Origin of the sequence: Treponema socranskii subsp. socranskii VPI DR56BR1116 = ATCC 35536 (genome assembly GCF_000468115.1) — a bacterium.
GTDB lineage: Bacteria > Spirochaetota > Spirochaetia > Treponematales > Treponemataceae > Treponema_D > Treponema_D socranskii.
Window position 1 is genome coordinate 57,672 of record NZ_AVQI01000084.1, and the last position, 115,343, is coordinate 173,014.

The following is a 115,343-nucleotide window of genomic DNA, read 5'->3' on the forward strand; positions in this document are numbered from 1 at the left end:
GGCATCGGCATCGCGAACGCGAACGGAGCTGCGATCATGATCGGGCATATATGGTCGGCGGATATTCTGCCGGGCATATTGATCGAATTTTATCCCGCGCTGAAAAACAAGGGGTATGCGTTTACGACGGTGAGCAATTCCGGCGCGCTTATCCGCCCGTAAGCTGTTTGGAGCGATTATGAAAGTTCTCGGTATCGAATCTTCATGCGATGAAACGGCGGCGGCGATCGTCGAAGACGGCCGCGTTATTTTAAGCAACGTCGTTGCGACGCAGATCCCGTTTCACGAAATATACAAAGGCGTCGTCCCCGAAATCGCGAGCAGAAAGCACGCCGAATGGATTTTGCCCGTCGTAAAGCAGGCGTTCAAAGAAGCCGGTCTTTCGCTCGACGACATCGATGCGGTTTCTGCGACGAACCGTCCGGGATTGATGGGCGCTCTCCTCGTCGGTTTGACTTACGGCAAAACGCTCGCATGGGCGGCGGGAAAACCCTTTATCGCGGTCAACCACATGCTGGGTCACCTTTACGCGGCGCATCTCGCAAACGATATCGCCTACCCGTATCTCGGTCTCCTCGTTTCAGGCGGTCACAGCATCATCTGCAAAGTGCACGGATTCGACGATATCGAAGTGCTCGGTACGACAGTCGACGATTCGGTCGGCGAAGCATTCGATAAGGTCGCCAAGTTTTACGACCTCGGCTATCCCGGCGGCGTCATTATCGATAAACTTTCGAAAGAGGGAGATGCGCGCGCATTTTCGTTTCCCGTTCCCAAGCTCGACGAAAGCGAACACCGTTACGACGTTTCGTTCAGCGGATTGAAAACCGCCGTCATCCGTCAGCGCGATCTCTTTTTGAACGAAGGCTTCGCGCCGACGACGGAAAATATGTGCGCGTCGTTTCAGGACGTTGCATGCCGCACGCTCACGTCGCGTCTTTTCCGCGCGGTGGAAGACACGGGTCTTACGACCGTCGTCGCAGGCGGAGGAGTCGCCGCCAATTCGCACTTGCGCGCGCTGCTCGCCGAACGGCGCGATATCACGTGCATATTTCCGCCGCTTAAACTCTGCGGCGATAACGGCGCTATGATCGCAGGCGTCGCCTATCATTTTTTGCAGCGCGGCGATACGAGTCCGCTCAACACTACCGCTTGTGCGCGCATTTCTCAGTTCAAGCGCGGATTGGAACAGGTGCGGAGGCGATAGCGATAACGCGGTGATTGCGCTTTATATTACGGGTGTATATTCCGCAAAGCACGGGGAAATGTGATCGTTTTCCATAAAATGCCTTTCACTCACGTACTTTTCCTCTGTTCTTTTTAATGTCCGCGCGCAGTTTTTTTATCTTCAAGCGCCGTTCTCGCGATGCCTTTGTGGGGCATGTCGCTCGCCGCTTTTTTTCGATCCGCGTCGCTGCCGCAATTTTCGCTTCGATGCGAGAGAGCGCGATTTTTCTGTTCCGCTCCTGAAAGCGTTCGTCCTGCACGTCGACGGAGATAACGCCCGCGTGTATGCTTTTTGCGAGACGCTGCATGACAAGTTCCCGCTCCGCTTCCGACAAGCCTTCGATTTTTTCGAGCGCTAGGGATGCGTGTACTTTCGTGTTGACTTTGTTTACATTTTGTCCGCCGGCTCCGCTCGATCGGGCGAATGTCATTTCGGTGTGGAGCGCGATGCTGTCGTGCAGTTTTTGTCTGTCCATACGGCGAGTATAGCACAATCCGCTCTTGTGGTAAAATATTTTTTGCCGTGCTATACTTTCGGCCATGCCGACGCTGAAGAATCTGACCGGAGGACTTGAAAAAAAATATATTGCATATACGTGTTTGTCTCCGTTTACGATGATCGGAGAGGTTGTCATGGAGACGGTGATTCCGTACATCATGTCGCGCATCATCGACGTAGGCATCGCGCAGGGTGATATCGTTTATGTCGTGCGTACCGGCGGCATTATGATAGGCTGTGCGATCGTTTCGCTTTTGTGCGGTACGGCCGGAGCCTTTTTTGCGGCTTCCGCCTCTCAGGGATTTTCCCACAATCTCAGGCGAAAGCTTTTTGCAAACGTGCAGGATTTTTCCTTTGCCGATATCGATGAGTTCGGGACGGCTTCACTCGTTACACACCTCACCGTCGACGTGCCGAATGCGCAAAACGTGTATCAGACGCTCATCCGGCCGAGCGTGCGCGCGCCCTTTATGCTCGTATCGGGTACGGTTATGGCATACGTCATAAACGGCCGCCTCGCTTCGATTTTTCTCGTTTCGATTCCGATTTTAATAATCGCCATCGCCATCGTTTCTTCGAAAGCGTATCCTCGATTCGGAAAAATGCTTGCAAAATACGATGCGCTCAATACGATCATTCAGGAAAATCTCATCGCGATCCGAGTCGTAAAAGCTTTTGTACGCGGAAAATTCGAATGCGAAAAATTCGCTTTTTCGGCGGACGCCGTAAGACGTGCGCAGGTTTCGGCGGAAAAAGTTGTTTTATGGATTTGGCCCGTCATGCAGATGACCGTGTACAGTACGATTATCGCTTCTCTGTGGTTCGGCGGCAATATGATAATTGCAGGCGATATGAAAACGGGAGAGCTCGTAAGTTTTCTTTCGTACATCACGCAAATCCTCATGTCGCTTTTAATGCTCGGCATGATTTTCGTTTCGCTCGTGCTTTCCCGTGCGTCGATCAAGCGCATAAACGAAGTGCTCGATAAAAAAAGCTCCGTCGCTTCTCCCGATGCCGGACTGAAAATTATTAAAGACGGTTCGATCGATTTTGAAAACGTATCGTTCCGTTATTCCGAGAGCGCAGGCAGCTTTGCCCTTGAAAACGTCAGTCTGCACATTGCAAGCGGTCAAGTCGCAGGCATCATCGGCGGTACCGGCTCTTCGAAGACGACGCTCGTTTCGCTTATTCCCCGCTTGTACGATGTAAGTGCCGGTGCGGTAAGGGTCGGAGGAGAAGATGTGCGACGTTACGATTTGACTTCTCTCCGCGACGGCGTTTCGACGGTGCTGCAAAAAAACGTTTTATTCAGCGGTACAATAAAAGAAAATCTCAAATGGGGCGATAAAGAGGCGAGTGACGAAGCGATCGTTGCGGCGTGCAAAGCAGCGGATGCCGCAGGTTTTATCGAATCTTTTCCGTTGGGTTACGATACGGTTCTCGGACAGGGCGGCGTCAATATTTCCGGCGGGCAAAAGCAGCGGCTGTGTATTGCGCGCGCATTGTTGAAAAATCCGAAGATATTGATTTTCGACGACAGCACGAGTGCAGTCGATACGGCGACCGAAGCGCGTATACGCTCCGCTTTAAAAACTTCGCATCCTGAAACGACGAAGATCATCATCGCGCAGCGTATTTCATCGGTGCGGGACGCCAACGTCATCTTCGTACTCGACGAAGGAAAGATAAGCGGTTTCGGCACGCACGAAGAATTGTTAAAGTCGAATGCGATTTACAGAGAAGTGTACGAGTCGCAGCGCACGGTCGGAGAGTAGGGTATGCCGGAAGCAAGACGATTCGAAAAAAAAGGCTATGCGAAGCCGCAACACGTGCGCTCGACGATAAAGCGGCTCGCGTCTTATATGGCGCAATACAAAGCGCTGTGGATCGCGGTTTTCATCCTTATCGCCGTAAACGCGGGATCGAGCGTCGTAAGTTCGTATGCGATAAAACCCGCTCTCAACGACTATATCATTCCGCTCATCGGAAAACAGGATCCCGATTTAACGAAATTTGTTAAAATGCTTGTCCTCGTTTTTGCGATTTTCGTCGCAGGCTCTTTCGCTTCATGGGGCAGTTCTCGTATCATGCTGCATATTTCGTCGGACGTGCTTTTCCGCATCCGAAGTGATCTGTTCGAAAAACTTGAAACGCTCCCGATAAAATATTACGATACCCGGACGCACGGGGAAATCATGTCGCGTTTTACGAACGATATCGATACGCTGCGCGATGTATTCAGTCAGAGTTTGATGCAGCTTTTTTCGTCCGCCCTTACCGTCTCAGGCATATTTGCAATGATGATCGTACTGAGTCCCGCGCTCACGCTTATCGCCGTCGCTTCGATCGCGTTCATCATGCTGCTCGCCGCTTTTGTCGGAAAAAAGAGCGCGGGCGCATTCCGCGATCAGCAAAAAAATATCGGACGGGTAAACGGCTATGTCGAAGAGCTTATCGAAGGGCTGCGCGTCGTCAAAGTGTTCAATCACGAACGCGAAGTGATCGCCTCTTTTGCTTCGCTCAACGGCGAGCTTTGCGCTTCGGGGACCCGCGCGAATGCTTACGCGGGTATGCTCATGCCGCTTATGGGAAATCTTTCTCCCGTTCAGTACGCGCTCGTCGCGGTTGCAGGTGCGCTTTTCGCCATCGGCGGCAAGCTCGATTTGGGTTCCATAGCCGCCTTTTTGCAGTACACGCGAAATTTCAGCCGGCCGATAACGATGATGAGTCAGCAGTTCAACGGAATATTGAACGCGCTCGCCGGTGCGGAGCGGGTGTTCGCGGTTATCGACGAAGAAGGCGAAAGGGACGAAGGAAAACTGTGCCTCGTCAACGCGTGCGAAGCGCGCGATAAATTCGGAAAAACGAAACTCGTGCAGTCTTTCGCATATACCGGCGAATGGGCGTGGAAAGATCCATCCGACACGAAATTGATACAATTGCGAGGCGACGTCGCCTTCGACCACGTGAATTTCGGCTATGACGAAGGAAAAACGGTTTTGCACGACATCCGTATGCGCGCCTTGCCCGGACGGAAAATCGCGCTCGTCGGTTCAACCGGCAGCGGAAAGACGACGGTGATAAATCTTTTGACACGCTTTTACGACGTCGCCGAAGATTCGGGCAGCATCACGTACGACGGCATTCCGATCAATAAAATTAAAAAGGACGATCTGCGCCGTTCGCTCGGCATCGTACTGCAGGACACGCATCTTTTTTCCGGAACGATACGCGACAATATCGCTTACGGTAATTTGGAAGCAAGCGATGCGCAGATTATCGCTGCGGCCCGCCTTGCAAATGCGGACGCTTTTATCCGCAGACTTGAAAAGGGTTACGATACCGTCATTTCGGGCGACGGCGGAAATTTGAGCCAAGGGCAGAGGCAGCTCATTGCGATCGCGCGCGCTGCCGTCGCCGATCCGCCGGTGCTCATCCTCGATGAAGCGACGAGTTCGATCGACACGAGAACCGAAATGCTCATTCAAAAAGGTATGGACAGCCTTATGAAAGGCAGGACGGTGTTCGTCATCGCGCACCGCCTCAGCACCGTCCGAAATGCGGATGAAATCGTCGTGCTGGAACAGGGTACGATTATCGAGCGCGGTACGCACGATGAACTCATCGCTTCCGGCGGCCGCTATTATCGCCTGTATACGGGCAGCGCGATTTTGGAGTAGGGGAAATGCCGGAACCGCGCCGTTAAATCGATCGTGCGGGAAGCGTATGCGAAGTCAAATCGTACGTGTTGACTATATGCATAAAAACGGCCATACTGTCTTTATGTGTGCCGCCGCTCGAAAATCGATTCGATACGACGATATCGGCAGAATAGACGCTCCGCAAATCTGCGCCCTGCCCGGCGTGCTCGACAATATAAGCAGGGAAGGCTGCAAAGTGCATTATCCTTTTCCCGTCGTCATAGACCTCGACAGCGATTATGAGATAAGGGTAATGCCCTCGCACATTTCGGGTGAAATGCACAAAACCGCTTTTACGCTGCTCTGTCATCCGCGCTGGGTAAAAGAAGACAGAGGCGCGACGGAAATCGGCTTCAGTATTCTCCGCTCTCCCGATTCCGTATACCTTTCCGAATATGTCGCAGGCCTTTCCGACGCTGCCGATGAACAAAGGGTCGAAAATCAAATCGTCGGCTCCGTATGCCAAGTAGTGTAAAAAAATTACCGGGTGCCGCATTTTTATCGTTTCCCGACATGTACGATATACTCGTCTCCGAACTTTGCGAACGTTTTTTTTGCGATTTACGCGATTCCGTGCGATACGGAGATCTGCTCTATGTTCCGCATATCGATAATTTATTAATTAATAATTTTAAAGGTGATGCGAAAGAAAACGGAAATACGCTTTCGGAAAACGGCGCTTCGAGTCTTTGCACGCCGTATTGGTGCCGCACGGCGATGCTCTCGCCTCTTGTGATCGGTTTCGATTCGATAGGGGATGCGGCGCACGCTCTTACCGATATGCAGCGCTCTTGGGCTCCGTATCAGTATCGTTTTTTTAGGCGCGCTTCGCTTATTCAGGAAAAACTTCCGTATGTCAATTTCAAAGAGCGCACCTTCCCCGCGCGCATACCCGCGTCTCCCATCGGGTTGTATACGCTCATCGGAGAGCGTGCGTTGCTCGCATCGGAAGCGACGACGAGTCTTTTGCCTGCCGGTGCGATTCGGTTTGCAGAAAATCACAAAGATCCGCCGAGCCGCGCATATTTGAAACTCTATGAAGCGTTGACGTTTATGCGGATTTTTTTCGGCTGTGAAGCGCCGTGTGCCGGAGAGCGCTGTTTCGATGCGGGTGCAAGCCCCGGCGGTTGGACATGGGTGCTTGCCGGTTCGGACTGTACGGTGTTTTCGGTAGACCGCGCGGAGTTGGCGCCGGGTCTTATGAAACATCCCCGCGTCGAATTTTTAAAGCACGATGCCTTTACGCTCAAGCCCGAGGATGTCGGAGCGTGCGATTGGGTTTTCAGCGATGTGATATGTTATCCTTCGAGGCTCTACGATTGGATCGGCACATGGCTTTCAAGCGGGCTTTGCCGGAATATGATCTGTACGATAAAAATGCAGGGCGATATCGATTGGCCTCTTGTGGAAAAATTTGCAGCCATTCCCGACAGCCGTGTCATACATTTGAATTATAATAAGCACGAACTCACATGGCTGCACTGCGGAAAATAAACGATGCCGCTTCGGCGGCCTGTCGTTACGCGCGGCCTGCCCGACAGATCGCAGTGCGTTTCGACGCGGACGAAACCCGCTTTTTTCATCAGGTGAGCGGCTTCTTTTGCATTGTATTCGCCGCTTTCGAGAAAAAACACACCGCCTTGCGTGAGGTGCTCATACGCTTGCACTACGAGGCGCCTCGTGATCGCAAGACCGTCCGAGCTTTGCCGTACGCCGAGCGCGCCGTCTGCGTCTCCGTCGAGCGCGAGAGCCGGATCGCCTCTTCCGTCTTTTAATAATTCCGTCACTTCATCGGACGGCACGTAAGGCGGATTTGCGAGTATTGCGTCGAAGAGGGTGCAGGGCGAAATCGCGGCGAGCAGATCGCCCGAGACGAATGCCGTGCGTTCGAACTGCGCTTTTGTTAAAAGCCGAGATGCGTTTTGCTTTGCGATTTCAAGAGCGCGGGAAGAAATGTCGGCAAGCGTAAGCTCGCAAAAGATTCCGCACTCGTTCAATTCACGAGCTGCCGCGATGCCGACGCAGCCGCTTCCCGTGCATATATCGGCGATGCGGAGCGTATCGTCGGTTTGTCCCCCTTCGTTTTGTTTCGTCGTTTCGGCGTTCTTTTTCGACGCTTCGGCAGTCCGTACCGCTTTGCCGGTACTCGTCGTTTTATTTCGTACAAGCTCTTTGATGCTTTCGACCGCTTTTTCCACGAGCGTTTCGGTGTCCGGCTTCGGAACGAGGACGTCTTGTGTGACGATAAAATCGAGTTTATAAAATTCTTTGTGTCCCGTGATATAGGCGAGGGCGAGTCCCGTTTGGCGAAGCGCGATTGCGGACATAAATGCGCCGTACTGCGCATCCGTCAAATCGTCATTTCGGTGTGCGAGTAAAAAAGATTTCGAACACTTGATCGTGTGCGATAAAAGAACGTCCGCATCGAGCGGAGCCGTCGGAGAATTTGTTAATTTTTTTATCGCTTCGTCTCTTGCGTTTTTGATGGTCACGCTTTTGTTCCGCCGCTGTGCGCTTTTATCCGCTAGTCGTGTTCGAGTTCGCTTACGTCCGCTTTAAGCTGCTCTTCTTTTGCATACACGTTGAGCGCGTCGAGCATTTCGTCCATATAGCCGAGCATAAACTGGTCGAGCTTGTACAGCGTCAAATTGATGCGGTGATCGGTTACTCTGTTTTGCGGAAAATTGTACGTGCGGATGCGTTCGCTTCTGTCACCGCTCCCGACCATCGATTTACGCGCCGCGTCCCGCTCCGCCCGTTTTTTGCTCTCTTCCAAATCGAACAAGCGCGCGCGCAAAACGCGGAATGCTTTCGCTTTGTTTTTGATTTGGCTTTTTTCGTCCTGCTGAATGACGACGAGCCCCGTCGGAATATGCGTGAGGCGTACTGCGGAATCCGTCGTGTTGACGCACTGTCCGCCCGGCCCGCCCGCCCGCATCACGTCGATGCGCACGTCTTCCGGCTTGATGACGATATCGGTTTCGCTCGCTTCGGGGAGGACTGCGACCGTTACCGTGCTCGTGTGGATTCTCCCCTGCGCTTCCGTTGCGGGAACGCGCTGTACGCGGTGTACGCCGCCTTCCCATCTGAGCGTGCCGTATACGAATTTTCCGGAAAGCGAAAACGAAATCTCTTTATAGCCGCCCACTTCCGTCGGCGTCGAATTCATAATTTCGTATTTCCAGCCTTTCATCTCCGCAAAGCGCGCGTACATTTCGTAGAGGTCGGCGACGAACAGCGACGCTTCGTCTCCGCCGACGCCGTTTCGTATTTCGACGATGATGTTTTTTTCGTCGAGCGGATCCGGCGGAATGAGTTTTAATTTTATTTTTTCTTCGAGCAGCGGCTTTTGTTCTTCGAGCGATTTCAGCTCTTCCCTCGCCATCTCTTTCAGATCGTGATCGTCTTCGTTCGTGATCAGTTCGGTATCGCTTTCGATGCCGGCGAGCATTTTTTTGTATTCGCCGTATAATTCCATGAGCTCGGAGAGATGACCGTGTTCGCGCATAATGTCTTTGTATTTTTCGACGTCTTTAACAAGATCGCCATCCATAACGCGCGCGCTTAATTCGTCGAAGCGTTTTTTGCAGTCTTCGAGTTTTTTCAGTAAATCCATAGCGTTTCATTGTATAGTTTCCGAACGATTTTTGCAATGAAACGAAAAAACATGAAATGAAAAAATATCGAAAAAATTATTGAAGAAAAATATTTTTCGCCCCCTTGTTGTTTTTCACATACATCATCTCCGTCGCGGCGTTCGCTGTAGCGGTACGTATGAGAATAGTATATACTTAATTTTATGAGCAAAGCTGATAAATTTTTTTTTGCGATATGTTTATTGCATTTTTGTCTCTTGCCGTTTGCTGCGGAAGAAGCGGACACGGTTACGGTTTTGACAGAAGCTGCGGAGCCTGCAAAAAATCGATATGTACTTGTCGTCGGCGCCTACGATTGGGGGCCCGTCGCCGACACGGTGATAATGAATACCGGCAAAACTTTTTCGGCCGATGCCGTCAGAGCGAAAGATTTTGAAGTTACGAAAATTTTTGCGCCGGAAGAGCAGGCGCGGCGCGGTTCCGGTTTTTCAAAAGGCGAGCGCGATGTTGTCGACGCGTATCTTTCCGACTCGCGAGGCAATAAAATCGAGGGCGAAGGAAATCATATAACGCTGAAACTTTCCGTTGAACCGGAGGAATCTTCCGGAAATCCTTTTATAAAAGCCGTCTTCTATACAGGGACGCTCTACGGTTTAAAAATTGAAAACGAAAAACTCGGCTTTACGATAAAAAAACGGAGTGCCGCCGTATGTCCTGAGGCTGCGCGCTTTACGATATTCGATTTTACATCCGGCGATACGGATATGCAGTATGCGTTTTGGACGCCGGCAAATTCCGATCAAAGCGATAAAAAAATTCCGTTGATCATTTGGTTTCACGGTATAGCCGAAGGCGGCAATAATCCGTATATGCCGATTTTGGGCACGAAGGCGGTGAACCTCGCGGGGCAAAAAATTCAGTCGTATTTCGAAAACGGTGCGGCAGTCCTCGTTCCGCAAGCTCCGACGGCGTGGCTCGAATCGACAAGCAAGGGTGTTGGGGGAAAGCGGCTTTGGGTTCCCGTCGATATTGAAGGAACGGCAAAAAACATACTGAATCCGTTTCTCAAAACAGCCAATGCTATTTTTAAAACCGATTTGAAAATTAAATCCGATAAAAAAAATCCCGTGGCAAGCGTTTCATATTACAGCGAGGCGGTAAAAGGATTGATCGACGAATGTATTGCAGAGCATCCGTACATCGACCCGGATCGCATATATGTCGGCGGCTGTTCGGCCGGCGGTTATATGACGCTCAATATGCTTTTGCAATATCCCGATTTTTTTGCGGCGGCTTTTCCCGTGTGCGAAGCGTATCCCGATAAAAAAATTACGGACAGCCAGCTCGGCGAACTTGCGAAAGTTCCGCTGTGGTTTACGCGGGCAAAAGACGACGACACAATTAAGATGGAAAAGTACGACGGCGCGACCGTATCGCGTCTGCGAGAATTGCATCCCGAAGATTTGCATTACGTCGTTTACGACAACGTCCTTGATCTAAGCGGTGTCTATAAAGACAAAAAAGGCAATCCGTATCGCTTTGACGGACATGCGTCGTGGATATACGTTTTGAACGACGATGTCGAAGATGGGGGCATAAAGCTGTTCGCGTGGCTCGCTTCACAGCGCCGCTGATACGTGTGTCGGCGCTTTCTTTCCCGCTGTATACCGGCGTGATAGTTTTTTCAGCCGCGCGGCAATGAGTTTTTTCAATGCCGCCGGTTTTACCGACAAAACGTTTTCTCCGTAACCGATAAAATACTGCGCGATAAACGCTTCTTCGCCCTTGTTATAAAAGCCTTTGACAATATAGCCGCCGAGTTCCGCATACAGCTTCATCGACGGATAGTGTTCTTTGTAAAAGAGATCGGCTCCCTTTTCCGAGACGACGGCTTCGAATTCGACGGCACCTTGAGTTTTGTACAGCGCATCGGCGTTTTTTATAAATTGTGGAAGAGGCTTCGCTTTTCGGCGATCGTTCGGTGTGAGCGACATAATTTTATCGCAGCGAAACACTCGAGGTCTTTTCGTTTCGAAATCGTAACCGGTCGCATACCACTGACCGTACGAAGCCGATATGTCGAAAAATTGAACGACATATGCGGTTTTTATGCCGTTTTTCGTGTAGCTGACGGAACACACCCGCTCTTCGACGGCGGATCGTAAAACATCGCGCAAAAAACGGCAGCGATGATTGTGACGCACGGCGTCGAATGTAAAAACTTTTTCCATGCGGCGCAGCATCCGTATCTTCTCGGGCGCAAGACATCTTTCGAATTTTTCTTTCAGCTTATCGACGCTCAGATGAAAGGGCGTCGTTTCGTATGCTCGAAGCGTGCACATGGAAAAATAGAGGGCGAGCACTTCATCGAGCGTAAAAAGAATCGGAGACAAGAGCTTGTTTTGCAGTATGCGGTAAGCACCGTTTCTGCCGTGTTCGGCATATATCGGCATGCCGATGTGTTCGAGAGAGGCTATGTCGCGGAGCGCCGTACTTTTCGATATGTCGTAGTGACACATTATGTCGGCGAGTTTAAACGAATTTTTATCATTTAAAAAGAACATCATATCCTGCAAGCGTTCCGATTTGTTCACGATGCACTTCCCTGTAATAAGATTTTAAAGGTGTCGTAATATGACACCTTTTTGCAGTATACTGCGATCGTATGATAAAATACAGAGGAGTGTGATCATCGTATGAAAAAATTATTTTTATCTTCATCTTTTGTCGACGTTGCAGGCCTGTTGCCGCTCTTTGAAAAAGAACTTACGGGAAAAACGGTATCATTTATACCGACCGCGAGTACTGTGGAAAAAGTTACGTTTTACGTACAAGCGGGAAAAGAAGCGCTTGAAAGCTTGGGTATGATCGTCGATGTTTTGGACATATCGTCGGAAAGTCCCGATGAAATCCGCCGCAGGATCGCTGCAAACGATTGCATGTACGTTTCCGGCGGCAATACGTTTTTTTTATTGCAGGAATTGAAACGGACGGGAGCCGATGCCGTCATCGTTCGAGCGGTAAAAGACGGAAAGCTTTACATCGGAGAATCGGCAGGATCGATCGTCGCATCAAAAAATATCGAATATATAAAAGCGATGGACTCAAGTGCAAAAGCGCCCGAATTGACGAATTTCGATGCGCTGGGTTTGACGGATTTTTATACGGTACCGCATGTCCGGAATTTTCCATTTAAAAAAGCGGCGAAAAAAATAATCGACGAATATTCGGCTTCGCTCAATTTGCTTGCGATCGCCAACGATGAAGCGATATTGGTCGAAAACGATGCTCTACGCATCGAGTACAGGGCGCGAACGTGATCGGAACATAGGTGTTCCCGTTATAAGCCGAGCATCGTTTTGGTAATGCCGAAGTAAATCAAAAGCCCCGTGATATCGACGATCGTCGTGAGCGCGGGACTTGCAACGAGTGCGGGGTCGACTTTGAACGCGGCGGAAATAAGCGGAAGCGCTGCACCGATGATCGTTGCGGAGATAACCTGTACGGCGAGCGCGAACGCAATAGCAACTCCTATCTGTACGAGGGTGAGAGAGGCGGGGATCGTCGTACCGCCGCTCATAAGATTGACACGCAAAAACGCGATCGCTCCGAGTACGAGGCCGAGCATAAGCGAAATACGGAGCTCTTTCCATACGACGCGCAGTATATCGCTCTTGTCGATTTCTTTGAGCGCGAGCGCCCGGACGATAACCGTCGCGGCTTGGCTTCCGGTATTGCCTCCCATATCGGTGAGCATGGGAATGTAAAACGTGAGGAGCATAAGGTGTGCGATCGTGTTTTCGTATGTCTGCAGTACTGCGCCCGAAAAAAAATCGAATATTGCAAGTATGACCAGCCAGATGACGCGCCGTGAAAAATGCGCCCACGCGGACGTGTTCAAGTACGACGTTTCCTGATGTTTTCCGGTGATCGCCATAAAGCGTTCCATATCTTCCGTGCGTTCTTCTTCGACGACATCCATCGCGTCGTCGTGCGTGATGATGCCGATGAGGAGCCCTGAGCTGTCGACGACGGGGAGAACGAGAAGGCCGTATTTCGTTATCGTAAACGACGCTTCTTCCTGATCGGCGTCCGCAGTGATTTCTCCTGCCGGCTCTTTTTTTATGGAAGCGAGGGTCGCTGTAGGTTTTGCGAGAATCAAGTCAGTGAGCGTTACGTAGCCGCACAGTTTTCTTTCTTCGGTGAGCACGAATATGACCGATACCGCTTCCCTTTGCGCGCCTTCAAGCCGTATGCGGTTGATCGCTTCCTGTACCGTAAACGATTCGGGGAACGCGACGTAATCGGTCGTCATAACCGATCCTGCCGTTCCTTCGGGGTAAGACGAAAGCTGTTTGATTTCGTCGCGCTCTTTTTGCGCGAGGAGCGGGAGCACTTCGTCGAGCCGGTCTTCCGAAATTGATTTTGCGAGGTCTGCGCGTTCATCCGGCGGCAGTATTTTGAGCAGCCGTGTGAGTTCTCCGTCGCTCAAAAGTTCGGCGGTTTCGGATTGGAGCGTATCGGGAAGTTCGCGGAAAATGTCGATCGCCGTACGCGGATCGAGCTTTTTGAACAGGTGATATATCTCTTCAGGCTCCAAACCTTCGATGAGTTCGGCATCTTCCGTCGGGTGACGGGTACTCAAAAAGCGTGCGACATCGGCATACCGTTCTTCTTTGACGAGGGTTTCGATGTCGGGCGAAAGCAATTCTGTCTGCATGTGCAGCCTCCGAAGGTATGAGATTGAACCTATGATAAACGGTTTGCAGGGCGTATTATAGCATAAAACGTATAAAAAGAAAAATATTGTAAGAAAAAATATTGCAGAAAAAACGGCGATGTGATAGTGTTGCACTGCGTATGAAATCCAAACCTTTCGTATCCGTGCTGCTCTTCTCTCTTCCGCTCGTGTTTACCGGCTGTTCGTCCTTTTCCGGTGAAAAGCTCGGTGCGGTCTATGTGATTTTTTTGTGGATAGGCGGCGCTGCAGGCTATCTCATCTCCGATTTTATTTGGTCGGGCGACGACGCGGGAAACGAATACACGCCCGCATGGGAAGTGATCGCGTGGTTTGCGTTCACAGCGCTCGGCATCGTTTTAGGCTATGTGAAGCCCTTTTTCCTTTTTTCGGGATTCCTCATTTCCGTTATGACGCCCGTCGCCGGCATGACGGTCATTATGTTCATCGTCCGCATTTTGAGAAAAAGACGACAAGGTTGACATGTCCGGTTTTTACGATTTTTATGACGTCGCAGTCGTCGGTGCGGGACACGCCGGAATCGAAGCTGCCCTCGCGTGCGCGCGCATGGGATTGAAGACGCTCGTCGTAACGCAGACGATCGAATCGATCGGACGCCTGTCGTGCAATCCTTCGATCGGCGGCATCGCAAAGGGCAATATCGTCCGCGAAATCGACGCACTCGGCGGAGAGATGGCAAAGCTCACGGACGCTTCCCTCATTCAATTTCGCCTCCTCAACAAAAGCAAGGGACCTGCCGTACGCGCTCCGCGCGCTCAAGCGGACAAAATCGTCTATTCCGGGCTTGCACGGAAAGCGCTCGAAGCGGAACCCAATCTTTCGACGCTCATGGACACCGTTACCGATATCGTGACGGCGGAAAGTTCGACGCCGCTTCCGCCGCATTCGGAGGGGAGCGCGGAAGAAGGAACGATACAGGGCGAAAAAAGGGGCGAAACGCTCGGCGCGGCTATGCGCTTGAAAATCACCGGCATCGTAACCGAGCGGGGCCGCGTCGTTCCCGTGCGCGCCGTCGTGCTTACGACGGGAACCTTTTTGGGCGGACGCATATTTATCGGCGAATACGACGCTCCGTGCGGAAGGCTCGGAGAGGCCGCCGCACAGGGTTTGACGGAGTCGCTTCGGAAACTCGGCTTTACGACGGGGAGACTGAAAACCGGCACTCCGCCCCGCGTGCTTAAAAAGACTGTCGATTTTTCGAAGCTCGACGTGCAGGAAGGAGATGCCGACGTTATCCCCTTTTCATACGACAATATTTCCGTCGATCGCCCGCTTGTACCCTGCCACATCGTATACACGAATGGCGAAACGCACCGGATAATCCGCGACAACGTTCACCGCTCGCCGCTTTTCAGCGGAAAGATTTTGGGGATCGGGCCGCGCTACTGTCCTTCCATCGAAGACAAAGTGGTGCGCTTTGCCGACCGCGAGCGGCACCAGATTTTCGTAGAACCGGAAAGCCTTGAAACCGATGAAATCTATTTGAACGGATTTTCCTCTTCGCTTCCCGAAAGCGTACAGGACGCGTTTTTGCGTACGTTGCCGGGCTTTGAAAACGCCGTGCCGTCGAGACCGGGCTATGCGGTCGAATACGATTACGTCGAACCGACGCAGCTTTTTTCGTCGCTTGAAACGAAGCGCGTCGCGGGGCTTTTCAACGCAGGGCAAATCAACGGAACGTCGGGTTACGAAGAAGCTGCGGGGCAGGGCATCGTCGCGGGCATCAACGCGGGCTATTACGCGAAAGCGCATCGAAAAATCTGCGGCCCCTTGTGCGCTTCTTCCGACGATATGCGCTCGTCTCCCGAACGCTTGAACGACGCTCTCGAAAAAACGCAAAGGGATGCGGGCTTTAACAATTTTCGAACGATACCCGAATGGCAGCCGCTCGTACTCCGCCGCGACGAAGCGTATATCGGCGTATTGATCGACGATTTGGTGACGCTCGGCACAAAGGAGCCTTACCGCATGTTTACCGCGAGAGCCGAATATCGCTTAAAACTCCGAAGCGATACGGCAGACCGCCGCCTTGCTTCCTACGGTTTTGCCGCGGGCTTAAAGACGAAAGCGCAGTTCGACGCCGTAAACCGAAAGTATGCCGTGCGCGAAGAGATATTCGAAAAATTATTAAAAGACCCCGAACTTGAAAACCCGGGCTACGGCGAAAGCGAATGGGAAGAAGCGAAAATCGATTTCAAATACCGCTACTATATCGAAAAGCAGGACAGGCGTGTCGAAAAAATGCACCGTATGGAAAGCGCGCGCATCCCCGACGATTTCGACTACGCATCCGTCGTATCGCTTTCCGCCGAATCGCGTGCAAAGCTCGAAAAGATCCGCCCTCGCACGCTGGGGCAGGCGGGACGCATTTCCGGCATCCGAGTGAGCGACGTTATGCTCCTCATGGTGTACGTAAAGTAGTTGATAGGTTGAAGCTCGCCGTTCAGTTACCGCGTGATGTCCTAACGGCGTACGTTCAGTCGGTGTTGGGAATTCGACGATGCAAAGATACTTGAGGATGGAGAATCATGCAGCGACCGGATTATATGAAAAAGAACAAAGGCAGCGGCAAATCGATTGTTGCAGCCCCCCCCCCTGTAAACCGCCGTTTTTTTCATATAAAATACAATCATGATTCCGAATATAATTCTTTGCCATGACCATGCTCTGTTGAGAAACGGAATAAAAAGCTGGATAGAAACTCATTCACAATACAAAGTTACGCATGAAGCGGGAACTTGGGCGGAATGCGAAAAAATCATCGAAGCGTTTCGCTCGTCCGGCTCTCCGAACAACCATATCGCCGTCGTAGATATTTCGTTCAAAGCCGAATATTCGCCGGCAGCCCACGAAGAAAATTGCGGTTTTGAAATAATCCGCCGTTTTACCGCACTCGGCGTTCCATGCATCGCGTATTCAAGTCATGATTCGGGAGGATTCGTAGAACACGCCGTAAGTTCTGCCGTCGGGGCAAAAGGCTTTGTTTCAAAAAATGCGGATGAAGAAATTTTGCTTGCAGCGATTCGTGCGGTGTCCGACGGAAAAACATACATTCAGGCGGAACTTGTAACAGGCCTTTTGGAAGTAAACTGCATAAGTCGGACGTTTACCAAAAAAGAAAAACTCCTTTCGGATGCTCTGACGATCCATAACACAAACGCCGAAGTTGCCGCCGCGCTCGGCATCACGGAAAAGACCGTTGTAAATTATCTTACAATTTTGTATGACAAAGCGGGGGTAAAAAACAAACTTGAATTCTTGGAAAAAATGGGACGGTTAAATTGAACGTCCGAGTGAAAACATTTTATAAAACGGCATTTCTTTGCTCGGCGGCACTTGCTTTGAACATTGCAGCTTTCTTACTCGTCACTTATTTGCGGCTTCCCGTTTTTATGGACACGATTTTTACGGTCGCTCTCGTTTTTTATGCGGGGCTTGTGCCGGCTCTGATCGTCGCAGCTCTCTATAATCCGATTATGACGATTTTACTGTGTGTGATCTATGGAACGGAAATTTTTTATTTTGATTTTTTGTATGCAATCTGCGGAATCCTGATAGTCATTTCGACTTGGATTTTCAGCCGAAACAAAAAAGAATTCTTTTTCAGTCATACCGTTACGGTTTTATACCTTTTGATTATCGCGTTCGTTTCCGCTTTTTTAACCAGTTTTTCCGCAAGCGCGCTGAACACGTTTATTCGTCCGCTTTTCGGAAACTTGTCGCGGTTTTCCGCAATCGACGATTTTTACATCGCATTCCAAAATTTAAAATTCGGAATATTCCTTTCATATCTTTTGCCGCGTATTCCGATCATCGTGCTGGACAGGCTGATTTCCACTTTTTTAGGCTACGGAATATATAGAGTAATTGAACTATGAACGAACAGCAATTACAGGATTTACTTTCTACCTTAAACCTCTACACATCGTTTTTTTTCCTTTTGATCGTACTCTGTTTTACCTCTTTTGTCGCAGTTCTTTTTATTTTGATCCGCAATATTAAGAACCGCAAAAAATTACAAAAAAACCGGGAATTTATTTCGGAAATAATTCAGACGCAGGAAGCGGAGCGAAACCGTATAAGCCGGGAACTTCACGATACGGTAAGCCAAAACATAAAAACCCTTCTTCTGAAAGAAAAAGAACTTTCGGCGGTTTTAAGCGATTCCGATTCCAAAGGCGATGAGATACAATTCAAAATCGAAAAAATCATCAGTCTTGAAAAACAAAATCAAAAGCAGCTCAGAACGATCATTCGAAACCTTGCAGTTCCGGCTGTCGGCAACATTCCTTTTAAAACCGTCATAAACGATTTGTGCGAGCAGTTCAAAGAGCAAAGCGGCATAGACTGCTCGTTTTTTGTTTCTCCCGACGTTGGGCTTGACGATTTTTCAAAAGAGCAAAAACATCACATTTTGCGGATAATTCAGGAAGCCTTGAACAATGCACAAACGCACGCAAAAGCAAGCGAGACAAGTATTGTCATAAGAAAAGGCCGCAGTGAAAACCGCCGTTCCGAGCCGGTTTCGGAAAAACAGTTGCAGGCCGGCGAAGATTTTATTTGCATAATGATTTTTGACGACGGGCAGGGCTTTGCCGGTGCCGCGCAAATTGAAAGCGGACGATATTCGCAAAACCACTTCGGCATGAGCGGAATGGAAATGCGTGCAAAACTTTTGGGCGGTTCTCTCGTTGTGCAAAGCACTGCGGAAGCCGGAACGGAAGTGAGGCTTGAGATTCCGGTACGTAATTGCGGCTCATGAAGGTTTAAATTGAACGTCTGAAATGGCGCCGTTCAATCTAATTCAGTCATATATCCCGAAATCTTGACATTTCCATTTGTCCCGACTTTTTCGGGAGTAAACTCCCTATTATGTAAGTAAAAGCAAGTGTAAAATCAATGTAAACAATAAAATTGTCGCAGGTTTTTTTGTTTGAAAGATATTTCAGGTTAAAGCTGTCGATAGGAGGTCGTATGATAAAAATTAATGTTTCTGAAGGAAATGCTAAAAAGTTGGTTGAAGAACTCATCGGAAAAATTTCAGAAATGGGATTGTATACGATGCAAAAAAATGATCTCAATGATTATTTATTGTTTCTTCTTGATAAATACAGTGAAGAGCACTTTTTGGAAAAATTTTCAAATTTTGATAATGCGAAAATGTTTAAGGTTTCAGAAGCCAAACTTAAAAATTCCAAATTGAACATCGATTTAAAATTCAGGGAAGGAAACGATTACCTGACGGAAATAAAAAAATTCCTCGCAAATCTTAACGCAGACAATTTTAGGCTCAATCACAGTGGAGACGCCTATATATTTGTCTTAGACAATAAATATACACGCATGTGCATAGAAAATGTGTTGAAAAAGTCAGGAAATACGCTGAACTACAGTTTTAATCCGGAAAGAGTTGAGATGAATAAAGATGTTTTACACAGTTTTCTTAAAGAGTTCAGAAAAGAACTCGGAGATAGCGTAAAAACCGAAGAAGCAAAGGATGCGTTTGAAAAATTGGCAGTGTCACTTGCAGATAAAATTCTTCCAATAAAGGATATGATCACGCCGATTCGCAATTTTGCAAAAGCGATAAAAAACTAAGTCAAATAAACTTACCGAGGAGGAACTATGAGAACCTGTTTAAGAAAAATCGGAATAGTGGCGGCGATTGCCGTAATCTGGATTGCGGGATGCAAAAACACCGTAGAGGTAGAAAAAGAGAAGTCTTATGCGTCAGCCGTAACCTTCAAGGCAGAAGATGCCGGGAAAGCCGGTGTAAAAATCACAATGGCAACCGCAACGGAAGGGGCGTCGATTTTCTATACGACGGATGGCAAGGAGCCGAACGCAAAAAGCGTAAAATACAGCGCACCGTTGACATTTGACAAAGACGTGGAAATAAAGGCGATCGCCGTAAAGGACGGTATTGAAAACAGTCCTGTTTCCGTGGGAAAAGTTTCCATAAAGACAAAGACCGTGGAAGTAGACGAGACTGCGCCTGCCGCCGTTACAAACCTTACGGCGACGGCAAAAGACAGCCGAGTGCTTCTTACCTGGACGGACGCTTCTGACAGTGACATCTACGGCTACGAAGTAAGCTACAGCGGAAGCGCCCCGATAAACCGGGCTGCACTTCCCGCGCTGAACGTTAAAAGCATGATGGCAGCTCAAGGTGCCGGCGGCTGCTATGTCTCGGGTCTTACGAACGGCACGGAGTACACGTTCACCGTAAGGACAATGGACACAAGCGGAAACAAGAGCGGGGGCGTAACGGTAAAGGCAACGCCGGTCGCCGTCAGCGCGAATTCACCGATGACGATCGCTTTGAGCGTCCCGGATGCCGCCACGAACACAAGCCTTGATGTAAAGGTAGAGGTAACGACAGCCGCCGAACTGAAGAAGGTCGTGTACAAAAAGAACGGAAGCGTGAACGCGAAAACGCTCCTTTCAGACACAGGTGCAGAGGACGTTACGGGAAGCGTCAAATCAAACGGCAAGTTCACCGTCACGGCGGCAAGCGAAGCCGAAGGAAACGGAACGTACACGGTTGCGGTTCTTGACGAATCGGGACGAGAGGAGACGGAGCAGATTACCATAGGTAAATTTGACTTTACGCCGCCTTCCAAAGTAAAAAATGTTTTGGCAGTATATTCAAACACGCACAATGAGATAATCCTGAACTGGACAAACCCTAGCGAAAGCGACTTTGATCATGTGGAAATCTCGTATACGATGAACGACGGAACGACAGACTCCGCAAGGTCGCAAGCGGAAAGCGTAAAAGGCGCAACCAAGACATTCACAGGAATCGACGGAACAAAGGCATACTACACCTACTACATAGCGAGCGCTGACAAACTCGGAAACAAGAGCGCGGAAGTTAAGCATAAGGTAGGCGTAAATACCTCAGTCAACAACATCCCCGAAGGCTTCGTGAAAGTTCCCGACACTTTAATTACAGGAATGGAAAGCTGGACACCTAGTTCAGAAGTATTTGTGAACGGACGATCTTTTGAGATAAAATCCTTTTACATGAGCGACCACGAGGTTACGAGGGCGGAGTACAAGGCGCGCATAGAGAGCGACCCGAGCACGGATGACGCTTACGATAAGGACGGCAACAAACTTACGGGAGACGCAGCCGGCAAGAATCCTGTAAACAAGGTCTCTTGGTATGACGCGATCGTATACTGCAACAGGCTTTCCATCAATGAAAACCTTACCCCCTGCTATAAAATCGACGGTTCGACGAATCCTAACGACTGGGGTACAGTTCCGAGTTCAGACGACTCTACATGGAACGCCGCTACATGCGACTTCGATGCGGACGGATACCGGCTTCCGACGGAAGCGGAATGGGAGTGGGCTGCCCGCAGCGGAGAGAACTACACTTACGCCGGAAGCGACAATATAGATGAAGTGGCATGGTATGACTCGAACACGAACGGAACCAGGGACGTGAAGACAAAGAAAAAGAACGGCTACGGACTGTACGACATGAGCGGGAACGTGAGTGAATGGTGCTGGGACCGGTACGGAAGCATAACAAGTTCTACGCCCGCCGCGGGCTCGGCGTGGGGTTCTGGCCGCTGTCGACGTGGCGGTTCTTGGAATGACAGCGCCAGCTACGCGCAGGTTGCTGACCGGTACTACAGCTACCCGGACAACCGCTACTACATCTACTGTGGGTTCCGCCTGGTTCGCAACGCCGACTAGCGTCGGCCGGTTCTGCAAGGAAATTATTAAGGCAACTCGAAAAACTGGCCATGAACGACTTTTTCACCCTTCCGCATTCTGCGGAAGGGCGAAGCCGCGCGGTAACCGGCCGGCGGTGAAAATTGGTCTTACGGATACAATTTGCTCTACTGCCCGCATACGGGTTATTGAAGATTGGGTAAAAGAATGAAAACTTAAAAAGGACGTACGATAAATACGGCACTTGTTCAAGTCAGAGTTGATGAAGCTCTAAAAGATGAAGTTACTGATATCTATAATCATTACGGACTGGATTTACCGACAGCTATCAGGATTTTTTTCAAGAAAAGTATTGCTGTGGGAGGATTACCGTTTGATCTTCGAATATAGTAAAAGAATACTATGAAGTTTTAAGAAGAGAAAAATTAAATTAATACTTAAAGTAATCTTTCAAAAAAATAAATTTAACGACAAAACAAAGGTATTCCGATCGGACCTTTTGATACACAGATTGCCGCTCTAGCTTCGTTCACCGACGTTCAACTTAATAATTATTAATCGTATTTTACTCTGCAGGCGCGAAAGCTTTCCACGCGGCGTTTACTTCGCGAATGTAGGACTTTTTCGCGGTATCGGAGAGGAAAGACGCGTTGAAGCCGTTGCAGATGAGGCGCTTGATTTCAGGAAGCGTAAAGTGCAGCTTCTTATAGCACTTCCAATATTCTTCGATGAGATTCGTTTTGAAAAAGAGCGGATCGTCGGTATTTACGGTGACGAAGATGTTTTCGTCGTACATACGGCGGATCGGATGGTTTTCGACGGTATCGATAAAGCGCTTCGTAAATACATTGCTCGTGATGCACACTTCGAGCGGCAGCTGCGTTTCGGCAAGGTAGTCCATGAGTTTGGGATCCTGCACCGATGTGATGCCGTGTCCGATGCGTTCGGCGCGGAGAAATTTGATCGTGTCCCACACGGATTCCGGTCCGACGTCTTCGCCCGCGTGTGCGACTGCATGAAAGCCGTCCGCGTGCGCACGCGAAAATACGGGTTCGAAATTTTTTGCAGGGCCCTTTTGTTCGGCTCCTCCGAGTCCGATGCCGATGATGTCTTTACACGGGTATTGCTTGAGCAGTTCGTAATTTTTCATCGCGTTGTCGCAGCCGAATGTCCGCGATACGTCGAGCAGGAGTTTTATGACGATGTTGTGCTTTTCTTTGATCTCCGCGATTTTTTCGGAAAAGAGCGAAATCATTTCGCCGTAGTCGAATCCTTTTTTTAAAAACGCGGAAGGCGCGAAAAAGGCTTCGCAGTAAACGATATTGTTTTTGGCAAGGTATTTTCCGAAGTCGTCGAAAACGTATTTGAAATCGGAAACCGATTGAAAAAGATCCTGTACGGCGAGAAAGGCTTTGATAAAGCCGTTGAGATTATCGTATGAAAAGAGTTCGGCTTCGTCCGCAGAGCTCATCTTTTTTCCGAAGCGCCGCTCGTACAATTTTTCGATCGTACGAAACGACATGACGGCTTCGATGTGGATGTGTATTTCCGCTTTCGGTATCTTTGCCAAAAAAGAGTAAAACTCGGTTTCTTTCAATTATAATCTCCGTAAGATTTTCCGCAAAAAATCCGACTTTATATATATCGGCACATTTTCGCTAAATCTTAAGCAGGGCCGAAAGCTCTTTTACGATACGTGCGAATACGGCGCACGCGTCTTCGATCGGCTTGCTTTCGCTCATGTCGACGCCTGCGATTTTGAGCGATTCGATCGGGTAGTGGGAGCCTCCCGATTTCAAAAAGCTGAAATAATCGTCGCGCTCGGTTTTGCCTCCGTTCAATACGCGCTCGGCAAGCGCAAGCGATGCCGAAATCCCCGTTGCGTATTTGTATACGTAAAATGCGCTGTAAAAATGCGGGATACGCAAACCTTCCATATCGCTGTTTGTTTCAAACCGCATTTCGCTTCCGAAATACTCTTCGAGAAGCGATCGATAGGTTTTACGAAGCAGTTCCGCCGAAAGCGGCTCTCCCGCCTCGACGAATTCGTGCGCTTTCAGTTCGTATTCGGCAAACATCGTCTGGCGGTACAGCGTCGCGAGTATGTCGCCCGCATGAGTTGCGAGGAGATAGGCTTTCATATCGTCGGTTTCGGCTCGTTTTAAAAGATAGCGGAACACGAGTTCTTCGTTGAATGTCGATGCGACTTCGGCTTCGAAAATCGTGTAGTTGTACTGCATATAGGGATTCGCGTGTACCGAATACCACGTGTGCATCGAATGTCCGCCTTCATGCGCCATCGTAAACACGTCGCGGATGACGTCGTCTTTGTAGTTGAGCAGGATAAACGGATTTCCCGTGTATACGCCGCTTGAAAACGCGCCGCTTCTCTTTCCTTTGTTTTCATAGCGGTCGACCCAGCCGCCGAGAAGTCCGCTGCAGAGCCGGTCGGTGTATTCGCTTCCGAGAGGAGAAAGCGCTTCGCGGCATATTTCGACCGCTTTTTCGTAACTCGTGTTCGTGCGCACGTTTTTGACGAGCGGCACGTATACGTCCCAGTGGCGCAGTTCGGAAAGATGAAGCGCTTTTTTTCTGAGCGCGTAATACTCGTGAAGCGCGGGAAGATTTTTATGCACGGTGTCGATGAGATTGCGGTAGACGCTTACGGGCACATTGTCGGGATAGAGCGCTTTTTCGAGGCAGGACGCATAGCCTCGCGCACGCATCGAAAACACGTCCTGATTGACGCTCCCCGAATAGAGGGATGCGAGCGTGTGCTCGTAAGCTTCGAAAGTGCCGTAGAATTTTTTATATGCGTTTTCGCGGACGCTCCGATCGGGATTGTCCATAAACACGCTCCACGTCGACTGCGTCAAAGGCTTCTCTTCGCCGCCGACCGTCACCGTGCCGAAGCGCAGATCCGCGTCGGTAAACACGGTAAAAGCTTTGTGTGCGGCGGATGCGCTTTCGCTTTGCAGCGACATGATGCGCTCTTCTTTTTCGCTTAAAATATAACGCTTCATACGGAGCAGTTTCGACAAAAAGACGCGGTAATCGCGGAAAGCGTCCTCTTCCATCCAAGCCCGTATCTTTTCATCGGGGATCGATTGGACTTCGGGATTGAAAAAACTCGTTGCCGCGAGGTATTTCGTGTACGCCATACGAGCGCGCCCTTCTTTGTTTTGAGCGGCGGAGTCGGTTTCATCTGCGGTCAGCTGCAGGCTCGCGTAATTGAAAACGGCTTCGAGTTTTTTGTCGGCAGCTTCGTACGCTTTGAGCGCCGAAAGCAGCGTTTTATCGGATTCGGAAAGCCTGCCTTTGTACGCGGCGGCTTTTTCGGTGAGCGTTTCGATTTCCGAGAGCGCTTTTTCCCAATCGCCGTCCGATGCGAACAGCGACGATAAATCCCATTTGTCCGAAGAGGGAACGTCTTTTCGAAGCGGAACTGAATGCTGTGTCATACCGTCATTATAGCGCATATCGCCTTTTTTTACACCCGTGATAACGCCTGTCGACAGTGCGTTGTACGGTAATTGCTCTTTCCGACGCGATCCGCTATACTATAAATCCATTATTAAATCTATTATTGAAAACACGGATATGAGTCTATGGCGAAAAAAATCGAAAAGCCGGTGATATATTCCGCCCTTGAAGTTGCGAATATCTGCGGCGTTGTAAATCAAACGGCGATCAACTGGATAAACAGCGGCTATCTCAAAGCGTTCAAAACGCCCGGCGGTCAGTACCGCGTGTACCCCGACGATCTTGCGGATTTTATGAGCGAGCGCAATATGCACATCCCGATGAGACTGCTCAGCGCGTGTACGAATCGCGCGGCATACAATTCTTCGACGCTGCTCGTCATCGACGACGACAAAACGTTTAATACGCTCGTCGCTGAATTTCTTCGCGACCGTTTTCCGGAGCTTGAGATAATTCAAGCCTTTGACGGCTTCGATGCGGGCGTGCAGCTTTTTTCGAAAAAACCCCGATGTATCGTTTTGGATCTCAATCTTCCCGGTGTCGACGGGTTCGAGCTTTGCCGCAAAATCAACGCCGACAATTCATACGGAAAACCCGCCGTCATCGTCGTAACCGCGCTGGAAAGCAAAGAAGATGAAAACCGCATCGTCGATCTCGGCATCGAAAAGTTTTTCCGCAAACCGCTGAAACTCGAATTGCTCGCCGACGCGGTCGACCGCGTATTCAAAGATTGATACAAGGCTTTATAAGGGCGGCTTTTTGCGATTACATCGCAAAAAACAGGCTTTTCGGGGTTCCGCCTTTCGGCTTCATTCCTGCGCTCGCTTTATGCTCGCTTCGGAACTTTCGCCCCTCCAATCCTTGCCGCATTTACTTTCGATAAATATACGCCGGATATGAAATGCCGAGCATGAGTTCGCTTCGGATGGCATCGGGGATGAGCGCGTCGGTTTTTCCCGCTTTGCTCACCGCTTCCGAAAGCCTTTCCAAAAGCGATTCTTTTTTTTCGTAGCGGTACGTCGTTACGACGCTTTCATCGTCATCGAGTTCTTTTCGAAGAGACGAGAGCGCATCTTCCCACGTTCCGATTTCATCGATGAGTCCGTTTTTTTTCGCTTGAGAAGCGGTATAGATGCGGCCGTCGGCAAGTTTTTTCACTTCTCCGATTTTCATGCCGCGGCTTTTTGCGACGATGGCGGTAAACTGTTCGTACGCTTCGTCCGCGATCGACTGCATGATAGCCCTCTGTTCGTCGGTGAGCGGCGAGTTGATGTTGAGCATGTTTTTGTTTTTTCCCGCAGTGATCGTTTCCACTTTGACGCCGAGTTTTTTAAGCAGTTCGGTCATATCGACCGATTGACTTGCGATAACGCCGATTGAGCCGGTGAGCGTATTGCGGTTTGCGTATATCGTTTCCGCTGCGCACGAAATATAATAACCGCCGGAAGCTGCGAGCGTCGTCATATACGCATAGACGGGGCGGCCGGTGTGCTCCGTATAATCGCACAGTGCAAGATACACTTCGTCCGATTCGTAGACGCCGCCTCCGGGAGAATCGACGGTCAGCAAAATCGCTTTGTTTTTTTCGTCGTCTTTAAGCGAATGAATTGTGTCGATAAGCCACTCGTGATTGTATGTTTTGTTTTCCGGTTCGATGACACCTTCGATGTACAGCGACGCGATGTAATTTTTCCGAACGATGAAATTGTTAAAAAATCCCGTGCTGCCGTCGTAGCGAGAACTGTCCGTCGCGATCGTGTAGGCGCCGATTCCCGCCGCGATGAGTAAAATGACGACGAATACGGCGATGCCGCCGCGTTTTTTATTGTTTGCCATAGCGTTCTCCGTCAAAATCTCCGATATCTTCGAGCGTAACGACGCCCGTTTCGAGCGCGCGTTTCATGAGCCCGTGGTATGCGTTTATGTATGTCATCGTTTGATACGGCACAATCCACAGTGATGCGATGCCGAAAGTAAAAATGCACAGCAGATTCCAACCCACAAAACTCAAATGCAGGACAAATAAATCCGCTTTGTATCCCTGCGTAATTTTTTTGCTGATATCGAGCGCTTGTGTTACCGGCACGTGAGGAAATTCGGCGACGATATAATCCGTCTGCGAGTAGGCTATGGCTTTGACAATACCGGGGATAATAAAGACGAGCGTCCATAAATACGTCCAAAGCCGTCTCCACAGAGCAGCTCCGATCGCACGGAGCCAGTGCGTAAAGCCTGCAAAAAAATCTCCGAACGATACGGGATCCGGGGTTCTCGACATTTTTAAATAGACGCAGTATTGTGCGATCGTACAGACGGCCGTTACAAAAAATACGATCCAATTTAAAAACGAATCGAGCGGTGCCGACTTTTGATATTTGCGCACGATTTGGAGGAGTGCGTTTTGATTAGCCGATACAGCGGATGCTTGCAAAATTTCACTGTACATCGCGATCGACGTTTTAATTGACGGAAGCGATAAAAGCAGTACGACGAGCGTCGAGATGAGTATCATGAAAACGGGCACAGTCCGCCGTTTTTTCAATTGGATGCGTGCGAACGATTTGTATTTTTTTCTGTCGAACATAATTTCTGCCTCCTGATGATGATAAACGATAATACACCTTTCTTCAACCGACGTGTGCGACCGTCCGCGATTTGTCATCGTTTGCCGCCTGCGATTTATTGTCGTTTGCCGCCTGCGATTTATTGTCGTTTGCCGTGTGCGGCTTGCGAGTACCGGTATCCGTAGTTTTCCGCTCATTCGCTTCGTCGAGCATATCGCTGTAATAGCGGCTTTCGATCGCGCTTTCGTCGATACTGCAGTGTTTGAAAATAGACAGGAGCGCGCGTTTCGCGTCTTCCGTATGCGCATCGTCTTTTGCGAACACTTCGATTTCGAGAAAGTCTCCGAGCGGCGGCACGGTACACAGCTCGATGTGTGCCGCTCCCGCCTCCGTTTCGGCATACCACTCTTTAATAATTTTTTCTTTTATGTGCGAAATACTGCCGCCCGCATCTTTGATAAACGATTCGATCGCATCCGTTTCGGAGAGCGTACATTCTTTTTCGTCGTTCACTTCAATTGCGATGCCGTCGGCATCTTTACGCAATTCTTTTCGCTTGTACGTAAACGTGATTTTCGGTTCGCCCGTTTTTTCGTACACCGTTTTCCGTATGCGGCAGCCGATATGGGTCTGCACTTCTGTGTTTTCAGAATGAGCTTTTGCGTCAGCGCGCTTCGAGGATGCCGCCTCCGTGCCGGTCGGCACGCAAGCGAGGGGCAGCCGGTAATAGGTATCGCGTTTTGTGAGCGCGCCTATATATTCGGCAAAAGAATCGAGTGTGCGGGCGACTGCACGGCTGTCTTCGACATGCGCTTTCAGTTCGATTTCGTACATAGCGCATTGTAGCACGGGAGCCCCTTTTGCAAAAGCGCCCGCATTGTCCGCGGCACTTGCAACGGGCGCTGAGCGCGAAGTTTTCCGCGTCGATTGCAGCGAGCTTTTACCGATTTTTAATACGTGATATAGTAGCGCTATGAAATTGATCTGCGCGCCCGTCGCGACGGTTACGCATGCGGCGTTCCGCTCCATCGTCGACCGCTTCGGCGGCTGCGACGAATATTATTCCGAAATGATAAACGCGGCTACCTTCGTAAACGGCGGCCCTTTTGAAAAATACTATGTCATTCCCGATCCTGCGCCTGAAAAAACGGTGTGGCAGATCACCGGACGGAAAGCCGAACACCTTGCGGAAGCCGCTTCCATGCTCGCCGAGCTTCCGGGAATCGGGATCGATATCAATATGGGATGCTCGGCTCCGGACATCGTTAAAAGCGGTGCGGGTGCGGCGTGGCTTTCGAAAGATGCTTCCGAAACTCGCGCTATGGTGCGGAGCGTAAAAGATGCGCTTTCGCCTTCGGGAAAGAGGCTTTCGGTAAAGCTCCGCCTCGGCGACGAGCACTTTACCGACGAGCGTTTTTTTTCGTTGTGCGATATGCTCGTTTCCGAAGGCGTAACGCTTTTTGCATTGCATCCGCGCACGAGCAAAGAAAAATACCGCTCGCCTCTCAGATGGGAATACGTCGAACGCCTTGCCCTGCGATATGCGAAAGAAGGGGTTTCCGTCGTTTTGAACGGCGGCGTGCACGATGTGCCGTCGATGCACGATGCCCTGCGCACCTCTCCTCACGCTTCGGGCATTATGATCGCGCGGGGAGGGATCGAAAAACCCTGGCTTTTTGCCGAACTTGCAGCGGATTTGCGGCACGAAAGCTTCGATGCGGTGATCGACCGCGAAAAGCTTGCCCTCGATTTTATCGATATGCTTGAAAAATATCAGCCGAAAGAATTTTGGAAAACCCGTATGCAGCGTTTTTTCGCGTATTACTGCCGCGGTTTTTCATTTGCGCACTATTTCCAAACGCGGATGCAAAACGCAAAAGACACCGGCGATGCCCGCGCCCGTATCCGCGATTATTTTCAAAAGCAGGGCGACGACGTATTGCTGTATGTGGGAAACGCAAAGAGCGCTTACGGCGGCAATGCGCTGGTGAGTGATTGATAATTTATGGGCGCAGGCTGTGCGTTCGTATCATGAAATCACGGAAGCCTTTGCTGACGGATTCCGTGTTCAGCGAGGTTCTTCAATCCGTTGCAGAAGAAGTCTGCGTGATATAGCTTTCTCCCGATTTGAAATCGTTTATCTGCGCGACCCGCGTCCGCCAGTATTCGGCTTCGCTTTTCGTCACGTAGGGACCGATCCGAACGCGGTAAAATACTTTTCCTTTACCGTCTTTGTACGTAAACACATCGGCGGGAATTTTGTTTTCGTCGAGAACGCTCCGTGCCGCATCGGCGCCGTTCTTATTTGCAAACGAAGCCGCCTGCACCCAATACTGCGTTTTTCCTGCACTCGTTTTTGCTTTCGGTTTTGCCGCGGTATTTTTCTGTGCCGTTTTCGGAGAAACGGTATTTTTCGATGCGGGAGTTTTTGTCGCAGCGCTTTTCGATGAAGCCGTTTTCGGTTCGGATGACGGTTTTTTCGCAGGAGCTTTTACCGCCGCGCTTCGAGATTCCGCTGCGGAATATTGCGTTTGTTCGCTCTGCGGGGTGCGGGGTGTTTGTCTTGCAGTCTCCATCGATTTGGCGCTCGTTTCGTTTTTCGGCGTAACGGTATCGCTCGGAAAAGTGTCGCTCGATCGGAGCGCATTTAAATCGATCAGCGTGGATCCGTCCGGAGCGCTCTGCGTATTTCGGGGATTTTCAATGCCGTATACGGTCGCATTTTGCGCGAAGACGGTCATATCTCCCACCTGCATCGCGTTTCGTTCCGTACTTTGCGTTTCCCCGGCTTCCGATTTTGCCGAATTTTCGGAATCGATTTTATCTGCAGGTACATCGCCTTTAGCTGTTCCGTTTTCGGAAGCGCTGCCGGCAGGAGAAGATGTTCCTGTTGCGACCCAACCGCCCGACGAAGGTTTGGCGATCGGCGCCGTCATTTGTACTTTGTGCGTATCGGGCTTAAAAAGGATGATTGCCGGCAAGAGGACGGCGAGCAAAAATATGCCGACTGCGGCGATGATCCATAAAGTACCTTTTTGTTCCATGATTTTCCCCTGTGAGTATCGGGAACCTCTAAAAACTGCAGTTCTTAGAAGTATACTACTCTACTGTAAATATCGGCACGAGAAAAATATAATTAAGCGATTTATTCGTAAAGAAAACGGCTTGCCCTGCAAACTTGAAGTTAAATTGAACGGCGCTATTTCAGACGTTCAATTTAAACCTTCGATATGCCGCAGCGCTTTTTCCGTATTTCGTTCGAGGGCGGAAAGGGATGAAGCATTGCGCAGCTTGACGATGGGTATACCGGTTTGTTCGTAACTTCGGTACAAGCCGCGCTGGGCACGGAAACGTTTGCAGATCGCGCGTACGGCATCTCCGTCGCGTTTTTTTGCACGTAAAAGGCGTACCAAAAAGGGCGCTTCGACATAGAGGATCGCGCGGCACAAGCGCATGAGAGTCGGCGTTTTATAAAGCACGGCCGCGTTGAGTGCGATGTTTTTCGCCTCATGCGAATCGATTTTTTGCATCGCGCATTTTTCGATTGCGGGATAGACGATCGCTTCCTGTTTTGCAAGCAGCGACGCATCGGAAAAGACGAGCTTTCCGAGCGAGCGCCTGTCGACGCTTCCGTCCTGCCTCACGATATCGATACCGCGTTTTTGTGCGTCCTGCGAAAAGGTACGGATGATTTTATCGGCTTCGCTCTCTATCGCCTCGTGGACGAGGGCGTCCGCGTCGATGCAGAGCCAGCCGCGCTTTTCAAGCAGCTTCGCCGCCGCATTTTTTCCCGCCGCCATGGGGCCCGTAATGCAGATGATCAATGAAAGGTTCCCCAGTTTTTGCCCGCTTCGATCGAAACGCGGAGCGGAACCGAAAGCTTTACCGCGCTTTCCATTTTATTGCGTATCATGTCGATCGTCGCATCGAGGACGGATTTTTCCGACGGGCATTCGAAGATGAGTTCGTCGTGCACTTGGAGCAAAAGGCGTGCGCCGTTTTTTTCTTTTCGGAGCGACGAGTCCACGTCGAGCATCGCCTGTTTTACGATGTCCGCCGCGCTTCCCTGTACGGGCGTATTTACCGCGATGCGTTCGGCCGCAGCTTTTTCCGTTTTGTTTTTCGAATTAATATTGATAATTTTCCGCTTCCGTCCGAAAATCGTTTCGACGTATCCGTGCGTTTCGGCAAACGAAATCGTCGAATCGATAAAACGTCTGATCGACGAATACTGCGTAAAATAATTTTCGATAAACGAAGCGGCCTGCGTTCGTGAAATACCCAAATCGCGCGCGAGTCGGAACGCGCTCATGCCGTAGATGATGCCGAAATTGATCGTCTTTGCGACTCTCCTTTCGTCCGCCGTAACTTTTTCCGGAGGCGTCGAAAATAAAAGTGATGCCGTTGCGCGGTGGATATCGACGCCCTCGCTGAACGCTTTGCACATGTTTTTGTCGCCCGACAGGTGTGCGAGGACGACGAGTTCGATCTGCGAATAGTCTGCCGAAATGAGATGCGTATTCGGCAAAGCGGTAAAAGCTGAGCGGATTCTCCTGCCGTCTTCGTTCCGCACCGGAATGTTTTGCAAGTTCGGATCGCGCGATGAAAGTCGTCCGGTCGCCGTTCCCGTCTGCATATAGTTCGTGTGCAAGCGTTTGTTTTTATCGCAGAGTTTCGGCAGCGCTTCGACGTAGGTCGACTGCAGCTTTGTCTTTTCGCGGTATGTGAGAATTTTTTGCGGCACCGGATGATAAGCCGAAAGTTCTTCGAGCACTGTCGTGTCCGTCGAATAACCGGTTTTCGTCTTTTTGCCGTGCGGCAATTTCAATTCTTCGAATAAAATTTCCTGCAACTGTTTCGGAGAAGCGATATTGAATTCGTGTCCGACGATTTCGTATATTTCTTTTTGCACCGTTTCGATTTCACCGGTGAGTTCGGCGTCGTATTTGTCGAGCGCTTTTGTATTTACGTGGATGCCGCGCAGTTCCATTTCCGCGAGGATCGGAAGCAGCTTCATTTCGACGTCGGTAAATAAATTTAATAATTTATTTTTTTCAAGCCGTTCGCGGAAAAGATGCCAAAGCTGCAGCGTAAAGTCGGCATCTTCGGCACCGTAGTCGGCGGCTTTATCGAGCGGCACATCGGCAAAGCTTCCTCCTTTGGGTACGATATCGTCGTATTCGATTCCCGAAAGCGAGAGATTTTTTTCCGCAAGATATTCGAGCGCGTATGAAGCCCCTCCCGTTTTATCCGGATCGAGCAGCCACGCGGCGACCATCGTGTCGGCGATTTTGCACGAAGGGGCGGGGTAGTCGCCGCCTCCCAGCGCGATGCCGTTCGTGCGAAGCACTTCGTAATCGAATTTGCCGTTGTGCATGACGACGGTGATGTCTTTGTCGGTAAAAAGCCGTGCGATTTGCGCAAGCGCATCCTGCTTTGAAATGAGCGGGCCTGAAAAAAGCGCGTCGGTGAGTACAAGCGGAACGTAGACTGCTTTGCCGGGTATCGTGCACAGCGAAAAGCCGACGAGAGAAGCGCTCATCGTGTCGAGACTGTCCGTTTCGCAGTCGAAAGCGGCACATTTTTCTTTCGATGCGATAATGCCGTCGACGATTTTTTTGAGTTCTTCGATGTCGGTTACGGCGCGGTATTCGCCTTTGTTTTTTGTAAGCGGCTTGAGCATCGGAACTTCTTCCGTATCGGATACCTGTTCGGAAGATTCGTATTGCGCCTTTCCGTTTTCCGCTGCGAGAGCGGCATAGGATTTTGCGACGGTAGGCGCTTCGTAAAATGAAAGCTTTTCCGCGGCGGCATTGAAATCGAACGAAACGGGAGGAATCGCATCTTCGAGGTTTTTTACGCACGGCACGTCGTAACATAATTTTATTAATTTTTGTGAAAAATATGCGTCGTCTTTTCCCGCCCGCAGCTTTTCACCCGCGGCTCCCTTTATTTCATCCGCATGTGCGAAAATGTTATCGAGATTTCCGTACGCGTCGATGTATTTGCACGCGGTTTTCGGCCCGACGCCTTTTACGCCCGGCACGTTGTCCGATGCGTCTCCGATGAGCGAAAGCAGATCGAGCATTTGTTCGGGAAGGACGCCCCATTCGGCTTTAACGCCGTTGGAATCGATCGCTTTCCAAATGAGGGCGGTATCGGGTTTTAAAATCTGCGTCGTGCCGTTTACGAGCTGCATCAAATCTTTGTCGCCCGAAAGGATACGGCATGTACGCCCGCTTGCCGCCGCCTTTGCCGCAACCGTCGCGATGATATCGTCGGCTTCGTAGCCGTCGCACTGCAGGATCGGAATGCCGAGAGATGCGAGAATGTCTTCGATCCACGGGATCTGGGCGTGCAGGTCGTCGGGCGTTTTTGCGCGTGTGGCTTTGTATTCATCGTACATTTCGTGGCGGAACGTCGGCGTGCGCGAATCGAAAGCCGCAGCGATGCAGCGCGGTTTATAGTGCGTAAACACCGCGTGCAGATTTCTGAAAAAACCGAAAAGCGCGGAAATGTTTTCCCCGCGGCTGTTTGTCAGCGGCCGCGAAATAAAGGCAAAATAACAACGGTAGATGAGTCCGTACGAATCGAGGATATAGATGGTGTCGTCGTTGAATTCCTGCATAGCCCCATTTTAGCACGGCGGAAAACGGTTTTCAACATTATTTTTTATATAAAAATTTTTCCGGTAATGTTACGCCGAATTCTTTTGCAAGCTGACGAAAACCTTCGGGTTCGATCGTCTGCGATTTATGCTGCGATATGGAATATACTTTTACCGAAATTTCTGCGGCTTTTTCTATCGTATGCATAAGACCGAACGTCGTGTCGAACGTTTCTCCTGCGCAAAAAATACCGTGGTGCGCCCAAATAGCGGCGTCGTAAGTTTCCATGAGCTTGCTCGTTTCGACGGCTATATCACGACCGCCGGGTACCATCCACGGCACTACGCCGATTCCTGACGGGAATACGACGGGACATTCCGTCGCGCTTTCCCACAGTTCACGGGTGAAAATTTCATCTTTCAGCGGCAGCACGAACGTAAGTGCAATAACGTTTGTACAGTGTGCGTGATAGATGACGCGGTATGCTCCTCCGCTTAACTTTTTTTTCACTTCGTGATTCATCAAATGGGTCGGCAATTCGCTCGTCGGCTTTCCTCCGTTACGGAGTCCCCATACGATGCGGAGATTCTTTCCGGTATCGTCTATTTCGATGATACAGATATTCGCTTCCGGATCAAGCGGTATATTACGCATAAATTTTCCGCTTCCGGTTACGAGAAAATATTCACCTGCGAGTGTGCCGACTTCGCATCCGATCGGGAGCCATGCACCGCCGGTATTGAAAAACGCTTTTACTTCATCGATTTCCTCGCTCTTTATGCGATAAGAAAGATTGCCTCCGTTCCGTTCATGCCATCCTAATTCCCAGCCGTCACTGCAGACGCGGATAAACGATTTAATAAATTCAGCTTCCATTATACTCATACGTGTTACCTCTTGATTTGCGCCGCCGTAAGCCATGCGGCTTTGTATGCTTCATAGTCGTTTATTTCGGTTTTTTTAATAGGCACCTGCTCTATTTTAATAAAATCGCCGAGTTCCGTACAGCTCTTACCGGTAAGCGCCATAAGAGCACTCATAGCGCAGCCTGTTGCGGTAGCTTCTTTCATAGTTGTCAACGCGACGCTGTTCGACGGAAAGATGGAAGAAAGCAACTCATTGTAGAGTCTGTTTTTTCGAAAGCCGCCTTCCGTATATAGAGAGGTTGTATCGGAAAAACCGACGCAGCCGACGCTCGTTTCCGTCTGAATCGCTATGGAAATATCGAGCAGCGCAAAAAAGAGTTTTTCGTTGAAAAAAACTTTCGGAACGGATTTTTCCGACAGCATCTCGTTGAGCGGGTAGAATATACCGTCTTCGTAAATGCCGGCGGCGGAAAGAGGAAAGACGCCTGATTCCGGAAGCACTCCCGGTACAAGGAATACGCGTTTTTCGGAAAGTATTTTCTGTACCGTTTGCATATCGGAAACGGGGAATGCATCCGTTTTATTTATTTTTTGATAAAGCCGTACATACGTGTCGACTTCCATCCCTCCGACAAATATTGCGGTTTTTACAGGCGTATCGAGCGCGCTTCGATTAAAGAATACCGTTTTACCGATGTCATCGGGATTGTAAAAAGATTTTGCGTTTTCCGAAACGTCGGGATGCATGCAGACGCACCATGTTCCCGTCGAGTTGAGAATAAAGTCTTTATCGCTGCCGCGCGCGATATACGGCAAAAGCGATGCATTTGAATCGTGAATACCGGCCGTTACGATTACCGATTCGTCGAGTCCGAGCTCTTTTGCCGTTTGTGCGGAAATACATCCGAGAGAGTTGCATGTCGGTACATATATTTCGGGCATACGGTTTCGTATTTCCAAGCTGTCTACGACACTCGACCACGTATGTTCGTTTTGATTCCATAAATACGAATGGCATGCGAGATATGTCGGTTCATACGCTTTTTTACCGGTAAGCCAAAACGACCAATATTGCGGAAAACCGAGAATTACCGTCGTCCGTGCAAATCGATCGGCAAAATATTTTTGTAAAAATAAAATGCCTTTTGCATAATTCAGTAAAGCCGGAAATTGCGGCGTATATGTTGTTGCCTGCAGCGATTCGGGACTGCCGCATTTTTCATAAAATTCACGATGAAAATCTTCTCCCGGTTCGTAGGTGTAAAAGATACACGGTGCGCATACGGATCCGCGTTCATCGACACAGACAAATGTTGCCCCGTGCGCCGTCACCGATATCGCCCGTACGGGATATTCTTTTGCGAAAAGACGAATGTTTTCAATAAACCATTTTTTCATACCGTCGATATCGTGTGTCGGTATATCGCCGGAGGGGCCTTTTATCATAATCGGAGAGAATTCTTTATATACGGATTCCCGCTGTACGAGGTGTTCATCGTAAACCGCGATTTTTTTATTTGTCATACCGATATCGATAACGATAATCGCCTGCTTCATATTATTCAGTGTAGCGTACCGCAGTTTTTTTTACCTTGACAGAACATTCAGCAACTAGGATAATAACTGCAACTCGGTTTATAAGTCTATGTATGGATATGGAAAGGTTAGTTTCAAAAAAATATTGGACGAGAGAAACGCCGTATCATTTTGAATTCCGTAACCCGCAACCCGCTTTTCCGCTGCATTCGCATGATTTTACTGAAATCGTAATCATCTATAACGGTACCGGACTGCACAGAACTCCGCAGCAATCTTTTAAACTGGAAGCGGGCGATGTCGTGTTTATAAAACCGGGTCAAATACACGGATACGATGCCGTCGATAATCTTGTTTTGATGAATATTTTAATAAAGCCGTCGTTTCTTACCGATAACGTTTTCGGCTTATCAACAGCACCGGGGTATTCCGATTTATTTTTATCGACGGATTCTATAAAGAGTGAGCCGCAGTCCGTTATTCATTTCAGGCTCAACCGTCTGCAATTGTTTGAAGTGCAGGCGATTTTGGAATCGATGCAGGAAGAGATCGACAGTCGGCATCTTTTATGGAATATCGAAAATACGATATACCTTTTTGAGCTGTTTATATTATTGCTCCGTATCTACAACAATCCTGCATATCCGGCGACGACTGAAAAAGATGCGTCTGCCGTTGTAAAATATGTTGAAAAAAATTTTAGAGAAAATTTTACGATAAAGCAGCTTATGGAATGTTTTAATATGTCCGAAAGCACCGTGCTGCGTACGTTCAAGCGCGTTACGGGGTATTCCGCATCCGAATATCAAATGCGCCGGCGCATGCTTGTGGCGATGGATGAACTTGCTTCAACGGATAAGAGCGTTACGCAAATCGCATACGATATGGGGTTCAACGACAGCAATTATTTCAGCCGCAGTTTTCGGCGTTTTACCGGCATCACGCCGACCGCATACCGCAAACGATTTGCAAAAAAATAACCATGCCGCCGTTTTTCTTACATGCCGGCAAAGCCGTCGAGAATTTTTCGTGCAAACGAACTTGCGCCGTTTACCGCCTGCTTCCAATCGTCGTTTCCCGTATACCATAATTCCGTTACATAGCGCCTCACGCCGAGCTGCCATAATTTTTTCAGTATACGTTCAAAATCGACGACGCCGGTACCGAAAGGAACTTCACGATATTTTCCGGGCATCGTTTCTTTGATGTGCGCTGCAACGATATGTCCTTTTCCTTTTTCCATGTCGGCGAGGATATCGCTCTTATACAAGAGAGCCGCATTGTTGAGATTTCCGATATCGGGATAGACGCCGAGGTAGGGAGATGCGATCGGCAAAATACGGCGCATCGCTTTTTCCATCGTATCCATAAAAGGCGTTTCCATCGTTTCGAATGCGAGTATGATACCTTCTTTTGCGGCGACAGCCGTACCGAGTGCGAGGTTTTTGCGGAAACGCTTTTCCGTTTCTTCCGTCGATTGCGCATAATACGTGTCGTACCCTGCCATCTGTATGACAGGGATTCCGGCGATTCGCGCAAAGCGTATCGCTTTTTCGAGTATCTCGAGGCTTTTCGTTTCGTCTTTATCGCCGAGCGCATACCGCCGTTGCCCGCTTAAACAGATCGAACCGAAACCCATCGATTCGCCGTATGCGACGGATACGACATCCCGTATCTGTGCATCGCTCCAATCGAGCCGCGCAAGTTTTTCATCCGTTTCGTCGATACTTATCTCGATGTAATCGTAACCGGCGCTTTTCGCTACCTGAATTTTTTCTTTCCAACCGATGTCTTTCGGCATCGCTTTTTCGTACAATCCGATTTTATACATTCTATCCATAGCGTTTTCCTTATCGCGAAGCGCTGTTCAATCGGCGTTCCAATACCGTTCAAGTCCTTGATAAAATTTTTTATAGGCAGAGAATTTTTTCCGATAAATTGCAGTTTTGTCGCTGCGCGGCAGAACGGTGGTATCTATATGCGTCATAGTTCGAGATGCGCTTGCTATCGTGTCGTTATCTCCGCAGACGACGGATGCCGCCATTGCAGCGCCGAGCGCACCGAGTTCCCGCGCTTTAACCGCTTCGACGGGATACCCCGTTACATCGGCAAACATCTGCGTCCATACGGCGGAATTGGCTGCGCCCCCTGCAAGGCGGATCGAAGCGAAATCGCGCTTGTTATGCAAAAGCTTTTCTATATGCACCATGTGGCTGAATACGATGCCTTCGAATACCGCGCGTATAAAATGCGCTTGCGTGTGATGACTGTCGACACCGATAAAACAAGCTTTTGAATCGGGGTTATAATTCGATCCGTATATAAACGGTAAAAATATGATATCCTGATCTTCCGGTTCAATCGATGCGACAAGATCGTCGCAGTATGCGTATATGCTTTTGCCTTGTGCACTCAGCGCATTTTTTTCGTTTTGCAAAAACCGTGCGATATACCATTCGAGATTTCCCGCCGATGTTGCACTGCTTTCTTCCAATAAATAATAATCGTCGATACAGTAGTTCGAATTCATCATAATGCTGCGGTTTACGATCGGCTGTTTTGCAATATATTCGTTTATGCTCCAGGTTCCCGCTATACAGCAAATATTGTTCGGATCGACGACATTCATTGCGATTGAACATGCGTCTATATCGAACATACCTCCTGCAACGGGAATTCCTTCGGGGAGCAGCGTCAGTTTTGAAACATCCGATGTTATATAACCGCACACATCCGTCGATTTTTTCAGAGGCGGGAGCGCAGCTTCCGTTTCACCTATACCGAACCAATCGAGAATTTCTTTATTAAAATTTCCGGCGCTTACGTCAAGCAGGTTTGAACCGGAATAATCGGTTATTTCGGCGAAAGCTTTCCCCGTAAGACGGTAGCGGATAAAATCTTTTACCGCAAAAATCCATCCTGCCGCGTCATAAGATTTTCGTTCGTATTGTTTGAGCCATGCGAGCAATGCAACCGGTTGGCAGGCGAGTATATTTTGATAATTTCGTTTGAAAACTTTTTCCGCCGTTCCGTCGCGCTGCCATTGACGTACGATAGCTCCCGCTCGCCCGTCTGTAGAAACGATACCGTTTCGTACCGGCGATCCGTCTTTTCTGCAAAGGTACAATCCTTTGCCGTGCCCGCATCCCGCGACGGCCTTTATAGCGGACGGATCTATGTTCGATTTTTCAATCGCTTCTCTGATACACTCGACGTTTGCATGCCACAGCGCATCCATATCCCGTTCCGTTTGCTGAGCACAAGGTGTAATCATTGTAAGCAGACGATGGGCACAAGCGATCTCGTTTCCTTGCGAGTCAAAAAGTACGGCTTTGCAGGATGTGCCGCCGTTATCGATTCCCATGTAGTATGAATTCATTTTTCTCAAATAGACACTGCGTAAAAAGATACGGGGCGAATCGAAACGATCCGCCCCGCGAAAAAACTAGAATGCGAAATTTTTATAGTTTTCTTTCAAAAAATCGCTCGGCGGGCCCATGATGATCGTCCTGCCGTCCGAAAGAACGGTGATCTTTCCGACATTCGGCACATCCATGCCGTCGATCGGTTTTTGTCCCTTGAGCGCATTGTATGCAACGCATACCGTCAGATATCCGAGTTTGGCAGGATCCCACAGCGTTGCGGTTTTAAGCGAGCCGTCTTCAAGGTACGGGCCGCTGTCGGTCGGAAGCGCGCTTCCGACAACGGCGACTTTATTTTGCATCCCTTTTTCCTGTACCGCCTGCGCAGCGCCGATCGGTGCCGGTGTTGAAACGCAGACCAGACCTTTGAGATTGGGGTAGGCTTTGATAAGGTCAAGCGTTTTTTGATAGGCGAGCTGCTGTTTTTCATCGGTCGGAACACGATCCGTTACCAGGCGGAGATTCGGATACTTTGTCTTTGCGTATGCAAGTCCGTAATCGAGCCATGAATTCAAATTCGCGGCGGAAAGTCCGCCGGTGAGAATCGCATAGTCGCCGCTCGTTCCCATGTATTTGACAAGCAGATCCCAGTTGTGTTCGCCGAACTGTTTGTCATCGATCTGATGAACGGAATAGTCGACTACCGACGGATCCGCGGGGGTATCCCAGTCGAGCACTAAAATCCCTGCTCGTTTCGCTTTCATCAAAACGGGCGTTAATGCCTGAGCGTTGTTCGGTGCAACACAGATCGCATCGACGCCTTTCGTGATCAGATCTTCGAGCATCCTCACCTGATCCGCAGCATCAGCCGTCGTAGGCCCGGTGTAGTTGACGGTGATACCCAAATCTTTTCCGGCCTGTACGGCACCTTTTTCCGAAGCATTGAAGTACGGAATGCCGACGAGCTTCGGCATAACGACGATCGTTATGTCTTTTTTTCCGCCGCCGGATGAAGAAGACTGCTCGTTTGCACCCATGGCAAAGAGAGCAGAACCGATCATGAGAACTCCAAGCACTGTAAGAATTCTTTTCATATATCCTCCTATTGCACGTTCCGTTTTTTTATCGATATGATAAAGTGTATCGTCAAAACGGCTATAAGCACAAGACCTGTGATAACGGTCGTTAGATATCGGTTCAATCCGAAGATATTCAGACCGCTCGAAATGACCTGCAAAATCAAAACCGCTATGATAGTCCCCGCAACTTTCCCCGAACCGCCGTTTATATCGGTACCTCCTAAAACACAGGCGGCAACGGATTGCAGTAAGTACGACGATCCGTACGATTCTTTTGCGGAGTTATAACGACTCGCCATTATCATCGCAGCGATGCCGGCAAGGATACCGCCGATAAGATATGTTTTTATCAATACCCGCTTTACCCGTATGCCCGAATATCTTGCGGCGATCGGATTACAGCCGATTATCTCTATCGATTTGCCGAGCTTGCTCCGTTCAAGCAGCAGCCAGCAAAATACGACAACGATGAAGAATATCCACATCGGGATAGGAATTTTTAAAAACGTTGAATTGCCTATCGCGATGAACGTCATCGGAAAACCCGATATGGCTCATCCGTGCGTAATGTTGAGACAGATGCCTTCAAACAGCGTTGACGAACCGAGCGTCGCGATCATCGGCGTGACGCCGAAAAGCGCGATGACCCAGCCGTTGAATAAACCGCAGAGAGCGGCGATACCCAACATAGTTGCAATGCCGACGGTAACGGCGAGCAGTGCGCCGTGGTTTGCCGTGTATAGATTCGACATAACGAGTCCGCCGATAATCATTCCCAATGCCGCCGAAAAAGTCAGCGAAAGATTCATACATCCTGTCATGATGACGAGCATCATCGACAATGCGAGGATACCGAATTCGGGAATCTGATACGCCATCGATTCCATATTGATGGGACTTAAGAATTTCCCCGGCGATAATACCGACATGAGCGCAAAGACAAACAGAAAAATAATAAACAGCGTTCCTTCGGATGTTTTGAAGAATTTACGTATCGATGTTTTTATGTTGTTTTTCATGCCGTCACTCCACATCAACTTTTACTTTCGTTTTTTCAGCTTTGTTTTTTTGATACATATCGATGCAGACGGATGCGATAATGATTAAGCCGATAATAATTTTTTGCCAAAACGTCGGTATATGCATAAGGATCATGCCGTTGTTTATGACACAAAAAAGCGCGACTCCGATCACGGTTCCCAATACCGAACCGTAACCGCCCATCGTACTTGCGCCTCCGAGTACAACGGCGGCGATCACTTGCATTTCAAAACCTGCAAACGCATTCGGATCCACTTGCCGCATAATCGACGTATGCACGACGGAGGCAAGGCCGATAAACAGACCTTCGATGCCGTAAACGAAAAGCAATATTTTTGTCGGATTAAAGCCGACACGAGACGCGCCTTCGAGATTTCCGCCGATTGCATAGATACCTCTGCCCACCAAAGTTTTACGCAGAATAAACCATGTCAAAAAGACGACCGCAGCCAAAAACAATGCCTGCATCGGAAGACCGATTATTCGTCCGTCGCTCGTCGTAATCGGAAAAAACTTTATATCGCCGAAGTTAATAAAATTTTGCGGTATGCCGGTAATCCAGTTCCCGTTCGTTATGTAGAGATTTATACCCAGTATGATGCTCATCGTTCCGAGCGTAGCGACTATCGGCGGAATTTTTATCTTTGCGACGAGCAGTCCGTTGATAAGACCGAGCGCGAGCCCGAAGGCGCATGAAAGCACAGCGGTTACGAAAATATTTGAAGTAAAGTGGATAAGCGAATTCCCCGCAAAAATCGTAACCGATGCGACGATTGAAGAACAGGCGACATCGATACCGCCGGTAAGCATGACCATGAGCATTCCCATGGACATTATCGCAAGTACGAGATTGCTTTTCAGCAAATCAAGAAAATTTTCCACGCTGAAAAACGTCGGATTTATGATACCGATTATTACGGAGAGAACGACCAGTACCGTAAGGATCGGAAATTCCTGCATTTTAATAATTTTTTTTATCACTGTCATTGTAGTGTACCGCCTAAAATGCCAAGTTCATAATATACTCTTGTGTTAGCCCCTCACACGGCAATATCTTTTGAATTTTTCCGTGCCGAACGACGGCAACTCTGTCGCAAATCGAAAGGATTTCCGGCAGTTCCGAAGATATGACGATGATGCCCAAGCCCGATTTTGCAAGATTGTACAACAGTTCGTGTATTTCCGCTTTTGCGCCGATGTCGATACCGTTTGTCGGCTCGTCAACGATAAGCACTTTCGGTTCGGTTGCAAGCCATTTTGCGATAACGATACGCTGTTTGTTACCTCCCGAATATTTTCCCGCTTCCATATCGAGGTAATTCGGTTTTATTTCGAGCGCTTTCATCCAGTGTTCGGCGAGGTCGTGCTTTTTTTTCATATCGAGCAGACCGAAGCGATGTGAAAGTTTATCCAACACGGTAACGGTGATATTGTCTTCCGATGTTTTTCGCAATACGAGACCTTCGCGAAGTCTGTTTTCGGGGACAAATGCGATGCCCTGTTTGACAGCTTCATTCGGATGCCGTATGTTTATCTCTTTTCCGTCAAGAAGAACACACCCGCTGTCCGGTTCGTTGAGCCCGAATAATGAGGAAACGATTTCCGTACGTCCCGCTCCGACAAGCCCCGTCAGACCGAATATTTCACCTTTATTGAGCGTAAACGAAATATCTTTAAAATTTCCTTTCTTTGAAAGCGATCTGACTTCGAGCAGCGGTTCGTTGCATTTCCGTTTATCGTAAATCTTATATTCGATTTTTCGTCCGACCATCAATGCGATGAGCTTATCGTTCGTGAGTTCGTCTTTATTGTACGTACCGATACATTGTCCGTCGCGCAAGACGGTAAAGCGATCGGCAACGGCAAAAAGTTCATCCAGCTTATGGCTGATAAACAACATCGAAATACCTTTCGCTTTCAACGACTGCATGATGCGAAACAGATTTTTGACGTCGTCGGAAGAAAGAGCGCTTGTCGGTTCATCGAGAATGAGCAGTTTTGCGTCATTGACGATAGCACACGCGATTGCGACGAGCTGCTGTTTGGCAACGGACAGCTCTGAAATTTTTACGCGGATATCGATATTTTTTACGCCGAGTTGTACGAGAGCCTGTTCGGCGATCTTTGCCATCTCTTTCCAGTTGATAATCTTTTCGTTCTTTTTAACACATAATCCGAGCGCAATGTTTTCCATAACGCTTAGATTCGGAAAGAGAGAAAAATCCTGATAGATAACGACGATACCTTCTTTCAATGATTGTATCGGCGTCAGATTATCGAGACGGTGGCCGTTCATAGCGATCGTCCCGCCGCTTTCGGGTTTATTGATACCCGAAAGCACTTTTATCAATGTCGATTTTCCGGCTCCGTTTTCGCCGATCAGCGCATGGATTTCGGCTTTATCTACGGAAAAACTGATATCCTGCAATGCTTTTACACCGGGGAAAAATTTTGAAATATGTTGAATTTCAAGTAATGGCTTACTCATTTTATTCCTTAAATTGTTAATGATGCACGTATCAAGCCGACGTCAACTTCGTTTGGAAGTTACTTCCCGTTCGTATTCGTCGACGGCTTTACATATTTCCGTGTCGGAAGGAACACCGCATACTTCGCAATACCGATCCCAAACGGCGCCGTACGGCATCGTTTTCAGTTGTTCGTTGAGTGCAAGGCGTGCAAAATAATTTCCTTCATCTTCATATTTAATAAGCTGTGTTACGGGTTCGAGCAGTGCATACAAAAACGCTTTTTCCGTCGCACGCGAACCGAGTACCCATGCTCCGATTCTGTTGATGGAGCCGTCAAAATAATCGGTACCGATGTGGATCTTATCGAGTTTTCCCGTCCGGATTATTTCCTCCGCCATCATTCGCATATCGTCGTTGAAGACGATGACGTGATCGGAGTCCCATCTGACGCCCCTTGATAAGTGCAGCAGTATTTCGGGAACAAAGAGCAACACGGACGAGAGCTTGTCCGAAACGTTTTCCGTAGGGTGATAGTGTCCCATATCGATCGTAAGCAGGCAGTTTCTGCTCATCGCATAGCCCATGTAAAATTCATGAGAGCCGACGACGTAACTTTCGGTTCCGATGCCGAATACTTTCGATTCTACGGAATCTTTTAAATATTCCGCCGGTATCTTTTGCGAGAGTATATCGTCGAGCGATTGTAAAAGAATTTTTCGATACCCTTGCCGATCGGCAGGTATGTCTTTCATGCCGTCGGCGATCCAGATATTGTGAATACAGGGACTGCCTTGTTCTTTGCCGAAATATGCGCCTATCGTACGGCAGCGTTTTGTGTGCTCTATCCAAAAGTCGCGAATACCCTTATCTTTTGAAGCAAGCGTCATGCCGTTCGCTTTCGGATGTGAAAAAATCGTCGCATTAAAATCGAGCGGTATTTTTTTTGCCTTAGCCCATGTAAGCCAGCTTTTAAAGTGTGCGGGTTCCAGCGCGTCCCGATCAACCGGCTTCGTATCGGAAAAATCGGCATAGCTTGCATGTAAATTTAAACGATAACTGCCCGGCGTAAGCGTAAACACTTTTTCGATATCTTGGCGCAATTCCGCAATGGAACGGGCTTTGCCGGGGTAATTGCCGGTTACTTGAATACCGTCGCCGTTCAGTACCGCGCCCGCTTTTTCAAATCCGCCTACATCATCGCCTTGCCAGCAATGAAGCGAGAGCGGTATGCTGCGAAGCCGTTCGATAACGCGGTCGGTATCGACGCCAAGCGATGCATATTGTTCACGTGCATCGTCGTATCGTTCTTTTGTATTCATTAATTACGACCTGAAAATTGGAATAGAAAAAGTATATACTGCGGGTTAATGATAATACCACTACAAAAAAATCAATAGTTAGTACAATTCCGTCATCGCAAATGTTTCGTGTTCCGTCCATGTTCCGCCTCTCATGGCAAAGAGCGTTATCGATTGTACGTCGAAAATTTCGTGCAGGTCGAGCGAATCGAAATACGAAAGCGCATCTTCGATCGCGCCGGGCGGTATGTCGCGGTTCGCAAGGGTGATATGCGGTACAAAAGTTCGCGCATCTCGCTTTGCCGTTCCCGGGCATTTTGCTAAAAGGGAATCGTAAACGAGAGTGCGGAGAGCCGTCCATTCGCTTGACGGTTCGACGTGCGCAAAGATCGTCCGCGAAGAAAAAGCTCCGAAACCGTTTACCGCGCAGCAAAGCGTTTGTCTTTTTGCGCCCCACGCGGATGCCGCTTCGGCGAGCGCTTCGAACAAGGTGTGTTCGGAAAAGTTTTCGTCGAGGTAAAACGGCGGCACAAGCGTTATATGCAGAGGAGTACCCTGTCCGCTTTTGCAGCCGCAGCGCGCTCTCATCCGAGCGCGGCACGCTTCAAGCGGAACGAGGAGGTTTTCGGGAATGAGCACGCCGATAAAATGCGTTTGCCGAATCATCACATATACGGTATAACGTATTTTTATAAATGCGGATAGTACCGGAGATTCGTGTACAGGACAATGGTGCTTAAAAATATGGCAAACGTTTAAAGTATTGACAGAAATGTAATACAATTATATATTATATAGCAGAGGAGAGCATGACGGTAACCAAGGGTCGATTTGAATGGGATAGTGAAAAAGATCGAATAAATAAAGAAAAACACGGATTGACTTTTGAAGAAGCGTCTGAAATTTTTAAGGATCCGAATTCGATTGAATTTTATGACAATAAGAATTCGATGATAGGCGAGGACAGATATATCGTTTTGGGTGATATCGGGAGCGCTATTATTTGTGTTGTCGTTTATGTCGATAGGCGAGAAAAAATACGGATTGTGTCTGCACGGCCGGCCGTATCGAAAGAGGAGATAAAATATTATGGCAATATCCAAAAAACGCTCGGAAGAAATTAAAAAATTTAAGAATAAGGATTTTTCAGATTGCCCCAAACTGACGAATGCGCAGCTCAAGCAAATGAAGCCCTGCCATCTTTTAGACCGTGATTTATGGAAGCCGCAAAAAAAAGTTATGAGCATCAGGATTGACGTCGATGTGCTGGAAAATTTGAAAAAAAACGGTAAAGGCTGGCAAACGAAATTAAACTCGTTTTTGCGTACAGCCGTTTCGAAAGGGCTTATTTAAAAAGCGCCGAAACCGTTTACCGCGCAGCAAAGCTTGAAGCCGCCGGATTTTCCGTAGACTTTGCGTATCCGTGGGATAAAGTGCATTCGGACGATTACGATTTCGACGAACTTTTCGCACGGATCACGGCTGCTTGCCGCTGATGCCGGGAAAAGAAGCGAGGAGCTTTTCCGTTTCGGAAAGAGACGCCAATGCGGGGATCGCGCCGTATCGCGATACGCAGAGCGTTGCGGCGGCATTTGCAAAGTGCAGATCGCATTTGAGTTCGTCTTCGGTAAATGAAAACGGATTTTCGCGCCGAGTCAGCCGATAGAGGAGGGCGCCGGTAAAAGCGTCTCCTGCGCCTGTCGTATCGCGCACTTCGATATTGTATTGCGGAATCGATACGATGCCTTCGTACCCCTGCGTTTTATAGAAGACGCCGTCTTTGCCGAGTGTTACGCAGACGAGCTTTGCGCCCTCGTCGAGAATCTCCTGTGCGGCGATCGGCGTGTTTTCTCCGTACATGAGCGCGAGTTCGTTGTCGGCGATTTTAACAAAATCGGCATATTTAAAAAGCGAGCGCATCGTTTCAATACCCTCTTCTTTGTCGCGCCACAGCGGTTCTCTCCAGTTCGGATCGTACGAGATGAATATCCCTCCGTTTTTTGCGCAGTCGATCGCTTTGTGCGTCGCCGAAAGAGAAGGTTCGTCAGTACACGAAAGCGAACCGATATGTAAAAACGTGCTGTCGTTTATTAATTTTTCATCGATGTCATCGGCCGACAGATTGATGTCGGCGCCGTCCGAGCGCGCGAACGAAAACGCTCTCTCGCCTGAGTGTGCAAGCGTTACGAAAGCGAGGGTCGTATGACGCTTGTCCGTTTTCATTGCTCCCGTATAGACACCGCAGTTTTCGAGCGCCGCTTTTGCATCGCGGCCGAATTGGTCATCCCCTGTCTTTCCGATAAAAGCGGCTCGTGCGCCGAGCTTTGCGGCAGCTGCTGCGGCATTTGCCGGAGCGCATCCCGGATTTTCTTCGAACAGCGTTCTGCCGTTTTTCGATTTGCCTGCGGGCGTAAAGTCGATAAGTATTTCACCGAGCGCCGTAACGTCGAATCGTTTCATAATTTCTCCCGTACTTGTTGTTCCGCGTTTACTATAACAAAAAACGGGCGGATATGCGACAGCCTTGCTCGATATTTTATTTCACTATATTATAGACGCTATGAATCTGAACGATATTCGGGCGAACGCATATAAAAACGGCGCGCGAAAGGGAGAGCGTCCCTCGGATGAGAGTGCGATGAAAGCTGCGGGGGTGCAGGCGCCGAACGAAGAAGGCAGCGTACGGCTCGCACAATCGGCAACCGGCAGCGGATCGAACAAGCCCTTTGAAGGCGTCAATCGAAAAATTGCAAATATTTTTTCCGAAAGCAAAACCTTGTCGAAACAGGCGGCTTTGCAGAACGCAGGTACCGGAAACTTAGGCGGAAACGAAGGGCTTTCTCGTGCGGCGGACACGCTGAAAAGAGACGGCTTGTTAAAAATACCGGAAAGCTCATCCGGCGACAGCGTGTACCGCCGCGTTGCAAAATTTCTTTTAATAATCGGCGTCGATGAAGCTGCAAAAGTCATGCGGCACTTGACCGAAGCGCAGACTGAAAAAATCATTCCCGAAATCGCGTCGATCAGGAGAGTTGATCCGAAAGAAGCGTCCGAAATACTTTCCGAATTCGAAGGCCTGTTAAAACAGGCGCGGCAGAGCGGAGGTGCGGACATCGCGCGGGAAATGCTCGAAAAAGCGTACGGTGCCGAAAAGGCCGAATCGATGCTGCAAAAGGCGGTTTCGCTCTCGGGCGGAAAACCCTTCGAATACCTCAACACGGCAGACGGCGAGCGCGTGTATTTTTTATTAAAAGACGAATCGCCTGCGGTACAGGCGCTCGTGCTCTCTCGCATAAAGCCTGAAAAAGCGGCCGCCGTTATCGGAAAGATGGACGTCGAGGTGAAGCGCGATGTGATTTCACGCCTTGCGAAAATGCAGCCGGTTTCTCCCGATGTGCTGGCTCGCACCGACAAAGCGATATATGAAAAATCGCTTTCGATTGCTGCGGAAAAAGCGGAATCGATCGACGGGAGAAGTGCGCTCGCCGAAATCCTCAGGCGCATGCCGCTCGCATCGGAAGACGAAATCATCGAAACGATTTCCGGAGAAGATGCCGATTTGGCAAACGACATACGGAAACGACTCTTTACGCTCGGAGACGTCGAAAAATCGGACGACCGTTTTATCCAAGAACTTTTGAGATCGATGAGCGAAAAAGAGGTCGCCTATCTCATCGCGGGAAAACCCGAACCGTTTCGAAAAAAAATTTTATACAACGTTTCGAAGGGTAGGGGAGATACCGTTCTCGAAGAAGAACAGCTTGCAAAGCCCATGTCCAAGCGCGACTGCGACGACGTAACCGGAAAATTTTTAGCTGCGATGCGGAGCGCGTATGAACAAGGTACATTTAAAATCGACGGCCGGGACGACGGCGAATACGTGGAGTAACAGTTGAAACAATTTTATAAAGGCTTCGACCTCATATCGATTTCCGATATCCCCGACTGCGAATCGAAGGGATTGTATCTCCGCCATAAAAAGACGGGACTCGAAATTTTTCACTTAGTAAATAACGATGAAGAAAATCTTTTTGCCTTTGCGTTCCGTACTCCCGTTGCCGATTCGACGGGAGCTCCGCACATACTCGAACACTCGGTTTTTTGCGGTTCGGAAAAATTTCCGGTCAAAGAACCTTTTGTCAATTTGATGAACCAAAGCGTGTACACGTTTTTAAATGCGATGACCTATCCCGATAAGACGGTGTATCCTGCGAGTTCGGCAAACGAAAAAGATTATTTTCATTTGATGGACGTATATGCCGATGCGGTATTTTTTCCCTTGTTAAAAAAAGAAACCTTTTATCAGGAAGGGCACCGCCTTGAAGAAGACGGAAAGGGCGGCTATTCGATTCAGGGCGTCGTGTATAACGAAATGAAAGGAAATTATTCGTCGTTCAATTCCGTCGCTTTCGACGAACAATTCAAAAGCCTGTTTTCCGGTACCTGCTATGCAAACGATTCCGGCGGCGATCCTCTCGTCATCCCGTCATTTACCTATGAGCGGTTTAGAAATTTTCATCGCTCGTATTACAGTCCGGCGAATTGTCTTTTATTTTTATACGGAAATATAAAAACGGAAACGCAGCTCGATTTTATGCAGCAAAGCTTTTTCGATCGCCTCGAAAAAATCTATCCGATTCCCGCCGTTCCGAAAAGTTTTCCCGCGTTCGGAGAAAACTTCCGAAAGCTTGAAGAGCCGAAAGCGATGAGTGAAGAAGCGATCGTCTATGCAGCCGGCCCGGCATCGGACGCGAAAAAATCGAACGTAACGCTCAACTGGCGATACGGACTTTCGTCGAATATCGACGATACGATGGAAGTGATTTTTTTGCTGCAGCTTCTCGCAGGAAACGACAGCTCTCCGGTCGCAAAGGCCTTGACCGATTCGCGTTTGGGCGAACGGCTCGCCGTAGGCGGAGGCGCCGAAGCGTTTTGTCAAATGCTCTATTTCGGTTTGAGCGGCGTCGATAAAAAAGATGCCGATGCGGTAAAAAAATTAATAATTTCTACGCTTGTCGATTTGTGCGAAAACGGCATTCCGAAAAACGATATCGATGCGGCAGTCCTTGCCGTCGATTTTGCAAACCGCGAAGTCGTTCGCGTGCGGGGAGATCCTTTTTCTCTCGAACTCGCCGATCGTGCACTGAACGGCTGGAACTACGGTGCATCTCCCGCATCGACGCTCGGCTACCGCTCAGCTTTCGATAAGGTCAAGCGAAAAATCGCCGCCGATAAAAACTATATCGCGTCTCTCATACGACGCGTTTTTTTGGACAACACCGCCCGCTCTTTCGTCGTCGTAACGCCCGAAGCGTCATTCTTAAAACAACGTGCGAAAAAAGAGAGGGAGCTTATCGCGTCTCTTGCAAAAGGCGCGGATGCCGGTGAAGTGCGGCGGAACACCGAAGCGCTGCACGCCTACCAAAAACGGAAAGAGACGGAAAAGGAGACTGCGTGCATTCCGCACATTCTTCCGTCGGATTTGAAAAAGAAAGTCGAGCCGATTGCAACCGACGTGTCGTCATGCTTAGGAGCGGACGGAAGCGAAGTAGCGCTTTTTGTAAACCGTGAAGCGACGGGCGGTATTGTCTATATCGATGTGTGCTATCCTGCCGATGCGCTTCCCGTCGGCGCATATCCGTATATTCCGGCCTTTGCCGCCTGTGCGACGAATACCGGCTGGAACGGAAAAAAATGGGACGAGTGCGCTGCCGCCGCTTCCCTGTGCTCGGGCGATATGGGAGTGCGCACGCTGACGGGCGACTCGTATAAAAGCGCGTATGCGCAAAAGGCGGCCTCTTCGGTTCGCGACAAACACTATATCGGCCGCGATTGGCTTTCGTTCAGCATCAAGCTGCCCGTCGAAAAAACGGATGAAGCGCTCGCGCTTTTCGGAGAAGCAATCGCGTTTACGGCATTTTCGGATGAAAAGCGGGTCAAAACGATTTTGGACGAAATGAAAAACGATATCCGTTCGTCCGTCATTCCCTCCGGTTCGCGCTACGCAAAACTCAGAGCGTCGCGGAATCTCGGAAGGTCTTCCGCCGTCGAAGAAGCGTGGGGAGGCGTCGCGCAGGTTTTGACGATCGAAAAGATCTGCAAAGAAAATCCCGGTTCGGTCGGAAATCGTTTTTCCGATATGGCAAAATCGATTCGAAATGCGGGAGGTCTTATTCACATTACGGCCGACGAAGCGTCGCTTAAAACCGTGCTTCCGCGCATTCCCGAATTCGCACGGAAGGCCGGCTTGCACGCGCTCTCGCCGCTTGTCCGCCCGGAAAACGGTGAATACTATGCGCTTGTAAAAACGGCCGGCGAAGGGGAAGACGAACGCTTTGAAACGTGTACGCTTTCATCGCAAGTCGGCTATGCAGCGCAGTCGGTATATCTCGGCGGGCTGACGATGCGGGAAAAAGCGGCGCTTACGGTGCTCTGTCACTGGATGCGCGGCAATATCCTTTGGGAGCGCATACGGACAACCGGCGGCGCATACGGTGCATCGGCGCTCTTTGATATTTCAACTGAAATCTTTTCGATGAGTACCTACCGTGATCCGTCTCCGCTTGAATCGATAAAAACGTTTAAAAGCTGCCTCGATGACGTGTGTGCTATGCGTTTCAGCGATACCGATGTTTCCCGCGCGGTGACGGGAACTTACGGAGACGTGACGAAGCCTCAGTCGCCTCAATCGCGCGGTGCGCGCGGGTTTTTGCGAAAGCTTTATGCGATGACTCATGAAGAATGGAGCGAATATATAGCGGCGATCCTTTCGGTCGATGCCGCTTCTTTGCATACGGCAGCCGAAAACGCCCGCGCGATCGCAGGCGGGAATACTGCGGTAATCTGCGATAAATCGGTAAAAGGCACTGGCTTTATTATCGATTTGTCGCTATAATATTCAAAACGAGGTGCTGTTATGATGGACAAAAAGACAAAAGAATGCATACGGATGCTGCGCAATCTCGTCTCCGACGTGCAGGGCGCGCCGTATCCCGGTGATGATATAAAGTCGGAACTGTATACGATATGGTATGAACACGCACAGCGCGCTGCAGTCGAATGCTTTGAATTTCTCGACGCCAATTTTCCGCGCGACAAAAAAGCGATTACCAAGAGCATCGAAAAAATTCTCGGATAATGTAAGGCCGGAGATTTGTGATGACAGCTCCGAAAAAAATTATTAATTTCAGCAGATGGAAGCCGCACTCTTCGCTTAAAAAAAACGGTGTCGTGTGGACTCGCTATATCTTTACCGGCATCGACAGCGTATCCGGTGCAGAGCAGTTGTTTTTTGTAGAATGGGAAATGCTCAACGCGGGCCTTTCTCCGGACGAAAGCGTACTCGGTTTTAAACCGCGTACGGCGATATCTGAAGATGATTTGCAGTATGCGCTTGCGGGAACGGAAGCCGCATTCAATCTCCGATCCGAATCGATCGTAACGCCGTCGTACGTCGCCGTGCGTGCGGGAACCTTCGGTGTAAAACCGAAACAGATTTGCAGCTATTATGCCCTCAAAGACGTTACAGGTGGATTTCGGCTTTCTCCGATTACCGTCGGAAACTGTTCGTTCGGTGAGGAAAAGATTTCCGGCTCTCTTTCGCGTACGACAAAAGAGCGTGCAGCCCGACCCGAATACTTTTGCGATGCGGGCGAGATTTCGTGGGATCTGCGCTGTGAAATCCGAAAGCAGTTTTCCGCCGGCTATAAAAAAAGTTCGGAGAGATGGATTCCCGTAGGAGCGCGTACGGCGTTTTCGGGAAGCATTACGCTCGACGGCCGCGAGTTCAGCGTACTCCCGAAAAAATCCTACGGTTATATCGACGTGCATTTTCTCCGTACCTTTCCCGCCCCTTATTTTCATATCTCGTCGTCGAATTTGACGAGCCGCATCAGCGGAAAGGCGCTGTTCGATTCGAGCTTTACAGTACAGGGAATCTTCGAAGACAGCCTTGCCCTCGCGCTGGAGTTTGAAAATACGGACATCGCGCTTGAGGCGAAAAAAAGAAGTGCATCGGAAAAAATTTTGTGGGACTGTACCGAAATGCCTGCCGACGAAGAGGGCGAGCGGCTGCATTGGTCGGTGAGCGCCGATACGAAAAAATGGGTTATCGATATCGATATCGTATGTCACACGTCGAAACTCTTTGTGCGCAATATCGAACTTCCCGAAGGAAACCGAAAAGTGCTCAAACTGCTTGCGGGCGGAAGCGGAACGGGAGAAATCAAATTGTACCGCCGCATCGGCAAAAGCCTTGAAATAATCGAAGACGCGCACGTCGCTTTTGCGCTTTGCGAATTCGGGCAAGCCGAAGACGGCGAAATCTGAACGCAGCCGTCTTCTATTATAAAACTGATGTGGCTGATAAGTATGTCAGCATTGCAATAAAACAGCTGGTTTTTTCAGTAAATCATGCTATAATAAACATGATTTATTGAAAATGGAGGTCTTTATGGTCTCGACTGCATTGAAAGAAAAAGCGATGGATTATTTTACGCTTCTTGATGATGAAAAGGCTCAAATGGTTATTTCATATATGGAATCGTTTGATTATCCGGCAAAAACAAAAAAGAAATCTTTAGCAGACTTAAAAGGTAAAATTCAATTTTCAGATGATTATGACTACAAAGCTATGCGGAGTGTATAATGATTCTTGTGGACACTTCAGTTTTTATAAATTATTTCAAGGGAAGAGAAACTAAAGGAATAAAATTTCTCGATAATTTGATACAAAGTGAAGAGCCTTTCTGTATTAATGAGTTTATTTATCAGGAAATTTTGCAAGGTTCAAAAGATGAAAAAGAATTTTCAACCTTAAAATCTTATTTGAAATATATCCCCTTGTATTCGCTTAAACTTGGCGTACAATCATTTGAAAATGCCGCCCAATTGAATTTTAGATGCCGAAGAAAAGGCATTACAATCTGCAGCACAATAGATTTGCTTATTGCAGAAACTGCGATTGAGAATAACATTGCTCTTTTGCATGATGATGAAGATTACGTAAATATGTCGAAAGTCATTACTGAACTTAAACTCGCTGTATAATGGCTAACACGAAGTTCAATGCCTACACCGCAGTCAAGCTGCAGTGCGATTTCGATTACGGTTTGCCGCGGCACTTGCAACGAACGCGAAGCGCGAAGTTCCCCGCACAACCTTGCAACGAGCACGGAGTGCGAAGTTCCCCGCGCAAACGGCAGGACTGTTGCTGCCGGGAGTGTCGCCGATTTTTTATGTGCACTCTATTTTTTAGGGAATACAATTTCCTATATCGTTGTCATAGTAAATTCTTGCTTTATTCGCAATTCGTGAGTATGTTTAAAGCATGGATTACGAACATTTTACACTTAAAACGCAGGATGCGCTGCAGCAGGCGAGCGCTCTTGCTCAGCAAAAAGATCACAGTGAAATAGGACTCGAACATATACTCGACGCGCTTTTAAAGCAAAAGGACGGTATCGTCCTGCCCCTTGTCGAGCGTATCGGCGTGCCTGTCGAAACGCTGCTTCGAGAAAACGATGCATTGCTCGCTTCTTACCCGACGGTGAGGGGTAACGTGCAGATGTCGCTTTCATCCGAAGCGCAAAAAGCGCTTGCAAAAGCCGAAAAAGCGATGGCGGATTTGCACGACGAATATCTTTCGACCGAGCATATATTCCTTGCGATGAGTGAATCGGACGGGCGTACGGGCGATATGCTACGAAGGCACGGTATCGACCGTAAAGCGGTTTTGGACGCACTGAAAGCCGTGCGCGGCAATCAGCAGGTAACCGGTAACGATCCCGAATCTTCGATGCGCTCGCTCGAAAAATTTTGCCGTGATTTGACCTCTCTTGCACGTCAAGATAAAATCGATCCGGTTATCGGACGCGACGAAGAGATAAGGCGCGTCATGCAAGTGCTCTGCCGCCGCACGAAAAACAACCCGGTGCTCATCGGAGAGCCGGGCGTCGGAAAAACCGCCATCGTCGAAGGACTTGCGAGACGCATCGCGGCGGGAGATGTTCCCGAAAGTTTGAAAAACAAGCGCCTCCTCGCCCTCGATTTGGGTTCTCTTGTCGCAGGCGCGAAATTCCGCGGGGAATTCGAAGAGCGGCTTAAAGCCGTCATCACGGAAGTGCAAAAAAGTCAAGGACAGATCGTGCTCTTTATCGACGAACTGCATACGATCGTCGGTGCGGGCGCGTCCGAAGGTTCTATGGACGCTTCGAATTTATTAAAACCGGTGCTCGCTCGCGGAGAGCTTCGGGCGATCGGAGCGACGACGCTCGACGAATATCGGAAATACATCGAAAAAGATGCGGCGCTCGAACGGCGCTTTCAGCCGGTTTATTGCTCGGAACCGTCGGTCGAAGATACGATCGCGATTCTTCGCGGCCTGCGCGAAAAATACGAAATTCACCACGGCGTGCGGATCGACGACGAAGCGCTTGTCGCGGCGGCAGTCCTCAGCAACCGCTATATCACGAACCGCTTTATGCCCGACAAAGCGATCGACCTCGTCGACGAAGCGATGAGCCGGCTCAAAATGGAAATCGAAAGCCAGCCGACCGAGCTCGATCAAATCGAACGGAAGATCATGCAGTTGTCCATCGAAAAACAGTCGCTCGCAAAAGAAGACGACGAAGCGTCGAAAGAGCGGCTCGCAAAACTCGAAAAAGAACTCGCCGATCTTTCGGCGAAGCGCGATGCGATGAAGCTCCAGTGGCAAAATGAAAAAGCCGATATCAACAAGAGCCGCGATATCAAAGAAAAACTCGAACAGGCGCGCTTCAATGAAGAAAAATATACGCGCGAAGGAAACCTTGCGAAAGCCGCCGAATTGAAGTACAGCATTATCCCCGATCTGCAAAAGAAGCTTTCCGCCGCAGTGGAAGCCGGCAGCAAAAAAGAGGGCGGACGCGAATCGCTTTTGCGGCAGGAAGTGACCGAAGAAGACATCGCGCGCGTCGTCAGCGAATGGACGGGAATCCCCGTCGCAAAGATGTTGTCGAGCGAAAAGCAAAAATATTTGCAGCTCGAATCCGTGCTGCATAAGCGCGTTATCGGACAAAACGATGCGGTACAGGTCGTCTCCGACGCGATCCGCAGAAACCGTTCCGGCTTGAGCGATCCGAATCGCCCGCTCGGAAGCTTTTTGTTTATCGGTCCGACCGGCGTCGGAAAAACCGAACTTGCAAAAACGCTTGCGGACTTTTTGTTCAACGATGAAAAATCGCTTACGCGAATCGATATGAGCGAATATATGGAAAAGTTTTCCGTTTCGCGTCTGATCGGCGCTCCTCCGGGATACGTCGGCTACGATGAAGGCGGACAGCTTACCGAAGCGGTGCGCCGCCGTCCGTACAGCGTCGTGCTTTTCGACGAAATCGAAAAAGCGCATCCCGACGTATTCAACGTGCTGCTCCAAGTGCTCGACGACGGACGTTTGACCGACGGACAGGGGCGCCTCGTCGACTTCAAAAATACGATCATCATCATGACGAGCAACCTCGGAAGCGATGTGATCCTCGACGCCGATACGCCAGAAAAAATGCACGACGCGCGAATAAAAGTGAGCGAGATGCTCAAATCGACGTTCCGCCCCGAATTTTTAAACCGCATCGACGAAATCGTCATGTTCGGCCGCCTCGATCAAAGCTGTATTTCGGGCATCGTCAAAAACCAGCTCGAGCGCGTATCGCACAGGCTCGACGACAGACGAATTAAAATCACGTTCGACGACAAAGCCGTCGCTTTCCTCGCCGATAAGGGATACGATCCCGCGTTCGGTGCGCGGCCGGTAAAGCGAGCGATTCAAACCTACGTGGAAAATCCGCTTGCAAAAGAGCTGCTCGAAGGAAAGTTTTCCGACGGGGCTGCGATCAAAGTGACGGCAAAACCGGAGGCAAGCGGACTTTCGTTTGAGTGACGGAAGCGTGTGCGCGGCGTAAATGTGCACGACGTGCCGGCATGAAGCGACGGCGTAACAGATGCAGACGAACTGACGGTTGAGCGAGGCGATAAGTTAGTCTTTCGGAATCTGCGTTCGGGCGGAAGGGGCTGTCAAAAAGATAAGCGACTTTTGAGGCAGCCCTTGCTTTAGTCAACGATGTATTTATTAAAACAGCATCTCTGTGTGAAGCTGCGTCGTATCGCGTAAAAGAGAATCGATCGACTCGTTCAGCGTTAAAATAAATCAGAAGAGTTTTATGGAGTGTTGAGAGATTAATGCCCTGAGCCGGCTTTACAAAGACGAAGTCGACTGATATAGTTGTATTATAGAAAGTTAAATGATAAGTAATTGTGACGAACGGTTAAACGAAACACTGAAATAGCGCGTTCCGTTTAACGGCGCGTTTGCCGAAAGGCAAACATCGCGTATCGACGTATGTGCTTGCGCGCACGTAATTATACAGATCTTAAATCTGAAGTTTACTTGCTGTATAATTTTAAGGAACGGTATATCTATAAAAGCAATAACGGATAGGTGAATTGAGGACTGTTTTAATGGGTGACAGATCGATTTTAAAAAGAATAGAACTTTCCGGTTTTAAATCTATCGGTTCTGATAAAAATTCTTTGGATTTGGAATTATCGGATATAAATATCATTATAGGAGCTAACGGTTCAGGTAAAACAAATCTGCTTTCTTTTTTTAAGATGCTGAACTATATGATGACCGGAGCGTTTCAAAACTATATCGGTAAGTACGGTTCTGCGGAAAATCTTTTATACTTCGGTTCGAAATGTGAATCCCTTATTCATTCTCGCCTTACATTTGCTAATAATAACGATACGGATGTTTATGCTATAACTTTGGTAAAAAGCGTACAGGATTCTTTGATTTTTTCAAATGAATCTATAGAGTGGAGAGGCAAAACATACGAACTTGCCGGAGGTCAAAAAGAAAGTTATTTAGCTTCTCATGAGCTGAAGTATAATAGTGAAAAAATTATTAAGCATATTTTATCAAATTGTAGGACGTTCCAATTTCATGATACGTCGATGTCTTCTCATATTCGTACTACAACGGAGGTAGAGAATAACCGTTATATTATGAGTGACGGCGGGAATATCGCGGCATATCTCTATATGCTAAAAAAGACCCCTGCATACGGAAAATACTATAATAGGATAGTGGAACGAATTAGATTTGTGATGCCGCAATTTCATGATTTTTTTCTGGAGCCGCAGGCATTAAATCCTACCTATATAAAATTAAGATGGTTAAGTATCGATAATAACGAATATACTTTCGGAGCGGAACAGCTTTCCGACGGTTCGATTAGATTTATCGCGCTCGCAACGCTTTTTTTACAACCGCCTGAATTGCTGCCGAATGTCATTATTGTCGATGAACCGGAGCTCGGTCTGCATCCGCAGGCAATCGATATATTAGCTTCTATGATAAAAACGGCAGCGCAGCATGTCCAAGTTATTGTCGCTACGCAATCCTCTCGTCTTCTTGACAGCTTTGATGCATCGAAGATTATTGTTGCCGACTATGATGACGTTAATAAATGCAGCCTTTTTCGCCGGCTTGATAAAGAGCAGCTGCACGCATGGCTTGACGATTTTTCTCTTTCCGAGTTATGGGAAAAAAATGTTTTAGGCGGGCAGCCGTGAAGCGTATTTTTGTCGTGTGCGAAGGACAGACTGAAGTTAATTTTGTAAAACGCCTTCTTGCGCCTTATTTTGTATCTCAGGATAAAATTTTTATCCCTGTAACCGTACTTACAAAACGAGATAATCGGCAAGGAAAAATGTATAAAGGAGGCATGAGCAGTTTTGCTAAGGCGCATATTACAATTGAGAAAACGCTTGCAAATCTTAAAGATAAAGACACGTTTGTTACCACTATGTTCGATTTTTATAAGCTTCCGAGCGATACTCCCGGTATGGATAAAATGACGGATATAAATAATTCCTATAAAAAAGTTGAACTATTGGAAAATGAAATACGTACTTTCGATATTAAAAGATTAACTTTTGATGCGTATTTTCCATATATACAACTGCATGAGTTTGAAAGTTTCCTTTTCGCCGATCTTGATAGGCTGGCGGAAGCATATTTTGACTATGATATAGGATCGCTGAGAGAATGTTTGATAAAAATTAAAAATCCTGAGCTTATTAATAACGGTGAAGATACGGCGCCGTCCAAAAGGATACTTTCATGTATACCGGATTATGATAAGGTTGTTACAGGTATTTCGATTCTTGAGAAAATAGGAATAGAACGACTGAAAGAAGTTTGCAAACATTTTTCCGAATGGATTAAGAAACTGGAGCAGCTGTAAAAAATTGATATATGAGGCATCTCGGAAAACTCGCCTTGGACGATTTTTTTTCAAGATTTTGACGAGTTGTAACTCATTGTATTATCACGAGTTTCAATATCGCATTTTCAAAGTTACCAATGGTTTTTATTCTTACTAAGGGATTTCACAAAATCCTTAGATGTTATATATTTTATCATAATGAGCGTAATCACTCTTGCTTTTTGTGTTGTAACGTAAATTCTAAGGATTACGTTTTTTTGTAAATTTGTTTTAAACTCGAAATTTCGGCTGTTAGATATTTTAAAATAAAAAGGAAGCGAGAAATTGAAAAGGGTAATAACATACGGAACTTTTGATTTGTTACATTATGGACATATTAACTTATTAAAAAGGGCAAAATCTTTGGGCGATTATTTGATTGTTGCATTATCAACAGATGAATTCAATTGGAATGAAAAACAAAAAAAATGTTATTTCAATTATGAAAAAAGAAAACAATTGCTTGAGGCAATAAGATATGTTGATTTGGTTATTCCGGAAGAAAGTTGGGAGCAAAAAGAAACAGATGTTGTCTTATATCATATTGATACATTTGTAATTGGAGATGATTGGAAAGGAAAATTTGATTTTCTTAAAAAAAAGTGTGAGGTTATATATTTAAAAAGAACTCCTGAAATTAGTACAACGCAGATAAAAAAGGATTTGAATCATAATTTAAAATAACGATAGGCTCATATGAAAGTTGTAATTGATTAAGATATTTTATTTGTGTTATAATTTTAAAAATTGTGTTTGATAAAGTTATGTCGGAAAGATCAAGAAAGAAAAATTCAATAATAAATTCCGCTTTTGGACTTTTAAATAACATAATTCATATTTTTTTTGCTTTTTATTTAAGGAAAAAATTTGTTGAAATTTTTTCACCGGAATATTTGGGGTTGTATTCTTTTTTTGACAGCATCTTTGGAATGCTGATTGCTCTTGACTGCGGAGTTTCGAGCAGTATTTTTTTTCAAATATATGAACCGATTGCGAAGAAGGATAGAAGACATATTGTTTCTATTTTTAATCTTATTAAAATTATTTATACGTTAAGATCGATATTGGTTCTCTTAATAGGATTTATTATATCATTTTATTTGAAGAGTTTGCTTAAAGGTACAGATTTATCATTTCACTATATAATAAAATGTTATAATATTTATATGATTTTTAATTCGGCCAATTATTTTTTTGTATTTTATTCGTTTTATCTTGAAGCTCTGCAGAAACGATTTGTTACTTCTATAATACAAATTGTTACCTATGTTCTTGAAGTAACGACTAAAATTTTATCCATCTTTATTTTTAAAAGTTTTATTTTATATTTGATTTGCAGTGTAATTTTTATCTTGATAACTAATATTACCTGTATGGTTTATGTATACAAAAAAGAGCCGTATCTGTTAAAAAAATCGAAAATCGAACAGGGTGATCTGAAAAATATAAAAAAGTTATTTGGAATGGCGTTGCATTCATTATCAGCCGTTATATCAAGATACACAGATACTTTTTTGATCTCGAGTTTAACGGGACTCGTTAATACAGGGATATTTACTAATTATAAGACAATAAATACAAATGTAACGGCATTGCTGAATCAAATTACGTCTTCTATAAAAGATCCGTTTAGAAATTATATCATCTGCGAGAATAGAAATAAAGTCGAGGCTATGTTAAATGATTTGAATTATATGATTTTTATTCTTGCCAGTGTATGTGCATCATGTATCTTTTGTCTATCGAATGATTTTATTGTGCTATGGTTAGGGGATTCATTTCTTTTGTCGCAAAAGACCGTATTATTTATGACACTCACTTTTGAAATGTCGTTTATGAATTATTTTATCATCGATTGTTATTATCTAACACAATCTTATTATAAAGATAAGAAGTCTCCGTTGATAGAATTGTCTGTAAATTTTATAGTGTCTTTACTGCTCGGATTGAAATACGGAATCTTAGGTATAATGATAGGTACTGTTTTATATTATTTTGTTCAGACGATCTTGCGTACAAAGCGGCTCTATAAATATTTTTTTAATAAATCATGTTTAAAGATATTGCTTAAACAGTTGTTTTTCTTTTTAATAAGCATAGGGGTTGCGTTGTTATTGAATTTTATCTATCGCTGTATTTTTATACATATAACTGTTTTGAATTTTCTATTAAAAATTATATTTACTGTTGTTCTTAGTGTGATGCTTATTGTTTTGCTTACAATGCGAATTCCCGAATTCATTTATTTTAAGACTATGGTTGTTAAAGTTGTCTTAAATTTACCGGTTTTAAGAGGTATAAAGATAAGGAGAGATGAGATACTGTAAATGAAAATTTTGTTATGTTTTATCGATATGTTACGACCAGATTTATTAAATCTGTATGGTAATCGGTTTGTCAGTCAGGTTGATCTTTTTTTTGAAAAACTTGGCGGTACCGTATATAGAAACTGTTATACGCCAGGCCCCGATACGCCTCGAAGCACTGCTTGTATATTGACCGGTTGTTATCCCAAAAAGAATGGATGCGATGCAAGGGTTAAATATCCAAAATATTTTTTAAAAAAAAATATCTCAACATTTCTGGATGTATTGAAAGATAATGGTATCGCATTAAAATTTTATTTGGATCGCTATAACGTTGATATAGGTTTTTTACCGCAAGGATTTTATACGGACGAAAATCTTTGTGGAAGTGATCTGGTTATCCAAGATTATTTGGATAAATTTACAGTTAAAGAAGATTCGTTTAATTTTTTCTATTTTCCGGATTTTCATAATACCGTTATGGATATGGATTATTCCGAAAAGACCCCGCAAATAGGTCTGAAAAAGCTCTACTGTATTTTGAATATTTTAACCGAAAAATTGGATTTCAGTAATTTTGATTACTGCATTTTTCTTTCCGATCACGGCTATCGGTTAAAACGAGATATGCACAAAAACTTGTTAGATTCTTATAGAAGCCGAATTTTTTTATTTGTTCATAAAAAAGGTGATGAAAAAATAATATATAGCGATAAATTAAAATCTACCCTCGATATCGCGCCTATGATCGCGCAGTTATATACCGGTAAAGAATTTAAATGCGACGGAATGAACCTGTTATCCGAATATGAGCATGAATATGTTCTGTTGGAGGATCATGCCGATTTCTCTGTAAAACTCAACCAGAGTATTGAGCGATATGGAGTGATTACTCCTTCTGGAAAATATTTTACGGATTGTTCGGGATGCTGGGAATATTCGGGGGCTGTACTTTCATCCGATATGCAGAAGTATTTTACGTCGTTGTTGGAAAACAATATGACACAATATAAAGAAAATGAGTTTCTATTTGAACGCTTGCAATTTTATAAAAAAAATATATATCTGAAATATAACTCGGATGGGACATTGCGGAGAAAGTCTTTAAAATTAAGATTTAAAGAATCTGTTTTCTTTGGATGGATAAAGAAAGTTACATATCCTATTGTAAAGCATCTGATATGAAAAACACCTATGGCCGATATTTGACAAGGAAAATTGCTCAAAATAAATTCATCGCGTTGCTTTGTTTTCCTGCTTTTATTTTTGGGAAAATAATCCCTAAGAATAAAAAACTTAAAATTTTCGGATCGATGAACGGATATGATATCGTTGACAATGCAAAATATATGTTTATCAACGAATTTCGGGAGGGATATTATTTTATAACAAAAAATAAGGATAAGTTATCCACGCCGATTTTTAAGAATGTATACCCGATTTATTGCTTTTCGATACGCGGATTAATTTTACAGTTATTCGCTGCAGAAGTTTATTATACGCATTCGATTTTTGATTTTTTTTCACCACTGATTATGGGTGCAAAAATTATTGCGCTATGGCATGGTGTTCCTGGAAAAAAAAATCAATACGGCATTGCCGGAGCAGCAAAAGTATCTGAAAAAAATTCCGTTCGTTATTTATACATATATTATGCCGTATAAATATTATGCGTATTGTAATGAGGTATACTGCCCGGCGAATAATTTGATAAAAATCTATAAACAATCCTTTAAGATCGGTAATCCTAAAATAATAATTCATAAACAACCTCGGAATATCTATGCAAAAAAATATGAAAAAACGCGGCAAAAAAGAATTTTATATGCGCCTACTTACAGGGAAAACGGAAATATATATGCGATGATGGATTCATTAGGTTTCTTTCAAGATAATATTATACAATATATAATCGATAATAAAATCGATTTCGTTATCCGCCCGCATCCGATTGATATGCAGCAGTTGGAAGCCAAAGATTTACCCAGCTGTTATAAACTTGACAGATCGGGGGATATTTACGATTCTATCGGAAGCTATAATTTGTTGATTACCGATTATTCATCTTTGTATTATGACGCATTGGAATTGGAGATTGAAGTGAAAATACTGCAGAACGATCTTAAAAAGTATTGTCAAAAGAACGGTTTATTTGAGGAATTTTATGATTATATTTTGAATAATTCATATTCAAAACTTGATTGTATTTTGGAAAATTTTTAAATGGAATTAAAAAAGAATCGGAAGATCGGCATTAATAAAGCCTTTTTGACAATTTATAGCTTCTTTGTAATTATACCGTTATTTGTAAATGCATTATGGATTATTTTTTTGAAAGAATTCAGGGCAGATTTTTCATATTCTGCTATTACAGTCGAATTGAATAATGAAACCGTTTTATTTATCTTTCTTTGCGGAATTTTGTTTTTTGTATTTCTTTTGTTTTTATATTTGTTATTTAACAGATATCGAATCGTGTTGTCGCATAATTTTTCAATCGAAGTTGATAGAAAAAAACTTGAAACCTATATTATCTTTATACTTCTATTGAATTATATATTTTATCTGGCAACCGGTATCGGTAGGGCAGGTGGGGCGTATGTTCAGAAAAGCTATGCATTTTTAATCTATTTTTGGAATTTCGATTTCTTTTTTTGGATTTATTATTATCGATATGCCGAAAACAGAAATAAAAAATATTATTTTATTGTGTTTTTATTTTGCTTTTTACAATTCATACAAGGATGGACTGCTTTTGTATTTAACTTTTTTTTATGTGAACTTTTTATCCGCTGTCGCGATAGAAAATTTCGATTTAAAACTTTCTTTTTAATTCCGCTGTTTTTTCTTGGCGGAGGCCTGCTATATACGGTAATGTTTCCGTTAAAATTTTGGATCAGGACAGGAAGTCTAAAATGGATTTCGCTGTTAGATGGATTTTTGAGGCTGTCTGAGAGAATGTCTTTTTTTTCGACGAGTGCTGTTGCTGTGCAAAACAGTGAAAAGATTGTCAGTCTTTATCATCGCTTTAATACGGAGTATGCTGAGGCGATGTCTTTCTTTTCTCCATGGGTTCCCTCATTTATCTTAAAAACGAAAAGTTTGCGTTTAATTAATAATTTAGTTATGCTGTCCGCATATCCTGATTACGGTACCGACACTTCAGCGGGATTGGGTTTTTGTTATCCGTATATTTTGTATAAGCTGGGTATACGGTATCTATTGTTGTTTTTAATTGTAGTTCTAATTTATACATTCATATATAAGCTTATGATAGATGCTATAGCCGTTAATACTGAAATGAATTATAATTATTCGTCGTATATGTTCTTTCTGGCCGTGCTAAATGTTTTTAACGGATATACGTTTAGACGATACGGAATGTTTATCCCGGCTATTTGGACATTTGTAATGTTGTTGCTGTTAGGTGTCTTTAAGATAAGGAAAAAGAGCCGTGAAAATTCTTTTTGTTTATAATAATCCGTTAGATGGTACTTTCGGCGGAAGTCAGAGGACGATTCAGAATTTAAACGGGTTAAAATTATTTGCAACAGTTGATTTGTTTAAATTTGAAAAAAAAAATAAGCTATATACTTTCCTTAACAGCTTAATAGGGTATATTGGGAATAGCAGTATTAAATTGGAACGGCAATTAATTAAAAAAATACGTGCAGGTGACTATGATTATATTTTTTTCGATCAAGCGATTTACGGTATCATTTTGAAACACCTGTCGCGAAAAACGGTAATTCCTTGTATTGTCCATTATCATAATAACGAAGAAGCTTATTACCGGGATCTTGTTAGAGTCGAAGGTTTAAAATACCTTTCGATTTATTTGGCTGCCAAATATAATCAATATTATTCAAAAAAGTTTGCAGCTAAGAATTTATTTATTACGAAAGAGGATGCAAAATCTGTCGGAAAGACACAATATGAAAAAATTATAATACCGATAACTTTAAAAGACATATTCTCGAATAACGATTTACAGAGTCGGGATGGAGAATCTTATATATTATTTGTCGGTGCAGCAACGTTTGCAAATGTGGAGGGAGCAAAATTTATAATAAGGGAACTGGCCCCTGTAATCGATAAAAAGTTTGTGCTGATAGGAACGAAGCTTAAGACGGAAATCGAAAAACAAAAAATTATGTTACCGGATAATGTAGCTGTCTATGATTATGTCGACAATCTAAAAGAGTATTTTTTAGGTGCGGCTGCTTTTATATCACCCTTATATTTCGGCTCAGGAATGAAGGTAAAGTTAGCGGAAGCGATGATGTATGGAAAGAAGATTATCGGAACACCCCTGTCTTATTTTGGATATGAGGTACCGTGCGATTGCAAAGTTTGTCATACTGCCGCAGAATTTAAAAAAGAAATTGCAGCTCTAAATTGGAGGACTCTTTATTATAAAAGTTCACGGATTGTCTATGAAGTACATTACTCCAGCGAATTGGATGCGAAATATTATGCAAAAATTTTCGCTTGCTAATTTTTATGAATAAAAATATCGAATAGATTATATGAAGAAAATATTATTTATCACTGCTTTCCCTCCGAATCAAAGGACGGCAGGACAAGATTATTCGAGAAGATTGATTTTTGATTTAGTCAATAAAAATTTTGAAGTATCGCTTATATATGCTGAATATCCGGGACATGAGGTAGAATTACCGAATGCAGTACAGATACTAAAATCTTTTAAACCGTCTGTTTTTCATTGTTTAAAGAAATTGGGATTTCATCCTTTTTTTACGAAGCGGTATGATTTTCAAATTTTGCGATATATAAAAGAGAGAGCCCATAAATTTGATGTTTTGTATTTTGATTTTTCACAAATACACATCTATTCAAATTATGTGCCTCATCCTTTTAAGATACTGATGTGTCATGATGTCGTGTTTCAAAAATATATGAGACGAGGGGGTGTACAATTACCATGGATAAAAAAAACGGATGGAAGCCTTTTAAAAACTGCACGACATGTAATTGCATTCAGTAGCAAAGATTGTATATTGCTTGAACGGATATATGGGGTGGATGCACAAAGGGTCAATTTTTATTTAAAAACAGGTAAATTCAACTATTTGAAAGAATACATTGGTAAAGAGGATTCGTTTTGTTTTTATGGAGCATGGAACAGATCAGAGAATTATGAAGCATTGGAATGGTTTATCGATACGGTCTATCCAAAATTAATAAAAAAATATAAATTTAAAGTTATAGGCGGAGACCTTTCGGATTCTATGAAAAAGATTATAGAACGTACCGGCGATTTTCAATATCTCGGTTTTGTTGATAATCCGATAGCGGAAATTGCTAAAAGCGTAGCTCTTATCGCTCCCTTAAAAAAAGGTGCAGGCGTGAAGGTGAAAGTTATCGATGCGCTATCTTCCGGTACACCTGTAATCGGTTCGGATGTAGCATTTGAAGGTATTGAAGATAACATAAATTATAAGCTTTTTTATAGATGTGCAACAGAAGATGATTATATATCCGTTCTGGAAAATTGGACAAAAAAAGAAATCGGATTTAGACAAAATGCCGCTGATGAGTTTTTTTCGCGATATAATGCAAATCATCTTCCGGATTTACTCGAAAGTATGATTAAATAATAGACTAAGAACGATATGAAATTAACAGTAAGCATTGTACTTTATAAAACGGATCCTAAACAGCTTATGAAAGTTGTTCAATGTGTATTTTCTTCAGGCGTTGCAGATAAAATCTATTTTATCGATAATTCTCCCGATGATTCTTTACGGAAAGTATGTTTAAAATTCAAAAAATCGGAATATATTTTTAATAATGCAAATATCGGTTATGGCGGAGCTCATAATATTGCATTGCATAAAGCTATTGAAAATGGCAGCGATTACCACGTTGTTTTGAATCCGGATATTGAGTTTAAGCAAGATGTGTTATCGAAACTCATTACGTTTATGGATGCAATGCCGGATGCGGTTTACGTTCTTCCCAAAGTTGTTTATCCGAATGGAAAATTGCAGTATTTATGTAAACTTCTTCCGACGCCGATTGATTTAATTTTGCGTCGCTTTTTACCGAAGACAAAATGGACACAAAAAAAAGATGCGTATTATTCTTTGCAGCATTCGGGTTATGATAAAATTATGAATCCCCCGTGTCTCAGCGGTTGTTTTATGTTTATGCGACTGAAAGCGTTAAAAGAAAATAATATCTTTTTCGATGAAAATTATTTTATGTATTGTGAGGATTTTGATTTAATCCGACGCCTGCACAGAATTGGTAAAACTCTGTATTATCCGAAAGTTACGATAATTCACAATCATACAAAAGAAAGTTATAAGAGCAAAAAAATGCTTTTTGCACATATACAATCCGCTGTTAAGTATTTTAATAAATTCGGCTGGTTTTTTGATGCGGAACGAGAGCGGATGAATACTCAAATTTTACGGGAAATTGCGTTTGCAAATGAGAAACCTGTCGGTCATGAATGATGATGGATTTTATATTCGATACGCGTATTCCGGTAATACACATAGACCGAAAATGATTTACTGTAATTGAATCGGGGATAAGGGTATTAATGTTTTTTGTCGTAGCAGAAGAAGCATATACAATATTTCAATTGTAAAGAGTATGTAGGAGGCTTGTTTTCTTTACTTTTCCCCTCCGATTGACGCTCTCCCCCCGCTTCCGCTATAATAAATATTCGCACCGATGGGTGCGCTATTTTAGGACTTGACCCTGTTCGGTTCGAGTTCTACGGAGGATTACAGTGGTCAAAATCAGACTGAAAAAGTTCGGTACGCAAAAACGTCCTTACTATCGCGTCGTTGTCATGGATGAGCGTTCTCCGCGCGACGGCCGGGCGATCGAAGAAATCGGTACGTATATGCCGATCGAAGCTGCTGAAAAGCAGATCAACATCGACGTCGAACGCGCAAAGTATTGGCTCGGGGTCGGCGCACAGCCGACGGACATCGTCGGTAAGCTGCTCAACAAACAGATCCGTTCCGCAAAGTGATTGCATCGAGGCGGCTGAATGGAAAAGGATTTAATCGAATATATTGCAAAGTCGCTTGTCGATGATCCTTCCGCGGTTTCGGTTACCGAAGCGGAGGGCGAACGCGGGCCGGTTTTGCAGCTGAAAGTGGCCGAAAGCGATATCGGTAAAGTGATCGGCAAATACGGCCGTATCGCAAAAGCGATGCGCACGGTGTTGAGCGCATCGGCGGCAAGGGACGGAAATCATTACAGTCTCGACATATTAGACTGACGGGTCGATGAAAGATCAGCTTGCTGTCGGCTTTATCCGCGGTCCACACGGGATTACGGGTGAATGTAAAGTGGAGAGTGCTTCCGGCGCGTACGATCATATCGTTTCGCTCAAGGATGTTACTTTACGGCACGGTGAGGAAACCGAGCGACGCAGAGTCGAATCTGCAGTCTACGGCGGTACCTGCGTGTTTATGAAATTGGCGGGAATCGATTCTCCCGAAGCGGTACGAAAGTACAACGGGTGGGAAGTGGTCGTACCGCGCGAGTGTGCATATCCCTTGAAAAAGGGAGAATGGTACATCGATGATTTGAAAGATTGTTCTCTCGTATATGAGGACAAAAACGGATCGGCGGCTTCGGCCGCGCCTGTCGAAACGATAGGCAAGATCACGGACGTATTGGAAGGCGGAGCGGCGCAGCTTTTGGAAGTGCGCATCTCCGAGGCTTGCAGCGTTCTTGCGGACGATGTCAAACGCACCGTTTCGGGAAAACCGAAAACGGTCTATGTTCCTTTTACGGATGAGCATATCGGCGCGGTCGATATCGAAGGCAAAACGGTGGAGCTGATGCACCTCTGGATTCTGGAGTGATTCCATGCAATTTACCGTGCTGACCTTATTCCCCGATATTCTGCGCGCGTACTTCGAAAATTCGATTATGGCGAAAGCGGTTAAAAAGGGAATTATTTCCTGCGTCTTGACGGATATCAGGGATTTTGCCCGCGATAAACACCGTTCCTGTGACGACGGTCCGTACGGCGGCGGCGCGGGGCAGCTTATGCTCGCCGAGCCGCTCGGAGAAGCGCTCGACAGCGTAGAGGCGTACAAAAAGCGCGTCATCTATATGACGCCCGGAGGAAAGCCTTTTACGCAGGCGAAAGCGCTTGAGTTGAGCCGTGAAAGCGAAATCGTCATTATCTGCGGACGATACGAAGGGATCGACCAGCGGATAATCGATCGGTATGTCGACGAAGAGATTTCGATCGGGGATTACGTTATGTCGAGCGGAGAGGTTGCGGCGGAAGTCGTCATCGACACGGTGTACCGCCTGATCGACGGCGTCATTTCGGCGGAATCGCTCGACGAAGAAAGCTATTCGGGCGGACTGCTTGAATATCCGCAGTATACGCGGCCGCAAAATTATCGGGGAGAAGAAGTACCCGAAGTGCTGCGGTCGGGAAACCACGAAGCGATACGCGCGTGGCGGCTGCGAAAGAGCGTTGCGAAAACGCTTGCCAATCGGCCGGACTTGATAGCGTCTGCGCGAAACGCGGGTACGCTTTCGGAGGAAGCCGAAAAAATTATTAAGGAAATTACGGAGCAGGTTTCGCTTAAAACCGCCGGAAAAAAGAAGCGGGCGAAACGGACTCGGAAAGCTGGAGACTGAGATGGATATCATTAAGGGTATTGAAGAAAAACAAAAGCGCGCGAGCGCCATGGGATTTAATGTCGGCGATACGGTAAAAGTTTTCTTTAAAATCGTCGAAGGCAGAACGGAACGCATTCAAGTGTACGAAGGTGTCGTTATCGCGAAAAACGGCGGCGGTACGCGCGAAACATTTACGGTCCGCAAAGAATCGTACGGCGTCGGAGTCGAGCGCGTGTTCCCGATGCACTCGCCGCGCATCACGAAAGTAGAGATCGTACGTCCGGGTAAGGTCCGCCGTGCAAAACTCTATTACCTCCGCGATGCCGTCGGTAAAGCGAAGCGCATTAAAACGCGCGTCGGCGGAAACATCGCCACGGCTCTTGCCGAACGCAACGCTCGAGCCGATGCCGCGGCCGCCGCTCAGGAAGCTGCAATCAAAGAAGAGCAAAAAGAAGAACACGCAGCGGAAGCGGCTGAAAAAGCGAAAAAGAAATAACGTGTCGCTTTTGAAAACTCAAGCGGTTTTTAGAAGCGGATAGGGCTGTCTCAAAAGTCGGTTGCTTTTTCGACAGCCTGTCGATAATTTTTCCGGCGCATGGATACGATTTCCCGCGTATACGTTCAGACGGCTTCCTTTTCCGGTATGCCGAACCGGCACGAGCTTCGCGAAGGGGATGTCGTTTCCGTGCATATCCTTTCACAAACGGGGCAAAACTCGTATATCGCTTCTTTTGCGGGCGGCAGGTTTTCCGTTACGTCGGAAAGACCGCTTATGCAGGGCGCGGTTTTTTCCGCTTCCGTTTCGCTCAAAGACGGAACGCTCGTCCTTTCACCGCTTATCGCGGATGCCCCTTTTTCAAACGAACATCTCGTAACGACGTTTTCGACGGCACTCAATCCCGACGGAACGCTCTCCGATGCGGAGCTTGTCCGCTATTTCACTTCTCTCAATCTTCCCTCCGATTATATTACCCTTTCTCTTTTTGCCGCGATGCAGTCGCTCGGCATGAAATTCGATGAGAGAATTTTTAACGATGCACGCCGCATCGCGCTGTCGTTTCCCCGGCGTGAAAAAGAAGCGGCACAAGCGGCTCTGCTTTTGGAACAAAAAGGCATCCCTATGGAAAAAGATGCCGTCGCCGCGATCGTCGGTGAAAACGAAAAGAGCGATAAGGACTCCGAAAGCCATGCAGATTCTCAAAGCGGCGGACGTGCAAAGAGAGGAGGGGCGGACGGAAAGCGCGGCAGCGATCCGCAAAACGGCGGAAAAAACGAAAGCGCGGAAGAAGGCGGTTTCGTGAAAGAGGGAAATTCCGTGCAGAGCGGGCGTCAAAGCGGATCCGATGCGGGGCGGCCGCTGAAAGCGCTCATTTCCGAAATAGAAGCGGAAGTGCGGCGATTTTTTTGCGGCTTACTGTCGGAGCGGGCACTTGAGCAAAGCGAAGGAGGCGTCCTCACTCTTTTCAATCACCGCGGGTTTTCTTCCGGCGCAAGCTGGATTCAGCTTCCTTTCGAGATTTCCCTCGACGGCGGGGCACAAACGGGAAAAGGCGTGCTCCGTTTTTTTACGGACGCGCGGCAAAAAAAAGCGGAAAAATATACGGCAACGCTCGATTTCGCTGGGCAATTTTATTATTTTGTGATATACTTACATAAGGAACATTGCCGTGTGCTCTATGCCGCATCGGGCGAGGAGCGTGCAGGCGAAAGCGCATTGCTCAAAAAAGCGCTCGAAGCGGCGTTCGGCGGCAAATCGTTCAGCGTTGAACGGGCGGAAGCCGGCATGCTTTCGAGCTTTTACGAAAAAAGCGGTATTTCCGTTGTCAGAGGCAGCGTATGAAAAAAGCAGTCGCGCTGAAGTACCCTGAAGGAGCGCCTTCACCTTTTGTAACGGCATCCGCTCGGGGCGAGGCGGCGGAAAGGCTTGTCGAAATTGCAAAAGAGCAGGGTATCGCCGTCGTTGAAAACGCGAATCTCGCCGATGTTTTGACGCTCAAAGAAATCGGCTCCTATGTGCCGGAAGAAACGTGGGGCGTGCTCGCGGGGATATTCGCCTTTGTGCTGAAAATGCAGGATAAAAAACGATAAAAGACATCTCAAAAAATCGATCGGATTTTTAAGGGACGAAACTTATTGAAGGTTCAATTTCGAGTCGATTTTTTCAAAACTCGAGATTCAGCCTAAAAAAATACGAGGGGGTTGTATGGCAGGTTTTTTGAAGCTTACGCAAAACGATATTAAAGAAGGTATGCGTTTTTCCGCGCCGGTATTTTTTGACGACGGAAAAAACATGTTTCTCGCCGCGGGAAAGCCGGCAAAGCCGTATCACCTTGCCGCGCTCAAAAATTGGAAGGTCCCGTTTTTGCTCACTGTCGGGCACGTGCTTTCGCAGGCGGAAATCGACGCACAAACAAATGCGAATCTCGAAGACGTGGACGAACTCGAGCCTGTCGACGACGATATGCCGCTCTAAACGCGTAACGGGAATCGTATGTCGTTCAAAGCGAGTCCAATCCGTCTGTGAGCGCTTCAAAAAAATCGATCGGAAAATCGGGAGAAGAAAAAGCTGCGCGTTATTTGACCGAAAAAGGTTATTCGATCGTGGCGCGGAATTGGCAGACAAAAAGCGGTGAAATCGATATAATCGCTTTGTCGAACGAGGTGCTTGTTTTTGCCGAAGTGAAGACGCTTCCGAACGGAAACGCCGATATGCTTTCGCACGTGCTCGACGGCCGGAAACAAAAAAAAATTATAGAAACGTCTAAACGTTTTCTCTCAAACAATCGACAATATAGTAAGCACTATATCAGATACGATGTGATTGTTGTGGATATGCCGTCTTTGCCGGCCGTATATCACATTGAAAACGCTTTTTCGGAGCTTGTATGATTTCCGGTCTGAAAACAACTACTCTCGTTCTCGAAAAACAAAAAGCGGACATACCGCCCCGTCTGCTTGCGCTGCGAGAGATGATTCGGGATGCGGAGTATATCGATACGGCGGTACAGAGGATCGCTCAGGTTATCAGCAAAAAATTGATTGAAAACCCCGAAGACGATCCGCTGTTTACGGAATAACGGAGTAATCATGGGAAAAAATGCAAAGCGGGGACGCGGCAGGCGTGATTGGAAAAATCAAAACGCTCAAAATTCCCGTTCCGGCGGTAAGCAAACGGATAATAAAAATATAAAACTTCGCGATGCCGCCGTTCAGCGTCACCTCTATGAAAATATCGCAGCGCAAAAGAAAAAAGACGAAGCGATTCGCGAACTCAAGCAGCGCCGCGTCGTATGTCCCATCTGCGGAAAGGATATCGAAGATATGGCGAGCGCCGTCGTCGATAAAGCGTCGGGAAATCCCGCGCACTTCGATTGTATTTTGGATCAGTTGAATAAAACGGAAACGCTCGGTGAAAACGAAAAAATCGCATACATCGGTCAGGGCCGCTTTGCGCTTTTGCGCTACGAAGATCCGCGCGACGTAAAATCATTTAAAATTATTAAAACGATAGAGTGGGAAGGGCGCGACGCCGAGCTCCCGTGGCGTAGCGAACTGAGCAGCCTCTACAGTCAAGTCTAGCGCGGGCAAACGCCGTATCGAAAATATTACGTGTCTTCAAGATACGCGCATCGGGTTATTTACAAAAATCGGCATACAAGTTATAGTGGAGCGCATGTGTCGCCAGGATGGTGGAATTGGTAGACACAAGGGACTTAAAATCCCTCGGCAGTTAAATGCCGTGCCGGTTCGATTCCGGTTCCTGGCAAAAGCTTTTATGTTTTCGGATACTCATTTTCATTTTTCCAAGATGTGTGAACGCACGGGGAGCGACGGCGCGGAAATCCTTTCCGAAATGGCAAAGCGCAATTGTCTTTTTGCGCTCGACATCGGTACCGAAAGCGGCGATTTGTCTGCGCGAAAAGCCGCACTGGAAAAAGCCCTTTCACTTGTAAGCGGAGAACTGCAAAAAAATGCCCGGCGTATGCTGCATTACACTGCGGGCTTGTGGCCTTCTTCCGACGCGATTATGCATCGAAAAGAGATGACTGAAACGCTTGAAAAAGATATCGCTTCGTTTTCCGAAAAGATCGCGGCTATAGGAGAGTGCGGCATTGACCGGCATTGGAATCCGGCCGCCGACGGAAGATATGAAAGCGATTCCGATCGGGCGATGAGGGAAGGGGAGTGCGAGCTTTTTGAAATGCAGATCGAGCTTGCAAAAAAACTGAACGTTCCGGTCGTCGTGCACAGCCGCGACGGTTTTGAAGATACGTATCGGTGCATAAAAAATTCGAAATACGACAGAGGAATCATCCACTGTTTTTCGTACGGCATCGAAGAAGCGTGCGCTTTTCTCGACTGCGGCTGGTACATCAGTTTCAGCGGTTCGGTTACGTACGCAAAGCGCGGCAAAGCGGACGAAATGCAAAAGCTTTTGAGCTGCGTTCCCTCGGACAGGATCCTCTGCGAAACCGATTCCCCGTATCTTGCTCCCGTTCCGTACCGCGGCAAAACGAATACGCCGCTTTTTGTCGAACACGTTTACCGCTATGTCGCAAAAGCGCGAAACCTAAGTCCCGAAGCGCTCGGCGAAATCGTCGATGAAAACTGCCGCCGTCTCTTTGTGCTCGAAGGATAGGCAGCGCGGGACGATATCGCTTTTGTCGTATTTTGCATTATTCGGCTGACCGTGCCGACGGCAACACGGCGGAAATGCCGGTTGTAAGTCGGTACGGAGTATACATATAAAAGCGGATTCCCGTCGGAGCGGAGCAAAGCGTCGGCGGGATTACAGCCGTTTATTCTTCGTCTATTTTATTTTCCTGTACGCCGGATGTTTTAAGTTTTTCTTTTAAACCGCTTCCCGATTTTACTTTGAACCGAGCGCTGCAGTTTTGGAACGCTTGGGTGCCGATTGTGGAAAGAGCGGTACACTTGTGAAGATCGATTTCCGTTATGCTTTTACAATTGTCAAAGGCAAACGTACCGATTTCCGTAAGGCTTGCCGGAAAAACCAGTGTTCCCGTTATGTTTTCACTGTGATTAAAAGCGTAGTCTACAATTTTTTCCAATTTTGTACTTTCGGAAAAGTCTACCGTTTGCAGACTTTTACACGTACTGAAAGCGGATTCCCCGATTTCGATAAGATTTTTCGAAAATTTTACTTCGGTTAACGCTTGATTGTTGATGAAAGCGTTCGTTTCAATGTGAGTAAGGTTTTCGGGCATTGCGACGGCTTTCGTAACGGCCGGTGCGCCGAAAAGCAGCTTTGTTTTTTCTTTATTGTAGACGATATCGTTTTCGGCGCATAACGCGGAGTTTGCCGGATCTATAGAAAGATGTGCAAGTTTTGTACAGCCGGTAAAAATATTTCCGACACTGGTAAGGCTTGCAGGCAATTTTGCATCCGTTAAGCCGGTACATTTATTAAATGCATTTCTGTCTATTTTGGTGAGCTTTGTGCAGGAAGAAAAATCGATTTCCGTTATATTTTTGCATTTTAAAAATGCACTTTTTCCGATTTTCGTAAGACTTGCAGGAAAGCTCACTTTTCCCGTTATATTTTCGCAACCGTCAAAAGCGCTGTCTCCGATTCTTGTAACACTTGCGGGTAAGTTCAATTGTCCCTCTATATTTTCGCAGCCGCGGAACGCGTTGTCTTCAATCAGGTCAAGCTTTGTGCTTTTGGAAAAATCCAGCGTTTTCAAACCCGTACAGCCGTTAAAAGCTCCGTCTTCAAGTCTTTTAAGGCTTTCGGGAAAGTGCAGTGCTGTCAATCCTGTACAAGCGTTAAAAGCTTCCGCGTCTATTCTTTCAAGGGTTAAAGGGAAGCGCACTTCCGATATGCCGGCACAGCCCGAAAAAGCTTCCGGACCGATTACGGTAATACCTTCGGGTACGGTTAAAACACCCGATGGCTGAGCGCCTTTATAGCCTTTAAGCGTGCTGCCTTTAATTTTTAACCCGGGGTTTCCGCCTTTTTTTTCACAATTGATTTGCGTTCCGCCCATACCGTAAATGGTAATGAGAGCGGTAAAGGGGTCTTCGTTCGTATCGATGAGTACATCGGCATCCGCGTTGCCCGGAGCGGGCGTTACACCATTTTTGTAACAGGTAATGAGCCATTTTTCATCCGCTTTTTTTTCAAAGGTGATATTGGTATACTTTTTCGGCATTACCGAATTTTGAAAATCGGCAAGCGTTGCGCTCAATATCAACGCTACCGGCTGTCCGTTAAACTTTCCTTCGTACGTGCCGTATATGAGCGCTTTCGGATCGGGTGTCGGCGTCGAGGGTACCGACGGGTTTTCGGTGTTTTGCGCGGCATTATTGCATGCGCTAAAAGCGAATGTGCTGAAAAGCACGGCCGTACATATACATACGTATAAAATCTTTTTGTTCATAAAACCTCCGTTGTGGTTAGCTGTAAGTAATAAAAATTAGCCGATAGTAATTTAAAAAAAGAGATTTGTCAATCGACCGTTTTTTTTGTTTTATCGACTATAATCGAAATCGTGTTGATTTTATCGATTATTTCGACTATAATCGAAACTGCTGTCATTTTCATAAATCTATCGATTACAGTCGAAATCGACAAGGAGCTCGCTTACGGATCGTATTATCAGACCGAAGTACATAACGCAGATTGCGCAATTCGTAGACAAGCCGGTTATTAAAGTGTTGACCGGTATGAGGCGGGTCGGAAAGTCCACGCTTTTAACGATAATAAAAGACGAAGTTTTAAAAAATATACCCGACAAAAATAAAGTATACCTCAACTTCGAGTCGTCCGAACTTTTCGATATAACTACCGCAAAGGCTTTGCGCGCTTATTTGCAGCCTATAATTCAAAAAACAAAAAAGAAACTCTATTTTTTCTTCGACGAAATACAAACGGTTGCGGGCTGGGAAAAAGTCGTCAACAGTCTCAGCGTGGACACAAATTGCGATATTTACATAACGGGATCGAACTCAACGCTTATTTCGGGCGATCTTGCAACCCTGCTTTCGGGGCGGTATACGGCCTTTGAAATTTATCCGTTTACCTTCGGCGAATTTGTGCAGGTTTTTAAAAATAAAAAAATATCCAAAGAAGCGCTGTTCGATAAATTTCTGCAGATCGGCGGAATGCCTTTTTTGCGCTATTTTGATTTGGACGCTTCTCCCTGTTTTAAATATTTAAACGATGTGTATAATACCGTATTGGTCAAAGACGTTTTGCAGTACAACAATATTCGGGATGTCGACGGGTTTAACCGCATTTTATCCTATGTGTTTGAAAACATCGGGCACACCTTTTCGGCAAACGGCATTAAAAATTATTTTAAAAACGAAAAACGAACCGTTTCAATCGATACGATTTTAAATTATTTGGAATATTGCAAAAACGCTTTTATCATTAAAAAAGTTCCGCGCTATGATATGGCGGGCAAAAAAATCCTCAAAGTGGACGAAAAATATTATGTAACGGATCACGGGTTCCGGCAGGCGCAGGGATTTTCCAATACAAAGGATATCGAGCGGACGCTGGAAAATATCGTGTTTATCGAACTTGCGTCGAGGGGCTATGAGGTAAAAATCGGAAAACTGAAAGACAGGGAAATCGATTTTATCGCGCAAAAAAACGATCGGATTTTTTATTATCAGATCGCCTATCTGTTGACCGACGAAAAAACACGCGAGCGTGAATTCGGGGTGTATAAATCGATTGAAGACAATTTTCCGAAATACGTGCTGTCCATGGATCGCGTCGATTTCGGCAGGGACGGCGTTATTCACAAAAACATCGTCGATTTTTTATCGGAGACTTGACGCGCCGACTTCTCTCGTGATATGCTCATAAAACTGGCATTTTTGTCAAATTTTAATAAAATGAAGGGGCTATACAATGTCGTTTATTCCTTTTTTAATGGGCGCAGCCGAAGGCGGAGCGGCCGGCGGTGCGTCGACAACCGGCGGTTTTATGTCATCGATCGTGATGATGGTGCTGCTCGTCGTTATTTTCTATTTTTTCCTTATCCGCCCACAGAGCAAAAAACAAAAAGAAACGCAGAAAATGCTCGACGCGCTGAAAAAAGGCGATAAAGTCGTTACGATAGGCGGCATTCACGGCGTCGTTTCTTCGGTTGACGAAAAAAACGTCATCGTGAAAGTGGACGATGCGACAAAGATCAAATTTACGCGGAGCGCTATCGCCGCAATCGAAAATCCCGAAGCTCCTGCAAAAGACGCGAAAAAATCTTCCGACGCCGATGCGGAAAAACCTTCAGAGGAAAAGAAATAAAACGGAGCTGTCAGCATGAATAAACGTACTCGTTTTGTAATCCTGCTTGCGGTGCTTGCCGTTTGTTTCGCTTTTTTGTGGCCGTCGATCAGCTGGTACTACGGCACGCCGAAAGAGATGAAAGCGCTCGCACTCGGTTCGCTGCAGAGCATTAAAGATTACGCGACCGTAAAAGCCTCCGACGACGTAAAGACCTTTACGGATGCGGCGCGAAAAGATCCGAACGCTCAGCTCGACGAATCCTACGGCTGGATAAAAAAGATCGTCGCGCGGAACTATAAAAATATGGGTGCGAAAGTGCCGTCGCCTTTGACGAAAAGCGCGGTGCTCAACGCATTTTCAAGCGAGCAGGAATTCCGCGAAGCGGTGCAGGCCCGCTACCGCGACGCCATTTTAAAAGCGAAAAAACAATATCAGAATTCGGTAAAGCTCGGACTCGATCTGTCCGGCGGTATGAACATCATCGTCAAAGCCGATCTGGACGCCGCCGTAAAAAATCAGGAAGGAGCCGATACGGCCGAATCGAGCGCGACGCTCAAAGCGAACGCGATGCAGCAGGCGATCGACTCGCTTTCGAGCAGGATCGACCGCTTCGGTCTTACGTCTCCGGTGATCCGACAGCAGGGTGAAGACCGCATCTATATCGAAATCCCGGGAGCTGCGGAAGCGGATGCGATCAATACGATCATCATGGGAAAGGGTATTTTGAATTTCCGTCTCGTCGACGATGCGGCAACTCAAGCGTTTAATAATTATTATCTGCAAAATCCCGGAAACGTCTTCGCTTCCGACGGTACGCTGCTTGACGCTTCCGTCATCCCCGCCGATTGTGAAGTGCTCGGTCTTTATCAAAACGACGACTACGGTCTCGAAGATCGGATCGGCTGGCTTGCCGTAAAAAAAGAGATCGCGCTCGACGGCCGGCATATCAAATCGGCGGAAGTCGGTTCGAGCAATTTAACGAACCGCCCCGAAGTCGATTTCGTGCTTGACGGCGACGGTGCCGTGATTTTCGGCGAGTTTACATCGGCTCACGTCGGCGAGCGGCTCGCCATCGTAAACGACAACAGAATCCGCTCGGCGGCGACGATCAACGACGCGATCACCGGCGGCCGCGTTGCGATAACGGGTTTCAATCTCGAAGAAGCGCAGACGCTGCAAAAAGTGCTGCAGACGGCGTGGCTTTCCGTGCCGCTTTCGGTCGAAAGCCAGCAAGTCATCGGCGCCTCTCTCGGGCAGAAGGCGAAGCGGATGGGCATCATCGCAGTGTTGGTCGGTCTCGGCGCAATCATGTTTTTTATGCTCGTCTACTATAAAGGTGCGGGCGTGAACGCGTGCGTTGCGCAGATCCTCAACCTCTACATCATGTTTTCGGTGCTCTCGGCGTTCAATATGACGATTACGCTTTCGAGCATCGCCGGTATGATTTTGACGATCGGTATGGCGGTCGATGCGAACGTTATCATTTTCGAGCGCATCAAAGAAGAGCTTTCCGACGGCAAAGGACGTACGGCTGCGATCGCCGCAGGTTTCCGTAATGCGTTTTGGGCGATCATGGACTCGAATATTACGACCTTTATCGCGGCGATGTTTTTGTCGCAGCTCGGCAGCGGCGCGATCCAGGGCTTTGCGGTCAGCTTGGCGATCGGTGTCGTCTCTTCCGTGTTTACAGCCTTGTTTGTGTCGCACCTCATGTTCGATTTCAATACCGACGTGTTCCGCAAAAATACCGTGAGCATCAGCTGGAGGGTAAAATAATGACGCGAAAGACGATACATTTCAGCAAAGGTTTCCTTCCGTGTGCGGTCATCAGCGCGGCGATCATCGTTTCGGGTATCGCGGGATTTTTTATACGCGGAATCAATTTCGGTCTCGACTATCGTCCCGGCTTACTCGAAGAAGTGCGCATCGCGCCCGCCGTTTTGGACGTGAGTTATTCCGGCAGCGCGAACGTCAGCCTCGACATGAGCGGTGAGGGGATCGATGTCGTCATAAGCGGAACGGGTTCGGAAAACAAAACCGAAACGCTTTCGTTTGCCGCAAACCGAACGGTTTCCGATCTCGCGTCGAGTCTCAATGCGATCGACGGAATCCGCGCGCAAGTCAATTCGAACGCATCTTCTTCGACGGCGGATTTGTTCGCCGATACGAACGCGTCGAATAAACTTTCATCGACTCCGTATCGCTTGTATTCCGCAGGAAAAACCGATGTCGCCGTTTCGCAAGTGCGCGAAGCGCTTTCGTCGGTCGAAGGCATTTCGATTCAGCAGCTCGGTGCGGGAGAAGCGGCGAGTTTTCAAATCCGCATGGCCGATAAGGGGGACGGAAAATCGAGCGCCGATCTGCAAAATACGGTTTTGACGAATCTGAAAAACAAATTCGGAAATGACAACGTCGTCGTTATCCGTACCGATTTTATCGGTTCGAATTTTTCGCGCGCGATTGCAGTGCAGTCGATCATCGTGCTTGCCTTTGCCGTTGCGCTTATATGGCTGTATGCGACGATCCGCTTTCACTGGGATTTCGCACTCGGCTCGGTATTCGCGCTCATCCACGACTCGCTTATCATGATAACGTTTATCGTATGGTCGCAGATTGAATTTTCGACGATGACGGTAGCGGCGATTTTGACGATTGTCGGTTATTCGATCAACGCGACGATCGTTATCCTCGATCGCGAACGCGCGCTTTTGCCGATCATGAAAGACACGAAAAAATTTACCGACATCATCGATCAGGCGCTCACCGATACGCTGAGCCGTTCGATCATCACGACGGTGACGACGATGTTTGCGGCGGCATCCCTCTACGTGTTTACGCAGGGCGATATCAAAAACTTTGCGCTTGCGCTTCTCGTAGGACTTGTCAGCGGCTGTTATTCGTCCATATTCATTTCGAGCGGATTTATCGCCGCGACGCGAAAAAATTGGAAACCGGAATACGGCATTCACCATTCGCTGAAGCTCCAAAAAGGCGTGTTCGACGTCGGAGTAAGCGTGTAAGCGCATTTCATTGACGTAGTTTCGAAAAATACCGCGCGGGAGTGCGCGGTATTTTTTTATGACGATTGGGTGCGTGCGACGATTATTCGTGCGGAGGGTTATCTCACCTGCCGCGGCGCTTAAAACCCGCATTCGAAACGCGCTGTTGCGTAATTTGTTGTTGTCGTGCGGTGTACTAAATTTCCCGTTCGAGTTATACTGCCTCTATGACTGTCATCCGCTCCGATGTCCTCGGCTGTTGTTTCGGCGTGCGCCATGCGCTCGATGCGGCGCAAAGGGCGATTTCGGACAATCCCGGAAAAAAAGTATATACGCTCGGTCCGCTCATCCACAACCGTCTTGCCCTCGAAGTGCTTGAAAAACAGGGGCTTACGGTGCTCGGCGAAAACGATGCCGAAAAGGCCGAATACGGCAGCGTCGTCATAATTCGCGCGCACGGCGTGCCGCCGGAAACGATCGAAACGCTTCAAAGGCGGAATTGTACGGTCGTCGATGCAACCTGTACCCGCGTTACCGAAAGCCAAAAACTTGCCGCCTCCTCAGCGCAAAAAGGCTGTACGGTGCTGTTTGCGGGCGATGAAAAGCACGGCGAAGTCGCAGGCATTGCGGGCTACGCGAAAGAGCGTTTCGTGCTCGTGCAAAACGCGGAAAAAGCCGAAACGCTTTCGCTTTCGGAAAATGAAAAAGCGGTGCTCCTTTCTCAGACGACGTTCAGCAAAACGGAATTCGAAAAAATCGCGAAATTGTTAAGACGAAAGTGTCCCTCGCTCACCGTCATACATACGATTTGCCCCGCGACGAAAGCGAGGCAGGATGCGCTTTTAAAGCTCTGTCCGGACGTGGACGGCGTACTCGTCGTCGGCGGAAAAAACAGCGCGAATACAAAGCGGCTTTTGCTTGCAGCAAGAGCACAATCGTGCCGCGCCGATTTGATCGAAACGGCGGATGAGATTCCGAGCGATTATTTTAAAATGGAAAGGGTCGGCATTACAGCCGGAGCGAGTACGCCCGATTACATAATCGATGAAGTCGAAGCGGCGCTCAAGAGCGGAAGCGATGCGTAGCAAAAAAAAATATACTGCGGCTATAATCGGTACGGGAAGGATCGGTTTTACGCTCGGCTTCGATAAAAAGCGCGAACAGCCGGCAAGCCACACGGCATCTCTCCGCGGAAATTCCCGTATACGCATTATTGCAGGCTGCGACACCGATGCCGAAAAACTTGCGGCGTGGAAACGGTACTGCAGAGGAGCGGCTGCTTATCATACGGCGAGCTATCTCTTTGCCGCATGCAGTCCCGATATCGTCGTCGTTGCGGTCAACGAAAGCGCGCATTTGGAAGTCGCGCTCGCAGCGATACGGAGCAAACCGAAATTACTGATTTTGGAAAAGCCCGTCGCGCTGTGTATGAAAGACGGACTTGCGATCGCGGACGAAGCGAAAAAATACGGCGTACCCGTTATCGTAAACCACGAGCGGCGCTTTGCCGCCGACTACGCGGCAGCAAAATCCTACATAAAAAAAATCGGCGCCATCCAGCGCGTACGTGCGGAACTCTGCTCCGGCCTTCGCGTCTACGGGAAAGAATACGAAGCATCCGGCGAGTACAGCCTCTTTCACGACGGTACGCACCTCGTCGATATCGTGCAGTATTTGCTGTCGGACGATTCAAATAGTGCGGAAACGGAAAAGAGACGGAGCGTGCTGTACAATATGTCGATTACGGGAATACACCGCGATGAAAGCGATCCTTCGATCGTACAAAATTTGTCCGCGCATTTTGCATCCGATGTCTGTCCCGACATCACGCTTACGATGAGCGGGCGCTCGCGTTTCTTTTCGTTCGGTGTCGACATACTCGGAACCGAAGGGGCAGTCGCGATCGGAAACGGTTACGCGAAATTTTACCGTCGCGAAAAAGCGAAGCTGTACACGGGATTTTATTCGCTTGCCGAAGATAAAAAAGTTTCCGCGCCGAAAAAGACACGCTGCTTTTCGAATATGGTGAAAAGCTGCGTCGATTTCCTCGACGGAATTGCTCCGCTCAAATCGACGCTCGAAGACGGATTGCAAACCCTCGACATCCTCGAACGGATCCGTGCGGAACTTTGCGCATGAGGTTATTGCATGAAAGTGCGGCCTACGCCCGCGCGAAGCGGTGCGAAGCAGCGACCGCAGCAAAGCGAGGACGCCGAGCGTGAGCGAGCCGCGAAGGGCGGGATGGCAAAAAAGTTTCGTTCCCCTTATGCGCCGTCCGATTTACTTTTTCGGCTGTACGCTTTATAATCGATAAATATGAGTACCCATATCAATGCGCCTGAAGGGGCGATCGCGGACTGTGTTTTGCTTCCCGGCGATCCGCTTCGGGCAAAGTATATCGCCGAACATTTTTTGGAAAAACCCGAATGCTATAACGAAGTGCGCAATATGTTCGGCTATACCGGCACGTATAAAGGAAAGCGCGTTTCGGTGCAGGGGACGGGCATGGGACAGCCTTCGCTTTCGATTTACGTGAACGAACTTTTCCAATTTTACGGCGTGCAAAAAGCGATCCGCGTCGGTACCTGCGGCGCGATTCAAGCGTCTTTGAAATTGCGCGATACGATCCTCGTAAACGCCGCTTCGTCCGATTCTTCTCTTATGACGCAGCGTTTCGGCAATCTGCATTTTTCCGCTTCCGCCGATTTTTCGCTTTTGCTGTCGGCTTATGAAAGCTCCAAAAAGCTCGGCATAAAAGTTGCCGTCGGCCCCTGCGCATCGAGCGATCTTTTTTACGATGAAAACGAAAATTGGAAAACGTGGGCGCGCTACGGCGTGCTCGGCATAGAGATGGAAGCGGCGGAACTGTATACGCTTGCGGCGAAGTTCGGGCGGAAAGCGCTCGCGATCCTTACCGTGAGCGATCACATCGTTTCGGGCGGAGAGACGACGGCGGAAGAGAGACAGACGACCTTTGACAATATGATTAGGCTTGCGCTGGAAAGTCTTTTGTAAGCGGCGATTCGGGAGGTAAAGATGAAACCGACATTATTGGTTCTTGCGGCGGGAATGGGAAGCAGATACGGCGGGGTCAAACAGATCGACGCAGTGGGGCTGCACAACGAATGCCTGCTCGACTACGCGACGTACGATGCAAGGGAAGCGGGCTTCGGTAAAGTCGTTTACATTATCAGAAAAGATATCGAACACGATTTCCGCGAACGGCTGTTCGACCGCGTTGCGCGCAATTTCGATGCAACATATGTTTTTCAAACTCACGACAGTCTGCTTACCGAAGAAGAAAAGCGATTGTCTGTAAACCGTAAAAAACCGTGGGGTACGGTGCACGCCGTACTCTGCGCAGAAGATGCGATCGCCTCTCCCTTTGCCGTCGTCAACGCCGACGACTACTACGGGAGGTCTGCTTTTAAAACGATCGGCACCTATCTTTCGGGGATCGCAAACGACAGCAGCGCCCACGCGATGGTCGGCTATGTGCTCGGCAACACGATGAGCAAAAGCGGTTCCGTTTCCCGCGGCGTGTGTACGGTAAAAGACGGCTGTCTCGATTCCATCGTCGAAAATCTGAAAATCTATTATGAAGGAGAGGGCATCGTAAGCGAAATCGACGGCGAAAAAAAATCGATGACGGGAAAAGAATGGGTAAGTATGAACCTCTTCGGATTTTCTCCCGTGGCATTCGATTCGTTTAATAAATTCTGGAAAGATTTTATTGCGCACAACGCCGAAAGCGAAAAAGCCGAAGCGCTTCTTCCCGTTGCCGCAGGCGAAATCGTCAAAAGCGGCAAAGGAAGCATCCGCTTTTTTACGTCGGACGAAAATTGGTTCGGCATGACCTACCCCGAAGACAAAGCGATCGTCAAAGCGGAAATCGCGAAAAAGATCGAAGCGGGCTACTATCCCGAAAAATTGTGGGATAAATAAAAACGCGCCTCTAAAGATTCGATTGAATTTTTAGAGGCTCTCTAAAAAATATTCATTCCTCTATTTATACCCGCATAAAAATCTGCCGATACTGTAATGATGAAAACCGTCGTTATTTTAAATGCCGCATTCGGCGCTCGGTATATGTTCGAAAAAGTTTTCGGCGGACGTTCCGCATACGATAGGGCGCTTTCGTGGGCGGCTTCCGTTTCGGGAGGTACCCCCGTCATCGTCCTTGCCGCATCCGATAATGCCGAAAGGTGTAAAAGAGAAGCCGTATCCTCTTCCGTGCCCGTTTCCGTAAAAGAAAAGGAAGTGTGGACGACGGCCGATGTGCTCGACGAAATCGCAAGTCTTAGCGAAAAAGCGGAAACTGTGCTCTACGCCGCCGCCGACTGTCCCTTTTTCGACAAAGCGCTCAGCGATGAAATCCTTCGCGTGCATAAAACCTATGCCGCGGAATACACCTTTGCCGACGGCTATCCCTACGGCTTTTCACCCGAAGCGATCGATACGGGGGCGGCGGCCATCATTGCTTCTCTTGCGCGGCAAAAAAATCTCGGGGACGAGGTTGTTACACGAGATGCCGTCATGAAGATTTTAAAAACCGATATCAATTCGTTTGAAATCGAAACCGTACTCGCGCCGAAGGACTGGCGCCTCTACCGCCTTTCGTTCGAATGTTCGACGAAGGCGGGCTATATCGCCTCTCGTGCGCTCTACGATGCGTGCGGAGAGGGAAAAGACGCGGCAAGCCTTTCTGAAAAAGCGGTGACCCTCGTGTCGGTTTTGAAAACCGTACCCGCCTTTTACAACGTGCAGATTTCAGGCAGGGAAGAGGGTGAATGCATTTATTCGCCATATAGGGAAGCATATAAAAAAACGTACGGAGAAAAAAATCCGCGCGATATGACGCTCGCCGAATTCCGGCCGCTCGTGTCGCAAATGGCATCCCTTTCGGAAAGCGCCGTCGTCTCGCTTTCGGCGTGGGGTGAGCCGCTTTTGCATCCCGATTTTACGGATTTTGTTAAAGAGACCGCTTCTTACGACGGACTTTCGATCCTTGTCGAAACGAACGGTCTGCACGTAACCGAAGAACTGTGCGAAAAAGTCAAAGAGGCTTCAGGCGGGAAAATCATTTGGATCGTACTGCTCGACGCGGTAAGCGAAGCGACGTACAAAAAGATGCGCGGTTCGGAAGGCTCGCTTTCAAAAGCTCATAAAGCCGTCGCTCTTTTGCAGCGCGCGTTTCCCGATACGACCTATCCGCAGTTTGTTCGGACGAACGACAACGAAGCGGAACTCGAAGCTTTTTATCGCTTTTGGAAAGACGATAAAAACGGCAGCAAAGTGATAATTCAAAAATACGATTGGTTTTCAGGTCTTCTTCCAGAGTGTAAACCCGCAGACCTTTCGCCCCTCGAACGGAATCCGTGCTGGCATTTGCGGCGCGACATGACGATCCTCTCCGACGGCAGTGTGCCGCCGTGCCGCGAATACGTTTTTAACAATATTATAGGCAATGCGTTTACGGAAAGCCTTGCATCGATTTGGGAGCGGATGACCTCTTACGCCGAAAAAGATATGAAGTGCGAATACGGGGAAGTATGCGGGAAATGCGATGAATACTATACCTTTAATTTTTAACGAACGGCAGATCAACCGCACCGTTATCGGCGGGAGAGCGCCGTCGGAAAAAAAGATGGACGTTTCCGCCGTCCTCCTCAATTCGAACGCGAGCCGCTTTCACGCGCAGACGCTTGAAACGCTTTCGAAATGCGGCTTCGCTTCCGTCGTTTCGATCGAACCGAATTCGGGCAGCTGCAATATCGAAGAGCTTTCCAGGCGCATCCCGTCCGTGCAGTTCGTAGTTCCCCTCGAAGCGGTGACGGACGGAGATATGATCAATATCGGCATCGGCGAAGCTCCTTCTTCTTACGTGCTCGTGTTGCGCGATTCGCTTTACATCCCTCAGGGGATTTTGCAGCCGCACCTCGCGGAAAATCTCGTAAAAACCGGAACATACTGCATCGCGCCGCGCCTCTTGGATGCGGAAAAAAAAGCGCTTCCGGTGAGCTTTACGCCCGAAGCATCTCGCGGGAAGTTTTTCGTTTCTCAGTCCGCAGTCGTCAAAGACGGTATGCATACATTGTATCCTTTCGATTATATCGGTCTGTATAATAAACCGAAATTCATCCGACTCGGAGGTTTCGACTATACGATTACGTCTCCGTATTATCAAAATCTCGATTTGGCGCTGCGCTCGTGGCTGTGGGGAGAAGAGACTTGTCTTTCGACATCGATGCTCTTTTCCTACGGCGAGAGAGTTCCGATCGAAGACACGACGGCGGACTTAACCTATCTGCAGTTTTATCTTAAAAATTTGGCGCCGCGTTTTAAATCCGATTCGGGAGGCACTATCGCACCTCTTTCGTTTTTTAATTTTCTTGCACATTCGTCGTGCGGCTTTTTCGAAGCGAAGCGGCGGTTTTCCGATGCGAAAAAATGGGTGCATACGAACCGTGCGCGATTCCACACGGACGCGAAGCATTTGATAGAAGCATGGAGAGAATGATGACGGCGGTAATCGTTCAGTGCAGAATATCTTCGACACGCTTTCCCGGCAAAGCGCTCAAAGATTTGGGCGGTCGCCCGGTGCTCGCGTGGACGCTTTCCGCGATGAAAAAAGTAAAAGCCGACGCGTATTACGTTGCGACGGATGAAGCGTCGTTTTCCGAACTCGAGCCGGTCGCGCGCTCGTGCGGCTGGGATATTTTTTCAGGACCGCTCGACGATGTCTTAAAGCGTTTTTGCTTGTTGATCGAAAAGATCGATGCGGACGTCGTCGTACGTGCGACCGCCGATAATCCGTTTTTATTTTACGAAGCGGCGGAGTCTCTCCTCGACGAATATATGCGCCGCATTGCACTTTCTCCGTGCGATTATATGACGTGGACGGGGCTGCCGCACGGTTCGGGCGTCGAAGTGTTCAGCGGCAAATCGCTCGTCGCGGCCGAAAAATCGACAAGCCTGCCTTACGACCGCGAACACGTGGCTCCTTCTCTCTACAATCACCGAAACCGCTTTTCGGCTGTGATGCAAAAAGCGCCTGCTCGTTTTTATTATCCCGACTGCCGCACGACGATCGACACGCCATCCGATTACCGAAGAGCGCTTTCGGCCGTTCGCTTTCTTTCCAAGGGAAAAGCGGAAGATGAGCCCTATACGACGGAGCAGATTTTATCGGCCTTTTCCGAACCGAGCGTTACGCATCCCGTGCTCTTTGTGCCGTCGGTAAAAGAAGGGGGCGGTACGGGACATCTGAGGAGGAGCCTTGACGCCGCGATCGAGTCGGGCGCCCTCGTCTATATTCCGAAAGATGCGTCGCTTCGAGAATGCGGCGAACTTACGGAGCAGGCGAAAGGACGGGGGCTTTCGGATTGGCAGATCGTCACGGAATATCCGCTCCCCGGGGAATATTCGCTCATCGTTTCGGATTTTTTTTCGCTCGATAAACATACGGCATCTTCCCTGTGTGCCGCAGCCCCCCTTGCCGCGATCGACGAGGGCTCGGACAATACGTGCTTTTGCGATTACCTCATCGATATCATCCCGTCGAATCTTTCGCGAAAATCGAATATAAGCGAAAGCGCATTTATGACGATGCCTTCCCGTACGCGGAGCGGGGAACGTTGCAAAACGCGCTCCGATATAAAAACCGTTCTCGTGTGTTTCGGAGGCGAAGATCCCTCATCCCTTACCGTTCCCGTATCGATATCGCTTCGGCGCGAAGGTCTCTCTGTGAGCGCAGTCGTCCCTGACGGCATCGACTCGTCGGAAGCGGAAGCGGCCGGTGTAACGTGTATGCGCCCCGTTCCCGTTTTGCGCGAAATACTTTCATCCTACGATCTCGTCGTAACGCATTACGGGCTTACCGCATACGAAGCCGCCTATGCAGGTTGCGCCGTGCTTTTGTTTTCGCCGACAAAGCTGCACGCATCCCTTGCAAAAAAATACGGATTCGTCTGTCTCGAAAAAAAAGATGCGGCAGGAAAAAAACTGCATGCGGTTTTAAGCGAAAGCGAAAAACTCTATCCGCATATCGAGCCCGTAAATCGGCACGCGTCGCTCGGCGCTTTTATCGCATCCCTTGCAAAGGGCAAGCGTTTCTCTTGTCCCGTCTGCGGACAAAGCGATCCCGAAAAAAACGCCGTCGTTTCGCGCACGCTGCACCGGACGTTCAGGAGATGCGCTTCGTGTGCTATGATCTATATGTCGTGGACGGATTCAAACGCCGCACCCGATTACGGCAAAACCTATTTTGCCGAAGAGTATAAAGCGCAGTACGGCAAAACCTATCTCGAAGACTTCGATGCGATAAAGGCGCAAGGAGTCCGCCGTATCCGCGAAATCGATTCGTTCGTCAAAAATAAAAAACGCTTTGCATCGAAACTTTCCGTGCTCGACGTCGGCTGTGCCTACGGTCCCTTCCTTGCGGCCGCAGCGGAAGACGGATGGCAGGTCTTCGGTGCCGACGTTTCGAAAGACGCAGTATCCTATGTGCAGTCTTCGCTTCTCTTTCCCGCATCCTGCACTTCTTTTCCCGACTTCGATCCTGCGTCGGAATTCGGCGTGCGGCAATTCGATGCGCTTACGATGTGGTACGTCATAGAACATTTTCAAAATCTTTATCGCGTTCTCGAAAGCGCTCGCGCTTTGGTAAAAGACGGCGGCATCTTTGCATTTTCGACGCCGTCAGCAGAAGGCGTTTCCGCTCTTATGAATACGGACGATTTTTATGCGCAAAGCCCCGCCGATCACTATACTTTGTGGGAACCGTCCAGAGCGAAACACATACTCAAGCGATTCGGCTTTACGGTTGAAAAGATAATTTCGACGGGACATCATCCCGAGCGTTTTCCGCAAGTGAAAAAACACGGCTGGCAAAAAGATTCGCTTATGTATTCGCTCTACGCTTTCCGAAGCCGCATCTCACGTCTCGGCGATACTTTCGAAGTGTACTGCAGAAAAACGGGCGGTGCGGGAGAGGGAGAAAAATCGCATGGATAAAAACATACTCATACTCGGCGCGGGCTTTTTGCAAAAACCCGCGATCGAAGCGGCGAAAAACATCGGCTGCCGCGCGGTCGTCGTCGACGCTAACGAAGGCGCCGTCTGCGTCGGACTTAGCGACCGATTCGAGCGCATCGATTTAAAAGATAAAGAAGGGATTTACGAGTTCGCAAAAAAATTACAAAAGGAAGGAGGGCTTGCGGCGATCTTTACGGCGGGAACCGATTTTTCGGCTTCGGTTTCATACGCGGGAGAAAGGCTCGGACTTTTCTGCCACTCCTATGAAGCTGCCTGCAACGCGAGCGGCAAAGTGCTGATGCGGCAAAAGTTTTCGGAAGCCGGCGTACCCTCTCCGAAATTTTTCGGCGTAACGAAAAAAGAGAGCGAGCTCGATTTTGTTAAAAAATGCGTGAGAGAACTCGGCTTTCCCTGCGTCGTAAAACCTGTGGACAATATGGGCGGCCGCGGCTGCCGCATGATAAGGAGTGAAGACGAAGCGGAAGATGCTTTGCAGACGGCGCTCGCGTCTTCGCGGACTGAAAACGCTATCCTCGAAGAATACATGAGCGGTGATGAATATTCGATCGACGCGCTCATCTGTGACGGGGCGATGACGATCACGGGCTTTGCCGACCGCCACATATTTTTTCCGCCGTACTTTATCGAAACGGGGCACACGATGCCGACTGCGATATCCGATGCGAAAAAAAACGAACTCATTGCAGTCTTTGCGCTTGCGGCAAAAGCACTCGGCCTTAGCTGCGGGGCGGCAAAGGCCGACATAAAATATACGGAAAAGGGGCCGATGATAGGCGAAGTGGCCGCTCGTCTTTCGGGTGGCTTTATGTCGGGCTGGACATACCCTTACGCGTCGCACTGCAATCTCACCGAACAAGCGCTCCTCATAGCGTGCGGAAAAACGCCTTCGTTTCTCGAAGTGCATCGGAAACGCATTCCGTTTACGCCGCCCTCATCGTGCGGAAACTGTCGCGCGCCCTACGAACTGTACGAACTTCCGTGTGTTGATGCGAGTGCGGAGCGCGCGTGGATTTCAATTCCGGGAATCGTTAAAGAAGTATCGGGCTTGGAAAGGGCGCGTTCCGTTCCCTTCGTCAAAGACGTATTTCCGCGAAGCGGTGCGGGGGATGCAGTCGTCTTTCCGCACAACAACGTACAAAAATGCGGCAATGTGATTTCATCGTCTCCGTCGCGTAAAGATTCAATCGCCGCCGCGGAAAAAGCGGTTTCTAAAATCGTGCTGCGCTTGGAACCCTGCGTCCCCGAAACGGATGCGTTTTTTACCGATGCGGAAGCCGCCGCGTCAAAATCATGCACAGCGGAAAATCGTACGGCGGATAAAACAGCGAAAGCACAGTCGCTCGTACAAAAAGCGGAAGTAAACTCGCTGCGTTTTCCGCCCGACGCCTACAGAGCGGTCTGCTCCGCTGTTGAGAGCGAAGATGCGTACGCCTGCTCCGAGATAGATACGGCGTCTGTAACGGGCGTCATACCGAAAGGCGTTCGCGTCTCCGATTGCGTGCCGCGATTTTTGCGCAGACTTTACGAATCGGATGAGCGCGATTGGAATCACCGAAGTTTTGCCGAAAGCTGCGCACTTTTCGACGAAGTCTGTCCCGATCATCCCGAGCTCGACGCGAAAAAATTTTGGCGCGCGGGACTGCGTGGGGGGGTGCAGGGAATGCTGTATTTTGCCGATACTATAGATAGGGCAAATACCGGCTTTTGAAGATTATCGGAGAATGAAAAAGGCTATGAACATGCCGAAACGACATAGGATTATATTCGCTTTTCTTGTTTTGCTTTTTACAGCGTCGGCGCAAAGCTATGCGGCGGAAACGATCGAATTGCTGAAAAAAGCCGAAGCGTCGGGCATTCTCCTGTATTGGGACAGCCTATCCGAAACAGGCCTCATGGAAAAAAACGGTCACCAAATCAGTTTCCGTGCGGGCGACAGCGTCGTCCTGCTCGATAACCGAAAGCTTTCGGTAACCGATGCGCCGGTGGTAAAGTCGGGCGCCCTTTTCGTGTCGCAGGCTTTTATCGATACGGCGGAATCGTTTTTTAAAACGGAAAGCGAAGAAGCGCACTACCGCGTCGGCGCGATTTTAATCGATCCGGGACACGGCGGAAAAGATCCGGGGGCGAGCCAAGTGTTCCGGCAAAACGGCAATACGCTCGTTATTCGGGAAAAAGACGTAACGCTTGCCGTCGGAAAAATGTTGTACGCAAAACTTAAAACGGCGTTTCCCGACAAAAAGATCATATTGACGAGGAACAGCGATACTTTTTTGTCGCTCGGTCAGCGGACCGATATCGCCAATTCCGTACGGCTGAAAAAAAACGAAGCGGTGCTGTATGTTTCCGTTCACGTAAACGCTTCCTTGGATAAAAAAGCGAGCGGCTACGAAGTGTGGTATCTGTCGCCGGGATATCGCCGCACCGTTATCGACAAGGCTGCTGCGGGAGAAGATAAAACGCTCTTTCCGATTTTAAACGCGATGACGGAGGAAGAGTATACGACCGAAAGCGTCCTCATCGCGAAATTTATCATGGACGGTTTGCAGGCACAGATAGGCGACAAGTCGAAAGCGCGCGGCATAAAAGCGGAAGAGTGGTTCGTCGTGCGCAATGCGAATATGCCGAGCGTGCTCGTCGAATTGGGTTTTTTAACGAATTATACCGAAGCGCGGAATTTAAGCGATACGCAGTATCTGCAAAAAGCCGCGTTCGGCATATATAACGGCATAAGCGATTTTATCACGCACTTTGAGCGATCGAGAGGCTTTACATCATCAAAATGATTTTGTACGATGGCGCTATGAAAAGAAAAACAACGGCGTTTATCGTGATCGTGTCGGCTTCTTTCGTTCTGTCTCTTGTGCTGTGGATGATCCGCTATCCGGGCATACGCTACGTGTTTATGTTTCAGTCGGCTGCAACCGGCAAAATCTGCATGGAGTCGAGGTATTTACCGAAGGATCCCGTGCAGGGGGATGTAAACTGCTACGTAGACGAACTTTTGCTCGGGCCTTTGACTGCGGAATACCGCCCGCTTTTTACGCGGGGTACCCGTGCGCAATCGTGTTTTGAGCGCGGCGGCGTTCTGTATGTCGATCTTTCGGACGCGCTCATTTCCGAATCGGACGGCGCATCCGAAATACGACAAGGGATGGAATTATTCAGGAAAAATATCCTGTATAATTTTAAAAATATTCATACTATCGAAGTGTTTGTCGCCGGCAATCATGCGTATGAAAAAAGCGCCGTCGGGGATTTGCGAAAAGAAAATCCTTGACAAATGGAGTTTTTTGTAATATCGTGATAGACGGTACAAGGCTACATCGAATAGTATAAGGAGCTTCCAAAATGAAGAAGACTTTTTTAGTGATTGCGGCGGGGATGCTGCTTACCGGAGGCGCGGGGCTTTTTGCTGCTGAATCGATGCTTATCGATTTTACGCAGCTCGATGCGGACGTCGTCGCCGATGCAAACGGCAATCCGACGCAAAACGGCCGTACTGTGATGAATTACGCTGCAGCTGCGGGCGCTACATTCACGGCGGAGCAGCGAGATCTCATGAAAACCTCGCTCGCTCTCCCCGAATGGGAAGTCGTGCTGAATTCATCGGCGCAAAACGTGCAGTCGATGGGGGTTTCGACGGTCGTCGCCGCCCCTGTGCGCAGCGAAGCCGATGTTCCGTTTGCGGGTTCGAACGTCATGGGCGTTCGTATTCTTTTCCCCGAATGGAATGCAAATGCAAACGCGCGTATCGAACCGCCGTTCGACATTCCGGCATTTGAGCCTCTTGCCGGTGCCGATGCCGACGGCAACCGTCAGGCACAGACAGACGAAGAAAAAGCGAGCGGCAAAATTCTCTTTGAAGACGGTTACGGCGTTGTCAGAAACGTCGGTGCAATCAAATCGATCGCCGTCACAACGATGGGCATGAACTACCCCGAAGGCTTGTACGTTTTGCTCAAAGACAACGACGGAATCGAACGCCGCTATTTTATGGGCTATCTCGGATTCGACGGCTGGAAAGAGCTCGTATGGAATAACCCGCAGTACATCGCCGATATCCGCAACCGCGAAATTCGCGTATATCCGATCTATCCGCGCGGTATTCCGTACATAAAATTCGCAGGCTTCCAGATTACGCGCGACGCTGCTCACATCGGCGGTGACTATATCGGCTACTTCAAAGACGTCAAAATGATCTACGACAAAGCCGTGCTGACTTCCGAGCGCGATATCGCGGACGAAGATGTGTGGGGCATTGTCGGCGCGCGTGAAAAGAAACGCCAAGCGATCGAAATGGAGCGCTTCGGCAACAAGCAGGTGAACCGTTATCTCGAACGCGTTAAGCAGGCTACGGAAGAGAGCTTTACGTCGAGCCTCAACGAAAATTCCACGTCGAACGCTGCACGTTCGTCGGGTAATTCCGCCAATGCACGATAAGCTGCCGTAAGTTTCCTTTAATAAACGTCCTTTATACCTGCCTTGTTCGGCGGGGTTAAGGGACGTTTTTTTTATAATTTGATTTCGAGTTTATGGAACACAAGTCTTACGATAATCTGCCGGCAAAAGTCCATATTCAAAAAAACTATGAAGCGTATGCGCCGTATTTTTATGCCGTTATGGAAAACATTCAAAAGCGGCTCGAACGTGCCGTGACGCTCGCTTCCCCTCCGACGTATAAAGCGCGCATCAAATCTTTCGACAGCTACTATAAAAAAATTTTGCGCTTAAAAGTTCCCTCTCCCGACGACGACTCTCTCATCTGCCTTACCGATATGATCGGCATACGGATTATCTGCGCGTTTCTCGAAGACATCGCCGTCGTTTTAAAACAAGTGCAAGGGCTCTTCGATGTACGGGAAATCGAGCAAAAGGGGCCTGCGCAGAATTTCAAAGCCTTCGAATACGAGTCGATTCATATCCTCGTAAAAATTCCCGATTCGTGTTTTCCGCCGCCGTCCGATTTTCCGTCGCTTCCGCGCTTAAACGATATCGTATGCGAAATTCAAATCCGCACGATTTTACAGGACGCATGGGCGGAAGTCGAACACGAGCTTATCTATAAAAGCGAATTTTCTCCGTTCGATTTACCGCTTCGCAGAAAGCTTGCATCGATCAATGCGTCGCTGACGCTTGCCGATACGATTTTTCAAGAAATCCGCGATTATCAAAAAAAACTGCAGGGCGAAGTGAACGAGCGGCGAAAATTGTTTTATGAAAAAGTCGATGAACTCGATGCGATTAAACGCGAAATTAAAAAAACTCCCGAACCGGAAGGAAGCCCGTCTCCTTTTGCAAAAGGGACGATCGACGATTTGCTCCTCGATGCGATTCACGCGCATAATACCGGCGATTTGGCAAAGGCGATCGAAATCTATACGCAGATCATCGAATCTTCTCCGCGGCCTCCGGCCGTCGTGTTGTCCGTCATACATAAGCACCGCGGTATGGCGTATTTTACCGAAAGCGAATATCAAAAAGCTCTTGAAGATTTTCAAGCGAGTTCGGCACATAACCCGCAAAACTTCCGCGCCCTGTATTATGAGGGAATCGTCTACGGTATTCTCGGCGACAATACCGCTGCGATCGACCGTTTTTCAAAATCGCTTGCGATCAACGAATACCAGTCTCACGCGTTTTATCATCGGGCGGAAGCGTATTATGAAAGATGCGAATACGAAAGCGCGCTCGGCGATATACGCGCCGCGGAAAAGCTCGGCATAAACGACGATGCATGCAACGCGCTGCTTGCAAAAATTATGGATAAAATTTAAATCTGAGGAGAGCGTTCGACAATGCGCTTTCGATGTTCCGTTGCATAATTATTTCCCTGTCGCTATAATACAAAGCATGGAGATTAGCAATTTTAATAAAAAACGCTTTTACGGCGTTTTGGTCCTGTGCTTTTTAGCTACAGCAGCTTTTACGGCGCCGCTGCGAAATTACGTTTGCATCGTGCGCAGCAATTTGCCGGAAAAAACGGTTTCCTTTTTGGAAGAATACCGCGACGAACTTTCAAACCGCGGATATGAGGCATATGCAAAAGATATCGACGTGTATTTAAAGGGGTCATTCGGTTCGGGCTTCGTACTCTACGCATCAAACAACAAACCTTACGTCGTCACGAACCGTCACGTTGTCAAAGAAGCGGAAACGGTCGACGTCGAATTTGAAAACGAAGACGGTTCCAATTCGAGTTACAAAGAGCTCAAAATCATCGCAGCCGATGAAGATATCGATATAGCCCTCGTCGCTCTGCCCGACACGTATGCGCGAAAAGGTTTAACGCTCAGCGGTGCTGCAGTGCACGACGGCGACGAAGTGTGGTCGGCGGGCTTTCCGGGTTTAGGTGCAGATCCGATGTGGCAGCTCGGTAAGGGTACGGTAACGAACGCGCGCGCGAAAATCAAAGAGCTTCTTTCTCCCGATATTTCGACGCTTATCCAGCATTCGGCGCAAGTCGATGCGGGAAACTCCGGCGGGCCGCTTATGACGGCGAATGCAAAAGCAGAAGCGGGATACACCGTCGTCGGAATTAACACGTGGAAAGCGACGTACCGCGAATCGACGAATTTTTCGATCCCCGCGTCGGTCGTCAAATCCTTTGTGGAGCGGAGCATTGCCGGAAGGAAAAAGCAAAACATCGACGACCGCGTAAAACAATTTATTACATCGACGACAGATAAAGACGAAATGTTTTTTTCGCTTGGAAAATACATTTCGAATGAAATGGTTGCAAAAAGCGCCGGCGACGAATTTATGAAAGCGCTCGCTACGGCTCCGTCAAGCGTTCGTTCCGTCATCGCTAAAATATTTTCATACGATCCGATCGAAGGCTTGCGCTATGCACTCGCATACAAAGTGTGGAATGCATTTCAAGGAGATGACGGCGCGTTGAAAACGGAGGCGGGAGCTGCGGAAGAATCGACGAATGGTATGAAGGTTTCTTTTACACCCGAAGGGAAAGATGCGATTCCGTCGCTGTGGACGGAAGAGCAGGGAAACTGGAGACTCTCGGAATTCGGAGAGGCGAAAAAAACGAAAGCCGCGAAAAAGGCTTCGAAAAAGCGGGCTTCGGTTTCCAGCGTAAACGGTCTTGAAGTTGACGATCCGTATCTTATCAATGTTTCTGCCGGTGCGCTTATTCCGTTTGAAACAAAATCCGCCGGTTTCAATCTGTCAGTGCTGTTTATGAGAAAATTCTTCGGCGGCGGGCCCTTTATCCAAACGGAAAAAGTCGACGATGTTGCCATCTTGGATAAATATAACGAGGAAAAATACCGGGAAGCAAAATCGATGACGACCGCCGGCGGCGCGATCCGTTTTCAAGTGCCGCTTGCGTTTAATAAATTTATTGTCGCGCCGTTTGCGGAAGCTCGGCTCGGACTTGCAACCACGGCAACGATGACAAGCGATAATCGTTCCGACCGTTTTTATTTCGGTATCGGCGGAGGCGCATACGCGGCGTATCGCGTAACCGATTGGTTTGCTCCGATGGTCGGAGTACAGTATATGCATTCGAATTATTCCGTATTTTTCAAAGACATTGCGGAACGGTCGAACAGCGTTCTCGTCTTTGCCGGCGTCAAATTGGTGGAACGATAACATTGCATATACAAATCGAAGAAACCGTTCAAAACCGAAGTTTTCGGACGGTTCCATTTTCTTCGGACGCATGTTTTATGTGTTATAGGAGACAAATAACAAGATGAAAAAAATAATAGGAATCGTTGTGCTCGTTACGGTGACGACGATGTTGATGGGATGTTTTTCGATGTCTTTTGCAAAGACACAATCCTCGGAGATGATAGCAGCCAGCGATGGAACAAACGAAGAGGAGATCTACAATTCGGCGTTTGCGGAGACAAAACGCAAGCGGCTTAAAAAATTATGCGAAACGTATACGCCGGAGAATTCCGTGCTGGTATACGGAAGCTGCAATACCTTTAAAAAGGGAATATTAGGAGTAATCCCGCCTGAAATCGCCCGCTACATTCAAATCGATACGACAAAACCCGCACAGCATTTGGAATATATCGGTAAAAATTATTTTTTCTTCAAACCGACCGTTCCGGGCGGGAAATACCGTCTCTATTTTCAACGGATATTTATGAGCAGATATCGGATCGATTACATTATCAACGGCATACAAGGTTTCGGAACGCACCCGTACGATTTTACGACGCCGAAAAAACCGGGCATTTACTATGTCGGAGATTTTGAAGATCTGTTTTCCGGTGATGAGCGATATATCTGCCGTACGTATGCGAACGATGAAAAAATAAGAGAAACATACGGCGGCGCATGGAAAATACCGGATCTGCGCGTTTGCGAACAAAAAGCACTTGAACATGCGCTCAAGTATTATAAGGATACGGCATGGGAATCGCTTCTCAGTGCGCGCCTTTCGGAGGTACAAAATGCAAAATAAAAAATTATTAACGATTGCCATGTTCGTATGTCTTTGTACGATCGCATTTGCAGAAGAGCCGGAAGAATTTAAATGGGAAAAAGTCGGCGGATCTAAAGTCGCTTTTATCTGCCGTGTCGTGCTCACCAACAATCTTGACATGGATTTTTATGCCATAGGATTCGATGCAATAGGATATAAGGGGAGCGTTCCCAGTTACGGATACGTGTATTACGAAATTCCCCCTAAAGACGTGCCGATTTTCCCCATGTGCGGAGAGCTCGGTAAGTTTTCCCAAATGATATTCAATGCGAGCGATGTGCGAAAACGATTTTATCTGCAACAATTTATAGTAAGATTATTCGGCAGAGATTATTTATCTATGTTGCAGCTTCCCGTCGGAGTAGATGTTTCATTTCCTTCCGAAGCGCGCTATGTGTATCTCGGAACTTTCGTCTACACGCTTGAAGGATATGATTTAATGCCGTCTGCAGTAAAACGGATCGATGAATTCGATGCGGCACAAAAGTTGCTCAAAAAAAAGCTCGGTGTGGACGTGCAGCTTTACCGTGCGGAATTGATCGAACACAAAGAAGAAAAAAAGAAATAAAAGCCGGCTGTCGAAAAAGTAACCGACTTTTGAGACAGCCCCGTTTTCCTTGTATGCGCTTTTCCGTTTGTACAATCCTCGCTTTTCAGATAAGCTGGACGCATGTTTGTCGATTTTCACACGCACTTGCATGCGTACCGGCGCGGAGATGAGCGCGATGCGGCTCTCGAATGCATTCGAGAAAACGCAATCCTCACGGTCGCATCCTCCGTCGATACGGCAACGTGGAATGAAACGCTTTCGGAAGCTCGCTCCTTCGCTTTGCACGGGGAAAATTTAATAATTCCTACCTTTGGTATCCATCCCTCGTGTTGCGCGGGTTTGCCGGAAAGCGAGGGCGAACTTGCCGCACTGCTTGAATCGTATCTCGGTGCATCGCCTATCATCGGAGAAATCGGGCTCGATTTTTATTGGGAAAAAAAGGCGCCGCACAAAACGCAGGAGCGCGTGTTCCGTTGTATGCTCGACCATTGTGAACGCACGGGAAAATATTGCGTCGTGCATACGAAGGGCGCCGAATCGCGCATCGCAGACATTCTCGCGGACTTCCCGCACGCAAAGCCCGTCATCCATTGGTACGACGGGCCGGATTCGCCGTACGATGTTTTTTTATCGCGCGGGTATATGCAGACCTTCGGCTGCGAAGTGCGTTATTCCGATCGTATCAAAGCGCTGCTCGCTCGGACGCCTCTTGAGTTTTTGCTTTCCGAAACGGATAATCCGACGGGAGAAGTGTGGCTCGGAGGCGAGGATTCGTCGCCGCTTTTGATAAAGCGCGTCGTACAGGATATCGCGGACGTAAAGCGCATCGGATACGCGGAGGCGGAATCGATTTTGCAAAAGAACGCCGAGAGGATTTTCGAAGCGTCGAATATCGGACGATATATCGGCTAGCATTATTTACGGGTATCGATTATACTGTGCGGGTTAATTTGAAGAGGAATTGTTATATGGTGCTGTATAAAGAATTTGTTGAAAACGACAGGGACTATCTGTCCTATGAAGATTTGAAAAAGAATTTTAAAATTAAAATTCCCGACAATTTTAATTTTGCATACGACGTCGTAGACCGCTATGCGGCGGACGATCCGGAAAAGCGGGCGCTTGTGTGGTGCGACGATTGCGACGAAGAGCATATATTTACGTTTGCCGATATTTCGGAGATGTCGAAACGCACTGCCAATTTTCTCACGGCGTACGGAATCGGAAAAGGGGATTCGGTCATGCTCATTTTGCGCCGCCGCTATGAGTTTTGGTGGTTTATCATCGCGCTGCACCGGATCGGCGCGATCGGCATTCCGGCGACGGATCAGCTGCTCGAAAAAGATATCGAATACCGCAATAAAGCCGCCGAAGTGAAGATGATCATTTCATTCGATGAACCGAAAGTACAGGAAGAGATCGAAAAATCGCTCGCCGCTTCTCCTTCCGTAAAGACGCTCGTGACGGTCGGAAAGGAGCGCGGCGTATGGGTAAACTTTCACAAAGAGATCGAAAAATACGATGCGCATTTTGATCGGCCGACTGGCGACAAAGCGACGTGCAACGAAGATATCATGCTGCTGTATTTTACGTCGGGTACGTCCGGCTATCCGAAGATGGTGCAGCACAATTTCGTATATCCCCTCGGCCATATCGTGACGGCAAAATATTGGCAAAATGTCGTGGACAACGGTTTGCATTTGACGATAGCCGAAACGGGCTGGGCAAAAGCGGTGTGGGGAAAACTCTACGGTCAGTGGCTTGCAGGCTCGGCGGTCTTTTCGTACGATATGACGAGCTTTAAACCGGACAGGATGCTGCAAAAGATTTCGCACTATAAAGTGACGACCTTTTGTGCGCCGCCGACCGTGTACCGCTATCTTATCCGGCAGGATTTGAAAAAATACGATCTGTCGAATCTGCGCTATTGCGTGACGGCGGGTGAAGCGCTCAACGCGGAAGTGTACAATAAATTCTACGAGCAGACGGGCATTAAAATGTTCGAAGCGTACGGGCAGACGGAAGCGACCGTCATCATCGGCAATTTTCCCGGTATGGAGCCGAAACCCGGTTCTATGGGAAAGCCTGCGCCGGGCTACGATGTCGATATCATTGCGCCGAACGGTACGAAGTGCGAAGCGGGAGAAGCGGGAGAAATCGTCATTCACGTCGACAAAGAGCGTCCCTTCGGTTTGTTTTCCGGCTATTACCGCGATTTTTCTCTGACGGCGGCGGCGTTCGACAGCGGACTCTATCATACCGGCGATACCGCCTATTACGACAGTGACGGCTATCTGTGGTTTATCGGACGCAACGACGATATTATTAAAAGTTCGGGCTACCGCATCAGTCCGTTCGAAGTCGAAAGCGTGTTGATGAAGCACCCGTCCGTGCTCGAATGCGCGGTGACGGGTGTCGAAGACAAGCGGCGGGGACAGATCGTCAAAGCGACGATCGTGCTCAACGTCGGTTTTGAGCCGTGCAAAGCGCTTGAACTTGAACTGCAGGATTATGTAAAGCATCAGACGGCGAGCTACAAACACCCGCGCATCATCGAATTCGTTAAAGAATTGCCGAAGACGATCAGCGGTAAAATCCGCCGCGTCGAAATCCGCGAAAAGGACAAAGATTCGGTGATGAAAAAGAAAGGCAGGATCTGAAACCGTTTCGGCGGGCTGCTATAACCGTTCGACTTTCGCTTCGGTAAGACCGGTTATTTTGAAATGTCTTCAAGCGGATAGCGCATAGTGAGTATGATTTTTGCCGTTTTATACTTATTGAATAAAAAGGTTATACCTTGTACACTGAATCAATGGATATTCAATCACGGCGGCGTGTTGTCATTACGGGTTTGGGTGCCGTCACTCCGCTCGGAAACGATGTTGCATCGACATGGGCGGGCATTAAAGCCGGCAAAAGCGGCATCGGAAAAATTTCTCTTTTCGATGCTTCCGATTATCCCGTAAAGATTGCAGCCGAAGTAAAAGATTTTTCACTCGACGCGTACGGTTTGGATCACAAAGTCGTGCGCAAAATGGCGCGGTTTACGCGCTTTCTCACAGCGGCTTCTCTGCAGGCCGTTCGCGACGCGGGCTACGACGAATCGTCTTTCGGGGCGGATGCGTCGGGCATCGTAAACGGCGTCGGCATCGGCGGCTACGACGCGATCGAAGACGGTTTTAAAAAATACTGCGATCCCCGCTTCGGCGTGAGCCGGCTTCCGCCGCTCACCGCTCCGATGATGCTGCAAAACGAAGCTGCCGCGAATGTCAGCATGTTCCTCGGTGTGCACGGTCCGGTATGGACGATTTCGACGGCTTGCGCTTCAGGTACCGATGCGATCGGTCTTGCGTCCGATTTGATTAGAAGCGGCAGGGTGGATGTATGCATCGGAAGCGGCACGGAAGCGTGCATTACGGGATTCAGCATCGGCTGCTTTCAAGTGCTGCAAGCGCTTGCGTCTTCGTTCAACGATTGTCCGGAAAAAGCGAGCCGCCCCTTCGACAAAGCGAGAGACGGCTTTGTCATGGCCGAAGGAAGCGCCGCCCTCGTGCTCGAAGAACTCGAACACGCGAAAAAACGCGGTGCGCGCATCTATGCGGAAATCGCGGGCTACGGATCGTCGAGCGACGCTTATCACATAACCGCACCTGCTCCCGACGGTTCGGGGGGAGCGCTTTGTATCGAACGCGCTTTTGCCGACGCGGGTATGCAGCCTTCTTCGGTTCAGTATTACAACGCGCACGGTACGTCGACGCAGGCGAACGACGAAACGGAAACGAAAATGATAAAGCGCGCTTTCGGCGATCACGCCCATACATTGGCGGTGTCTTCGACGAAGAGTATGACCGGTCACATGATCGGAGCGGCAGGTATTATCGAAGCGCTCTTTTGCGTCAAAGCGATCGGAGACGGTTTTGCACCTCCGACGATGAACCTCGACGAACCCGATGTCGAGCACGGCTGCGATTTGGATTACGTTCCGAACAAAGGCAGAAAAATGTGCATCGACGCGGCGGCGAGCGTATCGCTCGGTTTCGGCGGACATAACGGTTGCGTCATCGTTAAGCGGTACGAATAAAGAGAGGCGGAAGTTGATTCGAAGTCCGCTAAAGTTTTTATGAGTGTTTTTATGAGAGGTAGTTATGATTATTAAACCGATGGTTCGAAGCAGCATCTGTATCAACGCGCATCCTGTAGGCTGTGCAAAAGAAACGGAAAACGAAATCGCGTATATCAAGGCGCAAAAAGAAAAGCGCGGCATCAAGGGCGCAAAAGAGGGCGGGGCGGGGCCGAAAACCGTGCTCGTTCTCGGCTGCTCGACGGGATACGGACTTGCGAGCCGCATCGTCGCCGCATTCGAATACGGAGCCGATACGATCGGCGTTTCGTTCGAAAAAGCGGGAACCGAAACGAAGGGCGGCACTCCCGGCTGGTACAATAACGCGGCTTTCGACCGCGCGGCGAAAAAAGAAGGTCTTGCATCCGTTACGCTGAATGCAGACGCCTTTGCCGACGAAACGAGAGCGCTCGTCATCGACGAAGTGAAAAAACTCGGAGCCAAATTCGATTTGATAATTTACAGTCTTGCAAGTCCCGTGCGCACCGACCCCGATACGAAAGTGCTTTACAAATCGGTAATCAAGCCGCGCGGAAAACCCTACAGCGGAAAGTGTATCGACATTATGACCGAAACGCTCAAAGATTCGAGCGCGGAGCCGGCGACGGAAGAGGAGATCGCAAGCACGATCAAAGTAATGGGCGGAGACGACTGGAGGCGCTGGATCAAACAGCTGTCCGATGCGGGCGTACTCGCACAAGGCTGCCGTACGATCGCGTATTCATACATCGGGCCCGAACTCAGCCATGCGATTTACCGCGACGGCACGATCGGTACTGCAAAGCTCGATTTGGAAAAAGCGGCGCTCGACTTGGACAAAGAGCTGAAATCATCGGTCGGTGGAGGCGCGTACATTTCCGTCAACAAGGGACTCGTCACGCGTTCGAGCGCGGTTATCCCGATCATATCGCTGTACCTGTCGATTTTATTTAAAGTGATGAAAGAAAAGGGAACGCACGAAGGATGCATCGAACAGATGGAGCGTCTCTTTACCGAACGGCTTTATACGGCCGACGGTACGGTTCCGACCGACAGCGAGCACCGCATCAGAATCGACGATCTCGAACTTGCGGACGACGTGCAGAAAAAGTGCCTCGAAAGAATGAAGTCGGTGACGCAGGAAAATCTCCGGGATCTGTGCGACCTCGAAGGTTACAAGCACGACTTTCTCGCCGCAAACGGGTTCGATATCGCGGGCGTCGATTACGATAAGGACGTCGCTCGTATGGATACGATCGATTGAACGGCGCTTGATGCCGATAAAAATTATTAATTAATAATACCGCTCCGTCTTTTGTGCCGAGCGCAAGAGTCGGGGCGGAGCGTAAGCAGCGGAGGATTCGCATGTTGGAAGGGCGCCACCTTATAGAGCCGGATGATCTTTCCGTCGAAGAGATCGATGAAATCTGCTCTCTTTCCGAACAGATGATCGTCGATCCTGCAGCGTTTCAAGATGTGTGCCGCGGGAAAATTCTCGCGGCGCTTTTTTTTGAACCGAGTACGCGCACGCGTCTTTCCTTCGAAGCGGCGATGCTCCGTCTCGGAGGCGCGGTCGAGGGTTTTTCGGATGCGCAGTCAAGCTCCGCGGCAAAAGGGGAATCTCTTTCCGATACGATCCGCGTCGTCTCATCCTATGTAGACGTCATCGCGATGCGCAGTCCGAAAGAAGGTGCGGCGCTCCTCGCATCCCGTTTTTCGTCGTGTCCGATCATAAATGCGGGCGACGGAGGCCACTTCCACCCGACGCAGACGCTCACCGATTTGGTGACGATACGAGAGCTTCGCGGCGGTTTTGAAAATCTTACCGTAGGTTTTTGCGGGGATTTGAAATTCGGGCGTACCGTACACAGTCTCGTGCAGGCGATGTGCCGCTATAAAAATAATAAATTCGTCTTTATCAGTCCGAGCGAACTGGCGATTCCCGAATACATTCAGGAAAGCGTGCTCGATGCCTCGGGCGCCGAATATGAAAGCGCATACCGTCTCGAAGACGTTATCGATACGATCGATATCCTCTATATGACGCGCGTGCAAAAAGAACGCTTTTTCAACGAGCAGGATTACATCCGCTTAAAGGACAGCTACATCCTTGACAAAGAAAAGATGAAGCTTGCGAGGCCGGATATGATCGTGCTTCATCCGCTGCCGCGCGTAAACGAAATAGCGCCGGAAGTCGACGACGATCCGCGTGCGGCGTATTTCAGGCAGGTGAAGTACGGCATGTATGCGCGCATGGCGCTCATTGCAAAATTGACGGGCTGTCTGTAGGGCGGTTTTAAAAATTCGGTCGGTTTTTTAAGCGGCCTTACATTGCAGTTTTTTTGGTTCCCGATACAAGCGGAGGCGGTGATGAACGTAACGGCGATTAAAAACGGTTTGGTAATCGATCACATCAGGGCGGGGACGGGCTGGCGCATTTTTCGCTGGCTCGGCCTCGACGGCTTTCCTTTTACGTCGGCGCTCATCATGAACGTGCCGTCGCAAAAGAGCGGCAAAAAAGATTTGATAAAAATCGACAATATCATCGACATCGATTTTTCGGTACTCGGCTTTATCGATCCCGATATCTGCGTCAATATTATTAAAGATGAAAAAGTCGTTCGGAAAATCAATATGACCCTGCCGCCGCGCGTACAAAACGTATTCCGCTGTAAAAATCCGCGCTGTATCACGGCGAGCGAAAACTTCGTTCCGTCGACCTTTTTGCTTGTCGACCGCACGAAGCGATTGTACCGCTGCGAATTCTGCGATGCGCTGTATACGGCGGGTGAAGGCGGAAATCCCGTGGAGGCGAAGTCATGACACGTGCTCTTCTTTTTTACAATGCACACCTCCTCGACGAAGCGATCGACACGCCCGGAGCCCTTCTTGTCGTGGACGATAAAATCCGCGCGGTCTATACCGGCTATTTTACGAATAAAAAAACGACGGAAGCTCTCGCGCTTTCGGTGCTCGCAGAAGACGGCTATGAGCATCCCGCAGTCGAATGCATCGACGCGCAGGGGCTCACGCTCATGCCCGCTTTTATCGATATGCACGTGCACTTGCGCTATCCCGGGCAGACGCAAAAAGAAGATTTGACAAGCGGATTGCGCGCGGCTTGTGCCGGAGGCTTCGGTACCGTCGTCGCGATGCCGAATACGACCCCCGTCGTTTCGTCGCAGATGAGTGCACTCGAAATCGACCGGGAAGCCGCTTCTCTCGGTCTTGCCGGTGTGATACAGTCGGTGAGCATCACGAAGGATTTCGGAGGCTCGGATACCCGACACATCGAAGACCTCGACGCATCTCGCGTGCCGCTTATCACCGAAGACGGAAACGATGTCGCATCCGCTTCCGTCATGCTCGACGCTATGACGAGAGCCGCCCGGCGAGGTATTATCGTAAGCTGTCACAGTGAAGACGCATCGCTTGCGTCCGCGGCAAAAACTTATCGCCGTGAAGCGCTCAAACTGATGGAAGCTTATCACCTTGCCGCGTGGGGAGCGGACGACGACGATGACGTTCCCGACGAAGTGCTCGACAAAATCGCGAGCCTTTTGGCAAAAGCGAACGATCTGCTCGCGCTTGCGGAAAACAGCGCGACGATCCGCAATATCATGATTGCGCGTGAAGCGGGATGTCACGTGCACATCGCCCACGTGAGTACGGCCGCCGCCCTCGATGCGGTGCGCAGCGCAAAAGAATCGCTTTCGGACGATGAAGCGGATTACCTCGCCGACGAAGCGGACGCCGCCTACGAAGCCGTCCTCGACGGTACGCGCTATGTACCCGAAGCGAGGGAAGAAAAACGTTTTCGCGTTACCTGCGAAGTAACTCCGCATCACTTGGCTCTCTGCGGTACCGACGAACCTTTTATACGCGCGCTCGTAAATCCGCCGCTCAGGAGCGAAGACGACAGAGTCGTACTCCTTGAAGGGCTCCGCGACGGTACGGTCGATGTCATCGCGACCGATCATGCGCCGCATACGCTCGAAGACAAAGCGGCGGGCAGTCCCGGCTTTACGGGACTCGAAACGGCCTTTGCGGTGTGCAATACCGTTCTCGTTGCAGGCGGTCAGCTCGGAGCGAAGAGATTGTCGGCTCTCATGTCGGCAAATCCCGCGCGCATTCTCGGTCTCAACAAAGGCGTGCTCGCTCCCGGCTTCGACGCCGACATTGTGTTCGTCGATCCCGAAGAAAAGTGGACGGTGGACGCGAGTGCCTTTTTCAGTAAGGGAAAAGCGACTCCCTTCGACGGCCGGGAACTCGTCGGCAAAGTAAAAGAACTCTTTGTCGGAGGCAGGCGGGTGCTGTAACGGGTGCTCACGCATCGGCGTTACCGGGTGAACGCGATCGTGTCGCACAAATGCTGCGTAAACGTCGTACGTGCCGAGCGAATGCCGCGCACGGGACGCATCTTGTGCAAACGCCGAACGCGATGCAGCTTGTGAGGCGTTTCACGCGCTTGCTCCGTGCAAACACCGAGCGCGATGCATCTTATGCGCTTGCCGGCGGAAAAAAACACCCTTTGCGTATGGACGGAAAAAACGTTATACTCGTGCCATGCAATTTTCGAACCTTTTTGTCATCCTCTATTGTGTCGGAACTTTTCTTTCGTTTTTATTACATAATTTTATTGAGAGACTCCAATACGTATTTCGAAAAAAATACGGACGCGACATACCTCCGGAACTCGCGCCGTATATCACATCGCGTGATGCGGAAAAAACGTGTGCGTATAAAGATGCGCGCTATCGCCTTTGGGTTTTCGAATACGGTACATCGACGACGTTCGGCGCGGTTTTGCTGCTTTCGGGTTTTTATCCGCACGTTTTCCGTGCGCTTAAGTCCGTGTTTGACAATCCGTATGCGCTGACGCTCATCTTCGCGCTTACGGTATCGATTCCGTCCGCCGTCTTATCGCTCCCGTTCGAATGGTATGAAGAGTTCGTCATCGAAAAGCGCTTCGGTTTTTCTTCGATGACGCTGCGGCTTTGGATCGCGGATAAGCTCAAATCGATCGCCTTAGCCCTCATCGTGTCGGTGCTTTTACTTTCGGCGATGACGGCGATCTTCGAACACGTGAGCGCATGGCCCTTCGTCCTCGCAAGCGTTTACGTTGCGTTTTCGCTTCTCATGTCGTTTATCTATCCGCGCCTCATCGCTCCTCTTTTTAATAAATTTACTCCTCTCGGAGAGGGTGCGCTCAAGTCGCGCATTTCAGATTTTATGGAGCGCACGGGATTCAAATCGAGCGGAGTTTTTATCATGGATGCGTCGAAGCGCAGCAAACACTCGAACGCGTATTTTACGGGCTTCGGAAAAACCAAGCGCGTCGTGCTTTACGATACGCTCGTCGAACAGCTTTCGGTCGATGAAGTCGGCGCCGTCCTCGCGCACGAACTCGGCCACTATAAAAAACATCACATCGTAAAGCGTTTTGCCGTGACGATTCCGCTTGTGTACATCGTCCTCTTCGCCGCCGCCCGCCTCACTTCATGCGAAGCGCTTTACAGCGGATTCGGCTTTTCGTATGATGCGGCGCTTCCGTACATGAAATTCATCGCGCTCTTTTTGTTGTCGGAAGTTTTCGGCGGCTACGGTATATTCGTTCGGCTTGTTTCCAATTTCTTTTCGCGAAAAGACGAATACGAAGCCGACGCATACGCAAAGAAATTGTGCGGATCGGGAAAACCGCTTTCGTCCGCGCTCATCGCATTGAATCGGGAAAACAACGGCGAAGTGCGGACGGCGAAAATCTACAGCGCGTTTACCTATTCGCACCCGACGCTGCTCGAACGCCTTCGCGCGCTGGAGTAGGGGCGCGGTCGGTTACGTCGGGAAATTGCAAAATCTCATATCGGGAAATTGTAAAATCGGCGCTGAGCAGCGGCGGTCGGGTTGCTTTTTATGCGAGCACAATTTTGTGCCCTTATATAATTTTTTATTTTATTATATAGTGGTCCTATGATAGAATTCGATATGATGAAATTGCAAAACGGCAGCGATATCCGCGGCATAGCCGTAAGCGGCGTCGAAGGCGAAAACGTCAACTTTACGGAAGCGGCGTGCAGCCGCATCGGACAAGCGTTTGCATTATGGCTTTCAAAAAAAATCGATAAACCCCTTTCCGCGCTCACGATCGGAATCGGGCGCGACTCCCGTATTTCAGGCCCGTCTCTTTCGGCCGCTCTCGCAAAAGGCATGGTCTTTCAAGGCGCGCGCGTGGTCGACTGCGGCCTTTCGACGACTCCTGCTATGTTTATGTCGACCGTATTTCCCGCAACGAAATACGACGGCGCGGTGATGATGACGGCAAGCCATCTTCCGTTCAACAGAAACGGCGCAAAATTTTTCGACCGCGACGGAGGTCTCGAACACGACGATATCGAATCGATATTGAAAAGCGCGGCGCCTCTCGATGAAGCTTTTCCCGATTCGCCGCTGGAATCTTTCGATCTGCTGTCGCTGTACGCCGCGCACTTGCGTAAAACTATCTGCGCGGAGCTTGCAAAATCCGAAAGCGACAAACCGCTTGCGGGTTTACGGATCGCAGTCGATGCGGGAAACGGATGCGCGGGCTTTTTCGTTTCGTCGATTTTACAGCCGCTCGGAGCCGATACTGCAGGCAGCCGCTTTTTGGAAGCGGACGGCATGTTTCCGAACCATATCCCGAATCCCGAAAATAAAGCTGCGATGGAAGCCGCCCGAAGCGCAACCGTAGAAGCGGGCGCCGATTTGGGATTGATTTTCGACACCGACGTCGACCGTATGTCCGCCGTGCTGCACACCGGAGCAGAAGTAAACCGCGATGCGATCATCGCGATGATTGCCGCGATTTTAGCGCCTTCGTATCCGGGCGGAACGATCGTCACCGATTCGGTAACGTCGGACAGGCTTGCGTATTTTTTGGAAAAAGTGCTCGGCTTGCGCCATTTGCGCTATATGCGCGGCTACAAAAACGTCATCAATAAATGCAAAGAGCTCAACGCAAAGGGCATCGTTTCGCCGCTTGCGATGGAAACGTCGGGACACGGTGCGCTCAAAGACAATTACTATCTCGACGACGGCGCTTTCCTCGCGGTAAAGTTGATCATCGCGCTCGCAAAAGCGAAGGCGGAAGGGAAAACGATAGACAGCCTCATCGCGCGTCTTCCGCCGCTCGTTGAAGAATGCGAATACCGATTTAAAATCGGCACGGAGGATTTTAAAACCTACGGCAAAACCGTACTCGCCGAATTTAAAAAGCGCGCCGAAACTGCAGGCTATGAGCTCCCGGAATCTTACGAGGGGATCCGCGTTTCGTTTAAAGGAGAAGACGCGCGGGGCTGGATGCTTCTCCGATTGAGTCTCCACGATCCGGTTATGCCGCTCAACATCGAAGGAGAACGCAAAGGCGACGCGGAAAAAATTATTAAGATCGCAAAAACCCTGCTCGCCGGCTTCGACAAGCTCGATATGTCGTGCCTGCCGTAAAAAAACGCTAGCTTCGCCGCGCGCCGGATTTTTTTGCCGGCGGAGGCACCGGGGTCGAATCGTCATGCGGTACGATTTCGACGCAGTTATACGATATGACGAGACCGTTTTCGTTCATAACGCGCATCAGCGCGACGAACATATCGTTTTTCGTTTTGAGAAAATCGGAACTCTTGCACCACACCGCGACGATCATATTTATATTGCTGTCGCCGAACCCGTCCACCCATACGGCGGGCGCAGGCTTTTTGATAACCGTTTCGCACAGTTCGGGCGCTTTTAAAAGCACGTCGAGCGCATAGCGGATATCGGTGCCGTATTTTAGACCGAACGCAAACGTTATGCGCCGCGTCGCGTAGTACGAATTGTTTTGAAAGGTCGTATTGATGATCGACGAATTCGGAATGCGCACGAGCTGATTGTCGAGCGTGTGCACTTTCGTCGAAAGCAAATCGATCGAATCGACGTTTCCGGTAACTCCGCTGACGACGATAAGGTCGCCGACTTTGACGACGCCTTCGGTTATGACGAAAAGTCCGCTGATGACGTTGCTCACCGTCGTCTGCGCCGCAAAACCGACGGCGAGCCCCGCAATACCCGCAGCTCCGAGCAGGGCGGTAAACTTGATGCCGAAGCAGCTGAGTATGTACATGACGATCACCGAGTAAAAGACGTATTTTAATAATTTATGCAAGGCGAGATTGTTCTCTTTGTTTATCTTTTGTTCGGGTATGCGATTGAGCGCATGGAAGGCGAGCTTATACAAAAACCAAATGATGCCGATGACGAAGAGCGCTCCCGCAGCGCGAAAAAGATTTGTCCACGTAAAAAACGATTTTACCCACGCAAAAAGCGTTTCTTTGTGTTTGGAAAGCTGTTCCTGCGCCTGCTGTACGCCGATCGTTACGGCGCTTGTCGATTCGTCCATCTTCAACCTCTTGCCGATTATTAATTTTCGTTAATTTTTTGAAACGTCATTGCGTTTGCAGATGTCGTTTATGAGACAGGTATCGCATTTCGGATTTCGCGCGGTACAAACGTAGCGTCCGTGCAGGATGAGCCAGTGGTGCGCGTGACGCATATATCGCTTGGGAATGCGGGAAACGAGGCTTTCTTCGACTGCAATCGGAATTGCGCCTTCGGCGAGTCCGATTTTCGGACAGATGCGCAGCAAGTGCGTATCGACGGGCATCGTCGGTTTGTCGAAGACGACATTGAGCACGACGTTCGCCGTCTTTCTGCCGACACCGGGAAGCTTCATAAGCTCTTCGCGTGTCGAAGGCACTTTTCCGTTGAAATCGTTGATGAGGATTTTACTGAGCGCGATGATGTGCGCCGCCTTCGTATGGTAGAGTCCGATCGACTTAATGTAAGTTTCGAGTTTTTTTTGTCCGAGGGCGATGATTTTTTCCGGCGTGTCGGCGATTTTGTAGAGCGCTTCGGTTGCGGCGTTGACGCTTTTGTCGGTCGCCTGAGCGGAAAGCACGACCGACACGAGCAGCGTATACGCGTTTTTCCATCGGAGTTCCGATTTCGGATCGGGGTTTTGCTTTTTAAAACGGTCGAATACCGTGCAGATTTCCCGCTCTGTCAGCAGTGTCATGGGATTATGTCAGCGCACTCTTCAGCGCATCCGCTTTATCGGTTTTTTCCCAGCTGAATTCGCTGCGTCCGAAATGCCCGTAGGCCGTCGTCGCTTCGTAGATCGGGCGTTTGAGATCGAGCGTTTTGACGATACCTGCAGGCGTACAGTCGAAGATTTCTTTTACGGCTTTCGTAATTTTTTCGACCGGTGTTTTTTCCGTGCCGAAAGTATCGACCATAATCGACACGGGAAAGGGAACGCCGATCGCATACGCGAGTTCGATTTCCGCTCTGTCGGCGAGACCTGCGGCGACGATGTTTTTTGCGATATAGCGCGCCATATAAGCTGCGGAACGGTCGACTTTCGACGGGTCTTTGCCGCTGAACGCGCCGCCTCCGTGACGGCCCATACCGCCGTAGGTGTCTACGATGATTTTGCGTCCGGTCAGCCCCGAATCTCCCTGCGGGCCGCCGGTGACGAAACGCCCCGTCGGATTGATAAAATATTTCGTATCTTTGTCGAGCAGACCCGTCGCATCGAGTACGGGTTTTACAATCCGCTCGATTATCGTCTCTTTGATTTCACCGTATTCGACGGAGGGATCGTGCTGATGTGAGACGACGACGGTATCGATCCGCAGAGGAACGTGTCCTTCGTATTCGATCGTCACTTGGCTTTTCGCGTCGGGGCGCAGCCAGGAGATCGTTTTATTTTTTCTCAGTTCGGCCGCTTTTAAAAGCAGTTTATGCGCGTACGTGACGGGAGCCGGCATGAGTTCGGGCGTTTCGCTGCACGCAAAGCCGAACATCATCCCCTGGTCGCCCGCTCCCTGCTGACCGGTGTATTCTTTGAGGCCTTTGCCGACGACGCCTTGATTGATGTCGGGCGATTGTTTGTGGATGACGTTGAGAACGGCCATAGAGTTGCAGTCGAGACCGTAGGCGGCATCGGTGTAGCCGATTTTTTCTACCGCATCGCGCGCGATCCGTTCGATGTCGAGCGATGCTTCTGTTGTAATTTCGCCGCCGACGAGTACCATACCCGTTGTTGTAAAAGTTTCGCATGCGACATGGCTTTCCGCGTCCCGGGCGAGGCAGGCGTCGAGTACGGCATCGGAAATGCGGTCGCAAATTTTATCGGGATGTCCTTCACTTACCGATTCGGACGTAAAGAGATAGCGTTTATTATTCATAGCACTCCGGAATTATTTATTTACTTATTGATGAAAGTATAGTATACTATTTAAAGCGGATTGACAACAGCTGTGCGGCGAACCTTATAAAAAGTATAATGTGGAGGTGTTTCCATGGCGTTAAAAAAATCATTTTCGAAAGACGGAAAAAAATGTACGGTCACGTTTATCGTGCTCCCCGATGCGGCGGGTGTCGCGAAGACGATCAATATCGCCGGCGATTTTAACAGCTGGAGCAGTACCGAAACGCCGTTGAAAAAAAATAAAGACGGATCGTTTTCCGTCAAGCTGGATCTTGAAACGGACAGAGAATATCAATTCCGCTATCTCATCGACGGGCAGCGCTGGGAAAACGATTGGCAGGCGGATAAATACATTCCCGCCCCGTATTCCAACGCGGACAATTCCGTCGTCATCACAAAAAAATAAAAACGCGGCGGAAGAATTGCGTATTACGGTACGTGAATGATTTCGCGCGGTTTACTGCCGTTCGCAGGACCGACGATACCCCGGGCTTCCATCTCTTCGACGAGGCGCGCTGCGCGGTTGTAGCCGATTTTAAGCCTGCGCTGGATGTATGACGCGGACGCTTTTCCCGACTGTACGACGATGTCAAGCGCTTGGTTGTACAGC

Annotated in this window: 107 protein-coding genes, 1 tRNA gene and 2 pseudogenes (2 of these 110 cut by a window edge); 81 read left to right on the forward strand and 29 right to left on the reverse strand. The window is 48.4% G+C overall.

Features of this window, described 5'->3' with window-relative positions; all coding sequences use genetic code 11:
- Together HMPREF0860_RS13455 and tsaD are read left to right on the forward strand one after the other, a co-directional pair.
- Positions 1–162, forward strand: partial view of a divergent polysaccharide deacetylase family protein gene (locus tag HMPREF0860_RS13455; protein WP_021330809.1) — the final stretch only. 1,131 nt of this gene lie to the left of the window's left edge; only the last 162 of its 1,293 coding nucleotides appear in the window; its start codon lies beyond the left edge, outside the window; the stop codon is at positions 160–162.
- Positions 163–178: 16 nt separating this feature from the next.
- Positions 179–1,207 (forward strand): tRNA (adenosine(37)-N6)-threonylcarbamoyltransferase complex transferase subunit TsaD, encoded by a 1,029-nt coding sequence (tsaD, locus tag HMPREF0860_RS12485; RefSeq protein WP_021330744.1) that lies wholly within the window; start codon positions 179–181, stop codon positions 1,205–1,207.
- 85 nt (positions 1,208–1,292) lie between these two features.
- On the opposite strand, the gene arfB is transcribed toward tsaD, so the two are convergent.
- Positions 1,293–1,703: an alternative ribosome rescue aminoacyl-tRNA hydrolase ArfB gene (arfB, locus tag HMPREF0860_RS12490; RefSeq protein ID WP_038081298.1), complete on the reverse strand. Its 411-nt coding sequence runs from the start codon at positions 1,701–1,703 to the stop codon at positions 1,293–1,295.
- 64 nt (positions 1,704–1,767) lie between these two features.
- Here arfB and HMPREF0860_RS12495 point away from each other — a divergent pair, with 64 nt between their 5' ends.
- Genes HMPREF0860_RS12495 through HMPREF0860_RS12510 form a run of 4 tightly spaced genes read left to right on the forward strand, consistent with a single transcriptional unit; the run spans position 1,768 to position 6,921 of the window.
- Positions 1,768–3,501: an ABC transporter ATP-binding protein gene (locus HMPREF0860_RS12495; RefSeq protein WP_021330593.1), complete on the forward strand. Its 1,734-nt coding sequence runs from the start codon at positions 1,768–1,770 to the stop codon at positions 3,499–3,501.
- Positions 3,502–3,504: 3 nt separating this feature from the next.
- A complete protein-coding gene (locus tag HMPREF0860_RS12500) occupies positions 3,505–5,406 on the forward strand; it encodes an ABC transporter ATP-binding protein (RefSeq protein WP_021330665.1) in 1,902 nt (633 codons plus the stop codon).
- Positions 5,407–5,452: 46 nt separating this feature from the next.
- Positions 5,453–5,902 carry a hypothetical protein gene (locus tag HMPREF0860_RS12505; RefSeq protein WP_021330762.1) on the forward strand — a complete coding sequence of 150 codons (450 nt, stop codon included), beginning with the start codon at positions 5,453–5,455 and terminating at the stop codon, positions 5,900–5,902.
- On the forward strand, positions 5,887–6,921 hold the full coding sequence (locus tag HMPREF0860_RS12510) for an SAM-dependent methyltransferase (RefSeq protein ID WP_021330633.1): 1,035 nt from the start codon (positions 5,887–5,889) through the stop codon (positions 6,919–6,921). The genes HMPREF0860_RS12505 and HMPREF0860_RS12510 overlap by 16 nt, the downstream gene beginning before the upstream one ends.
- Here HMPREF0860_RS12510 and prmC read toward each other — a convergent pair.
- A complete protein-coding gene (prmC, locus tag HMPREF0860_RS12515) occupies positions 6,879–7,919 on the reverse strand; it encodes a peptide chain release factor N(5)-glutamine methyltransferase (RefSeq protein WP_021330764.1) in 1,041 nt (346 codons plus the stop codon). The genes HMPREF0860_RS12510 and prmC overlap by 43 nt on opposite strands.
- Positions 7,920–7,951: 32 nt before the next feature.
- Positions 7,952–9,043, reverse strand: coding sequence for a peptide chain release factor 1 (gene prfA, locus HMPREF0860_RS12520; RefSeq protein ID WP_021330694.1), 1,092 nt, complete (start codon positions 9,041–9,043; stop codon positions 7,952–7,954).
- Positions 9,044–9,226: 183 nt separating this feature from the next.
- Here prfA and HMPREF0860_RS12530 point away from each other — a divergent pair, with 183 nt between their 5' ends.
- Positions 9,227–10,657 carry a prolyl oligopeptidase family serine peptidase gene (locus HMPREF0860_RS12530; protein ID WP_081670760.1) on the forward strand — a complete coding sequence of 477 codons (1,431 nt, stop codon included), beginning with the start codon at positions 9,227–9,229 and terminating at the stop codon, positions 10,655–10,657.
- Here the strand turns inward: HMPREF0860_RS12530 and HMPREF0860_RS12535 are convergent.
- Complete coding sequence (locus HMPREF0860_RS12535; protein ID WP_021330757.1) at positions 10,643–11,617, reverse strand: helix-turn-helix transcriptional regulator; 975 nt, start codon at positions 11,615–11,617, stop codon at positions 10,643–10,645. The two genes, HMPREF0860_RS12530 and HMPREF0860_RS12535, sit on opposite strands and share 15 nt — an antisense overlap.
- Before the next feature lie 102 nt (positions 11,618–11,719).
- On the opposite strand from HMPREF0860_RS12535, the gene HMPREF0860_RS12540 reads away from it, so the two are divergent.
- The gene (locus HMPREF0860_RS12540) at positions 11,720–12,343 is read left to right on the forward strand and encodes a peptidase E (protein WP_021495836.1); all 624 of its coding nucleotides are present in this window, start codon (positions 11,720–11,722) and stop codon (positions 12,341–12,343) included.
- Positions 12,344–12,363: 20 nt separating this feature from the next.
- On the opposite strand, the gene mgtE is transcribed toward HMPREF0860_RS12540, so the two are convergent.
- Complete coding sequence (mgtE, locus tag HMPREF0860_RS12545; protein WP_038081302.1) at positions 12,364–13,743, reverse strand: magnesium transporter; 1,380 nt, start codon at positions 13,741–13,743, stop codon at positions 12,364–12,366.
- A 140-nt stretch (positions 13,744–13,883) separates the two neighbouring features.
- On the opposite strand from mgtE, the gene HMPREF0860_RS12550 reads away from it, so the two are divergent.
- The 8 genes from HMPREF0860_RS12550 to HMPREF0860_RS14250 all read left to right on the forward strand — a co-directional run bounded on the left by HMPREF0860_RS12550 (position 13,884) and on the right by HMPREF0860_RS14250 (position 21,864).
- A complete protein-coding gene (locus HMPREF0860_RS12550; protein WP_021330819.1) occupies positions 13,884–14,243 on the forward strand; it encodes a hypothetical protein in 360 nt (119 codons plus the stop codon).
- A gap of 1 nt (position 14,244) precedes the next feature.
- Complete coding sequence (locus HMPREF0860_RS12555; protein ID WP_021495848.1) at positions 14,245–16,203, forward strand: tRNA uridine-5-carboxymethylaminomethyl modification enzyme MnmG/GidA; 1,959 nt, start codon at positions 14,245–14,247, stop codon at positions 16,201–16,203.
- A gap of 210 nt (positions 16,204–16,413) precedes the next feature.
- Positions 16,414–17,067, forward strand: coding sequence for a response regulator transcription factor (locus HMPREF0860_RS12560; RefSeq protein WP_021330692.1), 654 nt, complete (start codon positions 16,414–16,416; stop codon positions 17,065–17,067).
- Positions 17,068–17,123: 56 nt separating this feature from the next.
- Positions 17,124–17,660: a hypothetical protein gene (locus tag HMPREF0860_RS12565; RefSeq protein ID WP_021495842.1), complete on the forward strand. Its 537-nt coding sequence runs from the start codon at positions 17,124–17,126 to the stop codon at positions 17,658–17,660.
- The gene (locus HMPREF0860_RS12570; RefSeq protein ID WP_021330753.1) at positions 17,657–18,544 is read left to right on the forward strand and encodes a sensor histidine kinase; all 888 of its coding nucleotides are present in this window, start codon (positions 17,657–17,659) and stop codon (positions 18,542–18,544) included. Before HMPREF0860_RS12565 ends, HMPREF0860_RS12570 begins: the two co-directional genes overlap by 4 nt.
- A gap of 212 nt (positions 18,545–18,756) precedes the next feature.
- Positions 18,757–19,380 (forward strand): hypothetical protein, encoded by a 624-nt coding sequence (locus HMPREF0860_RS12575; protein ID WP_021330646.1) that lies wholly within the window; start codon positions 18,757–18,759, stop codon positions 19,378–19,380.
- A gap of 27 nt (positions 19,381–19,407) precedes the next feature.
- Complete coding sequence (locus HMPREF0860_RS13460) at positions 19,408–21,495, forward strand: SUMF1/EgtB/PvdO family nonheme iron enzyme (protein ID WP_021495852.1); 2,088 nt, start codon at positions 19,408–19,410, stop codon at positions 21,493–21,495.
- Between the two features lie 210 nt (positions 21,496–21,705).
- On the forward strand, positions 21,706–21,864 hold the full coding sequence (locus HMPREF0860_RS14250; protein WP_269208046.1) for a type II toxin-antitoxin system RelB/DinJ family antitoxin: 159 nt from the start codon (positions 21,706–21,708) through the stop codon (positions 21,862–21,864).
- 175 nt (positions 21,865–22,039) lie between these two features.
- Here HMPREF0860_RS14250 and add read toward each other — a convergent pair whose 3' ends face one another.
- Both add and pepF read right to left on the reverse strand, forming a co-directional pair.
- Complete coding sequence (gene add, locus HMPREF0860_RS12585) at positions 22,040–23,071, reverse strand: adenosine deaminase (protein WP_021330732.1); 1,032 nt, start codon at positions 23,069–23,071, stop codon at positions 22,040–22,042.
- A gap of 61 nt (positions 23,072–23,132) precedes the next feature.
- Positions 23,133–24,935, reverse strand: coding sequence for an oligoendopeptidase F (gene pepF, locus HMPREF0860_RS12590; RefSeq protein ID WP_038081383.1), 1,803 nt, complete (start codon positions 24,933–24,935; stop codon positions 23,133–23,135).
- A gap of 147 nt (positions 24,936–25,082) precedes the next feature.
- On the opposite strand from pepF, the gene HMPREF0860_RS12595 reads away from it, so the two are divergent.
- Positions 25,083–25,691, forward strand: coding sequence for a response regulator (locus tag HMPREF0860_RS12595; protein WP_021330846.1), 609 nt, complete (start codon positions 25,083–25,085; stop codon positions 25,689–25,691).
- A 136-nt stretch (positions 25,692–25,827) separates the two neighbouring features.
- Here the strand turns inward: HMPREF0860_RS12595 and sppA are convergent, their stop codons facing one another.
- The 3 genes from sppA to HMPREF0860_RS12610 are packed head-to-tail and all read right to left on the reverse strand — an operon-like array spanning position 25,828 to position 28,355.
- Positions 25,828–26,793 carry a signal peptide peptidase SppA gene (sppA, locus tag HMPREF0860_RS12600; protein WP_021330750.1) on the reverse strand — a complete coding sequence of 322 codons (966 nt, stop codon included), beginning with the start codon at positions 26,791–26,793 and terminating at the stop codon, positions 25,828–25,830.
- On the reverse strand, positions 26,780–27,541 hold the full coding sequence (locus tag HMPREF0860_RS12605; RefSeq protein ID WP_021495854.1) for a DUF975 family protein: 762 nt from the start codon (positions 27,539–27,541) through the stop codon (positions 26,780–26,782). Before HMPREF0860_RS12605 ends, sppA begins: the two co-directional genes overlap by 14 nt.
- A 43-nt stretch (positions 27,542–27,584) precedes the next feature.
- A complete protein-coding gene (locus HMPREF0860_RS12610) occupies positions 27,585–28,355 on the reverse strand; it encodes a CYTH domain-containing protein (RefSeq protein WP_021495840.1) in 771 nt (256 codons plus the stop codon).
- Between the two features lie 139 nt (positions 28,356–28,494).
- Here HMPREF0860_RS12610 and HMPREF0860_RS12615 point away from each other — a divergent pair, with 139 nt between their 5' ends.
- Positions 28,495–29,520, forward strand: a complete 1,026-nt coding sequence (locus HMPREF0860_RS12615) for a tRNA-dihydrouridine synthase family protein (RefSeq protein WP_021495856.1) — start codon at positions 28,495–28,497, stop codon at positions 29,518–29,520.
- A gap of 82 nt (positions 29,521–29,602) precedes the next feature.
- Here HMPREF0860_RS12615 and HMPREF0860_RS12620 read toward each other — a convergent pair whose 3' ends face one another.
- The 5 genes from HMPREF0860_RS12620 to HMPREF0860_RS12640 all read right to left on the reverse strand — a co-directional run bounded on the left by HMPREF0860_RS12620 (position 29,603) and on the right by HMPREF0860_RS12640 (position 36,552).
- Positions 29,603–30,565 (reverse strand): SPOR domain-containing protein, encoded by a 963-nt coding sequence (locus tag HMPREF0860_RS12620; protein WP_021330668.1) that lies wholly within the window; start codon positions 30,563–30,565, stop codon positions 29,603–29,605.
- 168 nt (positions 30,566–30,733) lie between these two features.
- A complete protein-coding gene (gene coaE / locus HMPREF0860_RS12625) occupies positions 30,734–31,345 on the reverse strand; it encodes a dephospho-CoA kinase (protein ID WP_021330842.1) in 612 nt (203 codons plus the stop codon).
- The gene (gene polA / locus HMPREF0860_RS12630; RefSeq protein ID WP_021330758.1) at positions 31,342–34,149 is read right to left on the reverse strand and encodes a DNA polymerase I; all 2,808 of its coding nucleotides are present in this window, start codon (positions 34,147–34,149) and stop codon (positions 31,342–31,344) included. Before polA ends, coaE begins: the two co-directional genes overlap by 4 nt.
- A 37-nt stretch (positions 34,150–34,186) precedes the next feature.
- Complete coding sequence (rhaD, locus tag HMPREF0860_RS12635) at positions 34,187–35,014, reverse strand: rhamnulose-1-phosphate aldolase (protein ID WP_021330777.1); 828 nt, start codon at positions 35,012–35,014, stop codon at positions 34,187–34,189.
- A 5-nt stretch (positions 35,015–35,019) separates the two neighbouring features.
- Entirely contained in the window at positions 35,020–36,552 is a 1,533-nt protein-coding gene (locus HMPREF0860_RS12640; protein ID WP_021495839.1) for an FGGY family carbohydrate kinase, read from the reverse strand.
- 98 nt (positions 36,553–36,650) lie between these two features.
- Here HMPREF0860_RS12640 and HMPREF0860_RS12645 point away from each other — a divergent pair, with 98 nt between their 5' ends.
- Positions 36,651–37,511: a helix-turn-helix domain-containing protein gene (locus HMPREF0860_RS12645; RefSeq protein ID WP_217995448.1), complete on the forward strand. Its 861-nt coding sequence runs from the start codon at positions 36,651–36,653 to the stop codon at positions 37,509–37,511.
- 17 nt (positions 37,512–37,528) lie between these two features.
- Here the strand turns inward: HMPREF0860_RS12645 and HMPREF0860_RS12650 are convergent, their stop codons facing one another.
- From HMPREF0860_RS12650 to HMPREF0860_RS12685, 8 genes and pseudogenes are all read right to left on the reverse strand, one after another.
- Positions 37,529–38,371: an L-ribulose-5-phosphate 3-epimerase gene (locus tag HMPREF0860_RS12650; protein ID WP_021330804.1), complete on the reverse strand. Its 843-nt coding sequence runs from the start codon at positions 38,369–38,371 to the stop codon at positions 37,529–37,531.
- 27 nt (positions 38,372–38,398) lie between these two features.
- Positions 38,399–39,910, reverse strand: a complete 1,512-nt coding sequence (locus HMPREF0860_RS12655) for an FGGY-family carbohydrate kinase (RefSeq protein ID WP_021495835.1) — start codon at positions 39,908–39,910, stop codon at positions 38,399–38,401.
- A gap of 66 nt (positions 39,911–39,976) precedes the next feature.
- Positions 39,977–40,987, reverse strand: coding sequence for an autoinducer 2 ABC transporter substrate-binding protein (locus HMPREF0860_RS12660; protein WP_021495834.1), 1,011 nt, complete (start codon positions 40,985–40,987; stop codon positions 39,977–39,979).
- Positions 40,988–40,995: 8 nt separating this feature from the next.
- Positions 40,996–42,006, reverse strand: a pseudogene (locus HMPREF0860_RS14180) (ABC transporter permease).
- Positions 41,996–43,000: an ABC transporter permease gene (locus HMPREF0860_RS12670; protein ID WP_021330769.1), complete on the reverse strand. Its 1,005-nt coding sequence runs from the start codon at positions 42,998–43,000 to the stop codon at positions 41,996–41,998. The pseudogene HMPREF0860_RS14180 and the gene HMPREF0860_RS12670 overlap by 11 nt, the downstream one beginning before the upstream one ends.
- 13 nt (positions 43,001–43,013) lie before the next feature.
- The gene (locus HMPREF0860_RS12675) at positions 43,014–44,501 is read right to left on the reverse strand and encodes a sugar ABC transporter ATP-binding protein (protein WP_021330742.1); all 1,488 of its coding nucleotides are present in this window, start codon (positions 44,499–44,501) and stop codon (positions 43,014–43,016) included.
- Positions 44,502–44,543: 42 nt separating this feature from the next.
- Complete coding sequence (locus HMPREF0860_RS12680; RefSeq protein WP_021330621.1) at positions 44,544–45,803, reverse strand: L-rhamnose isomerase; 1,260 nt, start codon at positions 45,801–45,803, stop codon at positions 44,544–44,546.
- Between the two features lie 78 nt (positions 45,804–45,881).
- Positions 45,882–46,448 carry a 2'-5' RNA ligase family protein gene (locus HMPREF0860_RS12685; protein ID WP_021330655.1) on the reverse strand — a complete coding sequence of 189 codons (567 nt, stop codon included), beginning with the start codon at positions 46,446–46,448 and terminating at the stop codon, positions 45,882–45,884.
- Positions 46,449–46,591: 143 nt separating this feature from the next.
- Between HMPREF0860_RS12685 and HMPREF0860_RS12690 the strand changes: the two genes are divergently transcribed.
- Both HMPREF0860_RS12690 and HMPREF0860_RS12695 read left to right on the forward strand, forming a co-directional pair.
- Positions 46,592–46,906 (forward strand): BrnT family toxin, encoded by a 315-nt coding sequence (locus tag HMPREF0860_RS12690; RefSeq protein ID WP_021330682.1) that lies wholly within the window; start codon positions 46,592–46,594, stop codon positions 46,904–46,906.
- Positions 46,872–47,135, forward strand: a complete 264-nt coding sequence (locus HMPREF0860_RS12695) for a BrnA antitoxin family protein (protein WP_021330727.1) — start codon at positions 46,872–46,874, stop codon at positions 47,133–47,135. Before HMPREF0860_RS12690 ends, HMPREF0860_RS12695 begins: the two co-directional genes overlap by 35 nt.
- A 123-nt stretch (positions 47,136–47,258) precedes the next feature.
- On the opposite strand, the gene HMPREF0860_RS12700 is transcribed toward HMPREF0860_RS12695, so the two are convergent.
- Entirely contained in the window at positions 47,259–48,242 is a 984-nt protein-coding gene (locus HMPREF0860_RS12700; protein ID WP_021495837.1) for a carbohydrate kinase family protein, read from the reverse strand.
- 100 nt (positions 48,243–48,342) lie between these two features.
- Here HMPREF0860_RS12700 and HMPREF0860_RS12705 point away from each other — a divergent pair, with 100 nt between their 5' ends.
- The 31 genes and pseudogenes from HMPREF0860_RS12705 to HMPREF0860_RS12860 all read left to right on the forward strand — a co-directional run bounded on the left by HMPREF0860_RS12705 (position 48,343) and on the right by HMPREF0860_RS12860 (position 75,670).
- A complete protein-coding gene (locus tag HMPREF0860_RS12705) occupies positions 48,343–49,671 on the forward strand; it encodes a flagellar motor switch protein FliG (protein WP_051169975.1) in 1,329 nt (442 codons plus the stop codon).
- Between the two features lie 3 nt (positions 49,672–49,674).
- Positions 49,675–52,677, forward strand: a complete 3,003-nt coding sequence (locus HMPREF0860_RS12710) for an insulinase family protein (protein WP_021330825.1) — start codon at positions 49,675–49,677, stop codon at positions 52,675–52,677.
- A 21-nt stretch (positions 52,678–52,698) separates the two neighbouring features.
- A complete protein-coding gene (locus HMPREF0860_RS12715) occupies positions 52,699–52,920 on the forward strand; it encodes a hypothetical protein (protein ID WP_021330761.1) in 222 nt (73 codons plus the stop codon).
- Positions 52,921–52,940: 20 nt separating this feature from the next.
- Entirely contained in the window at positions 52,941–54,110 is a 1,170-nt protein-coding gene (locus HMPREF0860_RS12720) for a hypothetical protein (RefSeq protein ID WP_021330710.1), read from the forward strand.
- A gap of 124 nt (positions 54,111–54,234) precedes the next feature.
- Positions 54,235–54,429: a hypothetical protein gene (locus HMPREF0860_RS12725; protein ID WP_021330827.1), complete on the forward strand. Its 195-nt coding sequence runs from the start codon at positions 54,235–54,237 to the stop codon at positions 54,427–54,429.
- Entirely contained in the window at positions 54,429–54,830 is a 402-nt protein-coding gene (vapC, locus tag HMPREF0860_RS12730; RefSeq protein WP_021330653.1) for a type II toxin-antitoxin system VapC family toxin, read from the forward strand. The genes HMPREF0860_RS12725 and vapC overlap by 1 nt, the downstream gene beginning before the upstream one ends.
- Positions 54,831–55,110: 280 nt before the next feature.
- Positions 55,111–57,696: an ATP-dependent chaperone ClpB gene (gene clpB / locus HMPREF0860_RS12740; protein WP_021330798.1), complete on the forward strand. Its 2,586-nt coding sequence runs from the start codon at positions 55,111–55,113 to the stop codon at positions 57,694–57,696.
- 578 nt (positions 57,697–58,274) lie between these two features.
- Complete coding sequence (locus HMPREF0860_RS12745; protein WP_021330831.1) at positions 58,275–59,393, forward strand: AAA family ATPase; 1,119 nt, start codon at positions 58,275–58,277, stop codon at positions 59,391–59,393.
- Positions 59,390–60,067: a DUF4276 family protein gene (locus HMPREF0860_RS12750; protein WP_021330666.1), complete on the forward strand. Its 678-nt coding sequence runs from the start codon at positions 59,390–59,392 to the stop codon at positions 60,065–60,067. The genes HMPREF0860_RS12745 and HMPREF0860_RS12750 overlap by 4 nt, the downstream gene beginning before the upstream one ends.
- A gap of 306 nt (positions 60,068–60,373) precedes the next feature.
- Entirely contained in the window at positions 60,374–60,772 is a 399-nt protein-coding gene (tagD, locus tag HMPREF0860_RS12755) for a glycerol-3-phosphate cytidylyltransferase (protein ID WP_021495850.1), read from the forward strand.
- 65 nt (positions 60,773–60,837) lie between these two features.
- On the forward strand, positions 60,838–62,415 hold the full coding sequence (locus HMPREF0860_RS12760) for an oligosaccharide flippase family protein (protein ID WP_156005629.1): 1,578 nt from the start codon (positions 60,838–60,840) through the stop codon (positions 62,413–62,415).
- A complete protein-coding gene (locus HMPREF0860_RS12765) occupies positions 62,416–63,579 on the forward strand; it encodes an alkaline phosphatase family protein (protein WP_021495855.1) in 1,164 nt (387 codons plus the stop codon).
- Positions 63,576–64,058: a hypothetical protein gene (locus HMPREF0860_RS13860; RefSeq protein WP_038082489.1), complete on the forward strand. Its 483-nt coding sequence runs from the start codon at positions 63,576–63,578 to the stop codon at positions 64,056–64,058. Before HMPREF0860_RS12765 ends, HMPREF0860_RS13860 begins: the two co-directional genes overlap by 4 nt.
- The gene (locus HMPREF0860_RS12775; RefSeq protein WP_280455376.1) at positions 64,048–64,617 is read left to right on the forward strand and encodes a CDP-glycerol glycerophosphotransferase family protein; all 570 of its coding nucleotides are present in this window, start codon (positions 64,048–64,050) and stop codon (positions 64,615–64,617) included. The genes HMPREF0860_RS13860 and HMPREF0860_RS12775 overlap by 11 nt, the downstream gene beginning before the upstream one ends.
- Positions 64,618–65,871, forward strand: a complete 1,254-nt coding sequence (wzy, locus tag HMPREF0860_RS12780) for an oligosaccharide repeat unit polymerase (protein ID WP_021495849.1) — start codon at positions 64,618–64,620, stop codon at positions 65,869–65,871.
- Entirely contained in the window at positions 65,849–66,892 is a 1,044-nt protein-coding gene (locus tag HMPREF0860_RS12785) for a glycosyltransferase (protein WP_021495844.1), read from the forward strand. The genes wzy and HMPREF0860_RS12785 overlap by 23 nt, the downstream gene beginning before the upstream one ends.
- A 31-nt stretch (positions 66,893–66,923) precedes the next feature.
- Positions 66,924–68,015 (forward strand): glycosyltransferase, encoded by a 1,092-nt coding sequence (locus tag HMPREF0860_RS13680; protein ID WP_021495847.1) that lies wholly within the window; start codon positions 66,924–66,926, stop codon positions 68,013–68,015.
- Between the two features lie 15 nt (positions 68,016–68,030).
- The gene (locus HMPREF0860_RS12795; protein ID WP_021330542.1) at positions 68,031–68,879 is read left to right on the forward strand and encodes a glycosyltransferase; all 849 of its coding nucleotides are present in this window, start codon (positions 68,031–68,033) and stop codon (positions 68,877–68,879) included.
- A gap of 281 nt (positions 68,880–69,160) precedes the next feature.
- Positions 69,161–69,409 carry a 30S ribosomal protein S16 gene (gene rpsP, locus HMPREF0860_RS12800; RefSeq protein WP_021330539.1) on the forward strand — a complete coding sequence of 83 codons (249 nt, stop codon included), beginning with the start codon at positions 69,161–69,163 and terminating at the stop codon, positions 69,407–69,409.
- Positions 69,410–69,427: 18 nt separating this feature from the next.
- Complete coding sequence (locus HMPREF0860_RS12805; protein WP_016521604.1) at positions 69,428–69,661, forward strand: KH domain-containing protein; 234 nt, start codon at positions 69,428–69,430, stop codon at positions 69,659–69,661.
- A 7-nt stretch (positions 69,662–69,668) separates the two neighbouring features.
- The gene (rimM, locus tag HMPREF0860_RS12810; RefSeq protein ID WP_021495853.1) at positions 69,669–70,253 is read left to right on the forward strand and encodes a ribosome maturation factor RimM; all 585 of its coding nucleotides are present in this window, start codon (positions 69,669–69,671) and stop codon (positions 70,251–70,253) included.
- A gap of 4 nt (positions 70,254–70,257) precedes the next feature.
- Positions 70,258–71,049, forward strand: a complete 792-nt coding sequence (gene trmD, locus HMPREF0860_RS12815; RefSeq protein WP_021330520.1) for a tRNA (guanosine(37)-N1)-methyltransferase TrmD — start codon at positions 70,258–70,260, stop codon at positions 71,047–71,049.
- 1 nt (position 71,050) lies between these two features.
- Positions 71,051–71,389 (forward strand): annotated as a pseudogene (gene rplS / locus HMPREF0860_RS12820) (50S ribosomal protein L19); the annotation flags it as partial.
- 237 nt (positions 71,390–71,626) lie between these two features.
- Positions 71,627–72,871 (forward strand): hypothetical protein, encoded by a 1,245-nt coding sequence (locus HMPREF0860_RS12825; RefSeq protein ID WP_021330571.1) that lies wholly within the window; start codon positions 71,627–71,629, stop codon positions 72,869–72,871.
- Positions 72,868–73,119 (forward strand): EscU/YscU/HrcU family type III secretion system export apparatus switch protein, encoded by a 252-nt coding sequence (locus tag HMPREF0860_RS12830; RefSeq protein WP_021330506.1) that lies wholly within the window; start codon positions 72,868–72,870, stop codon positions 73,117–73,119. The genes HMPREF0860_RS12825 and HMPREF0860_RS12830 overlap by 4 nt, the downstream gene beginning before the upstream one ends.
- Before the next feature lie 115 nt (positions 73,120–73,234).
- Positions 73,235–73,504: a hypothetical protein gene (locus tag HMPREF0860_RS12835; protein WP_021330504.1), complete on the forward strand. Its 270-nt coding sequence runs from the start codon at positions 73,235–73,237 to the stop codon at positions 73,502–73,504.
- A 47-nt stretch (positions 73,505–73,551) separates the two neighbouring features.
- The gene (locus HMPREF0860_RS12840; RefSeq protein WP_021330507.1) at positions 73,552–73,920 is read left to right on the forward strand and encodes a YraN family protein; all 369 of its coding nucleotides are present in this window, start codon (positions 73,552–73,554) and stop codon (positions 73,918–73,920) included.
- The gene (locus tag HMPREF0860_RS12845; RefSeq protein WP_021330522.1) at positions 73,917–74,108 is read left to right on the forward strand and encodes a hypothetical protein; all 192 of its coding nucleotides are present in this window, start codon (positions 73,917–73,919) and stop codon (positions 74,106–74,108) included. Before HMPREF0860_RS12840 ends, HMPREF0860_RS12845 begins: the two co-directional genes overlap by 4 nt.
- A gap of 10 nt (positions 74,109–74,118) precedes the next feature.
- Positions 74,119–74,610: a hypothetical protein gene (locus tag HMPREF0860_RS13475; RefSeq protein ID WP_021330557.1), complete on the forward strand. Its 492-nt coding sequence runs from the start codon at positions 74,119–74,121 to the stop codon at positions 74,608–74,610.
- A gap of 101 nt (positions 74,611–74,711) precedes the next feature.
- Positions 74,712–74,797, forward strand: a tRNA-Leu gene (locus tag HMPREF0860_RS12855).
- 9 nt (positions 74,798–74,806) lie between these two features.
- On the forward strand, positions 74,807–75,670 hold the full coding sequence (locus HMPREF0860_RS12860; RefSeq protein ID WP_021330558.1) for a TatD family hydrolase: 864 nt from the start codon (positions 74,807–74,809) through the stop codon (positions 75,668–75,670).
- 160 nt (positions 75,671–75,830) lie between these two features.
- Here HMPREF0860_RS12860 and HMPREF0860_RS12865 read toward each other — a convergent pair whose 3' ends face one another.
- Positions 75,831–77,435, reverse strand: a complete 1,605-nt coding sequence (locus HMPREF0860_RS12865; RefSeq protein ID WP_021330550.1) for a leucine-rich repeat domain-containing protein — start codon at positions 77,433–77,435, stop codon at positions 75,831–75,833.
- A gap of 241 nt (positions 77,436–77,676) precedes the next feature.
- Between HMPREF0860_RS12865 and HMPREF0860_RS12870 the strand changes: the two genes are divergently transcribed.
- From HMPREF0860_RS12870 to HMPREF0860_RS13010, 28 genes are all read left to right on the forward strand, one after another.
- Positions 77,677–78,843: an ATP-binding protein gene (locus HMPREF0860_RS12870; RefSeq protein WP_269208040.1), complete on the forward strand. Its 1,167-nt coding sequence runs from the start codon at positions 77,677–77,679 to the stop codon at positions 78,841–78,843.
- 76 nt (positions 78,844–78,919) lie between these two features.
- Positions 78,920–79,315: a preprotein translocase subunit YajC gene (gene yajC, locus HMPREF0860_RS12875; RefSeq protein WP_021330519.1), complete on the forward strand. Its 396-nt coding sequence runs from the start codon at positions 78,920–78,922 to the stop codon at positions 79,313–79,315.
- Positions 79,316–79,330: 15 nt separating this feature from the next.
- Complete coding sequence (gene secD, locus HMPREF0860_RS12880) at positions 79,331–81,073, forward strand: protein translocase subunit SecD (RefSeq protein ID WP_021330570.1); 1,743 nt, start codon at positions 79,331–79,333, stop codon at positions 81,071–81,073.
- On the forward strand, positions 81,073–82,317 hold the full coding sequence (gene secF / locus HMPREF0860_RS12885) for a protein translocase subunit SecF (RefSeq protein WP_021330546.1): 1,245 nt from the start codon (positions 81,073–81,075) through the stop codon (positions 82,315–82,317). The genes secD and secF overlap by 1 nt, the downstream gene beginning before the upstream one ends.
- 206 nt (positions 82,318–82,523) lie before the next feature.
- Positions 82,524–83,381 carry a 4-hydroxy-3-methylbut-2-enyl diphosphate reductase gene (ispH, locus tag HMPREF0860_RS12890; protein WP_021330523.1) on the forward strand — a complete coding sequence of 286 codons (858 nt, stop codon included), beginning with the start codon at positions 82,524–82,526 and terminating at the stop codon, positions 83,379–83,381.
- Positions 83,374–84,435: a Gfo/Idh/MocA family protein gene (locus tag HMPREF0860_RS12895; RefSeq protein WP_021330533.1), complete on the forward strand. Its 1,062-nt coding sequence runs from the start codon at positions 83,374–83,376 to the stop codon at positions 84,433–84,435. The genes ispH and HMPREF0860_RS12895 overlap by 8 nt, the downstream gene beginning before the upstream one ends.
- 177 nt (positions 84,436–84,612) lie before the next feature.
- A complete protein-coding gene (deoD, locus tag HMPREF0860_RS12900; RefSeq protein WP_021330564.1) occupies positions 84,613–85,311 on the forward strand; it encodes a purine-nucleoside phosphorylase in 699 nt (232 codons plus the stop codon).
- A gap of 21 nt (positions 85,312–85,332) precedes the next feature.
- Complete coding sequence (locus HMPREF0860_RS12905; protein ID WP_021495841.1) at positions 85,333–86,241, forward strand: nucleotidyltransferase family protein; 909 nt, start codon at positions 85,333–85,335, stop codon at positions 86,239–86,241.
- 99 nt (positions 86,242–86,340) lie between these two features.
- Entirely contained in the window at positions 86,341–87,888 is a 1,548-nt protein-coding gene (locus HMPREF0860_RS12910) for a spiro-SPASM protein (RefSeq protein ID WP_162147026.1), read from the forward strand.
- Positions 87,863–88,816, forward strand: a complete 954-nt coding sequence (locus HMPREF0860_RS12915) for a hypothetical protein (protein WP_021330578.1) — start codon at positions 87,863–87,865, stop codon at positions 88,814–88,816. The genes HMPREF0860_RS12910 and HMPREF0860_RS12915 overlap by 26 nt, the downstream gene beginning before the upstream one ends.
- Positions 88,804–91,311 (forward strand): cytidylyltransferase domain-containing protein, encoded by a 2,508-nt coding sequence (locus tag HMPREF0860_RS12920; RefSeq protein ID WP_231364391.1) that lies wholly within the window; start codon positions 88,804–88,806, stop codon positions 91,309–91,311. The genes HMPREF0860_RS12915 and HMPREF0860_RS12920 overlap by 13 nt, the downstream gene beginning before the upstream one ends.
- Positions 91,304–93,061 carry an ATP-grasp domain-containing protein gene (locus HMPREF0860_RS12925; protein WP_021330554.1) on the forward strand — a complete coding sequence of 586 codons (1,758 nt, stop codon included), beginning with the start codon at positions 91,304–91,306 and terminating at the stop codon, positions 93,059–93,061. The genes HMPREF0860_RS12920 and HMPREF0860_RS12925 overlap by 8 nt, the downstream gene beginning before the upstream one ends.
- 13 nt (positions 93,062–93,074) lie before the next feature.
- Positions 93,075–94,136, forward strand: coding sequence for an N-acetylmuramoyl-L-alanine amidase (locus HMPREF0860_RS12930; protein WP_231364392.1), 1,062 nt, complete (start codon positions 93,075–93,077; stop codon positions 94,134–94,136).
- A 17-nt stretch (positions 94,137–94,153) separates the two neighbouring features.
- The gene (locus HMPREF0860_RS12935; protein WP_038081194.1) at positions 94,154–94,630 is read left to right on the forward strand and encodes a GerMN domain-containing protein; all 477 of its coding nucleotides are present in this window, start codon (positions 94,154–94,156) and stop codon (positions 94,628–94,630) included.
- Positions 94,631–94,701: 71 nt separating this feature from the next.
- Positions 94,702–95,793 (forward strand): flagellar filament outer layer protein FlaA, encoded by a 1,092-nt coding sequence (locus HMPREF0860_RS12940; RefSeq protein ID WP_021330584.1) that lies wholly within the window; start codon positions 94,702–94,704, stop codon positions 95,791–95,793.
- Positions 95,794–95,885: 92 nt separating this feature from the next.
- A complete protein-coding gene (locus HMPREF0860_RS12945; RefSeq protein WP_021330562.1) occupies positions 95,886–97,127 on the forward strand; it encodes a RelA/SpoT domain protein in 1,242 nt (413 codons plus the stop codon).
- 76 nt (positions 97,128–97,203) lie between these two features.
- A complete protein-coding gene (locus HMPREF0860_RS12950) occupies positions 97,204–98,958 on the forward strand; it encodes a S1 family peptidase (RefSeq protein ID WP_021330548.1) in 1,755 nt (584 codons plus the stop codon).
- 103 nt (positions 98,959–99,061) lie between these two features.
- Positions 99,062–99,784 (forward strand): hypothetical protein, encoded by a 723-nt coding sequence (locus HMPREF0860_RS12955; protein WP_021330526.1) that lies wholly within the window; start codon positions 99,062–99,064, stop codon positions 99,782–99,784.
- Positions 99,774–100,373, forward strand: coding sequence for a hypothetical protein (locus HMPREF0860_RS12960; protein WP_021330565.1), 600 nt, complete (start codon positions 99,774–99,776; stop codon positions 100,371–100,373). Before HMPREF0860_RS12955 ends, HMPREF0860_RS12960 begins: the two co-directional genes overlap by 11 nt.
- Before the next feature lie 102 nt (positions 100,374–100,475).
- Positions 100,476–101,267 carry a TatD family hydrolase gene (locus HMPREF0860_RS12965; protein ID WP_021330572.1) on the forward strand — a complete coding sequence of 264 codons (792 nt, stop codon included), beginning with the start codon at positions 100,476–100,478 and terminating at the stop codon, positions 101,265–101,267.
- 56 nt (positions 101,268–101,323) lie between these two features.
- Positions 101,324–103,015: an AMP-binding protein gene (locus tag HMPREF0860_RS12970; RefSeq protein ID WP_021330574.1), complete on the forward strand. Its 1,692-nt coding sequence runs from the start codon at positions 101,324–101,326 to the stop codon at positions 103,013–103,015.
- Positions 103,016–103,167: 152 nt separating this feature from the next.
- On the forward strand, positions 103,168–104,436 hold the full coding sequence (gene fabF, locus HMPREF0860_RS12975) for a beta-ketoacyl-ACP synthase II (protein WP_021330575.1): 1,269 nt from the start codon (positions 103,168–103,170) through the stop codon (positions 104,434–104,436).
- A 64-nt stretch (positions 104,437–104,500) separates the two neighbouring features.
- A complete protein-coding gene (fabV, locus tag HMPREF0860_RS12980) occupies positions 104,501–105,718 on the forward strand; it encodes an enoyl-ACP reductase FabV (protein ID WP_021330555.1) in 1,218 nt (405 codons plus the stop codon).
- Positions 105,719–105,819: 101 nt separating this feature from the next.
- Entirely contained in the window at positions 105,820–106,743 is a 924-nt protein-coding gene (gene pyrB, locus HMPREF0860_RS12985; protein ID WP_021330551.1) for an aspartate carbamoyltransferase, read from the forward strand.
- Between the two features lie 78 nt (positions 106,744–106,821).
- Positions 106,822–107,277, forward strand: coding sequence for an aspartate carbamoyltransferase regulatory subunit (locus HMPREF0860_RS12990; RefSeq protein WP_038081196.1), 456 nt, complete (start codon positions 106,822–106,824; stop codon positions 107,275–107,277).
- Complete coding sequence (locus HMPREF0860_RS12995) at positions 107,274–108,773, forward strand: dihydroorotase (protein ID WP_021330589.1); 1,500 nt, start codon at positions 107,274–107,276, stop codon at positions 108,771–108,773. Before HMPREF0860_RS12990 ends, HMPREF0860_RS12995 begins: the two co-directional genes overlap by 4 nt.
- Before the next feature lie 247 nt (positions 108,774–109,020).
- Entirely contained in the window at positions 109,021–110,277 is a 1,257-nt protein-coding gene (locus HMPREF0860_RS13005; RefSeq protein ID WP_038081210.1) for a M48 family metallopeptidase, read from the forward strand.
- Positions 110,278–110,424: 147 nt separating this feature from the next.
- Entirely contained in the window at positions 110,425–111,933 is a 1,509-nt protein-coding gene (locus HMPREF0860_RS13010; protein ID WP_021330517.1) for a phosphohexomutase domain-containing protein, read from the forward strand.
- Positions 111,934–111,940: 7 nt separating this feature from the next.
- Here the strand turns inward: HMPREF0860_RS13010 and HMPREF0860_RS13015 are convergent, their stop codons facing one another.
- Genes HMPREF0860_RS13015 through metK form a run of 3 tightly spaced genes read right to left on the reverse strand, consistent with a single transcriptional unit; the run spans position 111,941 to position 114,710 of the window.
- A complete protein-coding gene (locus HMPREF0860_RS13015; protein WP_021330585.1) occupies positions 111,941–112,861 on the reverse strand; it encodes a mechanosensitive ion channel family protein in 921 nt (306 codons plus the stop codon).
- A 30-nt stretch (positions 112,862–112,891) separates the two neighbouring features.
- A complete protein-coding gene (nth, locus tag HMPREF0860_RS13020) occupies positions 112,892–113,536 on the reverse strand; it encodes an endonuclease III (protein ID WP_021330543.1) in 645 nt (214 codons plus the stop codon).
- A 4-nt stretch (positions 113,537–113,540) separates the two neighbouring features.
- Entirely contained in the window at positions 113,541–114,710 is a 1,170-nt protein-coding gene (metK, locus tag HMPREF0860_RS13025; protein ID WP_021330518.1) for a methionine adenosyltransferase, read from the reverse strand.
- 114 nt (positions 114,711–114,824) lie between these two features.
- Between metK and HMPREF0860_RS13030 the strand changes: the two genes are divergently transcribed.
- Positions 114,825–115,139 (forward strand): isoamylase early set domain-containing protein, encoded by a 315-nt coding sequence (locus HMPREF0860_RS13030; RefSeq protein ID WP_021330553.1) that lies wholly within the window; start codon positions 114,825–114,827, stop codon positions 115,137–115,139.
- Positions 115,140–115,162: 23 nt separating this feature from the next.
- On the opposite strand, the gene HMPREF0860_RS13035 is transcribed toward HMPREF0860_RS13030, so the two are convergent.
- Positions 115,163–115,343: the end of an FtsK/SpoIIIE family DNA translocase gene (locus HMPREF0860_RS13035; RefSeq protein WP_021330516.1), read on the reverse strand. It continues 2,543 nt past the right edge of the window; 181 of the gene's 2,724 nt are visible here — the last part of the coding sequence; the start codon falls outside the window, past its right edge — the gene reads right to left on this strand; the stop codon is at positions 115,163–115,165.

Excerpts from the sequence above, each read along its gene's own strand:
- clpB (WP_021330798.1), top strand. The coding sequence starts at position 55,111 with ATGGATTACGAACATTTTACACTTAAAACGCAGGATGCGCTGCAGCAG.
- yajC (WP_021330519.1), top strand. The coding sequence starts at position 78,920 with ATGTCGTTTATTCCTTTTTTAATGGGCGCAGCCGAAGGCGGAGCGGCC.
- HMPREF0860_RS13005 (WP_038081210.1), top strand. The coding sequence starts at position 109,021 with ATGCAATTTTCGAACCTTTTTGTCATCCTCTATTGTGTCGGAACTTTT.
- HMPREF0860_RS12720 (WP_021330710.1), top strand. The coding sequence starts at position 52,941 with ATGACAGCTCCGAAAAAAATTATTAATTTCAGCAGATGGAAGCCGCAC.
- HMPREF0860_RS12775 (WP_280455376.1), top strand. The coding sequence starts at position 64,048 with ATGCCGTATAAATATTATGCGTATTGTAATGAGGTATACTGCCCGGCG.
- rhaD (WP_021330777.1), bottom strand. The coding sequence starts at position 35,014 with ATGAGTATAATGGAAGCTGAATTTATTAAATCGTTTATCCGCGTCTGC.
- HMPREF0860_RS12795 (WP_021330542.1), top strand. The coding sequence starts at position 68,031 with ATGAAATTAACAGTAAGCATTGTACTTTATAAAACGGATCCTAAACAG.
- HMPREF0860_RS13030 (WP_021330553.1), top strand. The coding sequence starts at position 114,825 with ATGGCGTTAAAAAAATCATTTTCGAAAGACGGAAAAAAATGTACGGTC.
- HMPREF0860_RS12905 (WP_021495841.1), top strand. The coding sequence starts at position 85,333 with ATGAAACCGACATTATTGGTTCTTGCGGCGGGAATGGGAAGCAGATAC.
- HMPREF0860_RS12965 (WP_021330572.1), top strand. The coding sequence starts at position 100,476 with ATGTTTGTCGATTTTCACACGCACTTGCATGCGTACCGGCGCGGAGAT.
- secD (WP_021330570.1), top strand. The coding sequence starts at position 79,331 with ATGAATAAACGTACTCGTTTTGTAATCCTGCTTGCGGTGCTTGCCGTT.
- HMPREF0860_RS12675 (WP_021330742.1), bottom strand. The coding sequence starts at position 44,501 with ATGAGTAAGCCATTACTTGAAATTCAACATATTTCAAAATTTTTCCCC.
- fabF (WP_021330575.1), top strand. The coding sequence starts at position 103,168 with ATGGATATTCAATCACGGCGGCGTGTTGTCATTACGGGTTTGGGTGCC.
- HMPREF0860_RS12835 (WP_021330504.1), top strand. The coding sequence starts at position 73,235 with ATGGCAGGTTTTTTGAAGCTTACGCAAAACGATATTAAAGAAGGTATG.
- deoD (WP_021330564.1), top strand. The coding sequence starts at position 84,613 with ATGAGTACCCATATCAATGCGCCTGAAGGGGCGATCGCGGACTGTGTT.
- HMPREF0860_RS12700 (WP_021495837.1), bottom strand. The coding sequence starts at position 48,242 with ATGAAACGATTCGACGTTACGGCGCTCGGTGAAATACTTATCGACTTT.
- tsaD (WP_021330744.1), top strand. The coding sequence starts at position 179 with ATGAAAGTTCTCGGTATCGAATCTTCATGCGATGAAACGGCGGCGGCG.
- mgtE (WP_038081302.1), bottom strand. The coding sequence starts at position 13,743 with ATGCAGACAGAATTGCTTTCGCCCGACATCGAAACCCTCGTCAAAGAA.
- HMPREF0860_RS12925 (WP_021330554.1), top strand. The coding sequence starts at position 91,304 with ATGGATAAAAACATACTCATACTCGGCGCGGGCTTTTTGCAAAAACCC.
- HMPREF0860_RS12920 (WP_231364391.1), top strand. The coding sequence starts at position 88,804 with ATGGAGAGAATGATGACGGCGGTAATCGTTCAGTGCAGAATATCTTCG.
- HMPREF0860_RS13010 (WP_021330517.1), top strand. The coding sequence starts at position 110,425 with ATGATAGAATTCGATATGATGAAATTGCAAAACGGCAGCGATATCCGC.
- HMPREF0860_RS12845 (WP_021330522.1), top strand. The coding sequence starts at position 73,917 with ATGATTTCCGGTCTGAAAACAACTACTCTCGTTCTCGAAAAACAAAAA.
- secF (WP_021330546.1), top strand. The coding sequence starts at position 81,073 with ATGACGCGAAAGACGATACATTTCAGCAAAGGTTTCCTTCCGTGTGCG.
- HMPREF0860_RS12715 (WP_021330761.1), top strand. The coding sequence starts at position 52,699 with ATGATGGACAAAAAGACAAAAGAATGCATACGGATGCTGCGCAATCTC.
- HMPREF0860_RS12660 (WP_021495834.1), bottom strand. The coding sequence starts at position 40,987 with ATGAAAAGAATTCTTACAGTGCTTGGAGTTCTCATGATCGGTTCTGCT.
- sppA (WP_021330750.1), bottom strand. The coding sequence starts at position 26,793 with ATGGCAAACAATAAAAAACGCGGCGGCATCGCCGTATTCGTCGTCATT.
- HMPREF0860_RS12540 (WP_021495836.1), top strand. The coding sequence starts at position 11,720 with ATGAAAAAATTATTTTTATCTTCATCTTTTGTCGACGTTGCAGGCCTG.
- HMPREF0860_RS13860 (WP_038082489.1), top strand. The coding sequence starts at position 63,576 with ATGAAAAACACCTATGGCCGATATTTGACAAGGAAAATTGCTCAAAAT.
- metK (WP_021330518.1), bottom strand. The coding sequence starts at position 114,710 with ATGAATAATAAACGCTATCTCTTTACGTCCGAATCGGTAAGTGAAGGA.
- HMPREF0860_RS12765 (WP_021495855.1), top strand. The coding sequence starts at position 62,416 with ATGAAAATTTTGTTATGTTTTATCGATATGTTACGACCAGATTTATTA.
- pyrB (WP_021330551.1), top strand. The coding sequence starts at position 105,820 with ATGTTGGAAGGGCGCCACCTTATAGAGCCGGATGATCTTTCCGTCGAA.
- HMPREF0860_RS12865 (WP_021330550.1), bottom strand. The coding sequence starts at position 77,435 with ATGAACAAAAAGATTTTATACGTATGTATATGTACGGCCGTGCTTTTC.
- HMPREF0860_RS12575 (WP_021330646.1), top strand. The coding sequence starts at position 18,757 with ATGATAAAAATTAATGTTTCTGAAGGAAATGCTAAAAAGTTGGTTGAA.
- HMPREF0860_RS12945 (WP_021330562.1), top strand. The coding sequence starts at position 95,886 with ATGGAACACAAGTCTTACGATAATCTGCCGGCAAAAGTCCATATTCAA.
- HMPREF0860_RS12510 (WP_021330633.1), top strand. The coding sequence starts at position 5,887 with ATGCCAAGTAGTGTAAAAAAATTACCGGGTGCCGCATTTTTATCGTTT.
- nth (WP_021330543.1), bottom strand. The coding sequence starts at position 113,536 with ATGACACTGCTGACAGAGCGGGAAATCTGCACGGTATTCGACCGTTTT.
- rimM (WP_021495853.1), top strand. The coding sequence starts at position 69,669 with ATGAAAGATCAGCTTGCTGTCGGCTTTATCCGCGGTCCACACGGGATT.
- HMPREF0860_RS12745 (WP_021330831.1), top strand. The coding sequence starts at position 58,275 with ATGGGTGACAGATCGATTTTAAAAAGAATAGAACTTTCCGGTTTTAAA.
- HMPREF0860_RS13460 (WP_021495852.1), top strand. The coding sequence starts at position 19,408 with ATGAGAACCTGTTTAAGAAAAATCGGAATAGTGGCGGCGATTGCCGTA.
- HMPREF0860_RS12685 (WP_021330655.1), bottom strand. The coding sequence starts at position 46,448 with ATGATTCGGCAAACGCATTTTATCGGCGTGCTCATTCCCGAAAACCTC.
- HMPREF0860_RS12495 (WP_021330593.1), top strand. The coding sequence starts at position 1,768 with ATGCCGACGCTGAAGAATCTGACCGGAGGACTTGAAAAAAAATATATT.
- prfA (WP_021330694.1), bottom strand. The coding sequence starts at position 9,043 with ATGGATTTACTGAAAAAACTCGAAGACTGCAAAAAACGCTTCGACGAA.
- HMPREF0860_RS12725 (WP_021330827.1), top strand. The coding sequence starts at position 54,235 with ATGGTCTCGACTGCATTGAAAGAAAAAGCGATGGATTATTTTACGCTT.
- vapC (WP_021330653.1), top strand. The coding sequence starts at position 54,429 with ATGATTCTTGTGGACACTTCAGTTTTTATAAATTATTTCAAGGGAAGA.
- HMPREF0860_RS12555 (WP_021495848.1), top strand. The coding sequence starts at position 14,245 with ATGTCCGGTTTTTACGATTTTTATGACGTCGCAGTCGTCGGTGCGGGA.
- HMPREF0860_RS12805 (WP_016521604.1), top strand. The coding sequence starts at position 69,428 with ATGGAAAAGGATTTAATCGAATATATTGCAAAGTCGCTTGTCGATGAT.
- HMPREF0860_RS12530 (WP_081670760.1), top strand. The coding sequence starts at position 9,227 with ATGAGCAAAGCTGATAAATTTTTTTTTGCGATATGTTTATTGCATTTT.
- HMPREF0860_RS12955 (WP_021330526.1), top strand. The coding sequence starts at position 99,062 with ATGAAAAAAATAATAGGAATCGTTGTGCTCGTTACGGTGACGACGATG.
- HMPREF0860_RS12615 (WP_021495856.1), top strand. The coding sequence starts at position 28,495 with ATGAAATTGATCTGCGCGCCCGTCGCGACGGTTACGCATGCGGCGTTC.
- HMPREF0860_RS13475 (WP_021330557.1), top strand. The coding sequence starts at position 74,119 with ATGGGAAAAAATGCAAAGCGGGGACGCGGCAGGCGTGATTGGAAAAAT.
- HMPREF0860_RS12560 (WP_021330692.1), top strand. The coding sequence starts at position 16,414 with ATGATTCCGAATATAATTCTTTGCCATGACCATGCTCTGTTGAGAAAC.
- HMPREF0860_RS13680 (WP_021495847.1), top strand. The coding sequence starts at position 66,924 with ATGAAGAAAATATTATTTATCACTGCTTTCCCTCCGAATCAAAGGACG.
- HMPREF0860_RS12695 (WP_021330727.1), top strand. The coding sequence starts at position 46,872 with ATGGCAATATCCAAAAAACGCTCGGAAGAAATTAAAAAATTTAAGAAT.
- trmD (WP_021330520.1), top strand. The coding sequence starts at position 70,258 with ATGCAATTTACCGTGCTGACCTTATTCCCCGATATTCTGCGCGCGTAC.
- HMPREF0860_RS12550 (WP_021330819.1), top strand. The coding sequence starts at position 13,884 with ATGAAATCCAAACCTTTCGTATCCGTGCTGCTCTTCTCTCTTCCGCTC.
- HMPREF0860_RS12655 (WP_021495835.1), bottom strand. The coding sequence starts at position 39,910 with ATGAATTCATACTACATGGGAATCGATAACGGCGGCACATCCTGCAAA.
- HMPREF0860_RS12830 (WP_021330506.1), top strand. The coding sequence starts at position 72,868 with ATGAAAAAAGCAGTCGCGCTGAAGTACCCTGAAGGAGCGCCTTCACCT.
- HMPREF0860_RS12650 (WP_021330804.1), bottom strand. The coding sequence starts at position 38,371 with ATGGATAGAATGTATAAAATCGGATTGTACGAAAAAGCGATGCCGAAA.
- HMPREF0860_RS12610 (WP_021495840.1), bottom strand. The coding sequence starts at position 28,355 with ATGTACGAAATCGAACTGAAAGCGCATGTCGAAGACAGCCGTGCAGTC.
- HMPREF0860_RS12645 (WP_217995448.1), top strand. The coding sequence starts at position 36,651 with ATGGAAAGGTTAGTTTCAAAAAAATATTGGACGAGAGAAACGCCGTAT.
- HMPREF0860_RS12895 (WP_021330533.1), top strand. The coding sequence starts at position 83,374 with ATGCGTAGCAAAAAAAAATATACTGCGGCTATAATCGGTACGGGAAGG.
- HMPREF0860_RS12940 (WP_021330584.1), top strand. The coding sequence starts at position 94,702 with ATGAAGAAGACTTTTTTAGTGATTGCGGCGGGGATGCTGCTTACCGGA.
- HMPREF0860_RS12960 (WP_021330565.1), top strand. The coding sequence starts at position 99,774 with ATGCAAAATAAAAAATTATTAACGATTGCCATGTTCGTATGTCTTTGT.
- arfB (WP_038081298.1), bottom strand. The coding sequence starts at position 1,703 with ATGGACAGACAAAAACTGCACGACAGCATCGCGCTCCACACCGAAATG.
- HMPREF0860_RS12670 (WP_021330769.1), bottom strand. The coding sequence starts at position 43,000 with ATGACAGTGATAAAAAAAATTATTAAAATGCAGGAATTTCCGATCCTT.
- HMPREF0860_RS13015 (WP_021330585.1), bottom strand. The coding sequence starts at position 112,861 with ATGGACGAATCGACAAGCGCCGTAACGATCGGCGTACAGCAGGCGCAG.
- HMPREF0860_RS12505 (WP_021330762.1), top strand. The coding sequence starts at position 5,453 with ATGCGAAGTCAAATCGTACGTGTTGACTATATGCATAAAAACGGCCAT.
- HMPREF0860_RS12500 (WP_021330665.1), top strand. The coding sequence starts at position 3,505 with ATGCCGGAAGCAAGACGATTCGAAAAAAAAGGCTATGCGAAGCCGCAA.
- polA (WP_021330758.1), bottom strand. The coding sequence starts at position 34,149 with ATGCAGGAATTCAACGACGACACCATCTATATCCTCGATTCGTACGGA.
- HMPREF0860_RS12825 (WP_021330571.1), top strand. The coding sequence starts at position 71,627 with ATGGATACGATTTCCCGCGTATACGTTCAGACGGCTTCCTTTTCCGGT.
- HMPREF0860_RS12935 (WP_038081194.1), top strand. The coding sequence starts at position 94,154 with ATGAAAAGAAAAACAACGGCGTTTATCGTGATCGTGTCGGCTTCTTTC.
- HMPREF0860_RS12915 (WP_021330578.1), top strand. The coding sequence starts at position 87,863 with ATGAATACTATACCTTTAATTTTTAACGAACGGCAGATCAACCGCACC.
- HMPREF0860_RS12640 (WP_021495839.1), bottom strand. The coding sequence starts at position 36,552 with ATGAAGCAGGCGATTATCGTTATCGATATCGGTATGACAAATAAAAAA.
- pepF (WP_038081383.1), bottom strand. The coding sequence starts at position 24,935 with ATGACACAGCATTCAGTTCCGCTTCGAAAAGACGTTCCCTCTTCGGAC.
- HMPREF0860_RS12680 (WP_021330621.1), bottom strand. The coding sequence starts at position 45,803 with ATGAATACAAAAGAACGATACGACGATGCACGTGAACAATATGCATCG.
- fabV (WP_021330555.1), top strand. The coding sequence starts at position 104,501 with ATGATTATTAAACCGATGGTTCGAAGCAGCATCTGTATCAACGCGCAT.
- HMPREF0860_RS12595 (WP_021330846.1), top strand. The coding sequence starts at position 25,083 with ATGGCGAAAAAAATCGAAAAGCCGGTGATATATTCCGCCCTTGAAGTT.
- HMPREF0860_RS12930 (WP_231364392.1), top strand. The coding sequence starts at position 93,075 with ATGAAAAAGGCTATGAACATGCCGAAACGACATAGGATTATATTCGCT.
- HMPREF0860_RS12620 (WP_021330668.1), bottom strand. The coding sequence starts at position 30,565 with ATGGAACAAAAAGGTACTTTATGGATCATCGCCGCAGTCGGCATATTT.
- ispH (WP_021330523.1), top strand. The coding sequence starts at position 82,524 with ATGACTGTCATCCGCTCCGATGTCCTCGGCTGTTGTTTCGGCGTGCGC.
- HMPREF0860_RS12860 (WP_021330558.1), top strand. The coding sequence starts at position 74,807 with ATGTTTTCGGATACTCATTTTCATTTTTCCAAGATGTGTGAACGCACG.
- HMPREF0860_RS12705 (WP_051169975.1), top strand. The coding sequence starts at position 48,343 with ATGAATCTGAACGATATTCGGGCGAACGCATATAAAAACGGCGCGCGA.
- HMPREF0860_RS12950 (WP_021330548.1), top strand. The coding sequence starts at position 97,204 with ATGGAGATTAGCAATTTTAATAAAAAACGCTTTTACGGCGTTTTGGTC.
- HMPREF0860_RS12910 (WP_162147026.1), top strand. The coding sequence starts at position 86,341 with ATGAAAACCGTCGTTATTTTAAATGCCGCATTCGGCGCTCGGTATATG.
- HMPREF0860_RS12995 (WP_021330589.1), top strand. The coding sequence starts at position 107,274 with ATGACACGTGCTCTTCTTTTTTACAATGCACACCTCCTCGACGAAGCG.
- HMPREF0860_RS12570 (WP_021330753.1), top strand. The coding sequence starts at position 17,657 with ATGAACGAACAGCAATTACAGGATTTACTTTCTACCTTAAACCTCTAC.
- wzy (WP_021495849.1), top strand. The coding sequence starts at position 64,618 with ATGGAATTAAAAAAGAATCGGAAGATCGGCATTAATAAAGCCTTTTTG.
- HMPREF0860_RS12605 (WP_021495854.1), bottom strand. The coding sequence starts at position 27,541 with ATGTTCGACAGAAAAAAATACAAATCGTTCGCACGCATCCAATTGAAA.
- HMPREF0860_RS12970 (WP_021330574.1), top strand. The coding sequence starts at position 101,324 with ATGGTGCTGTATAAAGAATTTGTTGAAAACGACAGGGACTATCTGTCC.
- HMPREF0860_RS12690 (WP_021330682.1), top strand. The coding sequence starts at position 46,592 with ATGACGGTAACCAAGGGTCGATTTGAATGGGATAGTGAAAAAGATCGA.